The sequence below is a fragment of the Acidovorax sp. ST3 genome (genome assembly GCF_003231145.1).
Classification (GTDB): domain Bacteria; phylum Pseudomonadota; class Gammaproteobacteria; order Burkholderiales; family Burkholderiaceae_C; genus Acidovorax.
In genome coordinates, this window is the sequence record NZ_QKVP01000001.1 from 114,461 (window position 1) to 228,986 (window position 114,526).

Below are 114,526 nucleotides of genomic sequence, written 5' to 3' on the forward strand. Positions count from 1 at the left end.
AAGACCGACGCCAAGATCAAGGAGCTGTTCCCCGAAAACAAACATGTGCACCGCTGGCTCGACATGGCGGGCGAACGCATCGCCTTCCAGGGCCTGCCCGCACGCATCTGCTGGCTGGGCCTGGGCGAGCGCCACATCGCGGGCCTGGCCTTCAACGAGATGGTGAAAAACGGAGAGCTGAAGGCCCCCATCGTGATCGGCCGCGACCACCTGGACACCGGCAGCGTGGCCAGCCCCAACCGTGAGACCGAAGGGATGAAGGACGGCACCGACGCCGTGAGCGACTGGCCGCTGCTCAACGCGCTGCTCAATACGTCTGGCGGCGCCACCTGGGTCAGCCTGCACCACGGCGGCGGCGTGGGCATGGGCTACTCGCAGCACTCGGGCATGGTCATCGTGGCCGATGGCACCGATGCGGCGGCGGCACGGCTGGCCAATGTGCTGGTCAATGACTGCGGCAGCGGTGTAATGCGCCATGCCGATGCAGGCTACGAATTGGCCGTGGAAACGGCCAAGAAGCAGGGCCTGAAGCTGCCGATGATCAAGTAAGCCCGCCAAATACTCGCGGGGTCTATCTATCTGTCTCTACGTTTGATCTGGAGGTGAGGTGCCATGCCCGATGTTTCGTCTGGGATTTCGCAGCAACGGTGGCAGGCACGCCTGCGCGAGCGGGTGAGTGACCAACAGGTCGCCGACTTCGCCCGCGACGGCGCCATCTGCATCAAGCAGCTGCTCACGCCCGATGAAGTCGCTCTGCTGCGCGATGGCATCGACGCCAACCTGGCCGCGCCCAGCCCGCGCGCCAAGGTGGCCAGCCGGCCGGATGACCCGGGCCGCTTCTTCGAGGACTTCTGTAACTGGCAGGACATCCCGCAGTTTGGCCGCTTTGTGCGCGACACGCCGCTGGCGCTGGCCGCGCAGCGCCTGATGCAGTCGCGCACCGTGCGGCTGTACCACGACCACGTGCTGGTCAAAGAGCCGGGCACGCGCCAGAAGACGCCTTGGCACCAGGACCAGCCTTACTACAACATCGAAGGCATGCAGAACGTGAGCATGTGGATTCCGGTAGACCCGGTGTCCCGCGCGGCCACGCTGGAGTTTGTGGCGGGATCGCACAAGGGCCCGTGGCTCATGCCGCGCACCTTCATGGACAACCAGGCCAAGTGGTTCCCCGAGGGCAGCCTGCAGGACCTGCCCAACGTGGAGGCCGACCGCGATGCCTTCCCCATCGTGGGCTGGGAGATTGAGCCCGGCGATGTGGTGTGTTTCCACATGCTCACGCTGCACGCAGCGGGTGGGGTGGAAGGGCCCCGTCGCCGTCGGGTGTTCTCGGTGCGCTTTCTGGGCGACGACACGCGCCATGCGCCCCGGCCGTGGAAGACCTCACCCGAGTTCCCCGGCCTGGCCGATGAGCTGCCCGCCGGGGCTGAGATGGACCACCCGCTGTTCCCCCTCCTGGTGGATGGCAACGACGTGCCACAGGGAGAACGGGCGTGATGCAGTTTCTGGACCTGGCCGCCACACCCTCGGTGCCCTGGAAAAACGGCGGCGGCAGCACGCGCGAGCTGGCGTGCTGGCCGCCCGGCGCGGGCATGGACAGCTTTGCATGGCGCGTGAGTGTGGCCACCATCGCCCGCCCCGGGCCGTTCTCGGCCTTCCCGGGGGTGGACCGGCAGATCATGCTGCTGGAGGGCGATGGCGTACAGCTGCAAGCCGCAGCGGGGCAATGGCAGCGCGCGCTAACGCAGCGGTGGGAGCCGTTTGCGTTCTCCGGCGAAGAGCCGGTGGACTGCCGCATGCTCGGCGGTGTTTCTACCGACTTCAACCTGATGCTGCGCCGGGGAGTGTGGACCGGGAGCCTGCAGGTGCTGCGCGATGCGTTGCCGCCCGCAGAGGGGGCTGCCGCTGGCCTGTGCATGGTGCTGCAGGGCACGTGGCGATATGAGGACAGCGATGGCCGCCCAGCGCGGATGTTGGCAGCGGGGCAGGGCCTGTGGTGGGTGAGCGAAGGGGGCGAAGCAGCGCCGTCGATTGCCCCCGTACGCGGCGCCGAAGGCGCCATGTCTGCCGACGATGCACCGGTGCTGGCCTGGGTGGCCTTGCACAGGGGCTCCGCACCATAATTTGAATCAAACGGGCTGCAAGCGCAGTGGAATATGCGCAAGTAGCTATATAAAAGATAGCAAATTGATCCATGAACACAGCAGCAAGTAGCAACCCGCAGAGCGCGGTCCCGCCAACATCTTCCGCGCCCAGTGCCGATGGCGTGTGGACCCACCTGCGGCCCGTGGCCGCGTTGTGGTCGGCGGACGTGCCGGTGCCCGAGAGCGCGCTGGCGTGTGTGGTGGTGCAGGGCGGCGCTGTGCAGTGGGTGGGCCCGCAGGCCCAGGTGCCTGCGGCGTTTGCCGCCTTGCCCCGCTTTGACGGTAAAGGCGCCATCACCACACCCGGCCTGGTCGATTGCCATACCCACCTGGTATACGGCGGGCAGCGCGCCAACGAATTTGCGATGCGGCTCGCAGGCGCCACGTATGAAGAGGTGGCCAAGGCGGGCGGGGGCATTGTGTCATCGGTGCGCGCCACGCGCGAGGCCAGCGAAGACGAGCTCTTTGCCCTGGCTGCGCCGCGCCTGCAGGCGCTGCTGGATGAAGGCGTGTGTGCCATTGAGATCAAGTCCGGCTACGGCCTGGCGCTGAAGCACGAACGCAAGCAACTGCGCGTGGCCCGCCGTCTGGGCGAGGCCTTTGGCGTGACGGTGCGCACCACCTTCCTCGGCGCGCATGCGCTGCCGCCCGAATACGCTGGAAAACCAGGAGGTAGCCAGGACTACACCGACCTTGTTTGCAACGAGATGCTGCCTGCGCTGGCGGCCGAAGGGTTGGTGGATGCTGTGGACGTGTTCTGCGAACGCATCGCCTTCACGCTGGCGGAGACCGAGCAGGTCTTCCAGGCCGCGCAAAAGCTGGGCATTCCCGTCAAGCTGCATGCGGAGCAACTGTCCGACATGGGGGGCTCGGCGCTGGCCGCGCGCTACGGTGCCCTGTCGTGCGACCACATCGAGCACCTGTCGGCCGACGGCATCGCTGCCATGAAGGCTGCTGGCACCGTGGCCGTGCTGCTGCCCGGCGCCTACTACACGCTGCGCGACACGCACCTGCCCCCCATCGCGGCACTGCGCGAGGCCGGCGTGCCCATGGCCGTCTCTACCGACCACAACCCCGGCACCTCGCCCGCGCTCAGCCTGCTGCTCATGGCCAACATGGCCTGCACGCTGTTCCGCCTGACGGTGCCCGAGGCGCTGGCCGGCATCACCACCCACGCCGCGCGCGCGCTGGGCCTGCAAGACACGCACGGCCTCATCGCATCCGGCAGGCCTGCCAACTTTGTGCTGTGGCCGGTGGGCGAGGCGGCAGAACTGGCCTACTGGCTGGGCCAGAAGCCCACCTGCACCATCGTGCGGCAAGGGCGCATTCACGGAGTCATGCCATGACGCAACAACTGTTCGCCACCGATGCCTTGCTGCCCACGGGCTGGGCGCGCAATGTGCTGATTACCTGGGATGGGGCAGGGCGTATCACAGACGTCACTGCCAATGCCCAACACAATCACGCCGCCGTGGCGCCGGGCCCCGTACTGCCCGGCATGCCCAACCTGCACTCGCATGCCTTCCAGCGCGCGTTTGCGGGCCTGACCGAATACCGGGGGGAAAGCCAGGACAGCTTCTGGAGCTGGCGCAACCTGATGTACCGCTTTGCGGCGCGCATCACGCCCGAATCGCTGGAGGCCATTGCGACCTGGCTGTATGTGGAGATGCTGGAGGCGGGCTACACCAGCGTGTGCGAGTTCCACTACGTGCACCACGACCAGGGCGGCACGCCCTATGCCGATGACGCCACGCTCTCGCTGGCACTGCTGCGTGCGGCGCAGCGTGCGGGCATCGGCATCACGCTGTTGCCGGTGCTGTACCAGACGAGCGGCTTTGGCGCCAAGCCACCGCGTGCGGACCAGGCACGCTTCATCCGCAGCACGGACAACATGCTCTCCTTATTGGAGCGCCTTGCGCCCGCTGCACAAGCGCAAGGGGCCGTTTTGGGCCTGGCACCGCATTCATTGCGTGCAGTGCAGCCCGACAGTCTGGCGGCTGCCGTGCAGGGCCTCACGGCACTCAATGCGCAAGCGCCCATTCACATCCATATTGCCGAGCAGACGCAGGAGGTGGATGACTGCGTGGCCTGGAGCGGCCAGCGCCCGGTGCAGTGGCTGCTGGAGCACGCACCCGTGGACGAGCGCTGGTGCCTGGTGCACGCCACGCACATGACCCCGCAGGAGTACCAGGACGCAGCCCGCACAGGCGCCGTGGCAGGCATCTGCCCCACCACCGAGGCCAATCTGGGCGACGGTATCTTCGACATGCCACTGTGGCTGCAGCATGGTGGACGCTGGGGCGTGGGCTCGGACAGCCATGCCTGCGTGAATGCGGCGGAAGAATTGTTGATGCTGGAATACGGCCAGCGCCTGTCGCTGCGGCAGCGCAATGTGCTGGCCACCGCTGCGCAACCGGAGGTGGCCACGGCCATGACCTTGCAGGCCGTGCAGGGCGGGGCGCAGGCCGCGGGCCGCGCCATTGGTGGTCTGGCCGTGGGTGAGCAGGCCGACCTGGTGGCGCTGGATGCGCAGCATGTGGCGCTGCGCGATCTGCCCGCACCCAGCATGTTGTCGGCCCATGTATTCGGCAGCCACCGCACCTCGGCCATCGACAGCGTGTGGGTGGGGGGCCAGCAGCGCATTGCGAGCGGCCGGCACACGCTGCACGATGCGGCGGCCCATGCGTTTGTGGCGGCACGCTCGGCCACCATTGCACCCGATTGAAGCGTCCGATTGAATTCATACCCGTTAGCTTGTGATGACCAATACCTCTCCACCTCCCTTTGTGTTTTATCCCGGCACTGCGCCGCTGCTGGTGTCCATGCCCCATGCAGGCACCTACGTGCCGCCTGCGCTGGCTGCGCGCTTCACCGATGAGGCCCGCCAGGTGCCCGACACCGACTGGCACATGGAGCGCCTCTACGCGTTTGCCAAAGACCTGGGGGCGTCCATCCTCGTGGCCACGCACTCGCGCTATGTGGTCGACCTGAACCGCCCGCCCGATGGCGCTAGCCTGTACCCTGGGCAGAGCGTCACCGGCCTCTGCCCGGTCGATACGTTCGACGACGCGCCCATCTACGCAGCAGGCGATGTGCCCGATGACGCAGAGATCGCTGCGCGCCGTGAGGCCGTCTGGGCGCCGTACCACGCGCAACTGCGTGCCGAGCTGGACCGCATCCGTGCGCAACACGGTGTGGCGGTGCTGTGGGACGCCCACTCCATCCGCTCGGTGCTGCCGCGCTTTTTTGAAGGCAAGCTGCCCGACCTGAACCTGGGCACGGCCAACGGTGAAAGCTGCGACCCGGCGCTGGCGCAGGAACTGCTGTCCATCGCCAAAGAGGCCCAGGGCTACACCGCCGTGCTCAATGGCCGCTTCAAGGGTGGGCACATCACGCGCCACTACGGGCAGCCCGCGCAGAACATTCACGCGGTGCAGCTGGAAATGACTCAGTGCAGCTACATGCAGGAGGCCCTGCCGTTTGACTACCTGCCCGAGGTGGCTGCGGGCGTGCAACCCCACCTGCGTAGTATGTTGGAGGCCGCGCTGGCCTTTGCGGCAGCGCAATCGGCGTGAGGCTTACGCCCCCGGGCGGGAAGTATCGGTGCTAGTATGGGCTGGTCGGTCCGCCATGGACCGCCGCCCGGGCCCACCCCGCATCCACGCAGGGGCCCGTCATCGCGGGAGGAGCCGCACCCCATGGACCCCACCGCGTACTACTACATGCCTTTGTTCAAGCCAGGCACCTTCGTGCAATGGAACCACCAGCGCGAAACCGTGAGCCACGTGGTGGTGCGCCGCCACGCTCTTATGGTGTATCTGGTGGGGCATGAATCCCCTGTGTACCCTGAAGCGCTGCACCTCGCGCCCACCGCCTTCCGGCTCACGCGCACGCCCGACGCCGACGGTTCGTAAGCGCGTCGCGTCGGCCAAGGGGCTGAAGGTCAGCCCCCAGAGCGCTGTGCCATGGCTTCACCCAGCTGGATGGGGCGCGTGGGTGACCACTGCGGGTTGAATTGCAGCGGCCCTTGTGGGAACAGCATCACCACGGTGGAGCCGAGCAGGAAGCGGCCCATTTCTTCACCCTGCTGCAGACTTACCTGGCCCTTCGCGTAGTCCCACTGCCGCAGCACACCGGTGCGCGGCGGGTTCACCTGCCCGTGCCACACGGTGGCCATGCTGCCCACAATGGTCGCACCCACCAGTACCAGCACAAACGGGCCGTGGGCCGATTCAAAAAAGCACACCACGCGCTCGTTGCGCGCAAACAGGCCGGGCACGCCGCGTGCCGTGGTGGGGTTCACCGAAAACAGGTCGCCCGGCACATGCACCATGCGCGTGAGCTCGCCCGCGCAAGGCATGTGGATGCGGTGGTAGTCGCGCGGGCTCAGGTACAGCGTGGCGAAGTGGCCATTGTCAAAACGGGCTGCGGCGGCCGCATCGCCACCCACCAGGGCGGTGGTGGAGTAGGTGTGCCCCTTGGCCTGGAAAACCTGGTCCTTGGCGATGGGGCCAAACTGGCTGATCGCACCGTCCACAGGGCAGATCAAATCGGCCTGGGCCAGCGGGCGGGCGCCGGGCTTGAGCGCCCGCGTGAAGAAGTCATTGAACGACGTGTAGCTGGCAATGTCGGGGTTGGCCGCCTCGGCCATGTTGACGTTGTAGCGGCCCACAAACCAGCGGATCACCGAGGTAGTGAGGCCGCCCAGCCGGGCCGATGCAAATTTGCCAGCCAAGGTGGTCAGTGCCTGCTTGGGCAGGAGGTATTGCGGCAGAACTGCCAGGCGATCAGACACGGGCGAACCCCTCAAAGACGAAAGCGGACGATTCTATCGGCGGGGCGCTATCGCCCGCACGGGGTCATACCCCGAGGTACTGCTCCAGCAGCAGGGGCTGCGCATGCAAGGCGTCCGAGCTGCCGTCAAACACCACCTGGCCCTTGACCAGGATGACGTTGCGGTCGGTGATCTGGGTGACGTGCTTCCAGTTCTTGTCCACGATCACGCTGCTGATGCCGCTGTCCTTGATGAGGCTGCAGATACGCCAGATCTCGCGTGCGATCAGCGGTGCCAGGCCTTCAGTGGCTTCGTCGAGGATGAGCACGTCGGGGTTGGTCATCAGCGCGCGGCCGATGGTGAGCATCTGCTGCTCGCCGCCGCTGAGCTGCTGGCCGCCGTGGCCCAGGCGTTCCTTCAGGCGCGGGAAGGTCTCCAGCACGCGCTCGTAGGTCCAGTCCCGCTGGCCGCGCGTGCCTGCGCGGGCGGCCATCTGCAGGTTCTCGACCACGCTCAGGTTGCCGAAGATGCCCCGGCCCTCGGGCACGTAGGCGATGCCCAGACGCGCCACCTCGTAGGGCGGTTTGCCGGTCATGTCGCGGCCGGCCACGGCCACGCTGCCCGAGCGGGGCTTGACCAGGCCCATCAGCGACTTGAGCAGGGTGCTCTTGCCCATACCGTTGCGGCCCATGAGGCCGATGGTCTCGCCCTGGCCCACGGTGAAATCAATGCCGTGCAGGATGTGGCTGCTGCCGTAGAAGGTGTGGATGCCCTTGGCATCGATCCATGGAGTGGTCATGTCAGTGGTCCTCCCCCAGGTAGGCGGCCTGCACGGTGGCATCGGCGCGTACCTCGGGCGGTGTGCCATGGGCAATCACCTCGCCATTGACCATCACCGTCAGGCGGTCGGCCAGCGCAAACACGGCATCCATGTCGTGCTCGACCAGCATCATGGCGTGGGCGGGCTTGAGGCGCTGCAGCAGCTCCACCATGCGTTCCGCCTCGGCCACGCCCATGCCAGCCAGGGGCTCGTCGAGCAGCAGCACCTGTGGCTCGGTGGCCAGGGTCATGGCAATTTCGAGCTGGCGCTGCTCGCCGTGGCTCATGGCTCCCGCGATGGCCGTGCGTCGGTCTTTGAGGCCTGACAGCTCGATAGCGCTTTCAAGACGTTCACTGGTTGCTCTGTTTTTGATAGTGTCCGAGCGGGTGTCCTGCCACCAGCGCAACGGGTTCCAGGGTTGCTGCGCATCGCGCGACTGGGCGGCCAGGCGCACGTTTTCGTGTACGGTGAGCGGCAGGAAGATGTTGGTCTTCTGGTAGCTGCGGCCCAGGCCCTGGCGCGAAATGCGTTCAGGCGCCCAGCCGGTCACATTGGTGCCGCCCAGCAGCACCTGGCCCGAGGTGGGGGGCAGGTCGCCCGAGAGCAGGTTGGTCAGCGTGGACTTGCCCGCGCCGTTGGGGCCGATCACCGCGTGGATCTTGCCCCGCCACAGGTCCACCGAGACACCATTGACGGCGGCCAGGCCGCCGAAGCGCTTGGTGACCTTCTGTGCAGACAACAGGACTTCAGCCATGGTGCGATCCTTCCGAGGCCTTGGCTACGCCCGGCTGTGCAAACATGCCCAGCAGCCCGCGCGGTGCTGCTACCACCACCAGAACGATGAAGCCGCCCATCATCAGTTGCCAGTGTTTGCTGATGTCCTTGAACACGTGCAGCAGGTACTCGAACGCAAACGCACCCACGATGGCGCCTGCAAAGTTGCCCATGCCGCCCAGGATGACCATCATGATGGCGTGGGCGCTCATGTGAAAGCCCATGAGTTCAGGATTCACATAGCCGGTCTGCGCGCCCCACAGGTACCCCGCCAGGCCCGCCAGCGCCCCGGCAATGGTGAAGGCGGTGAGCTTGTAGCCCCGCGTGCCAAAGCCCATGGCGCGCATGCGGTGCTCGTTGATGCGGATGCCTGCCAGCGCGCGGCCGAGTGGGCTCCACAGCAGGCGGCGCAGCAGCACATACACCAGCACCACCAGCGCCAGTGTGAAGTAGTAGAAGGTCTTGCGGCCCTCCAGATCGAACGGCAGCCAGCCGAACAGCGCCGCATCAGGCCGGAAGTTGATGTACAGGCCGTCCGATCCCCCCAGCACCTTGTTGTCGAAGAACAGGTAGAACACCATCTGCGCAAAGGCCATGGTGACCATGATGAAGTAGATGCCGTGGGTGCGCACCACAAAGAACCCGATCACCAGAGCCACCAGGCCCGACACAGCCACTGCCAGCGGTAGCGACCACCACAGGCTGACCGGCATGTCCGCTGGGGTGAGAAAGGCGAGGGCGTAGCCCGCCACACCAAAGTACGCCGCGTGGCCCAGCGATACCAGCCCGGTCACGCCTTGCAGCAGATCCAGGCTCATGGCAAAGATGGCCATGATCATCATGCGGGTGACCATTTGCACGTAGAAGTCGCTGCCCACCACGGGGAAAAGCAGCAGCGCAGCCAGCCCCAGTGCCAGGGAAAACTGCACGCTGCGCGGCAGCACTTCGATATTGGCGCGGGGGGTGCTCATGAGTTGCCGCCGGGCCGCCCCAAGGCAGCGAAGGCCCCCTCGGGGGGCAGCGAGATACACGAAGTGACGAGCGTGGGGGGAGTCATTGTTTAAACAGGCCCTCGGGTTTCCACAGCAGCACCGCCGCCATCAGCATGTAGACCAGCATGCCCGCTGCCTGTGGCAGCAGCACCTTGCCAAACGTATCGACAAAGCCCACCAGCAGCGCCGCAATGAGCGCACCGCGTACCGAGCCGATGCCACCGATCACCACCACCACAAAACACATGATGAGCACCGATGAGCCCATGTTGGGATACACGCTGGATACGGGTGCAGCCACCATGCCCGCAACCGCCGCCAGGCCCACACCGAGCGCAAACACGATGGCATGGATCAGCTTGATGTTTACGCCCAGGGACTCGGCCATGTCGCGGTTGAATGCGCCCGCGCGGATCTTCATGCCCAGGCGGGTCTTGGAGATCAGCAGGTACAGCGCCACAGCCAGCGCAATGCACACGCCCGAGATGAACAGCCGGTAGACCGGGTAGGAGAGGGTGTCTGTGAGCGGAATCGACCAGTCCAGTACCTTGGGGATGGGCACGCCATGCACATCGTCGCCCCACAGGATGGAGCGCAGTTCTTCAAAGATGTAAATCAGCCCGAAGGTCAGCAGCACCTGGTCCAGATGGTCGCGGTGGTAGAAGTGGCGGAACAGCAGCCATTCGAGCGCCAGCCCGAAGACCACCGACAGCAGCGCGCCGCCTACGATGGCGAGTGCCAGGCTGCCGAAATGCCCCGACAGCGAATATGCGAGGTAAGCCCCCAGCATATAAAAGCTGCCGTGCGCCAGGTTCACCACGCCCATGATCCCGAAGATCAGCGTGAGCCCGGCCGCCAGCATGAACAGCAGCAGGCCGTATTGCACGCTGTTGAGCAGCTGGATCAGGAACGTCGCGAAATCCATGGAGGGCTGGGTTTGGAGTGCAAAAAATCAACCCGCGCAGAACGAGGCCGGCGGAGGAAGCCCGGCACGCAAGCCGGGCGGTTGGGGCGGAAAATGGGCCGACCGAACGGCTTAGCCCATGCGGCAACCGGCGCCGCTGTCGGCCAGTGCCTTGGCGGCCACGCCAATCACCTTGTTTTCCTTGTTCTCCACCCGGCGCAGGTAGATGTCCTGCACGGGGTTGTGGGACTTGCTCATCGTCCACTTGCCGCGTGGGCTGTCGATGACGGCGCTTTCCATCGCCTTGATGACGGCTGGCTTGGCAGACAGGTCGCCCTTGACCGCGTTGGCGCCCTGCACCAGCAGCAGGCCGGTGTCGTAGCCTTGCACGGCGTACACATCGGGCTGGCTGCGGAAGGCCTTGGCGTATTCCAGGCGGAACTGCTTGTTGCGCGGTGTGTCGAGCGAGTCGCTGTAGTGCATGGTGGTGATGATGCCGTCGGCCGCTGGGCCCGCAGCGTCCAGCACGCCTTCGGTCAGGAAGCCCGAGCCATACAGCGGAATCTTGTCCTTGAGGCCGGCGGCCGCGTAGTCCTTGATGAACTTGGCCGCGCCGCCACCGGCAAAGAAGCAGGCCACGGCATCGGGCTTGAGCGCGGCAATCTCGGTCAGCAGCGCCTGGAATTCGACGTTGGGGAAGGGCAGGCCCAGTTCCTTGACGATGGTGCCACCCGCCTTGGTGTAGCTTTCCTTGAAGCCCTCGAAGGCCTCATCGCCAGCCGCGTACTTCCAGGTGATCCACACGGCCTTCTTGTGGCCCTTTTCGACCATGGCCTTGCCCAGCGCCAATGTGGGCTGGGAATTGCTGAACGAAGTGCGGAACACGTTGGGGGCGCACAGCGCGCGGGTGGCTGCGTGTACGCCTGCGTTGGGGATCAGGTTGAGCACGCCGGTGTCGCGCGCCACTTTCTGGATACCCATTTGCACACCCGAGTGCACGGTACCAATCAGCACATCCACCTTGTCGCGTTGCACCAGCTTGCTGGCGTTTTCCACACCCTTGCTGGGCTCGGACTCGTCATCCACCTTGAACCATTCGATCTCGCGCCCGCCGAGCTTGCCGCCTTGCTGGTCGATGGCCAGGCGCACGCCGTTTTCAATAGCCACGCCCAGCTGGGCAAATGTGCCGGTGTAGGGCAGCATGAACCCCACGCGCACCTTGCCGCTCTGAGCACGCACGATGGAGGGCAGCAGCAGGCCCGTGGATGCTGCGCCAACGAGGGCGGCACTGCGGCTGATGACGAGGCGGCGGGTGGTCATGGGGCTTGTCTCCTTTGTTTAGGCTTAAAGTAATTTACTGCAAGCGTTCGGTGGTGAATACCTATGGGTTACCCGTACCAGGGCTCGTTTCGGGTTTCACGAGCGGGGGGAGCTTCACGGCTTTTTTGTCTTCGCTGCTGAGAGGCCTGACGGATCGGTGCGGCATGGGTGCCAATGTGGATGGTCACTACAGCCCAACGGAAAATTTGAAACATGAATTAAAATGCATGCATTGAATTTTTGTGCAGTATAGAGCGTGTTTTTGGATTGGGGTGGCCGATTTGGGCTTGCGTTCTAGGTAGTTTCCAGCACGGGGCGCAGCAGCGACACCGATCAACGCACAGCAACTCCCCGTCGCACCGAAAACCTCCCGTGCCCCAGCAGCATGGCGCTGCCTGCACAATCGTGGTCTGTTCATCCGGTCCGTCGCATATGGTCAGACGGCCTGGCCGGGCGATAGCGTTGTGGACTGCACCGTAGCCCACCATCCCGCAGTCTGCGCCGAGTTGATGCAGCTTGACGCTGTATCCGCATTTTTATTCTGTATGCCTTCTTCTCCCTCCGACCTGTCACCTTCCGCCCCATCCCGGCCGTCTTGGGCGGCTCGCTTGACCGAATGGCTGCGTCATTTCTGGCCCGCCCCGTTGGGCATTGATGGCAAAGAGCGCCTGAGGTTTGTGGTGGGCGCGGTGATCGGTGTGCTGCTCACGGCATGGCTCAGTCGCTGGTGGGCCCAGGGCAATGGTTCGGGCCCGTGGATGGTGGCTTCGCTGGGCGCCAGTGCCGTGCTGGTGTTCGGCATGCCTTCCAGCCCGCTGGCCCAGCCCTGGCCGGTTTTGGGGGGCAGCACGTTGTCGGCGCTGGTAGGGGCGGTCTGTTCTGCGTTGATTTCAGACAAGGCCTTGGCGGGGGCGGTGGCTGTGGGGCTGGCGATTGCGCTCATGGTGCCTTTGCGTTGTCTGCATCCGCCAGGCGGGGCCATGGCCTTGTACGTGGTGCTCACTTCGGGCGATGGCTGGCACCTCGCCGCGTTTCCGGTGCTCTTCAACGTGGTGCTGCTATTGATTGCCGCTGTGGTCTACAACGGGTTGACGGGCCGCCGCTATCCACACCCTCAGCGCGTCGCGCCGAAGGCGGCAGCGAGCCAGGGGGGCTTCACTGCATCGGACGTGGATGCGGCGCTGGCTCATTACAACCAGGTGCTCGATGTGAGCCGTGCGGACCTGGAAGGCCTGTTGCACCTGGCGGGTCGTGCGGCTTTCCAGCGGACGCTGGGGGAATTGCGCTGCGCGGACATCATGTCGAGCCCGCCGTACGCCGTGGAGGCCGGCGTTTCGCTCAAAGAAGCGTGGGCGCTGATGCGGCTGCAGCAGATCAAGGCACTGCCAGTGGTGGATGCCCAGCGCCACGTCATCGGCATCGTGACGGTGGCGGACTTCATGCGGCTGGCCAATCTGGACACCCACGAGGGGTTGGGGCAGCGCTTGCGCACGCTGGTCATGGGGCGCGGCGGGCAGCCTCAGACTGTGGGCGAGATCATGTCGCACCCGGTGCAGGTGGCGCGTGCGGGGCAGCACGCGATGGATCTGGTCCCCCTGTTTTCGCAGGGCGGCCACCACCACATCCCCATCGTGGATGACGTGGACCACCTCGTGGGCATCATCACCCAGACCGACCTAGTGCGTACGTTGGCCTCCGCAGTGCAGGCGCGATAGCGGGCGGCAGCTGCGGTCCCGATGGACGGGCGCGGCGCCCACGCCACAGAGGGCACCGGCCGTGCCATAGGCAACTTACAGGTTGTCGCGGTACAATTGACAGGCTTTGCGCAGCGCTGACGCCTGTTCATTGACGCCGTCTCACGGCCCTCTGCCTGATCTGCGCCCTGGGTGCAGCGACTCCCACCGCCCGCCATGCACCGTGTGTCGAGTTTCGACAACGCTGCAGCTGCCGTGGTGAATGCAAAAAACCGCTCAGGCGCCGACCACAGAACATTTGCTTTGAAGAGATAGAGAAACACATGGCCAAAGAAGAACTCATTGAAATGCAGGGCTCCGTCACGGAAGTCTTGCCGGACTCGCGCTTTCGCGTCACGCTGGACAACGGTCACCAACTGATCGCCTATACCGGCGGCAAGATGCGCAAGCACCACATCCGCATCCTGGCGGGTGACAAGGTGTCACTCGAAATGTCGCCTTACGACCTCACCAAGGGCCGCATCACCTTCCGCCACCTGGCAGGTCGTGGCCCTGGCCCGTCGTCCAGCCGCTGATCGTTTTTTTCCCGGTCCGTGGCAGACCGGGGAAGGTGTTTGATTTTCTGGTTCGTCTTTTGCCACGTCGCTGCCCTCGGGTGGTACCACTGCCATCTCGTCGCCTTGCCACTTTCTAAAAAAAGTCAAAAAAGCAGGCGTTGAACCCAAAACAGGAGATTTGGCGGGTTAGAATACGAGCTGTCGGAGCGTAGCGCAGCCTGGTAGCGCATCTGCTTTGGGAGCAGAGGGTCGCGAGTTCGAATCCCGCCGCTCCGACCAATGTTTGAAGGCCTTGCAGCACATGCTGCAAGGCCTTTTTTCTTGCTCGCTTCGAGGCATCGCGTCGCAACAAACAGGCTCACTGGCGGCGGATCAAGGCCATGTTCAGCGGGTATGTCGGAAGGCAGGCCGAATCTCCGTACCATTGGCTCCATCGCCCACAAACGCCCTTAGATGCTCATTTGCACCTGACCCTGCCGCGCACAGGTGCTTGCCGCTACCCCCATGACTCTTTCTGTGCATTCCAAAGCCGCTGAGGCTTCCGCATCGCAGCCCCGTGGGCCTGACTCTCTTGCCATGCGTCGTTACGACACCGTCGATGCATTGCGTGGCGTAGCGATGGTGTGGATGACGGTTTTCCACTTCTGTTTTGATCTGAGCCACTTCGGCCTCTGGCCACAGAACTTTCGTGTGGATCCTTTCTGGACCACGCAGCGCAGCATGATCGTGAGCCTGTTCCTGTTCTGTGCAGGGCTGGGGCAGGCCATCGCCTGGCACCAGGGGCAGGGCTGGCGCAGGTTTGGGCGTCGGTGGATGCAGATCGCCGGGTGCGCGTTGCTCGTATCTGCCGGGTCGTTTGTGATGTTTCCAGCCAGCTTCATCTATTTTGGTGTGCTGCACGGCATGGCTGTGATGTTGCTCATCGCTCGCTGTACCGCTGGTTGGGGGCGCTGGCTGTGGCTGGCCGGATTGGTGGCTGTGGCTTTACCGTGGGCTGCGCAGCAGCTTCTGACGGGGGTATGGGCAGATGCCGCGCCCTGGTTCAATGGGCGAGCGCTGAATTGGCTGGGGCTGGTGTCACGCAAGCCGTTCACCGAAGACTATGTGCCCGTGTTGCCGTGGCTCGGTGTGCTCTGGTGGGGGCTCGCGGCAGGCCAATGGGCGGTGCGAGCGCGCAAGGGTTGGCTGCAATGGCGGCTACCCGCCGGGCTCACGCCGCTGGCAACGCTGGGGCGGTGGAGCCTGAGCTACTACATGGCCCACCAGCCGGTGATGATTGGCTTGCTGATGGCCGTGGTGTGGGTGATGGGGCGGACTTGAGCCTTGTGGATCCAGTGGGCACTGTGGCGCAGCCCGAGCCCGTAAAAAAACGCGACCGAGGTCGCGTTTTTTGTTGCCAGAACGGCTGAGTGCCCGTTGGCTTATTCCACCTTGGCCTTGGCGCGCAGGTCTTCCTGGAACTTGGCCAGCTTTTGCTGTTGCAGCTGCTGTGCGACTTGTGGCTTCACCTCTTCGAGCTTGGGCAGCTGGGCCTGGCGCACGTCGTCCAGGCGGATGACGTGCCAGCCAAACTGGCTCTTCACGGGCGTCTCGGTCATCTTGCCCTTTTCGAGCTTGACCAGCGCTTCGGTGAATTCGCTCACGTAGCTCGATGGGTTGGCCCAGTCGAGGTCGCCACCCTTGGCACCGGAGCCTGGGTCCTTGGACTGCTTCTTGGCGATGTCTTCAAACTTCGCACCCTTCTTGATGGACGCGATGATGGCCTTGGCGTCGGCTTCCTTTTCCACCAGGATGTGGCTGGCCTTGTATTCCTTGCCGCTGTTGGCAGCCACGAACTTGTCGTATTCGGCCTGGATTTCAGCGTCCGTGACGGGGTTCGTCTTCTGGAAGTCGGCGAACAGCTCGCGGATCAGGATGGCCTGGCGGGCCAGTTCCAGCTGGGACTTGTAGTCGGCCGAGGTTTCCAGGCCGCGCTTTTGGGCTTCCTGCATGAAGATTTCACGGGCGATGACTTCTTCCTTGATCTGGCCTTCGATGTCGGGCGTCACAGGGCGGCCCGAGCGTTCCACCTGCTGCTTGAGCGCTTCGACACGCTCCTTGGGAACCGCCTTGCCGTTGACGATGGCGACATTCTGGGCGGAAACGGGCAGGGCCAACGTGCCCAGCACGGCAGCGGCCACCAGGCCGGACAGGAGCTGTTTCTTCATGCGAAATCCAAAAAAATAAGGGGTTTGTTTGCCAGCTGAAATCCGGCAGCTATGGATCTGGGGCCGGTTCAGAGAACTTCAATGGCGAGGGCGTGAACGCCTTGGTCAATAAATTCTTGCAGCGCATCATACACAAGGCGGTGTTGGGCCACGCGGGTGCGTCCTGTAAAGAAAGGTGACGCGATCCGTACCCGAAAATGCGTGCCAAATCCGGTGCCGTTGGCGCCTGCGTGGCCCGCGTGGGCCGCGCTTTCGTCCAGCACCTCCAGGTGGCTGGGGGTGAGGCGGTCGGCCAGTGTCTGGTGCATCTGGTCTGCGATGGAGTCCATGGGCTTTGTGCGCTTTCAGGTGGTGGGCTCATCGCCTTTGAGGTGGGGGGCGATATAGATGCCCTGGGCCACCAGGAAGACCAGCGGAAAGACATAGCCCCAGAGCTTGAAGTCCACCCAGGCCTCGGTGCTGAAGTTCATCACCACGTAGGCGTTGATGGCCGACATGAACGCGCAATAGACGATCCAGGCCACGTTCAGGCGCTGCCAGACGGCGTCGGGCAAGTCCAGCTGGCTCCCCAACAGCATCTTGAGAAAGTTCTTCTTGAGCGCCCACAGCGCCACCGCCAGGGCCATCGACATCGCACCGTAGAGCACAGTGGGTTTCCACTTGATGAACCGGTCGTCCTGCAGCACCAGCGTGAGCGTGCCGAACAGCAGGATCAGCACCAGGGTGACCTTGTGCATGGTCTGCAGGCGCCGGTCGATGGCATAGATGATGGCCATCTGCAAGGCCGTGGCCGCCATGAGCACTGCGGTGCCTACGTAGATGCCGTAGAACTTGTAGGCCCCGAAGAACAGCAGGATGGGGAAGAAGTCGATCAGAATTTTCATGGAGTCAGCAAGAAATGCCGGGCTTCAGCGGTCTCCGGACTGGAAGTCCAGCGATGCCGAGTTCATGCAATACCGCAGCCCGGTAGGCGCTGGGCCGTCTTCAAACACATGGCCCAGGTGCGCCCCGCATTGTGCACACACCGTTTCGGTGCGGACCATGCCATGGCTGCGGTCCACGATTTCGGTGATGGCGCCGGGGATGGCTTCGGAAAAGCTGGGCCAGCCGCAGCCCGCATCAAACTTGGTGACGGAGTCGAACAGCTTGGCGCCGCAGCAGATGCAGTGGTAGCTGCCGTCAGCCCAGTGGGCTTCGTACTTGCCGGTGAAGGGGCGCTCGGTGGCGGCATGGCGCGTGACCTGGAAGGCCACGGGTTCGGCGCCTTTTTCGCGCAGCACGGCTTGCCATTCGGCATCTGTCTTCTGGATAGGGTGGGTCATGATGAACAGCTGATCTCGATGGAAGACGCCCAGTCGGGCGGGAAGGCGGCGTAGGCGTCGTGCCCCGGGTGCTCGTCAAACGGGCGCTCCAGCAGCCGCTGCAGGGTTTGGAGTTCGCCAAAGTCGCCAAGTTTCGCCGCACGGATGACCTGTTCGCCCAGGTGGTTGCGCAGCACGAACTTGGGATTGGTTTTGAGCATCAAATCGGCTTGATGCGCTACATCCATATGCCTCGAATGCTCTGAATATAGTAGCAACCATTGGTCACAGCCGGCGCGGTCTGCAAACAGGTCGCGTACGGGCTCCATGTCTTGGGTGCCCACGGCGTGCGACAGGCGGCGCCAGAAGATGGGGTAGTCCACCCCGTTCTGGGCCAGCAGCAGCAAGATGCCGTCGATGAGTGCGCCATCGCCATCGCTGGCCTCTACCAACCCCAGCTTGGCGCGCATTTGGGCCATGAAGGCTTCTGGGAAAACCGTCTTGTAAGACTCCAGCGCCTGCTTGGCCAGGTCCTGGTCCTCGATCAGGGGCAGCAGCGCCTGCGCCAGGCAAAACAGGTTCCAGTACGCCACATTGGGCTGGTGGTTGTAAGCGTAGCGGCCTTGCGAGTCGCTGTGGTTGCACACGTGGCCGGGCACAAAAGCGTCCAGAAACTGGAAGGGCCCGTAGTCAATCGTCAGGCCCAGGATGCTCATGTTGTCGGTGTTCATCACACCGTGGCAAAAGCCCACGGCCTGCCACTGCGCCATGAGGCGCGCGGTGCGCTCGCTCACCGCCTGCAGCAGGGCAGCGTAGGGGTTGCCTGCCAGGCCGGTGCCGTCCCGGCATTCGGGGTAGTAGCGGTCGATGACGTAGTCGGCCAGCGTTTGCAGCGCGGCCTCCTGGCCGTTGGCTGCAAAGTGTTCAAAGTGGCCAAAGCGCACAAAGCTGCGTGCCACGCGGGTGACGACAGCAGCGGTCTCTATCTCCTCGCGGCGCACCGGCCCGGGGGACCCGGTGATGCACAGCGCGCGCGATGTCGGCACACCCAGGCCGTGCATGGCTTCGCTGCACAAAAATTCACGGATGCTGGAGCGCAATACCGCGCGGCCATCGCCCATGCGTGAATAGGGCGTTCGGCCTGCACCCTTGAGCTGAACCTCCCACCCCGAGGCTGTCTCACCGAGCAAGATGGCGCGCCCATCGCCCAGCTGGCCGGCCCAGACGCCAAACTGGTGTCCGCTGTACACGCTGGCCAGGGGGCGCGAACCTGCCAGCAGGCGGTTACCGGTGAAGGCCTGCAGGGCCTCGTCGCTGTGCAGGGCGGCTTCATCCAGCCCCAGCAGTTGCGCCACGGCGGGGCTGGCCCCTACCCAATGGGGCGAGGGCAGAGGGGTGGGGCGCAGTTCGGTGAAAAAGTCGGGGCCCAGCGCGGCAAAGCGGTGGTCCCAGGCGAGGCCGAGGTCGGTGCGGGCGTCGCTGTCGGCGGTCAGGGTCATGGGCTGGATTGTCTCGCAGGCCGGATGTCCCGGCGCCCACAGGGCCATGGCAGGGTGGGCAGGGCCAGCACTGCAACCGTTAGAGCGACGCTGCCGCCGCCAGGAAGGCTGCGCTGGGTGCGGGCTGCCCCAGCTGCTGGCGGTACTGGCCTGGCGGCATGCCGAACCAGCGCTTGCAGGCCCTGAAGAGGTTGCTCTGGTCGCTGAACCCCAGCTGGTCGGCGACCTCGGCCAGGCTGCGGCGTGGGTCGGCCAGGTACTGGCGGGCCAGCTCGCTGCGGGTGTCGTCCAGCAGTTGCTGAAAACTCACCGACTCTGCCTGCAGCCGGCGCTGCAGGGTGCGGTCGGTCAGGTGCAGGCGTGCCGCCACGTCCTCCCGGCGGGGTTCGCCCAGGTGCAGCATGCGCGATATCTCGGTGCGCACCTTGGCGCTGACCAGCGACTGGCCCAGCGGGCCCAGTTGTCCCAGCTCGGTTTCCACCAGTTGTTCGTGCAGCGCCCACAGGCTGGGGTTGTGGGTGGGGATGGGTTGCAGCAGGTCGGCTTCGGCCATCAGAAAGCGGTTCACCGGCTGGCCAAAACGGGGTGGCACGCCGAATGCCGCGCGATGCCGCGTGTCGTCGGCCGGTGCTGGGGTGACCAGCTCCACGGCCAGGGGTGTGAGATCGCGCCGGGTGAGCCAGTCGCACAGCGTCAGCAGGGTGAGCACCGCAAACTCCACCCGCTGTCGGGGTATGGGGCGTGAGGCGCCGATGTGGTTGAGCACCAACCAGTAACCGCGCGGGTCCCGCTCCATCGAGAACGTGGTGGCGTCCGAGATCAGCGCCATGTGCCGGTCCAGGTGTCTGAAGCCTTCGAGAAGGTTGGGCCCCGAGGCGAGTGCATGGCCCACCAAGTCCAGCTTGCCGTAGCGCGCAGCCAGTTGGCGGTCCAGGCCCAGCCCTGGGCGGTCGTAGTGCTGGGCCGCGGTCTCCCACAAGCGGCTGACGCGGTCCACATCCACGCGGGTGTGGGGGTGCTGCAGGCTCTCCAGATCGATGTCGGCCTGCGCGCACAGGGCCTGCACCGGCAGGCCCTCGGCCGCAAACAGCTCGGCAATGCCGCGCACCCAGGCGGCGGAGCTGGTGCGCTGCGGCAGCGGGTTCATGGGCAAGCTCCCGTCTCAGGGTTTACGCGCGGGTGGTGTTCTGAAGTCACTGTTTTGGTGTGGTTGCGATAGTGGTTTGCAGGCCAGGCGTTTCCACAATCGGCGCCGAGGTCGGGCCCAGGCGCGAGTGTGATGCGTTCTGCAGGCCCGCCCCATTCCTGAAAACCCCGAAGGAGACAAACAACATGGCCTATTTTGCAAAGAGCCTGCGCTGGGGCGCAGCCTGTCTCGCCGCCGTGCTGACCACGGCGTGTGGTGGCTCAGGCGGTACTCCGCCCGAACTGCGCGAAACCCGCTACGGCACGGTGCGCGGTACGGACGACAGCGCCACCAGCGGCACCTATGCCTGGAAGGGCGTTCCCTACGCCCAACCCCCCGTGGGGCCCCTGCGCTGGCAGCCGCCTGCAGAGCCCGCCGCCTGGACCGGCGAGCGCAGCGCCACCCGATTTGGCAACGCCTGCCTGCAGATGGGCCGCATTTACGGACCAGGGGCCAACAACCGCTTTGACGACACGATTGGTCAGACGCTGAACACTCCATTGGGCAGCGAAGACTGCCTGACCCTCAACATCTGGCGCCCGGCCACCGCGCAGGACAACCTGCCGGTGCTGGTCTTCATCCACGGCGGCAGTGCCATCTCGGGCTACACCGCTGACCCGGTGTACGACGGCGCGGCGCTGGCCAAGTCAGCCAATGCCGTCGTGGTCACGGCCAACTACCGGCTTGATGTGCTGGGGTATCTGCAGTTGCCCGCGCTGCATGCGGGCAACAACGGCAGTGGAGGCAACGCGGGCGGCAGTGCCTACACCGGCAACTATGCGTTGCTGGACGTGGTGCAGGCGCTGCGGTTCGTGCAGGGCAACATCGCCCGGTTTGGTGGCAATGCAGGCAATGTCACGTTGATGGGGCAGTCGGCGGGGGCCATCAATGCCTTGGCGCTGCTGACGGCGCCGCAGGCCAGCGGTCTGTTCCACAAACTGGTGCCGATCAGCGGGGGGGTCTCCCTGGCAACCAACTTGTCCGCCGGGTCCATTCCCACACTCAACCCGGTCTCTCGCTATGCCACACAGGCCAGCCAGCTGCTCGCGCATCTGGCCGTGGCCGATGGCCTGGCGCCCGCTTTGCCAGAAGCACAGACCCTGGTGGCCGGCTGGACCCCGGCGCAGGTGGCCAGCTACCTGCGCGGCAAGGATGCGCGGGTCATCCTGCAGACGGTGCTGGCGAAGGGGCTGACAGGCTCCGGCCCCATCCCGGACGGTGTGGTGGTGCCGGCCGATCCGATTGCCGAGATCGGAGCGGGGCGTTATCAGAAGGTGCCTGTGCTGTCCGGCTACACGGCCGAGGAGGGCAAGCTGTTTGCCCCCTTCCTGGTGCTGCTGGGCGGCAAGCCCGGCATGAAGATCAGCGATGCCGACCGCTTTGCGATGATGCAGCGCTTTGACCCCGATGCGCCCACCTCCCTGACTGCGGCGGACATTCTGGATGCGTCCTACCTGCCGGTGACAGCCCCGGGCTCGGGCTACAACGCACGCACTCAGCTGCTGGGCAATGTGTTTATTGGCGCCAGCCGCGACAACCTGCTGAACGCCCTGCGCAGCCAGCAGAGCAATGTGTGGAACTACCAGTTCAACTGGGCCCAGCAGCCCGCGCCGTGGAACGATGTGTACGGCGCGGCCCATGCGTTCGACCTGCCGTTTGTGTTTGGCAACTTCGGTCCCTCGGTGTTTGCGAAGGCGACCAACAGCACCGCCAACCAGCCGGGGCGCCTGGCCCTGTCGCGGGCCATGATGGACAGCCTGCGGGCGTTTGTGCACACCGGTGATCCCAACAACGCCACGCTGGGCCAGACCTGGCAGCCCTGGCCCCGCAAATTCATCTTTGATGCGGACCAGAAGGCGGCACGCCTGAGCGTGCAATGACCCTTGCGCTGCCGATGTTGAACAGCCCTTGGCCCGATGCGAGTGGTCAGTGCGCGGCCGTGGCGGCGAGGTATGCGTTCAGCGCCTCGTCGTCCACGATGGCCACCCGCCCGAAGTCCAGCGACACGATGCCCATGCCCTCCAGCGAGCGCAGCACCTTGTTCACGGTCTGCCGCGACAAGCCCACCAGTTGCCCCAGCTCCTCCTGCGTGAGGTTGAGCCGCCGCGTGCTGCGCCAGAACAGGCGGCTGAGGTACAGCGCCACGCGGTGCTCGGTGGACTGGGTGCGCCCGGCTTCGATGATGGTCATGGCCTGGCCCAGCCGCATGTTCAGGTGCAGCACCAGGAACTGGTTGAACGCCAGACTTGTCTCGCGCAGCGTGGCAAACAGCGGCAGTGGCAGGCACAGCAGGGTGGTGGGGCGCAGCGCCACCACGTGGTACCGGCGGGGCTCCGGCTTCATGGCTGAGCCTTCGCCAAACCATTCGCCATCGGGCACTCCGATGAAGGCAGACGACCGGCCCTTGCTGGTGGGGCTCTGCAGCATCACCAGACCCGACAGAACGGCATGCCAGCCCTGCACGGCGCTGCCGGCGGGCATCATTACCGCGCCCTTGTCGGCCTGCTCGGCAAACACCTCTTCGCGCAGCCGCTCCTGCATGGCGGCAGGCAGGCCCGCGAACCATGGCTGGGCGGCGATGAAGCGTTGGGCAGAAGGTGCAGCGCAGAGCATGGGCCTGATTGTCGCTGCAGCGGTGCCTGCGGTTCAGGGTATTCCCTTGCCCTTTGTCAGTGGGACGACAAGTGTTGGCAGCCATGCCTGTCGGGCGCACACTTCGCAGCGGTTCACGGGGTCCGGCGATGGTGCAGCCATGCCGCCTCCGATGCCACGCCAGCGCGGTGGTGCGGCGTGCGTGGGTTCATCCCAGTGGCGTGCGGGGGCACGACGCGGGCGACACCCGGATGCCGGTACGCGCGCTACGATGACCGTTCCATTCACTACAACATCCAAGGAGTATTCATGCTGGGCTTGATGCAGAGTCAACCGTTGCTGATTTCGTCGCTGATCGAATTCGCAGAGCGCCACCACGGCGACGCCGAAATCGTGTCCCGACGGGTGGAGGGGGACATCCATCGCTACACGTACCGCGACCTCGCCGCACGTGCCCGCCGCCTGGCCAATGCGCTGGATGACCTGAAGCTCCAGTTCAGCGACCGGGTGGCCACGCTGGCCTGGAACGGCTATCGCCACATGGAGATGTATTTCGGCGTGAGCGGATCGGGCCGCGTGCTCCACACCGTCAATCCGCGCCTGCACCCCGACCAGATCGCCTGGATCATCAACCACGCGGAAGACCAGGTGCTGTGCTTTGACACTACCTTCCTGCCCCTCGTGCAGGCGGTACATGCCAAGTGCCCCACCGTCAAGAAATGGGTCGCCCTGTGCGACGCCGACAAGCTGCCTGCCGACACAGGTATTCCCGGCCTGACCAGCTACGAAGCCTGGATTGGCGCGTACTCGGCCGACTACGCTTGGCCCGAGTTTGACGAGAACTCCGCATCCAGCATGTGCTACACCAGCGGCACCACGGGCAACCCCAAGGCCGCGCTGTACAGCCACCGTTCCACCACGCTGCACGCCTACGCTGCGGCGTTGCCCGACGTCATGTGCCTGTCGGCCCGCGACTCGGTGCTGCCGGTGGTGCCCATGTTCCACGTCAATGCCTGGGGCATTCCGTACTCGGCCGCGCTCACGGGCTGCAAGCTGGTGTTCCCCGGCCCGGCGATGGACGGCAAGTCCATCTACGAACTCATCGAAGCGGAGAAGGTGAGCTATGCCGCAGGCGTGCCCACCGTGTGGCAGATGATGCTGGGTCACATGAAGCCTGCAGGCCTCAAGTTCTCCACGCTGCGCCGCACGGTCATCGGCGGCTCGGCCTGCCCGCCCGCCATGATCCACGCGTTCAAGGAAGACTACGGCGTGGAGGTGCTGCACGCCTGGGGCATGACCGAGATGAGCCCGCTGGGCACGCTGTGCACGCTCAAGAACAAGCACCTCGCCATGTCCAAGGACGAGCAGATGAAGATCTTGCAAAAGCAGGGCCGTGCGATCTATGGCGTGGACATGAAGATCGTGGGCGGCGACGGCAACGAGCTGCCCTGGGACGGAAAGACCTACGGCGACCTGCTGGTCAAGGGCCCCTGGATTGTGGGCAGCTACTTCAAGGGCGAGGGCGGCGACCCGCTGGTGCGCGACGCGCAGGGCCGGGGCTGGTTCCCCACCGGTGACGTTGCCACCATCGACGCCGACGGCTTCATGCAGATCACGGACCGCAGCAAGGACGTGATCAAGTCCGGCGGCGAATGGATCAGCTCCATCGACATCGAGAACATCGCCATGGCCCATCCCGCCATTGCCATGGCAGCGTGTGTGGGTATGCCGCACCCCAAGTGGGACGAACGCCCCATCGTGGCCGTGGTCAAGCGCCCCGGTGCGGAGGTCACGCGCGAAGAGCTGCTGGCCTTCTACGAAGGCAAAACGGCCAAGTGGCAGATCCCCGATGACGTGGTGTTTGTCGATGCCATTCCGCTGGGTGCCACCGGCAAGATGCTCAAGACCAAGCTGCGTGAGCAGCTCAAGGATTACAAGCTTCCCGGCCTGTGATCAGGGTGGGGCAATGCATGTGTGCGCATCGTTTGCGAACGCCATTTTTTGCACTGCCCCAGGCTGGTGCGCGCTCGGGGGAGCGCTGCGCCAGTCACGTGTGCGACGCTGGTAGGGGCAATCCCTGAGCATCGCTTTGTTGCAACGCGGTACGCTGCGTTGTGTCGATTTACAAGGAGACAAAAGCATGAAGTTCGCTATTAAGGCTGTAGCAGCCTCGGTAATCTTGGCAAGCGCTGGCGGGGCCTTCGCTCAAAAGGGCGAGACGGTCAAAATCGCCTGGCTCGACCCCCTGTCTGGCTTGATGGCAGCCGTGGGAACGAACCAGCTCAAGAGCTTCCAGTTCATCGCTGAAGAGTTCAACAAGAAGAACCCTGCCGGCGTCAAATTTGAAATCATCGGCATCGACAACAAACTGAGCCCACAGGAAACCACCAGCGCACTGCGCTCGGCCATGGACCAGGGTGCGCGCTACGTGGTGCAGGGCAATGGCTCTGGTCCCGCACTGGCCATCATGGACGCGCTCGAAAAGCACAACGCGCGCAATCCCGGCAAGGAAGTTCTCTTCCTGAACTACGCCGCTGTGGACCCAGACCTCACCAACAGCAAGTGCAGCTACTGGCACTTCCGTCTGGACGCAGACACCTCCATGAAGATGGAAGCGCTGACGACCTACATGAAGGACCTGCCAGAGGTCAAGAAGGTCTACCTGATCAACCAGAATTACTCGCACGGCCACCAGGTCTCCAAGTTCGCCAAGGAGATGATGCAGCGCAAGCGCCCCGACGTGCAGTTCGTGGGTGACGACCTGCACCCTCTGGCCCAGGTGCGTGACTTCTCGCCCTACATCGCCAAGATCAAGGCATCGGGCGCTGACAGCGTGATCACCGGCAACTGGGGCTCTGACCTGGCGCTGCTGATCAAGGCCGCGAACGACGCGGGCCTGAACAACGTCAACTTCTACACCTACTACGGCTCCGTCACTGGCAGCCCGACCGCCATGGGCGCTGCTGCCGCAGGCCGTGTGTACATGGTGGCTTACGCCCACATGAACCTGCCTGGTCCGCTGAACCAGATCGTGGTGGACTACAAGAAGAAGTTTAACGACGACATGTACACCGGTGCCGTGTACCACGCCTTCACCATGCTGTCCGAAGGCTTCGTGAAGGCCAAGTCCACCGACCCCGTCAAGGTGGCTGCAGCGTTCGAAGGCATGAAGTTCAAGAGCTTCAACGGTGAAGTCGAAATGCGCAAGACCGACCACCAGCTGCAGCAGGGCCTGTTCATTTCCAAGTGGGAAAAAGCCGGCGGCAAGTACCCCATCGACTCGGAAAACACCGGCTACACCTTCGTGCCACTGAAGTACTACGAACCCTACGTGGCCAGCACGCCCACGTCGTGCCAGATGAAGCGCCCCTGATGTGGCGCTGGCGCTGGGACCTTGTTCCCAGCCGTCAGAACTTCGAGGCCCGACGTACTCGGGCCTTTTTTTTCCCTCCGTGATGAAAAATTCCAATGAATCCTGAGTTTTTCGTGATCTCTTTGCTGAACGGCGTGAGCTACGGGCTCCTGCTTTTCATGCTGAGTTCTGGCCTCACGCTGATCTTCAGCATGATGGGCGTGCTCAACTTCGCACACACCAGCTTCTACATGCTGGGTGCCTATTTCGCGTTCACCATCTCCGGGGTGGTGGGCTTCTGGCCAGCGCTGGTGCTGGCTCCGCTGCTGGTGTTTGTGCTGGGCGCGGCATTTGAGCGCTATGCCTTGCGCCGGGTGCACAAGTTCGGCCATGTGCCCGAGCTGCTGGTCACGTTCGGCCTGTCGTACCTGATCCTGGAAGTCGTGCAGCTGGTCTGGGGCCGCTCCACGGTGCCTTACGGCCTGCCCGAGCAACTGCAGGGGCCGTTGTTCTCGCTGTACGGCACGCAGTTTCCCAAGTCGCGTTCGTTTGTGATGCTGGTGGCGCTCTTGATGCTGCTGTCGGTGTGGCTGCTGCTCACCCGCACCCGCATCGGGCTGGTGATCCAGGCGGCCCTCAAGTACCCCGAGATGGTGGAAGCGCTGGGCCACAACGTGCCGCGCGTTTTCATGCTGGTGTTTGGCGGCGGTGCCGCGCTGGCGGGCCTGGCAGGCGTGATCGGCGGCAACACCTATGTCACCGAGCCTGCGATGGCTGCATCCGTGGGCTCCATCATCTTCGTGGTGGTGGTGGTCGGCGGCATGGGATCGCTGGCCGGAGCCTTCATTGCCTCGCTGCTGATCGGCGTGGTACAGACCTTTGCCGTGGCGCTGGACTACTCGCTGATCCACGTCTTCAAGGCAGTGGGTGTGGCTGTGACCGACCAGACCTTCGGCTACCCCTTGCTCAAGCTCACGATTTCCCAGGTGGCGCCCATCCTGCCGTACCTGTTCCTCGTGCTGATCCTGATCTTCCGCCCCAAGGGCCTGTTGGGCACGCGGGAGGACTGAAGCCATGAATTCGACCACTCATCCTGTTTCTGGTGCCACGTCGCACTACCGGTTCAAGCCCTGGAACGTGGGGCGCTTTGTGATCTGGACGCTGTTTGCCGTCGCACTGATCGTCGCGCCCATGCTGTTTCGCAGCAGCCTGGCGCTGACCATGCTCTCGCAGATCGGCTACCTCATCATCATCTGCCTGTCGTACAACATGTTGCTGGGGCAGGGCGGCATGCTGAGCTTCGGCCACGCGGTGTACACCGGCCTGGGCTCGTTCATTGCCATCCACGCCATGAACATGGCGGGCAAGGGCAGCTTCAGCATTCCCCTCGTGCTCATCCCCATCGTGGGCGGACTGGCGGGGGCGTTCTTTGCGATCTTGCTGGGTTTTGTCACGACCAAGAAGTCGGGCACCACGTTTGCCATGATCACGCTGGGCATTGGCGAGCTGGTGGCCTCGATGGCGCTGATGTTCCCCGAGTTCTTCGGGGGCGAAGGCGGCATCACCACCGACCGCGTGTACGGCCAGTCGTTCTTCGGCATCACCTTCGGCCCTGCGATCCAGGTGTACTACCTGATTGCCGTGTACTGCTTCATTTGCACGGCGGCCATGTTTGCCTTCACCGGCACACCGCTGGGCCGCATCCTGAATGCCGTGCGCGACAACCCTGAGCGTGTGGAGTTCATCGGCTACAACACGCAGCGGGTGCGCTACTTCGCCTTCATCATCGCTGGCTTCTTTGCCGGCATTGGTGGTGGCCTGGCCACGATCAACTTCGAGATCGTGACGGGTGCCGACAGCCTGAACGTGGTGCGCTCGGGTGGCTATCTGCTGTTCACCTTCCTGGGTGGGGCCACGTTCTTCTTCGGTCCCATCATTGGTGCGGTGTTGCTGGTGCTGGCGTCGGTGCTGCTGTCCGAGCTGTCCAAGGCCTGGCTGCTGTACCTTGGGCTGGTGTTCCTGTTCATGGTGATGTACGCACCCGGCGGCGTGGCCAGCCTGATCATGATGAACCTGCGCCTGGCCAAGTTTGGCAAGCTGCGCCAGCTGTGGACCTCGTACCTGGCCCTGGGCGGTACCGCCCTGGTAGGTGTGATGGGCGCGGCCTGCATGATCGAGATGACCTACCACTTGCAGCTCAATGCAGCGCTGGGGCCAGAGCTGACCTTCCTGGGCGCCACGCTCAATGCCAAGGGCTTTACCAGCTGGTTTGGCGCGGTGTTTGTGATGGTGACGGGCTTTGCCCTGTTTGAACTCTGCCGCCGCCAGTTTGTGCGTCAGTGGAGCCGGATCCAGGAAGAAATAGAACATGAAATCAAGCGTGGGGAGGCTTTGTAACCATGGCGGCTGACAACGCAACCTATGCGCTCGAACTGCGCGACCTGCGCAAGAGCTTTGGCAAGACCGAGATCATCCGCGGCGCCAACCTGGCCGTCGCGCCCGGTGAGCGCGTGGCCATCATCGGCCCCAACGGTGCCGGCAAGTCCACGCTGTTCAATCTGATCAGCGGGCGCTTCGCGCCCACCAGTGGCGACGTGATCCTGAACGGCCAGCGCATCAATGGCATGGCGCCGTACGAGATCAACCGGCGCGGGCTTTCGCGCAGCTTCCAGATCACCAACATCTTCCCCAAGCTGTCGGTGTTCGAGAACCTGCGCTGCGGCGTGCTGTGGAGCATGGGCTACAAGTACACGTTCCTGCGCTTCCTGTCGAACCTGCACGATGCCAACGAGCGGGCCAAGCAGCTCATGGAAATGATCAAGCTCGACAAGAAGCGCGACACGCTGGCCATGAACCTCACCTACGCCGAGCAACGCGCGCTGGAGATCGGCATCACCATCGCGGGCGGTGCCAACGTGATCCTGCTGGACGAGCCTACGGCCGGCATGAGCAAGACCGAAACCTCGCGCTTCATCCACCTCATCAAGGAAGTGACCGAAGGCCGCACGCTGCTCACGGTGGAGCACGACATGGGCGTGGTGTTTGGCCTGGCCGACAAGATCGCCGTGGTGGTGTACGGCGAGGTGATTGCCTTTGACACGCCCGACAAGGTGCGCGCCAACCAGCGCGTGCAAGAGGCCTACCTGGGATCGGTCATCGCGGAAGAGCAGGGGGCGGGACACTGACATGCTGAAAATCGAAAATCTCCACGCCTACTACGGCAAAAGCCATGTGCTGCATGGCGTGACCTTTGACGTGCAGCCCGGCGAAATCGTGGCCCTGCTGGGGCGCAATGGCTCGGGCCGCTCCACCACCGCCAAGGCCATCATGGGCCTGGTGGACTGGGAAGGTACCCTCAACTGGAAGGGGCAGGACCTCAACGGCAAAAAGGCCTACGAGATTGCGCACCTGGGGGTGGGCTACGTGCCGGAAAGCCGCGACGTGTTCCCCAACCTCACCGTGCACCAGAACCTGATGCTCGGCCAGAAGGGCAGTGGCAAGAACAGCCGCTGGTCGTTCGACGACATGTACGAGATGTTCCCCCGCCTCAAGGAGCGCCAGCACACCGAGGCGGGCGTGATGTCCGGCGGCGAGCAGCAGATGCTGACCCTGTGCCGCACGCTCATGGGCGACCCCGACCTGATCATCATTGACGAGCCCACAGAGGGTCTCGCGCCCAAGATCGTCGAGCTGGTAGGCCAGTACCTGCAGACCATCAAGTCGCGCGGCATTTCGGTGCTGCTGATCGAGCAGAAGCTGACCATCGCGATGAAGATCTCGGACCGCGCACTGGTGATGGGGCACGGCTCCATCGTGTTCCAGGGCACACCGGACAGCCTGCGGGCCGACAGCTACATCCGCAAAGAGTGGCTTGAAGTTTAGCGGGGCGATCCCCCTGAGGTGCTGCGCGCCTTCCCCCCTTCTCTCGAATCGCTGCGCGATTCGGGAAGGGGGACGCAGCCCTCGCTGCGGGGCGGCCCTTGCTCGGCTGCCCTGGTCTCGGGGCGCGCCAGTTTCTAAGGTCCGGGGCAGGGCGGACGCACTGGAAGGCGCTCCGCCAACTGTGATCTATAGAGGTGCCCGGTCTTCGGTGGCGCCTTTTTTTTGCCTGCCGGAATCTGCTCTTCTGGGGATGTCTGATACCCCCTTGTCCCGCCCGGGACAAATTGACACGCCAAATGGTTTTGAAGTCTCTACAATAAAAACGCACGATCGTTCTTTTTCACTTTCCAAGGAACAACAGCACCATGACCGCTGAATACAAAGTCCACGGCTCCGTTGCCGTGATCACCATGACCAACCCTCCCGTCAACGGACTCGGTCTGGCGACCCGCCAGGGCATCGTGGACGGCCTTGGCCGTGCCAATGCCGATGCAGCGGTCACCTCCATCGTGATCACCGGCGCCGGTGGTGCGTTCTCTGGCGGCGCCGACATCAAGGAGTTCGGCACCGACAAGTCGCTGCAAGAACCCAACCTGCTGTCGGTGATTGCCGCCATCGAAAACTCGGCCAAGCCCGTCGTGGCCGCCATGCACAGCGTCGCCATGGGCGGCGGGCTGGAGCTGGCCCTGGGCTGCCACTACCGCATTGCAGCGCCTGGCTGCTCGATCGCACTGCCCGAAGTCAAGCTGGGCCTGATCCCCGGCGCAGGTGGCACGCAGCGCCTGCCCCGCGTGATTGGTGTCGAAGCCGCGCTCAACCTCATCGTGAGCGGCGAGCCCGTCAAGAGCGAAATGATCGGCGCCGTGCCCGGCCAAAAGCTGTTCGACAAGATGGCCGCATCGGCCGAGTCGCTGGCGGCAGAAGCCCTGGAGTTTGCGCAGAGCGTGGCCGATGCCCGTCCTCTGCCCCTGGTGCGCAACCTGCCTTGCAAGCACCCCGAAGGCGATGCGTACTTCCAGTTCGCGCGCAACATGGTCAAGGGCATGGCCAAGAACTTCCCCGCGCCCGCCAAGTGTGTGGACGCTGTTGAAGCTGCCACCAAGAAGAAGTTTGCCGAAGGCATGCTGGTCGAGCGCGAAATCTTCATCAACCTGATGTGGACGCCCGAGTCGCGCGCACTGCGCCACCTGTTCATGGCAGAGCGTGCAGCCAGCAAGATTCCCGATGTCGCATCCGACACCCCCAAGCGTGACATCAAGCTGGTGGGCGTGATTGGCGCCGGCACCATGGGCGGCGGCATTTCCATGAACTTCCTGAACGCGGGTATCCCCGTCAAGATTCTGGAAATGAAGCAGGAAGCCCTGGACCGTGGCATGGCCACGATCAAGAAGAACTACGAAGCCCAGGTCAAGAAGGGCAAGCTGAAGCAAGACAAGTACGAGCAGCGCATGGCCCTGCTGAGCACCACGCTGAGCTACGACGACCTCAAGGACTGCGACCTGATCATCGAGGCCGTGTTCGAAGAGATGGGCGTGAAGGAAGCGGTGTTCAAGCAGCTCGACGCTGTGGCCAAGCCTGGCGCCATCCTGGCCTCCAACACTTCCACACTCGACGTGGACAAGATCGCCGCCTTCACCAAGCGTCCGCAGGACGTGGTGGGCATGCACTTCTTCAGCCCCGCCAACGTGATGAAGTTGCTGGAAGTGGTGCGTGGCAAGGAGACCGCCAAGGACGTGCTGGCCACCGTGATGGCCATCGGCAAGAAGATCAAGAAGACCTCGGTGGTCTCGGGCGTGTGCGATGGCTTCATCGGCAACCGCATGATCGAGCAGTACAGCCGCCAGGCCGGCTTCCTGCTGGACGAAGGCTGCACGCCGCAGCAGGTGGACAAGGCCATCGAGAAGTTCGGCTTTGCCATGGGCCCGTTCCGCATGGGCGACCTGGCCGGCAACGACATCGGCTGGGCCATCCGCAAGCGCCGCGCCGTCGAGCGCGCCGACATGAAGTACAGCCGCACCGCCGACAAGCTGTGTGAACTGGGCCGCTTTGGCCAGAAGACCGGCGCAGGCTGGTACGACTACCAGGCTGGCAAGCGCGATGCGATCCCGAGCGACCTGGTCAACAAGATGATCGAAGACCACCGCAAGGAACTCGGCATCACGCCCCGCAAGATTTCGGACGAAGAAATCGTGCAACGCCTGGTGTTCGCCCTGGTCAACGAAGGTGCGCACATCCTTGAAGACGGCATTGCCAGCAAGTCCGGCGACATCGACATGGTGTACCTGACCGGCTACGGCTTCCCCATCCACCGTGGCGGCCCCATGCACTACGCCAGCGAAGTGGGTCTGTTCAACGTGGTGCAGGCCATGGACCGTTTTGCCAAGAACCCGCTGGACGACGCAGCGTTCTGGAAGCCCGCTCCGCTGCTGGCCAAGCTGGCCGCCGAAGGCAAGGCCTTCCAGTAAGCCGCCCGCGTGCACCCATCTACAGATTCAAAGGAATTCACATGACCTCCGCAGTGATTGTTTCCACCGCCCGCACGCCACTCGCCAAGAGCTGGAAGGGTTCGTTCAACATGACGCACGGCGCCACCCTGGGCGGCCATGCCGTGCAGCACGCCGTGCAGCGCGCTGGCATCGACGGCGCTGACGTGGACGACGTCATCATGGGTTGCGCCACACCCGAAGGCGCCACGGGCAGCAACATCGCACGCCAGATCGCGCTGAAGGCCGGCCTGCCCATCACGGCATCGGGCGTGACCGTCAACCGCTTCTGCTCGTCCGGCCTGCAGACCATTGCCATGGCCGCCCAGCGCATCATCGCGGGCGAAGCCGATGTGTTTGTGGCTGGTGGCGTCGAAAGCATCTCCTGCGTGCAGCAAGAGATGAACCTGCACATGATCCAGGACCTGGCCCTGGCCAAGCAAAAGCCAGAGATCTACTGGAGCATGCTGCAGACCGCCGAGCAAGTGGCCAAGCGCTACAACATCGGCCGCGAAGCCATGGACGAATACGGCGCTGCCAGCCAGCAAAAGGCCTGCGCCGCTCAGGCCAACGGCTTGTTCGATGCAGAAATCGTCCCCATCACCGTGACGGCCGGTGTGGCTGACAAGACCCTGGGCCTGATCACCAAGCAAGTGACGGTGAGCAAGGACGAAGGCACGCGGGAAGGCACGACGGTAGAAGCCATCAGCGGCCTGCGCTCGGCGCTGCCCGGTGGTCTGATCTCGGCCGGCAATGCCAGCCAGTTCTCTGACGGTGCTGGTGCCTGCGTGGTCACCAGCGAAGAGTACGCCAGCAAGAAGGGCCTCAAGCCCCTGGGCCGTTTCCTCGGCTTTGCGGTGGCGGGTTGCGAGCCTGACGAAATGGGCATCGGCCCCGTGTTTGCCGTGCCCAAGGTGCTCAAGAAGCTGGGCCTTACGGTGCAGGACATCGACCTGTGGGAGCTGAACGAAGCCTTCGCCGTGCAGGTGCTGTACTGCCGCGACAAGCTGGGCATTCCGGCTGATCGCCTGAACGTGAACGGCGGCGCTATCGCCCTGGGCCACCCCTATGGTGTGTCGGGCCAGCGCCTCACGGGCCACGCCCTCATCGAAGGCAAGCGCCGTGGCGCCAAGAAGGTGTGCGTGACGATGTGCATTGGCGGCGGCATGGGCGCTGCAGGCATTTTCGAGGTGCTGTAAGCCATGTCCGGGCAGGCCTCGTCGCCACCGCGCACCGACATCCCCGATGTCGTGGTGTCGCCCGAGGTCTTCCTGGCCATGGGGCGTGAGGTACTGGCATCGCAGCCGTTCAGCATCCTGGTGGGGGCGCGGCTGCATGCCTTGTCGCCCGGGCAGTGCGAGCTGCACCTGCCCGTCACGCCCCAGCTGCTGCAACAGCATGGTTTTGTGCACGGGGGCGTGCTGAGCTATGTGGCCGACAACGCCCTGACGTACGCCGGGGGCACCGCCATGCGGGTGCCCGTGGTGACGTCCGAGTTCAAGATCAACTACCTGCGGCCTGCGGTGGGCGAACTGCTTATCGCCCGTGCACAGGCGGTGCACCATGGCCGCGCGCAGGCCGTGTGCCGCTGCGATGTGTTTGTGGTGCAGGCGGGCACCGAAAAGCTGTGCGCCGTGGCGCAAGGCACCATTGCCGCACTGCCACCGCGCGATGGCGCAGCGCCGGCCCCTGCGGGCGCCTGATGGTGGCATGGGATGGGAGCATGTTTCTCCTCACTCCTGCGCCGTTTACTCCTTATTTGATAGCTACTGGCGCATGATTTATCTGCGCCTGCGGCCGTTTTAACCCTGAAATGCCATGAGCCTACGTCCCACCGTCGATTTCCTGCTCTACCAGTGGCTGGACGCCGAGAAGCTGCAAGCCCGCGAGCGCTTTGCAGACCATTCCCGCGAAACCTTCGATGCCGTGCTCGACACCTCCGAGCGCATCGCGCGCGAGAAGTACGCGCCCTTCAACCGCGTGGTGGACACCGAAGAACCCCGCACCGAGACCGAGCCCGACGGCACGCTGCGCGTGGTGCTGCCGCAGGCCACCTACGAGGCACGGCGCGCCTATGCAGAATCGGGCCTGCTGAGCGCTGCGCAGGACTACGACATTGGCGGCATGCAACTGCCCTACACGGTGGAAGCGGCGGCCAACAGCTTTTTTGCGGCCGCGTCGATCAGCATTGGCTCCAACCTGCTGACCTCGGGCAACGCCAACCTGCTCATGGTGCATGGCACCGACCTGCAAAAGCAGGTGTTTGCGCTCAACGAATTCAACGGCCGCTGGTCGGGCACCATGTGCCTGTCGGAGCCGCAGGCGGGCTCGTCCTTGTCGGATGTCGCCACGCGCGCCGTGCCGGATGGGGAGGGTTTTGAAAGCGACCCGCTGGGCCCACGCTACCGCCTCAAGGGCAACAAGATGTGGATCAGCTCGGGCGACCATGAGCTGACCGAAAACATCGTGCACCTGGTGCTGGCCAAGATCCCGGGGCCGGACGGCAAGCTGGTGCCCGGCACCAAGGGCATCTCGCTGTTCATCGTGCCCAAGAAGCTGGTGGACACCAATGGCCAGTTGACCGGCGTGCGCAACGACGTGGCGCTGGCGGGCCTGAACCACAAGCTGGGCTGGCGCGGCACCACCAACACGCTGCTGAACTTTGGCGAAGGCAAGTACCCCGTGGACGGCCAGGCGGGCGCCGTGGGCTACCTGGTCGGCCAGCCCGGCAAGGGCTTGCACTGCATGTTCCACATGATGAACGAGGCGCGCATCGGCATCGGCATGGCTGCCACCATGCTGGGCCTGGCGGGCTACTACGCCAGCCTGGACTACGCCAAGAACCGACCCCAGGGCCGCCCAGTTCAAGGTCCGAAAGACGGCGCCGCAGCGGTGGTCAAGGATGCCGCCCAGCCCCAGGTGCGCATCGTCGAGCACGCAGACGTCAAGCGCATGCTGCTGGCGCAAAAGTCGTACGGCGAGGGCGCGCTGGCGCTCAACCTGTTCTGCGCGCGGCTGGTGGACGAGCAACATACGGGCGATGCCGCAGCGGCCGACGAGGCCCGCCTGCTGCTGGAGGTGCTGACCCCCATCGCCAAGAGCTGGCCCAGCGAATGGTGCCTGGAGGCCAACAGCCTGGCCATCCAGATCCATGGCGGCTATGGCTACACGCGCGACTTCCCGGTGGAGCAGTACTGGCGCGACAACCGGCTGAACATGATCCACGAAGGCACCCACGGCATCCAGGCCATGGACCTGCTGGGCCGCAAGGTGCTGATGGAAGGCGGCCGGGGCCTGCAGCTGCTGGCCGGGCGCATCAACGCCACCATCGAGCGCGCTATCCAGGTGCCCGCACTCGCTGCCCACGCCAACGCGCTGGGCAAGGCGCTGCAGGACGTGGGCGCCGCCACCAAGGCCGCCTGGGCCACAGGGCAACCGGCGGATGCGCTCGCCAACGCCGTGCCGTACATGCAAGCCTTCGGCCACACGGTGCTGGCCTGGGTGTGGCTGGACGTGGCTCTGGCTACGCTGGCGGCCGATGCCGCGCTGGCACAGCCCGCCAGCATGGGCCGCATGGGCGCCATGCGCTTCTTTTTCCATTACGAGCTGCCCAAGATCGGCGCCTGGCTGCAAGTGGTCAGCACGCGCGACGCGACCTGCGCCAGCTTTCCGGAAGAGGCGTTCTGATGGCGGCTCCGAGCACATTGCAGCGCTTGCAAAAACTCATCTGGGTGCTGATCTATGGCGGCCTGCTCACGCTGGTGCTGGGCATTGCCACTGCGCGCACCGACGCATCCACCGGCTGGGTACTGATGGTGGGTGGGGGCGTGGTGGTGGCCGTGGGCGTGGTGCTGATCGCCGTGCGCGCGCGGCTCAAGGCCGACCCCCAGGGCTGACGCTGTCTTTTGCCGCCGCGCCGACGCGGCGGCGACACAATGCAGCCTTCTGGCGCCGCACAATGGCTGCCTGTATTCCACCCCCTGGCTGGCGCATCCCAGCGCCGGGCTGTGGTCTGAGAACATCTATCGACTGGCAAAAATCCAAGGAGACATTCACATGACACGCACCATCCAACAACTGTTTGACCTGACGGGCAAGACCGCCCTGGTGACCGGCGGCTCGCGCGGCCTGGGCCTGCAACTGGCGCATGCGCTGGGCGAGGCGGGCGCCAAGATCGTGCTCAGCTCGCGCAAGGCCTCCGACCTGGAAGAAGCCGCTGCCGACCTGAAGGCCGCCGACATCGAGGCCAGCTGGATCGCCGCCGACTGCGCCAAGGAAGAAGACATCCGCCGCCTGGCTGACGAGACCCTGCAGCGCCTGGGCCATGTGGACATCCTCGTCAACAACGCCGGTGCCGCCTGGGGCGCCCCGGCCGAAGACCACCCCGTGGAAGCGTGGGACAAGGTGATGAACCTCAACGTGCGCGGCTACTTCATCCTGAGCCAGCACATCGCCAAGCACAGCATGATCGGCCGCCGCAGCGGCAGCATCATCAACGTGGCGTCCATCGCGGGCCTGGGTGGCAACCCCAAGGGCATGAACACCATCGCTTACAACACCTCCAAGGGCGCGGTGATCAACTTCACGCGGGCGCTGGCGGCCGAATGGGGGGCGTACAACATCCGCGTCAACGCGATCTGCCCGGGCTTCTTCCCGAGCAAGATGACGGTGGGCACGCTCAAGGCCATGGGCGAAGAGGCGCTGGCCGCGCACGCCCCGCTGGGCCGCCTGGGCGATGATGAAGACCTGAAGGGCCTGTGCGCGCTGTATGCGTCGGATGCGGGCAAGCACATCACCGGCCAGTGGCTGGCGGTGGATGGCGGGGTGAGTATCGTTACTGGAGGGTGAGCATCCCCCTGAGCGGCTGCGCCGCTTCCCCCTTCTCTCGAATCGCTGTGCGATTCGGGAAGGGGGACGACGCAATCGCTGCGGGGCGGCCCTTGCTCTGCGTCCCTCGCCTGTGCCGCGCCAGTTTTCGAGTTCGTGTACTGAGGAAATCCCTTGAAAAGTTTCGGTGTCGAAATCCCCTTTGTCAGCCACCTCGGCTTCACGCTGCACCGCATGGAGGACGGCGAGTCCGAGCTGCGTTACGAAGCCAGGCCCGAGCACCTGAACTCGTTTGCCGTGACCCACGGCGGCGCGTCGATGACGCTGCTGGACGTGACCATGGCGACGGCCGCGCGCAGCGTGACGCCGGACATGGGCGTGGTCACCATCGAGATGAAGACCAGCTTCATGCAACCCGCACGCGGGCCGCTGGTGGCCAAGGGGCGGCTGATTCACCGCACGGCCACCATGGCGTTCACTGAGGGCACGGTGTACGACGCCCAGGGCAAGGTGTGCTGCCACGCCACCGGCACGTTCAAGTACGTCAAGCGCCTGCCGGTGGACGGGCGCAATGTGAATGACCTCAAGGTCATCTCCACCGACTGAGTCGGTGGGCGAGGTCACCAGCAGGGTTTAGAGCCTTTTTGCCTGCAAGCGCAATGAATACATGCGCTGGCAGCTATCAAAAAAATAGTATTGAATTTTCTGAAGGAGCTTTCCATGCCACGCAACCAACAAATCGTTCTCGACAACCGCCCCCAGGGCGAAGCGGTGGCCAGTAACTTCAAGCTGGTCGCCACCGACACGCCCCCGCTGCAGGACGGCCAGGTGCTGGTGCGCCACCACTACTTGAGCCTGGACCCCTACATGCGCGGCCGCATGAACGAGAGCAAGAGCTACGCTGCGTCGCAGGCGCTGGGCGAGGTCATGATCGGTGGCACCGTGGGTGAGGTGGCCGAGAGCAAGCACCCCAAGTACGCCGTGGGCGACAAGGTGGTGGGCATGGGCGGCTGGCAGGAATACAGCGTGGTCAATGCCGACCAACCCGGCGCGCTGCGCAAGGTGGATACCACCCATGTGCCGCTGTCGCACTACCTGGGCGCCGTGGGCATGCCCGGCGTGACGGCCTGGTACGGCCTGGTCAAGATCATTGCGCCCAAGGAAGGCGACACTGTGGTGGTGAGCGCCGCCACGGGCGCCGTGGGCAGCGCCTTTGCCGCATTGGCCAAGGCCCGTGGCTGCCGCGCGGTGGGCATTGCAGGCGGTGCGGACAAGTGCAAGTACGCGGTGGAAGAATTGGGCTTTGACGCCTGCATCGACTACAAGCAGCACAGCGACGTGAAGGCGATGTCCAAGGCGCTGAAGGAAGCCTGCCCCAACGGCATCGACGGCTACTTCGAGAACGTGGGCGGCTGGATCATGGACGCCGTGATGCTGCGCATGAACGCCTTCAGCCGCATTGCCCTGTGCGGCATGATCGCTGGCTACGACGGCGCACCGCTGCCCATGGCCAACCCTGCACTCATGCTCATCAACCGCATGAAGGTCGAGGGCTTCATCGTGAGCGAACACATGGAAGTCTGGCCCGACGCGCTGAAGGAACTGGGCACGCTGGTGGGCACCGGCAAGCTGCGCCCGCGCGAAACCATTGCCCAAGGCATTGCGGCTGCACCAGAGGCCTTCCTCGGCTTGCTCAAGGGCAAGAACTTCGGCAAGCAACTGGTCAAGCTGATCTGATGATGCTGAAGTGGACCTGGGCCCGCTTTGATGACCTGGGCGTGCATGCGCTGCATGACGCCCTGGCCTTGCGCTGCAAGGTCTTCATCCTGGAGCAGGGCCCGTACCAGGACCCGGACGGTGCCGACAAGCAGTCCCACCACCTGCTGGGCTATGACGAGGCGGGTGCGCTGCAAGCCTGCCTGCGCGTGGTGGACCCGGGCGTGAACTACCCCGAGCCCTCCATCGGCCGCGTGGTCACCTCTAAGGAGGCGCGCGGCAACGGCACGGGCCGGGCGCTGATGCAGGAGGGCATTGCCCGCTGCAGCCAGGCCTGGCCGGGCCGGGACATCCGCATCAGCGCGCAGGCGCACCTGCGGGGCTTTTACGGCAGCCTGGGCTTCGAGGCCTTGTCCGACGAATACCTGGAAGACGATATCCCGCACGTTGAAATGCTGAGAAAGGCGGGCTGACGCCGCCGCAGCCCCCGCGATCATTCACCCCCGCCCACCCGTGAAGGAGCCGACATGACCTTGCCCACCGCCACCCTGGCGCGTACCCATGACGTCTTCAACCAGAGCACGCCGTGGGCGGACGTGAACCTGTTCACCACCAACCAGCCGCTGCAGGACGCGCTGCGCCTGCACGCACCCGACCTGGGTGTGGCGGGCCTCACCGCGCTGGGCGCCGAGATGGGCTCGGCCGAGATGCTGACCCACGCGCGCCTGGCCAACACCCACAAGCCCCAGCTGCGCACGCACGACCGATTTGGCCACCGCACCGATGTGGTGGAGTTCCACCCCAGCTACCATGCGCTGATGGGCGCCGCGCTGCGCCACGGCCTGCACGCCACGCCCTGGTCGCGCCAGGACACAGGCCACGCGCATGTGGAGCGCGCGGCGGGCTTCATGCTGTTTACCGAGGCGGAGCCGTCCATCCTCTGCCCGGTGTCGATGAGCTACGCCGTCACGCCTGCCTTGCGGGGCAACGCCGCCGTCTGGGCCGACTGGAACAAGGGCCTTGCCGCCACACAGTACGACCCGCGCCTGGCGCTGTTCTCGCAGAAATCCGCGCTCACCATGGGCATGGGCATGACCGAGAAGCAAGGCGGATCGGACGTGCGCGCCAACACCACCCAGGCCGTGCCCGATGGCGACGATGCCTGGGGCGCGCGTTATCGCATCATGGGGCACAAGTGGTTCTTTTCCGCGCCCATGTGCGATGCGTTCTTGATCCTTGCGCAGGCACCCGGCGGGCTCACCTGCTTTTTCCTGCCGCGTGTGCTGCCCGATGACACGGTCAATGCGATCCGCATCCAGCGCCTGAAAGACAAGCTGGGCAACCACGCCAACGCCAGCTCCGAGGTCGAGTTCATCGACGCGATGGCCTGGCGCGTGGGCGAGGAGGGCCGGGGTGTGGCGCAGATCCTGGAGATGGGCACCATGACGCGGCTGGACTGCGCCCTGGGCACCAGCGGCCTCATGCGGCAGGCGCTCAGCATCGCGCTGCACCACACGCGCCAGCGTTCGGCCTTTGGCAAGAAGCTCATCGAGCAGCCGCTGATGCGCAATGTGCTGGCCGATTTGGCGCTGGAAAGTGAAGCGGCTACCGCTTTATCCATAAGGCTTGCAAGCGCTTTTGACCAGAAGGACAAGAGCGAGCATGAGGCGGTGATGGCCCGCCTGCTCACGCCCGTGGCCAAGTTCTGGGTGTGCAAACGTGGCAGCGTGTTTGCGCAAGAAGCCATGGAATGCCTGGGCGGCAATGGCTATGTCGAGGAGGGCGGCGAGGGCGTGATGGCCCGCATCTACCGCGAGATGCCGCTCAACTCCATCTGGGAAGGCGCGGGCAACATCATGGCGCTGGATCTGATGCGCGCCGTGCGCCGCGCCGATGCCGCCGCCGCGCTCGATGCCGAACTGGCCCCCGCACGTGGCGCCCACCCCGCGCTGGACCGTCTGGCAGGTGCCTTGCCCCTGCGCGTGGACGCCATGACCACCGAGGCCGAGGCCCGGCGCCTTGCGCAAGATGTGGCGCTGGCTGTGCAGGCGGCCCTGCTGCTGCGCAGTGCGCCCGGCGCCGTGTTCCGCGCGTTTTGCGACTCGCGCCTTTCCGGCGACTGGGGCTACAGCTTTGGCACGCTGGGCGCGGGTGTCAACCTTGACGCCATCCTGGCGCGCGCGCTGCCAGAATGAAACACCCCCCCCTGAGTCGCTTCGCGCCTTCCCCCTCACTCGACTCACTGCGTGAGTCGGGAGGGGGACGCCCCCAGCGCACACAAGCGAAGCGCCGCATACGCGGCTTGGCGGCCCTTGCGCGGGGGCACTGGCCTCGGCCGAGACAAGCCCGACCGTTGTTACCGAATTCAATCGCTTCAGATAACTGATCAGTCTTTCGAGGAGTACCCCATGTCCCACCTCATCCTGCACCACTACCCGTCGTCCCCGTTTTCCGAAAAGATTCGTGCGGTGCTGGGCTTCAAGCAACTGGCCTGGAAGTCCGTCATCATCCCCAGCGTCATGCCCAAGCCCGATGTGGTGGCACTGACCGGTGGATACCGCAAGACGCCGTTCTTGCAGATCGGCGCCGACATCTATTGCGACTCGGCCCTTATCTGTGACGTGCTGGAGCACGAACAGCCCGAGCCCGTGCTGTACCCGCCGCACCTCAAAGGCGTGGCGCGCGTGTTTGCGCAATGGGCCGATTCCACGTTGTTCTGGGCGGCCATGGCCTACAACCTGCAGCCCAAGGGCGCAGCGGTGCTGTTTGCCAACCTGCCGCCCGCCGCTGCGCAGGTATTTGGCGAGGACCGCCGCGAGATGAGCGCAGGCATGCAGCGCCTGCGCCCGGCCGACGCCACGGCCGCCTACCGTTCGTACCTGCGCCGCATCGCCCACATGGCCGAAGAGCATGAGTTCCTGTTCGGCGCCGAGCCCTGTCTGGCCGACTTTGCGGCCTACCACCCGCTGTGGTTCACGCGCCAATGCGTGCCGGTGATGGCCGACATCTTTGCCGCCACGCCCGCCGTGCTGGAGTGGATGGACCGCCTCGCCGCACTGGGCCATGGCCGCATGGAGAAGTTCAGCGCTGCCGACGCCATCACCGTGGCCGCCGGCATGGAGCCGCTGCCGCTGACCGACGATGTATTCCAGGACGAGCACGGCATACCGCTGGGCAGCCAGGTCACGATTGCCGCCGAGAGCTTTGGCACCGAGCCAACCGAAGGTGAGCTGATTGCCGCCACCCGCACCCGTTACACGCTGCGCCGTACCGACCCGCGCGCGGGTACGGTGCACGTTCACTTCCCCCGCATCGGCTACGTGCTGCGGCCGGTGACGTCGGCGCCCTGAAAAACGCCCGCCTTTTTGATCGCATTGCGCCCGATGCGCTCTGCGCGTTCGGGCGGCGTTGGTCGAAGCTAGGTGTCGGCATCAGAGCCGTCCCGTGTTTCACGACCGCACCCCATCATCCATCGACAACCCCTAGGAGACACACAACATGATCGACAACTTTGCCGGCAAAACCGCCGTCCTCACCGGCGCAGGCTCGGGCTTTGGCCTGGAGTGCGCGCGCATTGGCGCCCGCCTGGGCATGAACCTGGTGCTGGTGGATGTGCAGCAGGATGCTCTGGACGCAGCGACGGCCGAGATGCAGGCTGCAGGCGCCCAGGTGCTGGCGCGCAAGGTGGACGTGTCGAACGCCGCGCAAATGGAGCAGCTGGCCGCCGACGTGCAGCAGCGCTTTGGCGCACCGCACCTAGTGTTCAACAACGCGGGCGTGGGCGCGGGCGGCCTGGTGTGGGAGAACTCGGTCAAGGACTGGGAGTGGGTGCTGGGCGTGAACCTGATGGGCGTTGTGCACGGCGTGCGCCTGTTCACACCCATGATGCTGGCAGCCGCCAAGGCCGACCCGGCCTGGCGCGGCCACATCATCAACACCGCCAGCATGGCGGGCCTGCTGGCAGCGCCCAACATGGGCATCTACAACGTGAGCAAACACGCTGTGGTGGCCCTGTCGGAAACGCTGTACCAGGACCTGTCGCTGGTCACCGACCAGATCGGCGCCAGCGTGCTGTGCCCCTTCTTTGTGCCCACCGGCATCAACCAGAGCCACCGCAACCGCCCCGGCGACCTGCCTGCCGAAAAGCCCACCAAGAGCCAGCTCATCGGCCAGGCCATGAGCGACAAGGCCGTGGGCAGTGGCAAGGTGACCGCGGCCGAGGTGGCGCAGAAGGTGTTCGACGCGGCAGCGCAAGGCCAGTTCTACATCTACAGCCACCCCAAGGCCCTGGCATCGGTCCAGACGCGCATGGAAGACGTGATGATGGGCCGCAACCCCACCGACCCGTTTGCCGCCAAGCCCGAGCTGGGCGCACAGCTGCGCGCAGCGCTGCGGGCGGATTGACCAGCGCAACGCGCCCACAGACGCCTGGCGACAGGTGTTTGAATAAAAATAGCTGCATGCGCTAGTGCAATATGCGCAAGCAGCTATTAAATACATAGCATATGTCTCCGGATGCTCCGCTGAACGCTGATGCCCACGAGGCCGCATGGGGCCACGCTCTGTTCGACACGGCGCTCGGCCCCTGCGGCATTGCCTGGGGGCCCGGTGGTATTGCGGCAGTGCAATTGCCCGAGGCCGATGCACCGGCCACCCAGGCGCGCCTGCTGCGCGGGCTGCGGCAGGGCACCTATCCGCAGGTATTACCGCCGGCCGTTCCGCCAGCCGTGGTGCGCCATGCCATCGCAGGCATCCAGGGCTTGCTGGCCGGGCAGGCGCTGGACCTGCGGGAGGTGCCGTTGGACATGTCGGGCGTGTCGGCGTTTCACCAGCAGGTGTACGCCATTGCACGGGCCATTCCGCCGGGCCAGACGCGCACGTATGGCGAGGTGGCAGAGCAAATGGGCGGCAAGGGCCTGTCGCGCGCCGTGGGGCAGGCGCTGGGCCTGAACCCGTTTGCGCCCGTCGTGCCCTGCCACCGGGTGCTGGCAGCGGGTGATAAACCCGGCGGCTTTTCTGCCGGGGGCGGCGCGCTGACCAAGATGCGCATGCTAGAGATCGAAGGAGCCTGCCTGGGCGGTACGCGTTCGCTGTTTGGCAGCGCGGACTAGCCCAGCAGACTTGCCCCGCCATGCGGCAGTGATCGGTTGCGGGGAGGGTCGGCGCGGCTGGCTGCACAAGTGTGTTACGGAGTGCTACATTTGTTGAAGCGCCTGTTTTTTGTGCAGTAGCGAGGCGCCTCGCGCTCTGTGCATCAAGGCATCGCGTCCGGGGCTGCAGTGGCTCCACCTTGACCCCCCCATCCCTCCGCTCCCGGCATTCAGGAGAAAGTTGCCCATGTCACCCGAACGCCAACGACTGACCCGCATGCTGTTTGACGAGTACATCGCCATGTATGCGTCGCGCGATGCCCGGTTGGTGGACCGCTTCAGCGAGAACTTCAGCGGCTTTGCGGGCAGCAGCGACAAGCTCATCAAGTCCCGCAGCGAGTGGGTGGACATCACGCGGCTCGACTTTGCGCAGGTGCCCGGGCACATCGGCATCGAGATGCGAGACATCTTCCCCCAGGAGCTCGGTGCCGACGTGCTGGCCGTGACCGCGTTTTTCCACATCCACCTGCCCAACCCTGATCCGCTGTTTGCCAGTGAGACCGCCCGTTTGGTGCTTGTCTTCCGGCAGGAGGGCGACGACTGGAAAATTGCGCACAGCAGCATCTCCATCCCCTACGGCCTCGCGCGCGACGGCGAGGTGTACCCCGCCAGCCGCCTGCAGCAGCGCAACCAAGAACTGCAGGCCCTGGTGGACGAGCGCACGCAGGCGCTGGCCCAGGCCAACAACCAGCTGCAACTGCTCAGCAACACCGACGGCCTGACGGGTATTGCCAACCGCCGCCACTTTGACCAGGCCCTGGCCCATGAATGGGCGCGTGCCCAGCGGGCCCATGGCCCGGTGTCGCTGATCATGCTGGACGTGGACGTGTTCAAGCACTTCAACGACCACTACGGCCATCTCGCGGGCGACGCCTGCCTGAAGTCCCTGGCCCTGACGCTGGCGCAGACCGGGGGACGCCGCGACGGCGACGTGGTGGCACGGTTTGGCGGTGAGGAGTTTGTGGTGCTGCTGCCCGGCGCCGATGCCCCCGCTGCGCTGGAGGTGGCCCAGCACATCCAGCAGGCCATCCAGGCGCTGGCCTTGCCGCACGAGGATGCCCCCCACGGCATCGTGACGGTGAGCTTTGGTGTGGCCACCATGGCGCCCGAGCGCGAGCAACTGGCCGAAGAACTGGTGCGTCGCGCGGACCGCGCGATGTACCGAGCCAAACAGGGCGGGCGCAACCGCATCGAGCAGGCGCCGGAGTCATAGAAGAGCTGAACGGGGCGTGACGGAGCGCCGGCGTCTTTATCGGGCCGCCAGCTTTGCGATCTCTTCAGCTACCCCTCGCACCGTGAGCGGCGCGCAGCCCTCTGCATGGTTGCTGATGGTCACGAAGGCGTTCTGCCCCCGACCCGTGGTGCCCGCGATGACGGCAGCCAGCGCTGCCCGGGTTTCCGGTGCCGGGTGGTGCAGGCGGTCGTAGGGCTCGTACAGCCGCTCGGCCTCTTCATAGCCGTAGGGGCCGTGCACGGGGTTCAGGTTCCAGCGACACACCAGCGGGCCGGGCCACAGCGCGCGCAACATGGGCAACTGGTCCTGCAGCGGCGGCATCTTGGCATGCAGCCCCAGGCAATAGGTGGCGCCCGCTTCGCGCAGCATGGCCGCAAAGTCCGGCGTCAGCCACTCGGGGTCGCGCACCTCCACGGCAATCACGCCGTCAGGCGCCAGGGGGGCCAACGGGGGCAGGGCCAGCAGCATGGCACGCAGACGATCCAGCAAGGTGGGCATGCGGTCCAGCTGCGCCAGCGGCAGCGGGCTGAGCTGGAACACCAGCGCGCCCAGCTTGTGGCCCAGGCCCTGCAACGCGGGCTCCACACACTCGCTGCGCGCCAGCTCGGGGCTCAAGAACGCCGGGTTGGGCTGGCGGCCCCGTCCGTCTTCGCTGCGCACCAGGGCGTCTGTCACCACGCTGGGCGCCTTCACCACAAACCGGAAATCGTCGGGCACCTGCGATGCGTAGCGTTCGTACTGGCTCACCGTGAGCGGGCGGTAGAAGCTGCGGTCGATGCTCACGGTGCGCAGCAGCGGGTGCTGGGCATACACGGCCAGCCCTTGTTTGGACAGTTGTGTGTCTGAATGCTCGCCTTCCCACACCAGGCCTTGCCAGCCGGGGTAGGTCCATGACGATGTGCCCAGGCGCAACCGGGGCGGCAGGGCGGCGGCGAGGTCGGTCAGCGCACCGTCCGGAGCGATGGGCGCCACGGTGCCAGACCGGGAGCGCCGTGTGGGGGCATCGGTGCCTGGCACGATGGGCGAAGCGGGTGCCGAGGCTGAAGCTTCTGCCGGCGGCGGCTTGGGCAGCGTGTCGCCAAAAAGATCGTCTTGCATGCGCGGGAGCGGGACGGCTAAGAGCAGAGCGAGGGAGCCAAGGCGCTACGCGCCGCCAAACAGCCCGCTCTCGTCCAGCAGGTCAAACGCGATCTGGGGCTGGGCGTCCATGCTCTTCTTGATGGCAGCAGGAATGGCCTGCCGCGTCTTGCGGCACAGGCCCCGCTGTTCGTGCACCAGGATTGCAATGCCGCGCAGGCTGCGCACCTCGTTCGGGCTTTGGGTGATGGACAGGCGAATGCCCAGTTGTTGCTCCATGCGCTCCTGCATCCTGCGCAGGTCGGCCAGGCTGCCCAGGTTCTCCAGGCGCTCCAGCATCTTCTTTTCTTCGCTGCGCGTGAGCATCAGGATACGCACATCGCTGCCTGGCGTCTGGAGTAGCGCATCCCGGTCGCACACACAGGTGCCGGGAGGGCATTCAGTGCGGATGGGGAAGGGGGGAAGGGGCATGGAACGGCGTGTGAACAGTCCTTCATTCTATGAAGGGCTGGCCGTGCCGAGCGTGCGGCTGCCCGCAAACCCATGCAGTCCACCAACAAAAAGGGCTCCCAGTGGGAGCCCTTCTTGCCTGCCCGCCCCTGCGGTTCAGTTAACACTCCCCATGGCAGCAGCACCCGCAACGCGCGAAGTGCCACCACCATGGGAAGTCCCGCAACTGCTTCAAACCAATCTCAGCAGTTGGTCTGCCAAATTACATGGCGCTGAATTCACCCGAAGGGATCTGGCCAGTGCGCACAGCTTCAGCAGCCTGGGCACGCACGGCAGCGCGGTCAGCGGTGGACTTGTAGGTCACCACACGGGAGCCGGCGGGTTCCATGCTGTGGGTGCGGGCTTCGGTGACGGCCTCGGCAGCCACTTCAGCGCGGGTGCGGTTCGTGTCGAACTTCAGGGCAAATTGCGAGCCATCGGCTTCGTCAGCATGGGCACCAAAAGCGGCGAAAGCGGCAACAGCGGCGACGGAGAGGAAACGAGCGGTCTTGTTCATGATGAAAATCCTTGAAAGTTAAAAAGCGTCTCAAAAAAGCCGGGTCAAAAACCATTCCTGAACCGGGTTCGGTGAGTCGCCTTGCGGGTTCGGCTCATCGATGGGATGAACTGTACGCCGATGGTGTTCAGAGAAAAACCACTCAGTCGCAAACTAACTGTTCCAGTATTGAGAACAATCCGCCGCCCCGTCTCCGGGCTGCCAAACCGCCTGTGGCAAACTCGCGCGCTTCGCTTTTTTGTTTGACCGAGTTTCAGAGAGTCCGCCCCACCCATGCAGCAGATCGTTCGGCAGTTGGCCGCAGAAATCAAAGTCAGTGAACAACAGGTGCGCGCAGCGGTGGAGCTGCTGGATGGCGGCGCCACGGTGCCCTTCATCGCGCGCTATCGCAAGGAAGTGACGGGCGGGCTGGACGATATCCAGCTGCGTGAGCTGGAGGCGCGCCTGTCTTACCTGCGCGAGCTGGAAGACCGCCGCGTGGCCGTGCTCAAGGCGATTGACGAACAAGGCAAGCTGACCGACGCGCTGCGTGCCGCCATTGCCGCCGCTCCTACCAAGCAAGAGCTCGAAGACATCTACCTGCCCTTCAAGCAAAAGCGCCGTACCAAGGGCCAGATCGCCCGCGAATTCGGCATCGAGCCGCTGGCCGACAAGCTGTTTGCCGACCCCACGCTGGACCCTACCGTGGAGGCCGCTGCATTCACCAAGCCACCCGAAGTGCTGGACGACGGCAAGCCCGGCGCCGATTTCTCCACCGTGCCTGCCGTGCTCGACGGCGTGCGCGACATCCTCTCCGAGCGCTGGGCCGAAGACCCGGCGCTGGTGCAAAACCTGCGCGAGTGGTTGTGGGCCGAGGGCCTGCTGCGCAGCAAGAAGGTGGACAGCAAGAACGAGAACGACCCCGAGGTCTCCAAGTTCCGCGACTACTTCGACTACGACGAGCCGATTGGCCGCGTGCCCTCGCACCGTGCGCTGGCGGTGTTCCGGGGGCGTGGGCTGGAGATTCTGGAAGCCAAGTTGGTACTGCCGGTGGAGCCCGAACCCGGCAAGCCCAGCATGGCCGAAGGCAAGATTGCCCTGCACCTGGGCTGGAGCCACCAGGGCCGCAAGGCGGACGATCTGATCCGCAAGTGCGTGGCCTGGACCTGGCGCGTGAAGCTGAGCCTCTCTACCGAGCGCGACCTGTTTGCCCGCCTGCGCGACGAGGCCGAGAAGGTGGCGATCAAGGTGTTTGCCGACAACCTGCGCGACCTGCTGTTGGCCGCACCGGCCGGCCCGCGCGTAGTGATGGGGCTGGACCCCGGCATCCGCACCGGCGTGAAGGTGGCCGTGGTGGACGCCACCGGCAAGCTGGTGGAGACCGCCACGGTGTACCCGCACGAGCCCAAGCGCGACTGGGATGGCTCGTTGTTCACGCTGGCCAAGCTCGTGGAAAAACATGGCGTGAACCTGATTGCGATTGGCAACGGCACGGCCAGCCGCGAGACCGACAAACTGGCCGCCGATCTGATCAAGATGGCCGCCAAGGCCGACCGCGCCATCGAGAAGGTGGTGGTGAGCGAGGCGGGTGCCTCGGTGTATTCCGCCAGCGAATACGCATCGCAAGAGATGCCCGATGTGGACGTGAGCCTGCGCGGCGCCGCCTCCATTGCCCGCCGCCTGCAAGACCCGCTGGCCGAGTTGGTCAAGATCGACCCCAAGAGCATCGGCGTGGGCCAGTACCAGCACGATGTGAACCAGAGCGAGCTGGCCCGCACGCTGGGCACGGTGGTGGAAGACTGCGTGAACTCTGTGGGTGTGGACCTGAACACGGCCAGCGTGCCGCTGCTCTCGCGTGTGTCGGGCCTGTCGGGCAGCGTGGCGAAGGCCGTGGTGCGCTGGCGCGAGGCCAACGGCGCGTTCAAGAGCCGCAAGCAGCTGATGGAAGTGGCGGGCCTGGGCGCCAAGACCTTTGAGCAGAGCGCGGGCTTCTTGCGCATTCGCGGCGGTGACAACCCGCTGGATATGACCGGCGTGCACCCCGAAACCTATCCCGTGGTCGAGCAGATCATGGAAAAGACCGGCAAGCCGGTGGCCGAGTTGATGGGCCGGGCCGACATGCTCAAGACCCTGAAGCCCGAACTGTTCGCCAACGAAAAGTTTGGCGTGATCACCGTCAAGGACATCCTGGCCGAGCTGGAAAAGCCCGGCCGCGACCCGCGCCCCGACTTCAAGGTGGCGCGCTTCAATGACGGCGTGGAAGACATCAAGGACCTGAAGGAAGGCATGATCCTGGAGGGCACGGTGAGCAACGTGGCCCAGTTCGGCGCCTTTGTGGACCTGGGCGTGCACCAGGACGGTCTGGTGCATGTGAGCCAGCTGGCGCACAAGTTCGTGAACGACGCGCGCGAGGTGGTCAAGACGGGCGACATCGTCAAGGTCAAGGTCATGGAAGTGGACGTGGAGCGCAAGCGCATTGGCCTGTCGATGAAGCTGGACGCCGCACCACCACGCCAGGGCGGTGACCGGGGCGCACCCCGTGACAACCGCTTTGAGGGCGCAGGCCGTGGCTATGCACAGCCCCAGCGCCGTGGCCCCGAGCCTGTGCAGCAGTCGGCCATGGCGTCGGCATTTGCGAAGTTGCAACAGGCCAAAGGCCGCTGACGCAGCCCGCTGTGCCGCCGGTGGTTTTTTGGCCGTGCAGGGGCCCATAATCGCCAGCACCTGAACCAACCACCGGCGCCGTACCCCATGGAGTTGAACGCACTGCTGGCCCAACCTGTGGCACTGCCCAGCCTTCCGCGCGCCGTTGCGTTGCTGATGAGCGAGCTGGCCCACGCTGAGCCCAGCCTGCGGCGCCTGAACCAGCTGTTTGGCACCGACCCGGCCCTGGCCGCGCGCCTGCTGGAGCTGGCCAATTCCCCCACCTTTCAGCTGCCCGGGCAGATTGCGGGTATCCCAGAGGCGCTGGCGCTGCTGGGCACTGCACAGCTGCGCACGCTGGTCACCTCGGCTCCGCTGGGCACTACGTCACGCTCGGTGCCCGGGGTCAACATGCAGCAGTTTTGGCGCTACAGCCTCAACACCGCCAAGCTCGCGCGCTCGCTGGCGGGCATCGTCCACCACAACCAGATCGCGGCGTATACCGCCGGTTTGCTGCATGCCCTGGGCGAGCTGGTGATCCACCTGGCCGACCCTGAGAAGGCCCAGTCGGTCAACACCCTCGTGGCGCCGTTTGACCTGCGCCGCGACAAGATCGAGCAGCGCATCTTTGGCTACAGCTATGGGCAGGTCACCGCGGGCTGCGCGCGCCGCTGGCAACTGCCTGAGGTGGTGATTGATGCCCTGCAGCACCAGCATGCGCCGTTTGACAACAAGGTGTACGAACCCTTAGCAGGCGTGATCCACCTAGCCGCCTGGCGCGCCCGCGCCCGCGAGGCCGAGCTGAACGAGAAGGAGCTGGCAGTGTCCTTCCCCGGCGAAGTGGGGCTTGCCCTGGGGCTCGACATCGACATGGTGCTGCAGCAAGACCCCATCGACTGGACGGCCCGGCCGGAGGCAGCGGCGGACTTCATCGTCTAGCAGCCCGGTAGCGGGTCAGGCGGTTACCGTGGGAAGGCGCTGCTGGGGCGGTCTACGGATTGACTGTGCCGCCCCAGCCGCTTTGCGACAATCGGCGCCATGAAAGCACTGCGCATCCACGCTGGCCCCCGCGCCCGCCAACACCTCGAACAACAGGGCCTGCAGCCCGCTGATGTGGGGGTGATTCCGGCAGCTGCCGGTGGCCCCAAGGGGCTGATCCTGGGGCCGATGGACCGTTTCATCTTTGGGGAATGGCTACCGCGCTCTGACCAGCCCGTGCACCTCGTGGGCGCCTCCATCGGCGCCTGGCGCATGGCAACAGCCTGCCTGCAGCAGTCGGTGGCGGCGTTTGAACGGCTGGAACACGACTACATCCACCAGGACTACGAGTTGCCACCCGGCAAAAAGCGTCCCACGGCTGCCCATGTGAGCGAGCGGTTCGGCCAGAACCTGGAGGCCTTCTATGGCGGGCGGGTGCAGGAGGTGCTGAGCCACCCGCGCTACCGCCTGCACATCGTCACATCCCGGGGCCGCCATGTGCTGGGGCGCGAACATGCGCTGGGTACGCCCCTGGGGTATCTGGGGGCGTTCGTGACCAACACCGTGCACCGCAAGGCGATGGGGGCCTGGCTGGAGCGGGTGGTGTTTTCCTCGTCAGGCGCCGCCTTGCCTTTTGCCACGACCGATTACCGCACCCGGCAGGTGGGGTTGAGCGCAGACAACTTCATGCAAGCGCTGCAGGCCAGCTGCTCGATCCCGTTTGTGTTGCAGGCCGTGCACAACATCCCGGGCGCGCCCCGGGGCGCCTACTGGGATGGGGGCATCACCGACTACCACCTGCATCTTGCCTATGGTCTGCCGAACAGTGGTGCTTCTGAATTGATAGCTGCTCAGGCAATGAGTACTAGCGCTTCCGGCGGAAAAGGCTTCAAAACCGCGTCCGAGCCGTTGCGTGCGGGTGCTGGCGGCATCGTGCTCTACCCCCACTTCCAGCACCGCGTTGTGCCGGGCTGGCTGGACAAGGGGCTGAAGTGGCGCCACAAGGCCACGTCGGCGCTCGACAACATGGTGGTGCTGTCACCCGACCCGGACTGGGTGCGCCGATTGCCCAACGCCAAGCTGCCCGACCGCAACGACTTCACCCACTACGGCACGGACAGCCGTGCCCGGGCGCAGGCGTGGCTGACGGCCACGCGCGCCAGCCAGCAGCTGGTGGATGAGTGGCGCGAATGGCTGGAGCGGCCGGACATGGGCGCGGTGCAGCGGTTGTAGTGCGGCGGGGCCGCAGCGCCATCGTCGCCCTCCAGGACCGCTGCGCTGGCAGCAGGATTCTCAGGTCGAGGCAGACCGGCGCGCTGCCTCTTGCACCGCCCGGGCCGCATGGCGTGCAGCGTGGTCGCGGGCCCAGGGCAGCACAGCGGCTGCAGGCATGGGCTTGGCAATGCCGTACCCCTGCGCGCGTTCGCAGCCCAGCTCCAGCAGCTTGGCGCAGTGCTCGGCGGTTTCGACGCCTTCGGCCACCACATGGCGGTGGAACGCAGCCGCCAGCGCCACGATGGCTTTGACGAGGGTGAGGTCGTCGCCGTCCTCCAGAATGCCGCGCACGAACGATTGGTCGATTTTGATGGTCTCGGCAGGCAGGCGCTTGAGGTACGACAGGGACGAAAAGCCGGTGCCAAAGTCGTCGAGTGCAAAACGCACGCCCAGGGCTTGGCAGCTTTGCATCATGCGGCGCATGTACTGCATGTCTTCCAGCGCGGCGGACTCCAGGATCTCCAGCTCTAGCCGCGAGGGAGACACCTCCGGGCAGGTGTGCAGGATGTCCTTGAGCCGCTGCACAAAGTTGGGCCGGTGGAAGTGGGACGCTGCGATGTTGACGCTGACCTCCCAACCCATGCCAGCGTCGCTCCATACCCGCATCTGTGCCAGGGCCTGGCGCAGTACCCATTCGCCCAGTTCAACCTGCAGGTCCGTGTCCTCCACCAGCGGCAGCACGTGCTGCGGGCCCAGCAGCCCCTCCTGCGGGTGTTGCCAGCGCAGCAGGGCTTCCAGCCCGATGATATCGCCGGTGCGCAGGTTGACCTTGGGCTGATAGTGCAGCACCAGCTCGCCCGCGTGCAGTGCGCGGGCCACCCGGGTCTGGCGGGTGTGCTGGGTCTGCACGGCGTGGTCGTGCTGCACATCGAACACGTGCAGCTGGTTGCGCCCGAAGCTCTTGGCCTGGCACATGGCCTGGTCGGCGTGGCGCAGCAGGGTGTCGGGGTTGGCGTCGTCTTGGGGAAACACGGCCACGCCAATGCTGACGGTGATGTTCACCAGGCGGTCGTCAATCGCATAGGGCGCGGCCAGTTGCTGCATCAGCACGGCCAGGCGCGCCTCGATGGCGGGCACATCGGGCTGTTCGCCCAGCAGCAGCACAAACTCGTCGCCGCCCATGCGGGCCACAGCTTCATGGGCCGTGATGAAGGCGCCCAGGCGCCGGGCCACTTCCTTGAGCAGGCGGTCGCCCACGCGCTGGCCAAAGGTGTCGTTCACCGCCTGGAAGTGGTCCAGGTCCAGCATGCACACTGCCAGCAGCAGCTGATGGTTTCGGGCCACAAACAGGGCGTGCGTCAGCTTTTCGGCCAGCGCCGCGCGGTTGTACAGGCCGGTGAGCGCATCGTGGCGCGCATGCCAGGAGATCTGGTGGCGCAGGTTGCGTGTTTCGGTCACGTCGCGGAACACCAGCACGCAGCCTGTGGCGTGGCCGCTGCCCTCGCGGATGGCGGCGGCCGTGTACTCGATGGCGTAGCGCTCGCCGGAGCGGTGGATCAGTACCTCGTAGGTGGCCTGCTGCAGCCCGCCAGGCTGCGTGTCGCGTTCGGCGGCCGCGCTGGCGGTGCGGCTGGCGGGCTCTTCGTACAGGCGAAACACGTCGTCCAGCTGCCGGCCCAGCGCCTGGTCGGCGGTAAAGCCGGTCATGAGTTGCGCGGCCTCGTTGATGGTCTCGATGCGCCCACCCAGGTCGGTGGTGATGACGCCGTCCCCGATGGAGGCCAGGGTGACCTCGGCACGTTCCTTTTCGGCGCGTAGGGCCTCCTGGGCGCGTTTGCGTTCTGTCACGTCCACCAGCGTGCCGATGGTGCCGGCCAGTTCGCCGTTGGTGCTGGTGAAGGGCGCTTCGTAGTAGGCCATGTCCAGCGGGGGCTGGTGGGGCGGACGGATGCGGATCTCGTTGTCGTGCGCGCTGGCGATGTGGGCCGACCGTTCCGGGGCCAGTTCTGCGGGCAGATTGGCCCCTGCTGCGCCGTCAGCGCCCGGCTGCGACTGGAACAGGCGCTGCCAGGCGCGGTTGGCGTCCAGGTAGGTGCCGTCGGCATGGCGCACAAACACGGGAAGGGGCAGGGCATCGATCAACTGGCGGGTGAAGTGCAGTTGCTCGCTTTGCTGGCGCTGCGTTTCATGCAAGGACAGCACCAGGGACTGCACCTTGCCCGCCATGTCGTTGAAGGTCTCGGCCATGGCGCGGGACTCCAGCGTGCCGGTGACCTCCATGCGCGTGCTCAGATAGCCCTGGCGAAACGCGTCGGTGGCCTGGGCCAGGCGCTGCAGCATGCGGGCATTGGCCCGCAGCAACAGCGTCAGCAAAAAGAAGATGGTGAAGATGTTGAGTGCCGAGATGCGCGCCTGCACCAGCACCGTGGCCCACACCTGGTCCGCCAGGGGCTGCGGGTGGGCCGTCACTGTCAGTCGGCCCGATGTGCCATCTGCCAGCGCCAGGCCGGACTGCTGCACGGGGGCGGACAGGTCCAGCCAATCGGTAAACCATTTGGGAGCAACGGCGGGGTAGGGAAAGGCGGTGACCTCGATGGCGGGCTGGTCAGCGGCCTGCCACTTGATGGACGCCACTGCCGGCGCGGCCTGCGCCAGCCCCTCGGTCAGGATACGGGTGATGGTGTCGGCATCGGGCGCGGGCTCGGCGGCCAGACGCAGCTGCAATGGGTCGCTGGCGCGTCGCAGTTCGGTGGAGCCTTGCTGCATGGCTTCGTCAGTTTCTGCAGCCAGCAGGTAGTGGTAGCGCACCCCCGTGACCAGCAGGATGATCGCCACGATGGACACATACAGCCGGGGGTAGGTGCCCCGCAGAAGCCAGGTGGTGAGATTTCCGGTGCGCATTGACGGTGGTCCTCCCCACAACCCCTGTGGTAATGAATGGTTAATTAATTGTTGACAGCGGCGAGTCTATCTTGTGAGAAGTTGTGAGCGCGGTTTTGCCCAGCACCACCGGCGGGGTGTTGCTGATGTGTGACGTTTTGTAAAACTGCGGAGCTGCCGGCGCGCGCAAGGTGCTCCTGACAAGGGCACCGGCACGCGCTGGTCTCCCGCGCCATGGGCTGCCGGGCTCAGGTGCGCGGCGGTTGCCCCGAGTGCGACGCGGCTGGGCTCAGAGCGACTGCGTCAGCATGTCGCGGTACTCCTCGGGCGTGGCGATGCGCGGGTTGGTCTTGTGGCAGTGGTCGGCCATCGCACCCTTGATGATGTCGTCGAACATGCTTTCGGTCACGCCCATGGCCGCCAGGCCCGTGGGCAGGCCCAAGCGGGCGTTCATGTCGCGGATGGCTTCGGGGATGTCACCTGCGCTGGCCAGGCCCATGGCGTGGGCCATGCGTTCCAGGCGCTTTTCCTTCTGCACCGATTCGGCCTGCGCGTTGAAGCGCACCACGGCGGGCAAAAACATGGCGTTGAGCGTGCCGTGGTGGAGGCGCGGGTTCACGCCGCCCAGGCTGTGGCTTAGCGAGTGCACCGCGCCGAGGCCCTTCTGAAAGGCCATGGCGCCCTGCATGCTGGCGCTCATCATGTGCAGGCGCGCATCGCGGTCGCTGCCGTTTTTGGTGGCCTGCTCGATGTTCGCCCAGCCGCGTGTGAGGCCGTCCAGCGCAATGCCGTCGGCGGGGGGGTTGAACGCGGCGGACATGAAGGTCTCCATGCAGTGGGCAATCGCATCCATGCCCGTGGCGGCCGTGAGCATGGGGGGCAGGCCCAGCGTGAGCTCGGGGTCGCAGATCGCCGTCTTGGGCACCAGGTTCCACGAGTGAAAGCCGAGCTTGCGGTGGTCGTCCACGATGATGATGGCGCCGCGGGCCACCTCGCTGCCCGTGCCGCTGGTGGTGGGCACGGCAATCAGCGGCGCAGCGCGGTCGGTGATGCGCGGGGAGCCGCCCTCGATGGTGGCGTAGTGGGTGAGGGGGCCTTCGTGCGTGGCGGCAATCGCGATGCCCTTGGCGCAGTCGATGGCCGAGCCGCCACCCACGGCAATCAGGCCGTCGCAGCCCTGGGCTTTGTACATCTCCACCGCAGCGCGCACGGCGGCCTCGGTGGGGTTGGACGGGGTCTGGTCAAACACGGCCACCGTCATGCCCGGCAGCGCATCGAGCGCCTTTTGCAGCACGCCTGCGGCCTTCACGCCGGGGTCCGTCACGATCAACGGGCGGGTGATGCCCACGCGCTCGCATTCCTGCTTCAGCAGTTGGACAGCGCCGAATTCAAACTGGATCTGGGTGACGTAGTAGATGAAAGCCATGGTGCAACAGAATGTGTGAATGGGAGTGCCAGCGATTACGATAGCTCGCCAGCCCTTGAAACGAGTTCTGAGCTCACTTTATAAGGAGGAGACACGCGTGAAAACGAAGCAAACCCTGATGGCGGCTCTGGTAGCCGTCGCATCTGTGACAAGCGCCCAGGCCCAGTGCCTGACCGACGCACAGGCCGCCGACCTGGTGGCCAACTATGTCGCCAAGACCCCCGCCGCCAACCCCGAGAACCTGACGGACGCCGACGGCGCCTGCACACGCGGCAAGGTCAACGCCTTGCTGGCCCAGCGCATGGGCAAGGTGATTGGCTACAAGGCGGGCCTGACCAACCCCGCCGTGCAAAAGCGCTTCAACACCGACAAGCCCGTGTGGGGCAAGCTCTACGAGGGCATGGTGCTGCCCAGTGGCGCCGCGGTGGATGCAGCCTTCGGTGCCCGCCCCCTGTACGAGGCCGACATGCTGGTGCGCGTGAAAAGCGCGGCCATCAACCAGGCCAAGACCCCCATGGACGTGCTGGACGCCGTGGACCAGATCATCCCGTTCATCGAGCTGCCCGACCTGATGGTGCAGGCGCCGCCCAAGCTCAACGGCGCGGGCGTGACCGCCATCAACGTGGGCGCGCGCCTGGGTGTGGCGGGTGCCCCGATTGCGGTGCCGGCGTACCGGGGCGAGCGTTTTGCCATGCTCCAGGCCCTGGCCGACATGAACGTGTCGCTGACCGATGGCGCGGGTGCGCGCCTGGGTGGCGGCAAAGGCAGCGACATCCTGGACCACCCGCTCAACGCGGTGGTGTGGCTGGCCGGTGCGCTCGCGCAGGAAGGCCTGGCCATGCAGCCGGGCGACCTGATCAGCCTGGGCTCGTTCTCCGCATTGCTGCCGCCCAAGGCCGGTTTGTCGGTGACGGCCACCTACGACGGCTTGCCCGGCGCTGCACCCGTGCGACTGAGCTTCAAGTAACCCACCCCGCAGCGGCCCGCCGCCGTGCGGGCAGTTGTCTTTTTTGCCGAGACCCCGACCGTTGCCCGACCTGCACATCCACCACACCCGCCTGACCCTGCAGATGCGCAGCGTGCTTGAACGCATGGCCCGCGCCGGGCACCCGCCGCTGCACACGCGCACGCCGCAAGAGGCACGCATCGCCTACCAGGCAGGCGCGGACGTGCTGGAGGTGCCCAAAGCCGCGCTGGCGCGGGTGGAAGACCTGCAGATCCCCACCCGCGACGGCGCCCAACTGCCCGCAAGGCTGTATGCACCCAGCACCGACAAGGGCCTGCCCGTGCTGCTGTACACGCACGGCGGCGGCTTCACCATCGGCAACATTGCCACGCACGACATCCTGTGCCGCGAGCTGGCGCGTCTGGCCGGTTGCATGGTGGTCTCGCTGGACTACCGGCTGGCGCCCGAGCACCGCTTTCCCACGGCCAGCAATGATGCGTGGGATGCCTTGCAATGGCTCGCTGCCAACGCTAAGCGCCTGGGCGCTGACCCGCAGCGCCTGGCCGTGGGCGGCGACAGCGCAGGCGGCACGCTGGCTGCCGTCAACGCTATCCTGGCGCGCGATGCGGGCCTGCCTCTGGCGCTACAGCTGCTGATCTACCCCGGCTGCGCAGCGCATCAAGACACGCCTTCGCACGCCACCTTTGCGCGCGGCCTGGTGCTGGAAGAGCCCGCCATCAGCTGGTTCTTTGGCCACTACGTGACCACGCGCGAGGAGCGCGAAGACTGGCGTTTTGCGCCGCTGCTGGCGCCGGATGTGGAAGGCGTTGCGCCCGCCTGGATCGGCCTGGCCGAATGCGACCCGCTGGTGGACGAAGGCGTGGACTACGCAGACAAGCTGCGCCTGGCGGGCGTGCCCGTGGACCTGGACATCTACCGGGGCGTGACCCACGAATTCATCAAGATGGGCCGCGCCATTCCCGAAGCGCGCAAGGCCCACGCCGACGCAGCCCGTGCGCTGCGGCTGGCTTTTCACCTGGAGTAAACGAACCCATGCAACGCAGTGATTTCCGTTGTTTCCACCGCCTGCGCGTGCGCTGGGCCGAGGTGGACATGCAAAAGATCGTGTTCAACGCGCACTACCTGATGTACGTGGATACCGCCATGTCCGAGTACTGGCGTGCGCTGGCGCTGCCGTACGAGGCGAGCATGCTGGCGCTTGGCGGCGAGATGTATGTGAAGAAGGCCACTGTGGAGTACCACGCCTCGGCGCGGCTGGATGACACGCTGGATGTGGGCCTGAAGTGCGCGCGCATCGGCAATTCGTCGTGCCTGTTCACGGCGGGCATTTTCTGTGGCGACCGGCTGCTGATTTCGGCCGAACTGGTCTATGTGTTTGCCGACCCTGCCACGCAGACCTCCCGCCCCGTGCCGCCCGCACTGCGCGCCATCTTCGAAGGCTTTGAAGCGGGCGCCGAAATGGCCGAGGTGCGCACGGGCGACTGGAACACCCTGGGCCGCGATGCCGGCCGCGTGCGCACCGATGTGTTTGTGCACGAGCAGGGCATCCCGGCCGAGGTCGAGGCCGATAGGCATGACATCTCGGCGCGCCACGCTGTGCTGTACAACCGGCTGGGCATGCCCGTCGCTGCAGGCCGCCTGCTGCAGCACGCACCCGGCGTGGGCCGCATCGGCCGCATGGCGGTGGACCGGTCGGTGCGCGGCGCGCAGTGGGGTCGCCAATTGCTGGATGCGCTGGTGGACGCGGCGCGTGCCCGGGGCGATGCTGAAGTGCAATTACACGCCCAGCGCAGCGCCGAGGGCTTTTACCGCCGTGCGGGGTTCGCGGTGGTGGGCGAGCCGTACGAAGAGGCGGGCATCGCGCACATTGCCATGGCCCGCAAGCTCTGAGGGTTTGCTATTGAAAAGAGAGCTGTTCGGGCATGTTCGACTAGCGCATTCGCCCGATTTGGCTCAAATATCGTCCAGCAGGGGGTAGGGCAGGGGCAACAACGACAGCGGCACGCCGTCGGCTGCCCCCACTTGCAGCGCACCCTCTTGGGCGGCGCTGATCTGCAGCGACACGATGGTGTCAAACCCGCCGCCCGGCGCGGCGGCCACCTGCACCACGGTGCCGCAGGGTTGTTCCAGGTCGCTGGTGTTGAACACCTCGGCTCCCACCGCCACCTCGGCCGCCGCGTGGGCAATGTAAGCACGGCGCTTGAGCGTGCCCCGGAACTGGCTGCGCGCCACCACTTCCTGGCCGGGGTAGCAGCCTTTCTTGAAGTTCACGCCGCCCACCGATTCATAGTTGAGCATCTGGGGCACAAAGGCTTCGACCACTGGCGTGGTCAGCGTGGCGACGCCGCTAGCGACTTCGCTCCAGAGCCACAGCGTTGCATCTAGCGCAGGGCCTGCGGGCGCGGGCTCCGTGGCGGGGGCCACCCACAGGGCGCGCGGGGTGCCGTTGGCGGGGTACAGGTGCACCACCGTTGCAGTGCCTAAATCGGCCTTGGACCAAGCTGGTTGTGCGCTACCAGCTACGGCATTGATAGCGTCTCCAGCGATGCCATACAGCGCAAAGTCACCGGTGGCATCCGTCAACTTGGCCTTGGCGCGCAGTACAAACATCGACAGGCGCTTGAGCGTGGCAGGCAGCAGGTCACGGCTGCAGACCAGCAGCACCTCGGTGGCGCTGCGCTTGAAGCCGATGAAGCTGGCCTGCATGCGGCCCTTGGCCGACAAGAACGCCGCCAGGCGGGCCTGGTCCATGCCCAGCAGGGCGAAATCCTGGGTGAGCTGGCCGTGAAGAAACTTGGCGGCGTCTTCGCCTTCCACGCGAATCACGCCGAGGTGGGACAGGGGGGCAATGCCATGCAAGGGGTAAGTCATCGCTGAATTATGATGCCCTGATTCATACATATTGGTAGCAGGGTTGTGCGACGTTTACTGGCTTTGATCGTGTTGGTGGGGATCGCACTGGGCGGCGCTGCGTATTGGTGGCTGCACCAGCCGCTGGAGCTGGGCCCGGAGCCGCTGGAGTTGGCCATCGAGCCCGGCACCACGCCGCGCGGCGTGGCCCGCGATGTGGTGGCGGCTGGGGTCAAGACGGACGCGCGCCTGCTCTACGCCTGGTTCCGCGTCTCGGGGCAAGACCGCGCCATCAAGGCTGGCAACTACGAACTCCCGCCTGGCACCACGCCCATCAGCCTGCTGCAAAAGCTGGCCCGGGGCGAAGAGGCGCTACGCGCACTTACCCTGGTGGAAGGCTGGAACTGGCGCCAGGTGCGCCAGGCGCTGGCCAAGGAAGAGCAGCTCCGACACGACGCTGCCGCGCTGACCGACGAAGCGCTGATGGCCCAGCTGGGCCGCCCCGGCGTGGCGCCCGAGGGGCGGTTCTTCCCGGACACCTATACCTACGCCAAAGGATCCAGCGACATCGCCTTGCTGCGCCGGGCGATGCACGCCATGGACCGCCATCTGGAGGCAGCCTGGGCCCAGCGCGCGGCCGATACGCCGCTCAAGTCAGCGGACGAGGCGCTGACGCTGGCCAGCATCGTGGAAAAGGAAACCGGCAAGGCCAGCGACCGGGGCCAGATTGCGGGCGTGTTCGTCAACCGCCTGCGGGTGGGCATGCTGCTGCAGACCGACCCCACGGTGATCTATGGCCTGGGCGAGAAGTTCGACGGCAACCTGCGCAAGCGCGACCTGCAGACCGACACCCCCTGGAACACCTACACCCGCCCCGGCTTGCCGCCCACGCCCATCGCCATGCCCGGCAAGGCCTCGCTGCTGGCCGCCGTGCAGCCCCAGGCCACGCGCGCGCTCTACTTTGTGGCCAAGGGCGACGGCACCAGCCACTTCAGTGCCTCGCTGGAGGAGCACAACCGCGCCGTCAACCGCTACCAGCGCGGGCAGCAGTAAACCGTTTCTTGAACCAAGGTGCCCATGTCACGACCCGGTCTGTTCATTTCGTTTGAAGGTATCGACGGTGCAGGCAAGTCCTCGCACATCGAGGGCCTGGCTGCGGCGTTCCGTACCCAGGGCCGCACGGTTACCGTGAGCCGCGAGCCGGGCGGCACACCGCTGGCCGAAAAGCTGCGCGAGATGGTCCTGAACGACCCCATGGATGCGCTCACCGAGTCGCTGCTGATCTTTGCTGCCCGCCGCGATCATCTGCGCAATGTGATCGAGCCCGCTCTGGCCCGGGGCGACGTGGTGCTTTGCGACCGGTTCACCGACGCCACCTTTGCCTACCAGGGCGCAGGGCGCGGCTTTGATCTCGGTGTGCTATCAACTTTGGAGCGCTTGGCCCAGACGGGACTGGCGCCTGAGGCCAATTTGATGCGTGAGCCCGATCTGACGGTGTGGTTTGACCTGGCGCCCGAGGTGGCGGCCGAGCGCCTGGCGGGTGCGCGGGTACCCGACCGCTTCGAGGCCCAGCCGGTCGAGTTCTTCCGCCGCGTGGCCCAGGGCTATGCAGACCGCGCCGCTGCAGCGCCCCAGCGTTTTGCGCGCCTGGATGCAGCGCAGGATCGCCATCGCGTGTGGCAGCAGCTCACCAGCGTGTTCGTGCGCAAGGGCTGGCTGGCCATCATGGTGGCCACGCAGGGAGGGCCGCAATGAGCGAAGCCACTGTGGCGCTGGCGCCCTGGATCGCCGCACAGCGCACCAGCCTGCTGGCCCAGCGCGGCCATGCTTGGCTGCTGCAGGGGCCGTCGGGTCTGGGGCAGTACGCCCTGGGGCTGGAAATGGTGCGCGCATGGCTGTGCGATGCACCCACAGAGCGGGGCGCCTGCGGCGAGTGCGGCAGCTGCCACGCCATCGATGTGCGCACCCATGCCGACCTGTGCGTGCTGATGCCCGAGGTGCAGATGATGGCGTTGGGCTGGCCCCTGTCGGAAAAGGCCCAGGCCGACATCGACGACAAGAAGCGCAAGCCCAGCCGCGAGATCCGTGTGGAAGCCATGCGCGATGCGGTGGAGTTTTCGCAGCGCACCTCGGCGCGTGGCAAAGGCAAGGCCGTGCTGGTCTACCCGGCCGAGCAGATGAACCATGTGACGGCCAACGCATTGCTCAAGACGCTGGAAGAACCGCCCGGCGACGTGCGTTTTGTGCTGGCCAGCGAGGCTGCGCACCAATTGCTACCCACCATCCGCAGCCGGTGCCTGGGTCACACCATGGTCTGGCCGGCCGAGGCCGATAGCCTCGCGTGGTTGCAGGCCAAAGGCCTGGCCCGGGATGCGGCAGCGTCGTTTCTGCGCGCGGCAGGCGGGCGGCCCGAGGATGCCCTGGCGCTGGCCCAGTCCGGCCGCAGCCCGCAGGCCTGGTCTGCCTTGCCGCAGGCGGTGGCACGGGGCGATGTGACGGCGCTGGGCGACTGGGCTCCGGCCCAGGTGATCGATGCGCTGCAAAAGCTCTGCCACGACCTGCTGGCCGCCAGCGTGGGCGCCGCGCCACGCTACTTTGCTCCGGCCGACCTGCCCAAGACGCCGCCGCTGGGCGCGCTCACACGCTGGTCGCGCGCGCTGTCGAAGGCCGCGCGCACGGCAGACCATCCGTTCAACGGGGGGCTCATGCTGGAGGCGCTTGTCGCCCAGGCGCGAAACACCCTACACTCCAGACACTAAGCCGCACCCCCACCCATGAGCAGTCCATCCACCGCGCCCCGTCCCAGCGTCATGCAGCTGGCCATCAAGGAAAAGGCCGCGCTTTATGCCGCCTACATTCCTTTTTTTGCCGAAGGGGGCATCTTTGTGCCCACCCAGCGTGATTACAAGCTGGGCGACGATGTGTATGTGCTGCTGACCTTGCCAGACGACACCCAGCGCTACCCCGTGGCAGGCCGCGTGGCCTGGGTCACACCCGCCCGTGCCGCAGGCAACCGCACCCAGGGCGTGGGCATCCAGTTCCCCAAGGACGAAAAATCCCGCCAGCTCAAGACCAAGATCGAGGAATTGCTGGGAACTGCGCTGGGCTCGGACCGTCCTACCCAGACGATCTGACCGCGCCTCCGCCGCCCCCGTGCCGACCCGCGCTGGCTGGTCGGCTTTTTTGTTTAGGACTTGCGCAAACAAGGATGAATCGCCGGTTTCTTACATGGAAACCACCTTCCTGAAGCACGTTTTGCGCAAGTCGCGTTGTTTTGCTGTCCCATGTTCACCGATTCGCATTGTCACCTCAACTTCCCGGAACTGGTCAGCCAGCTGCCCGCCATCCGCCAGGCCATGGCCGAGGCGCAGGTCACCCGGGCTCTGTGCATCTGCACCACCATGGAAGAGTTCGAGGGCGTGCACGCCCTGGCCCTGGCCCATGACAACTTCTGGAGCACGGTGGGCGTGCACCCCGACAACGAGGGCGTGACCGAGCCCAGTGTGCAGGACCTGCTGGACCGCGCCGCACTGCCCCGCGTGGTGGCGATTGGCGAGACCGGCCTGGACTATTACGGCATGGAAGACCGCAAGGGCGGGCGCAGCATTGCCGACCTGGAGTGGCAACGCGACCGTTTTCGCACCCACATCCGCGCGGCGCGGGCCTGCGGAAAGCCGCTCATCATCCATACGCGCAGTGCGTCCGATGACACGCTGGCCATACTGCGGGAAGAGGGCGAGGATGGCGCAAGCAACCAGGCGGGCGGCGTGTTCCACTGCTTTACCGAGTCCATGCAGGTGGCGCGCGCCGCGCTGGATCGGGGCTACTACATCTCGTTCTCGGGCATCGTCACCTTCAAGAGCGCGCAGGAGCTGCGCGACGTGGTGGCCTTTGTGCCGCTGGACCGCATGCTCATCGAGACCGACAGCCCCTACCTGGCCCCGGTGCCCTACCGTGGCAAGACCAACAATCCGTCGTATGTGCCCCATGTGGCCCGGCAGGTGGCCGAGACCAAGGGACTGGCGCTGGAGGTGGTGGCGGAGGCCACAAGCCGCAATTTCGACCGCTTGTTCCCGGAGGTGATGGCATGAACCTGCAACGACGTTCTGCCCTGGCCGCTGTGGTGCTGGGCCTGCTGTCTGCCCGGGCCTGGGCGGGTGCTTATGAAGACTTTTTTGTGGCCATCCTGCGCGATGATGGGGATGCAATCAATGCGCTGCTGCGCCGCGGCTTTGACCCGAACACGCGCGACCCCAAGGGGCAGGTGGGGCTCACGATTGCCCTGCAAAATGGCGCAAACAAGGCCGTTGCTGCGCTGCTGGCATCCCGCCGGCTGAATGTAGAGGCCCGCAACGCCAAGGACGAAAGTCCGTTGATGATGGCTGCCATCAAGGGCAATGTGGAGGCCGTCAAGGCGCTCATAGCGCGCGATGCCGATGTCAACAAGACGGGTTGGACGCCGCTGCACTACGCCGCATCGGCAGGTTCGCCGCAGCACGCGGTGATCATTTCATTGCTGCTCGAAAACCACGCCTACATCGACGCAGCATCGCCCAACGGCACCACACCGCTGATGATGGCGGCGCATTACGGATCTACCGAGGCCGTGCAGTTGCTGCTGGATGAAGGGGCCGACCCTACGCTCAAGAACCAGCTGGGCTTGACCGCCGCCGATTTCGCCTTGCGTGTGAGCCGTACCGAGTCTGCGGAGAGAATCGCCGCGGCCATTCGGAAGCGCCAGCCCAACCGGGGCAAGTGGTAGCCAAGTAGCCAGGGCAGGCGCCAGCAGCACATAGCGGGCTGGTGCAAAGCGGGCCCTACGGACTGTTTAGAAATCAGCAAAGGCCAGCACCAGTCGTGCCGCGCCTGCTTAGTCAGCGATGGTCCCTGAGCCCGCCGCGGCGCGTGTCTGCAGCCGCGCATACAGTCCACCCTGCGCCATCAACTCGCTGTGGGTGCCTTGCTCGGCGATGCGCCCGCGCTCCATCACCACCACGCGGTCGGCATGCTCGATGGTCGAGAGCCGGTGCGCAATGACCAGGGTCGTGCGCCCTTGCATCAGGCGCTGCAGGGCTTCCTGCACCAGGCGTTCCGATTCGGTGTCCAGCGCCGAAGTCGCCTCGTCCAGGATGAGGATGGGGGCGTCCTTGTACAGGGCCCGTGCAATGGCCAGCCGCTGACGCTGCCCGCCGGACAACTGCGTGGCGTTGTGCCCCACCACCGTGTGGATGCCCTGCGGAAGACCGGCCACGTGCTCGGCGAGGTTGGCGGCAGCGAGGCATTCCCGCACCCGGGTTTCGTTCACTGCCTGGCCCAACGCCACGTTGGCGGCAATGGTGTCGTTGAACATCACCACGTCCTGGCTGACCATCGCAAATTGCGACCTAAGGGAAGCTAGGTCCCAGTCCTGCAAGGCATACCCGTCGACGGCGGCGGTGCCTGCGGAAGGCAGGACAAAACGCGGCAGCAGGTTGACCAGCGTGGTCTTGCCGGCGCCGGAAGGGCCCACCAGCGCCACGATCTCGCCCGGGGCCACCTGCAGGTTGACCCCGTCCAGGGCGGGGGCGTGGTCCGCGCCAAACGACACGGTGACGTTGCTCAGCGTGAGCGCGCCTTGCACGCGGTCCTTGCGGTAGGTGCCGCCGGTTTCTGCACCGGTGTCACCCAGCAGCCCCAGGCCCCGCTCCAAAGCGGCGACACCCCGGGTCACGGGGCTGGCCACATCCGCCAGGCGCCGGATGGGTGCGATCAGCATCAGCATGGCCGTAATGAACGACACAAACCCGCCCACGGTCACGTCCTTCACATCGACGGCGCCCCGGCTCTGCCACAGCGCAATGCAGATCACCACCGACAGCGCGGCGGCGGCCAGCAACTGGGTCAGCGGCGTCATCGCCGCAGAGGCGATGGTGGACTTGATGGCCAGACGGCGCAGGCTGCGGCTCAGGTCGGCAAAGCGCTGCGCCTGACCGCCTTGTGCGCCATGCAGACGCACCATGCGATGTGCCAGCACGTTTTCTTCGACCACATAGGCCAGCTCGTCCGTGGCCTGCTGGCTGCTCTTGGTGAGGTGGTACAGCCGCCGCGACAAGGTCTTCATGATCCAGGCGACCCCTGGAACAACAACGGCAACGATCAGTGTGAGCTGCCAATTGAGGTACAACAAATAGACCAGCAGCGCGACCAGCGTGAACCCGTCGCGCGACAGGCCGAGCAGGGCCTGCACCAGCAATGTCGCACCGGTCTGCACTTCATAGACCACCGTATTGGAGAGCGCGCTGGCCGACTCGCGCCCAAACAATCCCATCTCAGAGGCCAGAACACGATCAAACAGCGCCTGGCGCAGTGTCAGCATGCCTTCGTTGGCAATGCGTGCCAGCGCGTACTGGCCCACAAACTGGGCCACGCCACGTACGAAAAAGACCCCCAGAATTGCCAAGGGCACCATCCACAGTTGCAACGTGCCCTGGGTAAAGCCCTTGTCCAGCAGGGGTTGCAACAGGGCGGGGATCAAGGGCTCCGTGATGGCGCCCACCAGTGTGGCAACAATGGCCAGGCTCCAGGCCATTCGCTGGTCGCCAAAGTACACCGACAGCCGCTTCAGGCGCGCCATCAAGGTGGTGGGGGGATTGGGGGCGGAGGCAGGCGTCGTGCCCGTGTCGGTGGCTTGCATGTCGGCCGGATTCTACGTTTGTGCCATGTGAAGCCTGTCCAGCACGATGTGTCGCGCACAGTTTGTCACAGGGGGCTCGCCGCTGTGTGTAACATTCGGGTTTGCCCTTTCGGCACTTGTTCGGCCACTGCTGGATGCCAATGACCACAGATCGAATCTCCCAACACCCATCCCCCGCAGCCCCGCTGCTTCCCCTGCGCCGCCAGTTGCTGGCCGCACTCATCGTCTCTCCATCCATTCCCGCGCTTGCTCAGTTCCGAGTGGAAGTCACCGGCGTCGGGCTGACCCAGTTGCCCATCGCCATCGCCCCGTTTCGCGGTGAGGCGCAATCACCACAAAAAATCGCGGCCATCGTCCAGGCCGACCTGGAGCGCAGCGGGCAATTCCGCGCCATTGATGCTACTGGCGCCGCGCTGGACGAAACCGCACGGCCAGATGTCGCGCTGTGGCGCCAGAAAAGTGCGGATTCGCTGGCCACTGGCAGCGTCACGCGGTTGGCGGATGGGCGCTTTGATGTGCGCTTTCGCCTGTGGGATGTGGTCAAGGGGCAAGACCTGGGTGGGCAGAGTTTTGTCGTTACGCAGGGCGACCTGCGCCTGGTCTCGCACCGCATTGCCGACTTCATCTACGAAAAGCTCACCGGCGAGCGCGGCATCTTCTCGACGCGCATTGCCTATGTGACCAAGACCGGCCCCCGCTACAGCCTGTGGGTAGCGGATGCCGACGGCGAGAATGCTCAGTCTGCGCTGTCGAGTCCCGAGCCCATCATCTCGCCCGCGTGGTCTCCGAATGGCGGCCAGCTGGCGTACGTGTCGTTCGAATCGCGCAAGCCGGTGGTGTATGTGCACGATGTGGCCACAGGTCGCAGACGCTTGATCGCGAACTTCCGTGGCTCCAACAGTGCACCAGCCTGGGCACCAGACGGCCGCACGCTGGCAGTGACATTGAGCCGCGACGGTGGTTCGCAGCTGTACACCATCGACGCCAATGGCGGCGAGCCGCGCCGACTGATGCAAAGCTCTGGCATCGATACCGAGCCCGTGTTCTCGGGCGACGGCCGCAGCATCTTCTTCGTGAGCGACCGGGGCGGTGCGCCGCAGATCTACAAGGTGGGCGCGTCCGGTGGCAATGCGGAGCGCGTGACCTTTACCGGTACCTACAACATCTCGCCCAGTGTGAGTCCCGACGGTCGCTGGCTGGCCTACATCTCCCGAGTGGGGGGGGCGTTCAAGCTGCATGTGATGGACCTGTCCACGGGCACCGTCAATGCAGTCACTGACACGACGGCCGACGAAAATCCCAGCTTTGCACCCAACAGCCGCCTCATTGTTTACGCCACCCAGCAGCAGGGCCGTGAGGCCCTCATGACCACCACGTTGGACGGCAAGATCAAGGCGCGTCTCGCCGGCCAGGCCGGCGACATCCGCGAGCCGGACTGGGGCCCGTTCCAAAAGCAATGAACTTATCTGCACTTTCAGTTATCAAGCCTTCAGGAGAAATTTGGATGATGAAACGTATTACCCTTGCCCTCACCGTTGCCGCTCTCATGGCGGGCTGCAGTTCTGGCGTGAAGCTGGACGATGTGCCTGTTGAAGACAAAAATGCGACCTCCACCATGGGTGGTGCCAACAACGGCGCCAACTCCGGCACTCCTTCGCAAAGCGGTGTCACTGGTGTGGACCTCGGCCAGTCCGGCCGTGACGGCGCAGGCCCCGTCGGTGTTGCTCGCGTCGTGTATTTCGACTACGACAGCTACGTGATCAAGCCCGAGTTCCAATCGATGATCGAAGCACACTCCCGCTTCATCAAGGCGGCTCCCAACCGCAAGGTCATGATCGAAGGTCATACCGATGACCGTGGCGGCCGCGAGTACAACCTGGCACTGGGCCAGAAGCGTGCAGAAGCCGTCCGCCGTTCGCTGGGCTTGCTGGGCGTGCCTGACAGCCAGGTCGAGGCCGTGAGTTTCGGCAAGGAAAAGCCTGCAGCCCAAGGCACCACCGAAGACGCCCGCGCCCAGAATCGCCGCGCTGAACTGTCGTACCGTTGATGGCCCCCGCTGCATCGGTTTTTTCGCTGCGGGCGCTGGCAATGGCCGCGATGCTCGCCGCGTCGTTGTCTTCCGCCCATGCGGCGATCTTTGAAGACGGCGAGGCGCGGCGCGCCATCCTGGAGATGCGACAACGCGTGGATGGCCTGCAGTTGTCTCAGCAGCGCTCTGCGGAAGAGGTGCGCAAGCTCGGCGAAGAAAACGCTCAGCTGCGCCGCAGCCTGCTGGATTTGCAGACCCAGATCGAGACCCTGCGCGCCGAGCAGGCCAAGCTGAACGGCCAGAACGAGCAGCTGCTGCGCGATGTAGGTGAGCTGCAGCGCCGTCAGAAGGATATTGCCCAAGGCGTGGACGAGCGGTTGCGGCAGTTCGAGCCCATCAAGGTCACGGTGGATGGCCGCGAGTTTCAGGCAGACCCGGCGGAAAAGCGGGACTTTGAAGCGGCGCTGGCTGTGTTTCGGTCTGGCAAGTTCCCTGACGCCAGTGCCGCTTTCGCAGCCTTCGTGCGGCAGTATCCGCGCAGCGGCTACGTGCCTTCTGCGCGTTTCTGGCTGGGCAATGCCCAGTACGCGACCCGCGAGTACAAGGAAGCCATCGGCAATTTCAAGCAGATGCTGACCGAGGCCCCCACGCACGCACGTGCGCCCGAGGCCGCGCTGTCCATCGCCAATTGCCAGATTGAGCTCAAGGACACTCGCACCGCGCGCAAGACGCTGGAAGACCTTCTGCGAGCCTATCCACAGTCTGAAGCGGCCGTTGCTGCCAAAGAGCGCCTCTCAAGGCTCAAATGACGGCGGTTGGTGTGGCCTTGGCCTCGCAACCCGCCGCAGACGAGGCGGCGGAGCACGCATTGGAGCGTCGCTTCGGCGGGCTTCAGCGGCTCTATGGCGTGCAGGGTGCAGCCAGAATCCGTGCCGCCCACGTTGCCGTTGTTGGTATTGGCGGTGTCGGATCCTGGGCTGCGGAGGCGCTTGCTCGCAGTGGCATCGCTCAAATCACCTTGATCGATTTGGACCATGTCGCTGAATCGAACATCAACCGCCAGATCCACGCATTGACCGACACCGTAGGGCAAGCCAAGGTTTTGGCCATGCGCGATCGCATCGCGCAAATCCACCCAGGATGCACCGTCCACTGCGTTGAGGAGTTTGTGGAGCCCGGAAATTGGCCGGATTTGTTGCAGACGCCTGTGGATGCACTGATTGATGCGTGTGACCAGATCAAGGCCAAAACGGCGTTGTCGGTGTGGGCGCGGGCCCATGGTGTGCTGCACATCACCGTGGGCGCAGCAGGCGGCAAGCGGTATGCGCACAAGGTGGATGTGGATGATCTTGCATTCACGACCCACGACCCGCTGCTGGCACAGATGCGCTACCAGCTGCGCAAGCACCACGGCGCGCCGCGTGAGGGCAAGAAGATCGGGGTCCCCTGTGTTTTCAGCCGCGAGGCGGTAGCTCCGCCAGATGCCTCCTGCAACATCGATGGCGATGGATCTTTGAACTGCCATGGCTACGGATCGGTGGTTGCCGTGACTGCGACCTTCGGTCAATGTGCGGTCGGCTGGGTACTCGATAAACTTGCAACCGATTCCAAATCGGCGGTAAAAAAGACGCTATAATTCAAGGCTTTGCAGCAATCGATACGATGGTTGCAATCGGTCGGGACGTTAGCTCAGTTGGTAGAGCAGCGGACTTTTAATCCGTTGGTCACAAGTTCGAATCTTGTACGTCCTACCACCCGATTCAAAAACGTACTTTCAAGTGCGTTTTACGCCAAAAGCCTCCCTCGGGAGGCTTTTGTTTTTGTGCTCAGCTTATCTGAGGTCATTGGGGCGTGATGCCCCGGGATATTGGCGCGCTTGGCCTGGGTAAAGCGGGTATCACTGGGTGGGGGCGTCCGTTTCAGCCGAGGGTGCAAAAAGGTCCCAACTGGCCATGAACAAGGCCGCAATCACGGGGCCAATCACAAACCCCGTCAGGCCGAACAAGGCCATGCCGCCCAGGGTGGAGATCAGCACGATGTAGTCGGGCATCTTGGTGTCCTTGCCCACCAGAACGGGGCGCAAGATGTTGTCCACGAGCCCGATCACAAAGACCCCGAAAGCCGTCAACACCACCCCTTGCCACACGGCACCGGTTGCCAGAAAGTAGATGGCGACTGGCACCCATATCAGCCCAGCACCCACTGCGGGCAACAGCGATAGGAAGGCCATCAGAACCCCCCACAGCACAGGGCCCTGGATGCCCAGGATCCAGAAAATCATGCCGCCCAGTGCGCCCTGAGAGGCTGCTACCACAATGTTGCCTTTGACCGTGGCTCGGATCACGGTGGTGAATTTGCCCACCAGCTGACGTTTGTGGGCCTCTTCCAGGGGGGTGGCCTGACCGATACGCTTCGCCAGGCTGGCACCGTCGCGCAGCAGGAAGAACAGCAGATACAGCATGATGCCGAAGCTGACGATGAACTCGAGTGTGTTTTGGCCGATGCTCAGCGCCTGCGTCGCAACAAATTGACTGGCCTGTACCGCAAAGGATGAAAGCTTCTGTTGAAGCTCGCTCACGCTGGTCAGTTGCAGGCGATCGAGCAGGTTGACGGCCCAGGCGGGTAGGGCGGCGATGACCTGTTGCAGGTACAGCCCAAAATTGATCTGGCCGGAGCGTACGCGCTCATAGATGGCAGTGGCTTCTTGAATCAACGACACCGTGATGGCAGCCATGGGCAGGATCACCATCACCAGGCACAGGCCAAGCGTGCACAGCGCAGCCAGCGTGGGGCGCCTTGGCATTTTTCTCAGCAATTTGCGATGCAGTGGCGCAAAGAGGATGGCAAGAATGACACCCCAGAAAACGGCTCCATGAAACTGCCAGAGGATCGCGCCGAATGCGATGGTGACGACGGTGAGCAGCAGCAAAAAGGCTTTGTCCTGGAGGTGTTGATGCGGCATGGAGTTGGGTTTGAATTGGGATACCCGGAATGTACGCGAGGCGTCAGCCGAAGCGTATTTTTGGAGGATGCAGTGATGGCCGCATCCATTTTTTAGGGGTGGACTTTGGTTCAGTGGCACAATAGCGGTCGTACCAAGGCCCTTCCCCAGCCACAGTCGCATCCGCCAACCGGTTCAGCCGTGTCGCGGAAGGTTTCTCAACCAGCTAATGCTTTCCCAAGGAAAGCGGAGGTCAGCGGAATATGAGCGATACGACATCCGTCTATCAAGCCTACCAAGGCAACACTTACCTCTTCGGCGGCAATGCGCCCTATGTCGAAGAGATGTACGAGAACTATCTCGCCAACCCCGGTAGCGTGCCAGATACTTGGCGCGAGTACTTTGATGCACTGCAACACGTCCCGGCTGTGGATGGCAGCAACGCCAAAGACGTTCCGCACCTGCCCGTCATCAATGCGTTCGCAGAGCGCGCCAAGCAAGGCGGCACCAAGGTGGTGGTGGCGACCGGTGCCGACTCTGAGCTGGGTCGCAAGCGCACGGCCGTACAGCAACTGATCGCCGCCTATCGCAACGTAGGTCAACGTTGGGCCGATCTGGACCCGCTCAAGCGCACCGAGCGCCCCGCAATTCCCGAGCTGGAACCCTCTTTCTACGGTTTCAGCGACGCCGACCAGGAAACCGTGTTCAACACCAGCAACACGTTCTTCGGCAAAGAGTCGATGACGTTGCGCGAGTTGATCAACGCGCTGCGCGAGACCTATTGCGGCTCCATCGGTGCCGAATACATGTACGCCACCGACCAGAATCAGAAGCGCTGGTGGCAAGAGAAGCTGGAAACCATCCGCAGCAAGCCCAACTTTGGCGCGGACAAGAAGAAGCAGATCCTGGACCGCCTGACGGCCGCTGAAGGCCTTGAGCGTTTCCTGCACACCAAGTACGTGGGCCAAAAGCGTTTCTCGCTCGAAGGTGGCGAGAGCTTCATCGCTGCGATGGATGAACTCATCCAGTCTGCTGGCGCCAAGGGTGTGCAAGAAATCGTGATCGGTATGGCCCACCGTGGCCGTCTGAACGTGCTGGTCAACTCCCTGGGCAAGATGCCCAAGGACCTGTTTGCGGAGTTCGACCACACCGCTCCCGAAGACCTGCCCGCAGGTGACGTGAAGTACCACCAGGGCTTCAGTTCGGACGTGACCACCCCCGGCGGCCCGGTTCACCTGTCGCTGGCATTCAACCCATCGCACCTCGAAATCGTGAACCCGGTGGTCGAAGGCTCTGTGCGCGCTCGCATGGATCGCCGTGCCGACCCCCATGGCAAGCAGGTTCTGCCCGTGCTGGTCCACGGTGACGCGGCTTTTGCAGGCCAAGGCGTCAACCAGGAAACGCTGGCGCTGGCCCAGACTCGTGGTTATTACACGGGCGGCACGGTGCACATCATCATCAACAACCAGATCGGTTTCACTACCTCCGATCCGCGCGACGCACGCTCCACGCTGTATTGCACCGACATCGTGAAGATGATCGAGTCGCCTGTGCTGCACGTGAACGGTGATGACCCCGAAGCCGTGGTTCTGGCTACCCAGCTGGCGCTTGAATTCCGCATGGAATTCAAGAAAGACGTTGTGGTGGACATCATCTGCTTCCGCAAGCTGGGCCACAACGAGCAGGACACCCCGGCTCTGACGCAGCCGCTGATGTACAAGAAGATCGGCGCACACCCTGGCACCCGCAAGCTGTACGCCGACAAGCTGGCCACCCAAGGTCTGGGCGAATCGCTGGGCGATGACATGGTCAAGGCCTACCGTGCCGCCATGGACGCTGGCAAGCACACGGTCGATCCGGTGCTGACCAACTTCAAGAGCAAGTACGCCGTGGACTGGAGCCCGTTCCTGGGCAAAAAGTGGACGGATGCTGGTGACACCGCCATCCCGCTGGCCGAGTGGAAGCGCCTGGCCGAGAAGATCACCACCATCCCCGATAGCGTCACGCCACACCAGCTCGTCAAGAAGGTGTACGACGACCGTGCCGCAATGGGCCGTGGCGATATGCCCGTGGATTGGGGTATGGGCGAGCACATGGCGTTTGCGTCGCTGGTGGCCAGCGGCTACCCAGTGCGCCTGTCCGGTGAAGACTGCGGCCGTGGCACGTTCACGCACCGCCACGCCGTGATCCATGATCAAAAGCGCGAGAAGTGGGACATCGGTACCTACGTGCCGCTGCAAAACGTGGCCGACAACCAGGCCCCGTTTGTTGTGATCGACTCCATCCTGTCCGAAGAGGCGGTGCTGGGCTTCGAGTACGGCTATGCATCGAACGACCCCAACACCCTGGTGATCTGGGAAGCGCAGTTCGGCGATTTTGCCAACGGCGCGCAAGTGGTGATCGACCAGTTCATCGCCTCGGGCGAAGTGAAGTGGGGCCGTGTGAACGGCATCACGCTGATGTTGCCCCACGGCTACGAAGGCCAGGGCCCTGAGCACAGCTCGGCCCGCCTGGAGCGCTTCATGCAGCTGGCTGCCGACACCAACATGCAGATCGTGCAGCCCACCACGGCCAGCCAGATCTTCCACGTGTTGCGTCGCCAGATGGTGCGTGATCTGCGCAAGCCGCTCATCATCATGACGCCCAAGTCGCTGCTGCGTAACAAGGACGCCACCTCGCCGCTGTCCGAGTTCACCAAGGGTAGCTTCCAGACGGTGATCCCCGAGCAAGATGAAGCGATCGTGAAGAAGGCCGCGAAGGTCAAGCGCGTGATCGCATGCTCGGGCAAGGTGTACTACGACCTCGTGAAGAAGCGCGCCGAGAAGGAAGCCGACGATGTGGCGATCCTGCGCGTCGAGCAGCTGTACCCCTTCCCGCACAAGGCGTTCTCCGCTGAGCTGAAGAAGTACCCGAACGCTACCGACGTGGTGTGGTGCCAGGACGAGCCACAGAACCAGGGCGCCTGGTTCTTCGTGCAGCACTACATCCACGAAAACATGCTCGAAGGCCAGAAGCTGGGCTACTCCGGTCGCTCTGCTTCGGCATCGCCAGCCGTGGGTTACTCGCACCTGCACCAGGAACAACAAAAGGCGCTGGTGGACGGCGCGTTTGCCAAGCTCAAGGGTTTTGTCCTGACCAAGTAAGGCCAGCTGCGACCCGACAACAGAACAAAACCCCATTCCGAAAGAATTGATATGGCTATCGTAGAAGTCAAAGTCCCCCAGCTGTCCGAATCCGTGGCCGAAGCCACCATGCTGACCTGGAAGAAAAAGGCCGGTGAAGCCGTGGCCTTGGACGAAATCCTGATCGAAATCGAAACCGACAAGGTCGTGCTCGAAGTGCCAGCGCCCGCCGCTGGCGTGCTGGCAGAAATCATCCAGGGCGACGGCGCCACGGTGGTGGCTGACCAGCTCATCGCCAAGATCGACACCGAAGGCAAGGCCGGTGCTGCAGCTCCTGCTCCGGCAGCAGCAGCTTCCGTGGCTGCGGCAGCACCTGCTGCAGCCCCCGCCGCTGCTGGCGGCTCCAAGGGTGATGTGGCCATGCCTGCCGCCGCCAAGCTGTTGGCCGACAACAACCTGTCTGTTTCGGCCGTGGCCGGTTCGGGCAAGGATGGCCGCGTGACCAAGGGCGATGTGCTGGCTGCAGTGGCGGGCGGCGCCAAGGCTGCCGTGGCGCCGCCCAGCGTGATTCCCACTGGCGTGCCCACCAAGGCACTGCCCCAGGTGGCAGCGCCTGCCGGCAAGGAAGACCTGAGCGGCCGTCCCGAGCAGCGCGTGCCCATGAGCCGCCTGCGCGCCCGTGTGGCCGAGCGTCTGCTGCAGTCGCAGTCGACCAACGCCATCCTGACCACGTTCAACGAAGTGAACATGGCCCCCGTGATGGACCTGCGCAAGAAGTTCCAGGACAGCTTCACCAAGGAACATGGCACCAAGCTGGGCTTCATGTCCTTCTTTGTGAAGGCTGCTGTGCACGCCCTCAAGAAGTACCCCGTGCTGAATGCATCGGTGGATGGCAACGACATCGTCTACCACGGCTATTTCGACATCGGTATCGCCGTGGGCTCGCCCCGTGGCCTGGTGGTGCCCATCCTCCGCAATGCAGACCAGATGAGCTTTGCCGACATCGAGAAGAAGATCGCCGAGTTCGGCAAGAAGGCTGCCGAAGGCAAGCTGGGCATTGAAGAAATGACCGGCGGTACGTTCTCCATCTCCAATGGCGGCACGTTCGGCTCCATGCTGTCCACCCCCATCATCAACCCGCCTCAGTCGGCCATCCTGGGCGTACACGCCACCAAGGACCGCGCCGTGGTCGAAAACGGTCAGATCGTGATCCGCCCGATGAACTACCTGGCCATGTCCTATGACCACCGCATCATCGATGGCCGCGAAGCCGTGCTGGGCCTGGTGGCGATGAAGGACGCGCTGGAAGACCCATCGCGCCTGCTGTTCGACATCTGATCCCCTGACTGCATCGACCCACCCGCGTGGCCCGGCCTCTGGTCCTGCCCGCCGGTGGGTCTTTCTCCAACTGACTGAACGAGATTTCCCATGAGCAAACAATTTGATGTGATCGTCATCGGTGGCGGCCCTGGCGGCTACATTGCCGCTATCCGCGCCGCCCAGCTGGGCTTCAATGTCGCCTGTATCGACGAGTGGAAGAACGACAAGGGCGGCCCCGCACCCGGCGGCACCTGCACCAACGTCGGTTGCATCCCCTCCAAGGCGCTGCTGCAGTCGTCCGAGCACTTCGAGCATGCCAACAAGCACTTTGCCGAGCACGGCATCACGGCGACCGGCGTCAAGATGGACGTGGCCAAGATGATTGCCCGCAAGGACGCCGTCGTGAAGCAGAACAACGACGGCATCCTGTACCTGTTCAAGAAGAACAAGGTCAGCTTCTTCCACGGCCGTGGCTCGTTCGCCAAGGCCGTCGAGGGGGGTTACGAGATCAAGTTGGCGGGTGCCGCTGAAGAGACGCTGACCGGCAAGCAGATCATCATCGCCACCGGCTCCAACGCCCGTGCGCTGCCCGGCACGCCGTTTGATGAGGAACTGGTGCTGTCCAACGATGGCGCCCTGCGCGTCGGCGCCGTGCCCAAGAAGCTGGGCCTGATCGGCTCGGGCGTGATCGGCCTGGAAATGGGCTCGGTGTGGCGTCGCCTGGGTGCCGAAGTCACCATCCTTGAAGGCTTGCCCACGTTCCTGGGGGCAGTGGACGAGCAGATCGCCAAGGAAGCCAAGAAGGCCTTCGACAAGCAGGGCCTGAAGATCGAGCTGGGCGTGAAGGTCGGCGAGATCAAGACCGGCAAGAAGGGTGTGAGCATTGCCTACACCAACGCCAAGGGCGAAGCCCAATCGCTGGATGTGGACAAGCTCATTGTCTCCATCGGCCGCGTGCCGAACACCATCGGCCTGAACACCGAAGCTGTGGGCCTGCAACTCGACGAGCGCGGTGCCATCGTTGTGGACGGCGATTGCAAGACCAACCTGCCCGGCGTCTGGGCGGTGGGCGATGTGGTGCGTGGCCCGATGCTGGCGCACAAGGCCGAGGAAGAAGGCGTTGCCGTGGCCGAGCGCATCGCCGGCCAGCACGGTCACGTCAACTTCAACACCATCCCCTGGGTCATCTACACCAGCCCCGAGATCGCATGGGTGGGCCGCACCGAGCAGCAACTCAAGGCCGATGGCGTCAAGTACAAGGCCGGCAGCTTCCCGTTCCTCGCTAACGGCCGCGCACGCGCGCTGGGCGACACCACCGGCATGGTCAAGATGCTGGCCGATGCCGAGACCGACGAAATCCTGGGCGTGCACATCGTAGGCCCACAGGCCAGCGAACTGATCGCCGAGGCCGTGGTGGCCATGGAGTTCAAGGCCAGCAGCGAAGACATCGCGCGCATCTGCCACGCACACCCCAGCCTGAGCGAAGCCACCAAAGAAGCAGCGCTGGCCGTGGACAAGCGCACTTTGAACTTCTGATTGAGGCCTCAATGAGCTACAAGCGCATGATTTACATGCGCTTGTAGCTATTATTTTTGTAGTATCAAAGCATCCACAAAGTGACCGTCAAACAGGCTTACCTGGCCGAGCTGGCCGCCAAAGGCTACCAAAGCGACCCTGCCCAGCTGCGCGCAGTGGATGCCCTGCAGCGCTGTGCTGACGAGTGGGCCCAGTACAAGGCACGGCGCTCCAACGCGATCAAGAAGCTGATCAACCGCCCCGAGATTCCGCGTGGCGTCTACATGTACGGCGGCGTGGGGCGGGGCAAGAGCTTTTTGATGGAGTGCTTTTTTGACGCTGTACCCCTGAAGCGCAAGGTGCGCTTGCACTTTCACGAATTCATGCGTGAAGTCCATCGCGAACTCGCAGCCCTCCAGGGCACGGTCAATCCGCTGGACGTTTTGGGCGAGCGCATCGCCAAACGCTACAAGCTCATTTGTTTTGATGAGTTCCATGTGGCGGACATCACGGACGCGATGATCCTGCATCGGTTGCTGGTGGCGTTGTTCGACAACGGTGTCGGCTTTGTGACCACTTCCAATTTCAAGCCTGACGACCTGTACCCCGGTGGCTTGCATCGCGACCGCATCCTGCCTGCGATTGACCTGCTCAATGAGCGGCTCGAAGTGGTCAACGTGGACAACGGCACCGACTACCGCCGCCGGACGCTGGAGCATGTGAAGCTGTATCACACGCCGTTGGGCCCCGAGGCGGACGCCGAGATGAACCAGGCGTTCGACCAGCTCGCCGAAGTGCATGACGAAGACCCGGTGCTGCATATCGAGGCGCGCGAAATTCGAGCCCGGCGCAAGGCTGGCGGGGTGGTGTGGTTTGACTTCAAGACCCTGTGCGGTGGGCCCCGGTCGCAGAACGACTATCTGGAGATTGCAACGCAGTTCCATACCGTGCTGCTGTCCGATGTTCCGTACATGCCCGTGAGCATGGCATCGCCAGCGCGGCGGTTTACCTGGCTGGTGGACGTGCTGTACGACCGGCGCGTCAAGCTCATTCTGTCGGCGGCCGTGCCGCCTGAGCAGCTGTATACCGAGGGGCCACTGGCGCACGAGTTTCCCCGTACGGTGTCGCGCCTCAACGAGATGCAATCCAAGGAATTTCTGGCGCTGGAGCGCCGCACGGTGGATACGGGGTTGACATGAGCAAGACCGCTGGGCGTTTGTTGGCGTTGTTGGTGGTGCTGGCTTGCTCAGTCGTACCTGTGCTGGTTGCTCCGGCCCGTGCTGCCACGGAGGCGGGGGCAGACTCCGCATCTGCGTCGGCAGCAGCGCATCGAAAGACGGAGCGTGACCGTATCGCACGCGAACGCGAGGCGCTGACAGCCCGGCGCCAGCAGGAAGAGGCGGTGTGCTACCAGCGCTTTGCGGTGGAGGATTGTTTGCGTGGTGTACGCGCCAAGGCGCGGGAGACCCACGACCGACTGCGCGCGCAGGAAATCGAACTCAACGATGCCGAGCGCAGGGAGAAAGCGGCAGAGCGCCTGCGGGCCATCGAGGACAAGCAAACAGCCGTCCCCCCCGCGGCCAAGCGTGCGGAGGCACAGGTTCGCAAGCCAGCGGCTGATCCGGAAGCTGCCAAGGCGCAGCGCGACACGGAAGCGCACCAACGCGCGCAGCAACAAAACAGCCGCGCCCAGGCTCAGGCGACTGAGCAGGCCACACGTGCAGCCGCCAATGCGGATCGCGCGGCCCAGTCGCGTGCCAAGCATGAACAGGCGCTCCAGGCTGCGGAAGAGCGTCGCGCGCGGGTTGAAAAATCCAGAGCTGATGCCTTGGCCCAAGGCCGCAAACCTGCTGCGCCCTTGCCGGCGCCTGCCGCGCCCGCGCCGGTGCGTTGAAGTAGGAAAGCCCGCAGGGGACCTGCGATCAGAAGTGGCGGGAGATCCCAAGCCCCTCAGCCAATACGGAGGCAGGGTGGGGCGGTCTCACCACTACCCGATTAAATCCCCGCACTATCCCTGCTCCCGGCTGGTGGAGCAGGCGAGACCCTCAGGGCCGGCCCATGTCCAGGGGCGTCAGGCGCGCAATCTTTTTCTCTTCGGCCAGGGCCTCGATCTTGACGACCACCAGCGACAGGTTGTCGCCGCCTCCACGTGCGCGGGAGCGGGCTTTTTCAATCAGGAACTCTGTCGCCTCCCGGGGGGACAGCGAATCGACCACCGATGCGAGCTCAGTAGGAGAAAAGTAGTGCCACACCCCGTCACTACAGGCCAGCAAGACATCGCCCGGCTGAAGCTGCGGAATGACATGGGTCGTGATGGGCGGGTCACTTTCGGTGCCCAGGCAGCCCACCAGGATGTTGGAGTGGGGATGGTTGTTGGCCTCGGCTTCCGTTAGCTCACCCCGGTCGACCAGCGCTTGCACGTAGGAGTGGTCGCTGGTGCGAAACGCCAGCCGGGAGCCCTGAAAGTGATAGATGCGCGAGTCACCCGCATGGACCCAGTGGCAGTCACCCCTGGGGTTGATCAGAAACGCCGCAATGGTGCTGTGGGGTTCTTGCTCTGCCGAGATGGCGGTGAGCCGAATGACGATGTGCGCCTCTTCGACCATGTTCTTGAGCATTGCCACCGGGTCGTCGGTGTCGGGCGAATAGCGCTCGAACAACTGACGCGCCGTCATCATGACCTGGTCCGACGCCTTGCGCCCACCGCTGCGGCCACCCATCCCGTCGGCGACCACACCCAGCACACAGCCGTTGTGCCGCTCATGGGAGATCAGTGCCACCTGGTCTTGCTGGTATTCGCGGTCACCCTTGTGGATGCCGGTGGAGGCGATGAGGCGAAACGCTTTGGTCATGCTGCAGATTGTGGGGGCGCCTACGCGAACGCCTGTCGTGGAAAGCGGGCCAAGCGCGTATTATCCGCCCGCCTGTGGCATTTTTGCCATGCCCGTGGCCCCCTGCCTTGAAACCCAGTCTGCACTCCCCCCACCGCCAGTTGATCGAACTGCGCATGGAACACGCCGATCTCGATGCACTCATCGACCGGTGTACGCCCGATGCGGCGCCCGACGAACTCACCTTGCGCCGTCTCAAAAAGCGCCGGCTGGTGCTGCGGGACGCCATGGAGCGGCTGGAGAGGCAACTCGAACCCCAAGAGCCCGCCTGATGTCGCTGGTGGCCATGGTGCCCGAGGTGTTTGCTCCCGGTGGTGTGTTGGCGCGGGCGGACGGGCATTTTCAACCGCGTGACGGCCAGACCCAGATGGCCGTTGCGGTGGCTGAGACCATTGCAGAAGGGGGCGCGCTGGTGGTGGAGGCGGGTACCGGTGTGGGCAAGACCTACGCCTATCTGGTGCCCGCCTTGCTGAGTGGTGAGCGGGTGCTGTTGTCTACCGCGACCAAGGCCCTGCAGGACCAGTTGTTCGCGCGCGACTTGCCTCGGCTGGCCCAGATCCTGGGGCTGCCCGTTCGCATGGCCCTGCTGAAGGGGCGCGCCAGTTATTTGTGTCTGCATCGCATGCAGCAGGCACGCCTGGATGTCCAGGCCCAGGACCGTGGCGTTGCCCGCGTGCTGGCCAAGGTGGAGGACTGGTCACGCCAGACCGTATCCGGCGATCTGGCCGAGCTGACCGGATTGGATGAGCGCTCGCCGGTGATTCCGTTGGTCACCTCGACGCGTGAGAACTGCCTGGGGTCCTCGTGTCCCCGCTTTCGGGAATGCCATGTGCACCGCGCGCGGCGCGAGGCGTTGGCTGCGGACATTGTGGTCATCAACCACCACCTGTTCTTTGCCGATGTGGCGGTGCGCGAGTCGGGCATGGCCGAGCTGCTACCGACGGTGCGCGTCGTTGTTTTTGATGAGGCCCACCAGATCAATGAGACTGGCGTTCAGTTTCTGGGGACGCAGATGTCCACGGGGCAATGGATGGACTTTGCCCGTGACCTGCTGATCGCCGGACTGCAGCATGCGCGCGGGTTGGCGGACTGGGCGGGGCTGTCGCAGCTTTTGGAGTTGTCTGCGCAGGACCTTCGTCTGGTCGTTGGCAACGCGATTTTCGAGGGAGCGAATGGCGTTGCAGCAGGGGCCAGAGTGCGCTGGACGGAAGAGGCTCCCGAGGGTCTATCGGGCGCTGCGTGGCATGCCGCGTTGCGCGCATTGGGATCGGCATGTGCGCAGTCGCTGGAGGCGCTGGACACAGTGAGCGAAATATCGCCCGATCTGGAGCGCCTGTACGAACGTGGCAGTTCACTGTTGGCACGGCTGGCCAGGTTTTCGGGACCTTGTCAGGCCGATGCGGTACGTTGGCTCGATGTGGGCAACCAGTTGCGCCTGATCGAGTCTCCGCTGGACATTGCAGATGCCATGCGCACCCGGATTCTGACGTCGCCCGCAGAAACCTCCGAGGGCGAAGCCTGGCCTGAAGAGCCGGCCGCAAATATGGGCAGGGCGTGGATTTTCACGTCTGCGACGCTGGGTGCCGACGAGGCCTTGACCTGGTTCACCGAACGAGCCGGACTGAAGGATGCACGCATCCTTCGCGTGGCCAGTCCGTTCGACTACGCCCGACAGGCGGCTTTGTATGTGCCGCGCCAGTTGCCATCGCCTGCGGATCCGTCCCACAGCCGCAGCGTGGCGGAGTGGGTTGCGCTGGCCGCCGAGCCGCTGGGCGGGCGTACGCTGGTGCTGACCACCACACTCAAGGCCTTGCGCACCATTGGCGACGCCCTCAAAGCGCGTTGGCAGACTTCTGGCGCGTTGGAGGTGTTGGTGCAGGGTGAGTGGCCCAAGCGGCGCTTGATGGAGCGTTTTCGCGAAGGAGCATCACACGGCCGACCGGGTTGTGTGCTGGTGGCCTCGGCTTCGTTCTGGGAGGGGTTTGATGTGCCAGGCGACGCTCTGCAACTGGTGGTCATCGACAAGCTGCCGTTCCCACCCCCGGGAGATCCGTTGGTGGAGGCGCGTACCCAGCACATCGAAAGGGCGGGTGGCAAAGCGTTCACATCCTACGCACTGCCGGAGGCGGCGGTCGCGCTCAAACAAGGGGCCGGGCGCTTGATCCGGCATGAAACCGACCGGGGTATCTTGGTGGTGGGCGATACACGCCTGGTGACGATGGGGTACGGCAAGCGCTTGCTGGCCGCATTGCCTCCGATGCACAGGCTGGAATCGCCCGAAGAATTCGAGTCTGCGTTGATGGCGCTTACCAAACCTTCCACCACGGATCCGACTTGCCCTTGAAGCCGCCATTCAGATAGGCGCTTTGTGGGTAGGACTTGTCCATTACGCGTCGGGCGTCGTCGCGCAGCTGGGTCATTCCGAGCGCGTCGTAGGACTGGATCAGGATATACAGCGCCTCTTCAAGCGCTGGCACACCTTGGTAGTCTGCTAATGCCACTTGTGCGCGGCCAATGGCAGCCACATAGGCGCCACGCTGGAAGTAGTAGCGCGCCACATGCACCTCGTACTGCGCCAGCGAATTGACGATGTAGGTCATGCGCTGGCGCGAGTCCTGCGCGTAGCGGGATTCAGGAAAGCGCGTGACCAGTTCGCTGAAAGCTTCAAAGGAGTCTTTGGCGGCTTTCTGGTCGCGCTCGGACAGGTCTTGGCGCGAGATGAACGAGAACAGGCCCAGGTTGTCGTTGAAGTTGACCAGGCCTTTCAGGTACAGCGCATAGTCCAGAGCCGGGCTTGCAGGGTGCAGCTTCATGAACCGGTCGAGCGTTGCGACGGCCTGCGCTTTTTCACCCGCCTTGTAGTGGGCATAGGCCTTGTCGATCTGCGCCTGTTGGGCCAGGGGGGTGCCTGCAGCACGGCCCTCCAGCTTTTCCAGCAGCGGAACGGCCTTGTCGTAGGCCCCGCTGTTCATTTCGTCCTGGGCTTCCGAGTGAATGCGATTGGGGCTCCAGCCCGCCGTTTTATCGACCGTGGTGCTGGAGCAGCCAGCCAGCAAACCAGCCAGTAGCAGGGCGGAAACAAGGGGCAATGGGGCACGCAGCATCGCAAGCAGCTTTCAGCAAAGAAAAAAGGAGGTGCGCCAAAAGGGGCTCAGGGGTTTTGTTGCGGGCCGGTGCACTGAACACACCCGACACGCAAGCTGCCACCACCATTTCAGGCACGAAAAAGCATTGTACTGGCGGCGCCCGCAGCGCCAAGGCGCGGCAGGCGTCTGTGCTGCCGATGAACCGCCGGGGTTTCTACAATGCCTGCATGTTTGTTCATTTGCGCCTGCACACCGAGTTCTCCGTCGTTGACGGTACCAATCGCATCGACGAGGTGGCCAAAGCCGCTGCCAAGGACGGCCAGCCCGCTCTGGCCATCACCGATCTCAATAATCTCTTTGGCGCCATCAAGTTCTACAAAGAGGCGCGGGGAAAGGGTGTCAAGCCCATCCTGGGCGCGGAGATTTTTCTCGAAGGCGAGGCCGGTGCCCCCCCGTCGCGTCTCATCGTTCTGGTTCAGAGTCGGCAGGGGTATCTGAACCTTTCGGAGCTGTTGGCCCGCGCCTGGACGCGCAACGTTGTGAAAAACCTGGCGTTGAGCACCTGGGCATGGCTGGAGGAGTTATCCGAGGGATTGATCGCGTTGTCTGGCGCTCAGGCCGGTCCGGTAGGGCAGGCGCTGATGAAGGGGGATGAGTCGGGCGCTGCGGACATTGCGTTGCGTCTGGCGGGCATTTTCCCGCACCGGTTTTATGTGGAACTTCAACGCGCTGGCCGCACTGACGATGAAGCCCATGTGGTTGCGGCAGCACAGCTCGCTGCACGACTGAGTCTGCCTGTCGTGGCAACCCACCCCATTCAGTTTGCTGGTCCTGACGATTACGAGGCGCATGAGGCCCGCATCTGCATCGCAGAAGGGGAAATCCTGGCCAACCCCCGCCGGGTGCGCAAGTTCACGCGCGACCAGTATTTCAAGACCTCTGCGGAGATGGAGGCCTTGTTTGCCGACCTGCCATCGGCCATTGCCAATACGGTCGAGATTGCGCAACGCTGCAATCTGACCCTGGTGCTGGGCAAGCCGCAGCTGCCAGATTTTCCTACGCCCAATGGCATGCCCATTGACGAGTACTTCCGCTACGCGTCGTTCGAAGGGTTGGAGGAGCGCCTGAAGCATCTCTTCCCTGACGAGGCCGAAAGAGACAAGCAGCGACCACGCTATGTGGAGCGACTGGAGTTCGAGCTGGGCACCATTCTCAAGATGGGGTTTCCCGGCTACTTCCTGATCGTGGGTGACTTCATTCAGTGGGCGAAGAACAATGGCTGCCCGGTGGGGCCGGGCCGTGGTTCGGGTGCCGGTTCGCTGGTCGCCTATGCGCTGAAGATCACCGACCTGGACCCGCTGCAGTACAACCTGCTGTTCGAGCGCTTTCTGAACCCAGAGCGCGTGTCGATGCCTGACTTCGACATCGATTTCTGCCAGTCCAACCGCGACCGGGTGATTGACTATGTCAAGGACAAGTACGGCAAAAATGCTGTGAGCCAGATCGCCACCTTCGGCACGATGGCAGCCAAGGCGGCGATCCGCGATGTGGGCCGGGTCATGGATATGAGCTACACATTCTGTGATGGCATCTCCAAGCTGGTGCCCGGCAAGCCCGGCATGTCCTACACCCTGGCCTATCCGCCCGAGGTGAAGAAGGAAGGCGACAAGAACAATTACGCGCTGGAGCTGGAGCCGATGCTCTACGAGCGCGTGCGCAAGGAAGAAGACGTCAAGACCGTCATCGAGATGGCGCAAAAGCTGGAGGGCATGACGCGCAACATCGGCATGCATGCCGGCGGCGTGTTGATCGCGCCCGGCAAACTCACCGATTTCTGCCCGCTGTACCAGCAGCCGGGCAGCGAGTCGGCCGTGAGCCAGTACGACAAGGACGACGTAGAGGCCATCGGACTGGTCAAGTTCGACTTTTTGGGGTTGGCAACGCTCACTATTCTGGAGATTGCGCGCGAGTTCATCATCAAGCGCCACAAGGGCCAGGAGAACTTTGCGTTCGAGAACATTCCGCTCGACGATGGGCCGACGTACCGGCTGTTCTCCGAGGGCAAGACAGAAGCGGTGTTCCAGTTTGAAAGCCGTGGCATGCAGGGCATGTTGAAAGAGGCGCGCCCCAGTCGGCTGGAAGACCTGATTGCCCTGAACGCGTTGTACCGGCCAGGGCCCATGGACCTGATTCCCAGCTTCGTGAATCGAAAGCATGGCAAGGAAGAGGTCATCTACCCGCACCCGCTGGTGGAGCCTGTGCTGGCCGAGACTTACGGGATCATGGTGTACCAGGAGCAGGTGATGCAGACCGCTCAGGTCCTGGGCGGTTACAGCCTGGGTGGCGCCGACATGCTGCGCCGGGCCATGGGCAAGAAGAAGGCCGAGGAGATGGCCGAACACCGCGCCATCTTCCGCAAGGGAGCTGCTGAGAAGGGCATCAGCCAGGAGAAGGCTGACGAGGTGTTCGACTTGATGGAGAAGTTTGCGGGCTACGGCTTCAACAAGTCGCACGCAGCCGCTTATTCCCTGCTGGCGTATCACACCGGCTGGCTCAAGGTGCACTACACCGCCGAGTTCTTCTGCGCCAACATGACGGTGGAAATGGACGACACCGACAAGCTCAAGGTGTTGTTTGAAGACGCGCAAAAGATGGGGCTGTCGTTTGAGCCGCCGGATGTGAACCGGGGCTTCTACCGGTTCGAACCCGTCACCGACAAGATCATCCGTTATGGCCTGGGGGCCGTGAAAGGCACGGGTCAGCAGGCGATTGAAGCCATCGTCGCCGCCCGCGAAGGGCGTGGGGACGGTCCACAGGGTTCGACGAAGGGGCCTTTCAAGAGCTTGTTTGATTTCTGTGTGCGGGTGGACAAGGCCCGCATGAACAAGCGCACGGTGGAGGCGCTGATCAAGGCTGGCGCCTTTGACTCCATCCATCTCAACCGGGCAGCCCTGGTCGCTTCGATTGATCGTGCGTTTGATTTTGCCGCCGCAACGCTCGCGAACGTGAACCAGGGGGGGTTGTTCGACATGATTGGCGACGACGCCCATGGCTCCAGCACGCAGGAACCAGACCTGGTGGATGCAACGCCCTGGGGCATCAAGGAGCGGCTCACGCTGGAAAAAACCGCCGTGGGGTTCTATCTGTCTGGCCACCTTTTTGATGAAGTGGCTACAGAAGTACGCCGTTTTGTACGGACCCAGATCGACGAGCTGCTGGATAGCCGTGAGCCCCAGGTCCTGGCCGGCATCATCAGCGACTTCCGGGTCATCAACGGGCAACGGGGCAAGTTGGGGCTCTTCAAGCTGGACGACAAGTCGGCAGTGATCGAAGCGTCTGCGGATGAAGCGCTGCTCAACACCTACCGCAACCAGCTCAAGGAGGACGAGTTTGTGGTGATGATGGGAAGGTTGCAGCTGGACCACTTCAGCGGCGGCCTGCGCGTCAAGGTGCAGCAGGTGTGGGATTTGGCGGGCGCGCGTTGCCGGTTTGGCAAATACCTGCATGTGACTGTGGGTGACAAGGCGCCCGATGTGCCGCGCCTGGTGCGCGAATTTCCGCCGGTGCGCGAAGAGATCGCCGAGGGGGAGCTGGTGCACGGGCTGCGCGTGCGCATGGGTGTGCGTTGCCAGTCGGAAGACGCGGCCGCAGTGGCGGAGTTGCAACTGGGCGAGAACGCGCGTTTTTACCCCAGCGATGCGGCCCTTGCAGCGTGGACGGCCCAAGTAGGCGCCGGTGCTGCCAATGTGGTCTACGAGTGAAGGATTGTTCTGCCAGAGTTTCGGTCACCGGCTGGCTTGAAAAATACCTGCCCCACAACCAGCTTCTCCTGCAGCAGCACCTTCTTCGGGTCGCTAGAATGATTTTCATGGCAACAAAACCACCTTCACCCCCCACCGCGCCTCCGGTGACTCGGCCTGCGCGGGATGACGGCGGTTCGGTCGTGCTCGAGAGGCGCACCCAAAAGACCCAGCCGCCCCAGATGTACCAGGTGGTCATGCTCAATGACGACTACACGCCCATGGAGTTCGTCATCGTGGTGCTGCAGGAGTTTTTCAGCAAGGACCGCGAAACGGCCACCCAGATCATGTTGAAGATCCACCTGGATGGCAAAGGCGTTTGCGGCGTTTATTCGCGCGATGTGGCCGCCACCAAGGTAGAGCAAGTGCTTGACGCCGCCCTCAAGGCGGGCCACCCACTGCAATGTGTCAGTGAGCCTGTTGAATAACAGGTCTTTTGTCCCGATCTACAGTTATCCCTTCCACGCAAGCACAAAGGAGTTCACATGATTGCCCAGGAACTGGAAGTCAGCTTGCACATGGCCTTTGTTGAGGCCCGTCAGCAGCGCCACGAGTTCATCACCGTGGAGCATCTGTTGCTTGCATTGCTCGATAACCCCAGCGCAGCGGAGGTGCTGCGCGCATGTTCGGCTAACATCGATGATCTGCGTTCATCGCTGTCGAACTTCATCAAAGACAACACGCCCCAGGTCGCCGGTAGCGACGAGGTGGACACTCAACCCACCCTGGGTTTCCAGCGGGTGATCCAGCGCGCCATCATGCACGTGCAGTCCACGGGCAACGGTAAGAAAGAGGTGACGGGCGCCAATGTGCTCGTGGCTATCTTCGGCGAGAAAGATTCGCACGCCGTGTACTACCTGCACCAGCAGGGAGTCACGCGCTTGGACGTAGTCAACTTCATTGCCCACGGCATTAAGAAGGGCGAGCCACCGGAACCCGCCAAGGCTGAAAACCAGGCCGAGGGCGAAGAAGGCGGTGGTGGCGAGCGCAATGAAAAAGCCTCGCCCCTGGAGCAGTTCACTCAGAACCTGAACCAGGCGGCCAAGGACGGCAAGATCGACCCGCTGATCGGCCGCAACTACGAGGTCGAGCGCACGATCCAGATCCTGTGCCGCCGCCGCAAGAACAACCCGCTGCTGGTGGGCGAAGCCGGTGTGGGCAAGACTGCCATTGCCGAGGGGCTGGCTTGGCGCATCACGCAGAACGACGTGCCTGAAATCCTGGCCGAGGCCACGGTGTACTCGCTCGACATGGGCGCGTTGCTGGCGGGCACCAAGTACCGTGGCGATTTCGAGCAGCGCCTCAAAGGCGTGCTCAAGTCGCTCAAGGACAAGCCCAACGCCATCCTGTTCATTGACGAGATTCACACCCTGATCGGTGCGGGCGCGGCCTCTGGCGGCACCTTGGATGCGTCCAACTTGCTCAAGCCTGCGCTGTCCAGTGGCCAGCTCAAGTGCATCGGTGCAACCACCTTCACGGAGTACCGTGGCATCTTCGAAAAGGATGCTGCGTTGTCGCGTCGCTTCCAGAAGGTGGATGTGGTCGAGCCCAGCGTGGCCGAGACCATTGACATCTTGAAGGGCCTCAAGAGCCGCTTCGAAGAGCACCACAGCGTGAAGTACGCCGCTGCGGCCCTGCAGGCTGCGGCCGAACTGAGTGCCAAGTACATCAACGACCGCCATTTGCCTGACAAGGCCATCGACGTAATCGACGAGGCCGGTGCCGCGCAGCGCATCCTGGTGCCCAGCAAGCGCAAGAAGACCATCGGCAAGGCCGAGATCGAAGAGATCGTGGCCAAGATCGCGCGCATTCCACCCGCCAACGTGTCCAACGACGACCGCGGCAAGCTGCAGACGCTGGAGCGTGACCTCAAGAGCGTGGTGTTCGGTCAGGACAAGGCGCTTGAGGTGCTCGCCAGCGCTGTCAAGATGGCGCGTTCGGGTCTGGGCAAGGGCGACAAGCCCATCGGCTCGTTCCTGTTCAGCGGTCCCACGGGTGTTGGCAAGACCGAAGCGGCCAAACAGCTCGCCTACATCATGGGCATCGAGCTGATCCGCTTCGATATGTCCGAGTACATGGAGCGCCATGCCGTGAGCCGCCTGATCGGCGCGCCCCCGGGCTACGTGGGCTTTGACCAAGGGGGTCTGCTGACCGAAGCCATCACGAAGAAGCCGCACGCGGTGCTTCTGCTCGACGAGATCGAGAAGGCGCACCCGGACATCTTCAATGTGCTACTGCAGGTCATGGACCATGGCACGCTGACGGACAACAATGGCCGCAAGGCCGACTTCCGCAACGTGCTCATCATCATGACCACGAATGCCGGCGCCGAGACCATGAACAAGGCGACCATCGGTTTTACCAACCCGCGGCAGGCGGGCGACGAGATGGGCGACATCAAGCGCCTGTTCACGCCCGAGTTTCGCAACCGGTTGGATGCCATAGTCAACTTCAAGGCGCTCGACGAGCAGATCATCTTGCGCGTGGTGGACAAGTTCCTGCTGCAGCTGGAGACGCAGCTGGCCGAGAAGAAGGTGGAAGTCACCTTCACCGACGCCTTGCGCAAGCATCTGGCCAAGAAGGGCTTCGACCCCCTGATGGGCGCGCGCCCGATGCAGAGACTGATTCAGGACACGATCCGCCGTGCCTTGGCCGATGAGCTGCTGTTTGGCCGCCTGACCGAAGGCGGACGCCTGACTGTGGACATTGAGATGAAGAAGGACGACAAGGGGGTGGAAACGCCCGAAGTGCTTCTGGACATCCAGCCTTTGCCCAAGAAGGAGCGCTCGGCGAAGTCTGAACCTGCAGAGCCGGAAGAGGCAACGACCGACTGACCTTGCGTTCCTCGCAAGTTCGCGAAAAGCCCACGGCGTCAACCGTGGGCTTTTTCATTGGCAATGGCCGCTGGGGGTATACACCACCAGAGGCGATGTATAGGTGTTTTCTAGCGTGCTGGGGTGCGTGCGGCTGGAGCGCTAGCGCGCCCCGCCTTGACCGGTTGTGTGGCCTGAGCAAGCAAGGGCGCACACTGCGCATCGTCGTCAGCGCCAGGGATTGTGACCGGTATCAGCGCCAACGCTGCAGGCGCGGCCACCGCAGCAGCAATGGCTGCACCTGCGCGCAGCAGTAAGGGGCCCGGTTCTGCGCCCACGTCGGGCTTGCCCAACGTGCCACGTACATACAACGGAGTGCGCAAAGAAAAGAACTTCCACTCCAGGGATGCAGGTTTCACGCTGAGGTTCAGGCGTTCGTCCGCCATGTCGATGGTGCCGGTGACATCCACCACCGCTTCGTTGGTGCTCAGCTTGGCAGTGCGGACTGTGGCAACCCCTTCGCGCACCGCTAGGTCTGCCACTGCGCAACGGAGTTGCACCTCCTTGTCGTCGCCAAACAGTTTGCCAATCACAATGCTGCCAACGTTGAGCGCAGCGCGGTCCAGCAGTTCGCGGCTCAGAGTTCCTTCGCGCACGTACAGGCGCGCCTCGCCATTGCTTGTGCCGAGCCATTGCGCCACGGAGTTGCCTTGGCCATTCAATGCGATGGCCCCATCCAGCCGACCTAGGCTTTTACGCGTCAATTCCACCTCGGGGAACAAGGCAGCGAGTCGCAGGTTTTGCACGCGGGTGTCCATGCGTACGGTGAGCGGTCGTTTGCGACTATCCAGCACCAGCTTTGATTCAATCTGGCCTTTGGCTACGCCAAAATGCAAAGGCTCCAGGCGCAGCACTGCATCGTCGAGCACCGCGTGCACGCTGAGGTCTTCCAGTGGCAGGCTGTCGGGGCGGATCACTCGTTGTCCCGAGAATTTCAGATCCATGTCCATGTTGCTCCAACGATCGGTGGCAAAGGCCGCGTTGGGCAATACCCTGTCATTCCGACCCGCTCGGGCCTTCGCCGTGGTGGCTGTCCCGAGCACTGGCCCCAGGTCTGCAAGCCGCAATTGGTTGGATGTGATGGCTCCCGACAGCTTGCCGCGCGGCGCCCCTGATACAAAGCGCAGATTGCCGTGGAGGTCGCTCTGACCGACTGTTCCGGTGAAGTCACGGTAGTTCCACACGGCGCGGCCTGGCTGCAGGCTACCCTGCAGTCGGCCCTGGGTTTGAAACGCAGGTGTGTTGGGCAGAACCAGGCCCGTGAGTGGATACAGATCCGCCATGCTGGCGCCCTTGAGCATGACCTGAAAATCCATGCCTGACAGGGCGCCCGGGTTGGCCAAAATGCCCTGAACCGCTGTTTCCACACTGCCCGCCTTGGCTGTGAATTGCAGTGGGTAGTTCACTTGCTTGTCACGCAGTGTGAGGACGGAGCCGGCCTTGCCGTGGCCTTCGATGCGTGCTTTGCCCATCGTACCCATCACATCGAATCGCACACCATAGCGTGGGGAACCAGAAGCAACGTCTGCGCTGGCCGCAGACGAGGCTGCAGCGTGCGGGGGCGCCATTACCGTCTCTTGTGGCAAGGTATCGACACGGGCTGTCAGTTCAAGGTCCTGTGTGGCGTCGGCATACCCCAGTCGGCCTTTACGAACCACCAGCTGATGGACACTGAACGACCAGCGAGTCTTCGTATCGGTGGGGTCTTTTTGGGGGAAGGTCCAGTTGTTGTTGCCATCGCGCAGCCGAGCCAGTGAGATATCCGGGCCAGAGAGTTCCAAGGTATCAATCACCACTTCACGAGCCAGCAACGGCCAGAGCTTGAGCGACGCGCGTGCCACCTCCGCGCTGGCCGTGGGGCGCGGTTCTGCGCTCTTCCCTGTGCGGGCGAACCCTGGGGGGTCTTGCAGAACCAGCTGCGTGCCCTGCACGGTGACGCCGGGTATCCAGCGGTGCCAGCCCTCTTCGAGGGGCTGCGGCCAGTGCCAGGAAGCGGACAGGTCGCCTTCCACCGCAAACTGTCGTCCGCTCGCTTCGCTGGCGGCTTGGTTCAGCCAGGGCTTGGCGCGATTCCAGTCCCACTGGGTCAAAGTCACCGCGCCAATCAAAAGCAGCCCCATCACGCTCGCCGCCACACCCCAGGCTATGCGTACCCCGCGGCTGCCTTGTCTCCTTGGGAATGCGGGTTGAGCTACGGGGCGGGGCGATGGGTTGGTAGCGTGGTTGGTCGGAGGGCTCGTCATAGAACGGTCATGCTAGCCCGCAGAACGTGACTTTGGGCCCTTCGCACTGCGCTGCAGGCCTTTTGGCGCGCTTGTCCTACAGAGTGGGAACGCGTGGACAATCTTCTTGCCGTGCGGGGCTGGGGACACGTCGGCCCATGCGGGGTCTGATGCTGTGCGGTTACGCATGTCGATCCCTCCTAGAATTCGCAAGCCATGCACAACCCCCGTCATCCCCATGTCCTGCCGGTGCGCGACGGGGTGAGCCCCAGCTGTGTGGTGCTGCCCACACGCGGGCAGGGCAGCATGCTGGATTTCCTGGCGCAGCGACTGCCCGCAGTGTCCCGTGATGGCTGGTACGACCGCATGAAGGCGGGCGATGTGGTGGATGAGCGCGGGCAGATTGTTCAGCCCGAGCGGCCTTTTGAGGGAGGGGTGCGCCTTTACTACTACCGCAGCCTCCCGGCGGAGCCCGCGTTGCCTTTCTGTGAAGCCGTGCTGTACCAGGACGAGCATCTGGTGGTGGCGGACAAGCCGCACTTCATGCCGGTCACGCCCTCGGGCCGTTATCTGCAAAACACCTTGCTGGTGCGGCTGAAGCGTCGGCTGGGGTTACCCGAGTTGTCACCTCTGCACCGTATCGATCGCGACACAGCCGGACTGGTGACGTTGTCGGTGCAGCCGCGCACCCGTGGTGTCTACCAGGCCTTGTTCCGTGACCGGCAGATCATCAAGCACTACGACGCGATTGCGCCCTGGCGCGCGGACGTAGTGTTTCCCCGCGACCATGTCAGCCGTCTGGAAGAAAGCCCGCAGTTCTTTCGCATGCACGAAGTGCCCGGCGAGCCCAACAGCCACACCCACATGCAGGTGCTGGAGGTCGCCGGCGATTGGGCACGCTACCGTCTGTCACCCATCACCGGCAAGCGGCACCAGTTGCGCGTGCACATGGCGGCCCTCGGACTGCCGCTGCGCAACGATCCGTTCTACCCCGTGGTCAACGACCCGCCCGAAGGTGACTATTCGCGACCCCTGCAGTTACTGGCAAGGTCGCTGGAGTTTGTGGATCCGGTGACGGGGGTTCAGAGAGCCTTTGAAAGCCAGCAGGCTCTGGTCTTGCCCTGAGCTCATCGGCGGCCGGCTTGTGGCTCCAGGCCGCAGCTACCAAAGCGGACTTCGCTAACGAGACCCGGCTGAGCCCCGCGCAAGGGGTTTATGACCGAAGGCAGAGCCCTCTGCCTGCCGCACCAAGTCGCCAGGCGGCGCAGCATGCCGACATTCGCCCATGAAAAAGCCTACCAGACGTTGTTGCCTGGCAGGCTTGGAGTGTCGGGAATATGGAGCGGGTGAAGGGAATCGAACCCTCGTATGAAGCTTGGGAAGCTGCCGTTCTACCATTGAACTACACCCGCAGCAGTCGGGATTATAGGCAGCATCTGCAGGCTCAACCTCCAATGCCGGTTTGGCTATGGTCCGACCACATGAGAGCTCACTGGGCCGCAGTGGCGGCTGCGGAAAAGCGGAGGCTGTCCGATACACTGCAACCGCATGGATGACCTTCAAAAATCTGTGGCCGCTTGGGTGCCAGCCTGGTTGCTGGTTTGGGCTACCAGTCTTGGTGGGTGCGCGTATTCGCCGCCAGCGCATTTCATCGTTGTCGGAAATGAAAAATCAGTGTCGATCAGTTGGGAAAACTCCACTCTGGGCTCGGATGGAGCGCTTAGGGCGGCAGAGAAGCACTGCGCCAAGTATGGCCTTGCGGCAGAACTCGCCAATCAGGTGGGTCGTTTCGAGGCGACTTACCGTTGCGTCCAGGCGGTGGAGTGACGCTATCGAGCGAATCAGGTCGCAGAGGGGTATTTTTGTGCTCCCAATATGCCCTGGTGCTTGATATTCACGTGCAATCAGCTATTAAATTGATAGCTGATTACGCCGGTGCTCACTTGCCACTCAAGATGTCCCCCACGCACAGGTACTTGATCTCCACATAGTCGTCCATGCCGTAGTGCGAGCCCTCGCGGCCCAGGCCCGACTGCTTGACGCCGCCAAAAGGCACGTGCTCGGTGGCCAAGATGCCCACGTTGGCGCCGACCATGCCGTATTCCAGCGCCTCGGTCACGCGGAAGATGCGGCCCACGTCGCGGCTGTAGAAGTAGCTGGCCAGGCCGAATTCGGTGTTGTTGGCTGCGTCGATGGCTTCCTGCTCGTTCTTGAACTTGAACACCGGGGCGAAGGGGCCGAAAGTTTCCTCGCGGGCGCAGAGCATGTCGGCCGTGGCGTTGGCGACCACCGTGGGTTCAAAGAACTGGCCTGAACCCAAAGCTGTGAGCCGCTGGCCGCCCGCGACCACTTGGCCGCCCTTGGCCAGCGCGTCGTCCACGTGGCGCTGCACCTTGGTCAGCGCGGCTTCTTCGATCAGCGGGCCTTGGTTCACGCCGGCCTCAAAGCCATTACCCACCTTGGCCGTCTTCACCTTGGCGGCGAATTTGGCCACGAACTCGTCGTACACGCCTTCCTGCACATAAAAGCGGTTGGTGCACACGCAGGTTTGGCCTGCGTTGCGGTACTTGCTGGCGAAGGCGCCTTCCACGGCGCTGTCCACATCGGCATCGTCGAACACGATGAAGGGCGCGTTGCCGCCCAGCTCCAGCGACATCTTCTTGACCGTGGGTGCCGACTGGGCCATCAGGATACGGCCCACCTCGGTGCTGCCCGTGAAGCTGATGTGGCGCACCACGTCGCTCGCGCACAGCACCTTGCCGATGGCGATGGAGTTGTCGCTGTCGGCGGGCAGGATGTTGAACACGCCAGCCGGGATGCCTGCGCGGATGGCCAGCTCGGCGGCGGCCAGGGCGGTCAGCGGCGTCAGCTCGGCGGGCTTGATGACCACAGGGCAGCCTGCAGCCAGCGCGGGCGCGACCTTGCGCGTGATCATGGCCAGCGGGAAGTTCCACGGCGTGATGGCTGCACACACGCCAATCGGCTGCTTGAGCACCAGCAGGCGGCGGTTGTTGTCGAACTGGGGCAGGGTCTCGCCGTTGATGCGCTTGGCTTCTTCGGCAAACCACTCCACAAAGCTTGCACCGTAGACCACTTCGCCCTTGGCCTCGGCCAGGGGCTTGCCCTGCTCGGCGGTCATGATGCGGCCCAGGTCGTCCTGGTTGGCCATCAGCAGGTCGAACCACTTGCGCAGGATGATGCTGCGCTCTTTGGCGGTCTTGGTTTTCCAGGGGCCCCAGGCGGCATTGGCGGCGGCAATGGCGGCCTCCGCATCGGCCGGGCCCAGGTTGGCCACATCGGCCAGCTTGAGGCCTGTGGCCGGGTCGTTCACGTCAAAGCGGCTGCTGCCTGCGACCCACTGGCCGTTGATGAGGCCGTCGGTCTTGAGCAGGGTGGGGTCGTTCAGCAGGGCGAGGGGGGAGGTCTTCATGTCCATGGGAGTGCTTCCAGAAAGAGGGGCGTGACGAAGGAAAGACGAAAGGAAAGCCAGGCGCTAAAAAGCCAGATGCGTTTACCCGCAGGGCCGGGGTCTAGCCAAAGGCTAGCATGCCCGGACGCATTGCGTTGGTCACCAAGGTGGCAGCCACTGACAGCATGCCGGTCATGCGCGACGACCGCGCAGCCACTCCAGCGCCAGCAGCAGGCTGGTGGTGAACAGGATCAGCAGCGTGGCTACGGCGGCGATGGTGGGCGAGATGTTTTCGCGGATGCCGTTGAACATCTGACGCGGCAGGGTGGACTGGTCCGCCCCGGCCAGGAACAGCGTGACCACGACCTCGTCGAACGAGGTGGCAAACGCAAACAGCGCGCCCGAGATCACCCCCGGTGCAATCACTGGCAGCGTGATGCGGAAGAAGGTGTTCAGTGGCGTCTCGCCCAGGCTCAGCGAAGCGCGCACCAGGTTGTGGTTGAAGCCTGCCAGCGTGGCCAGCACGGTGGTCAGCACAAACGGTGCGCCCAGCGCGGCGTGCACGACGATGAGGCCCAGGTAGCTGTCGGCCAGCCCGAGCGGAGCAAAGTACAGGTAGGTGGCCACGCCCACCACGATGATGGGCACCACCATGGGCGCGATCAGAATGCCCATGAGTAGCCCCTTGAAGCGGAAGTCCGCCCGCGACAACCCCACCGCCGCCAGCGTGCCCAGCACCGTGGCAATCAGCGTGGCCGCAGGCGCCACGATGAAGCTGTTGCGTGTGGCGCGCGCCCACTCGGGGGATTCGAACAGGTTCTGGTACCACTTGAGCGACCAGCCGTGGATGGGGTAGGCGAGAAACGAACTCTCGGAAAACGACAGCGGCACCATCACCAGGATGGGGGCCAGCAAGAAGGCGAGTACGGCCACACACAGCGCGCGCACGGCCCACCAGCCGAGCTTGTCGGCCAGCGTGGCATACAGAGGGAAGGAGGGAAGGCGAAACATGGTCAGTGGCTTTCTGCGTCAGAAGATGGGTCCACGTGGGGTCAGCCCAGGCTCAACTCGGCCTTGCCAAAGCGCCGGTATACGCCATACAGCACCAGCGTGGCCGCCAGCAGCAGGGCGCCCAGCGCGCAGGCCATGCCCCAGTTCACTTCCACATTGGTGTAGCAGGCGATGTAGTAGCTCAGCATCTGGTCGTCCGCCCCGCCCAGCAGCGCGGGCGTGACGTAGTAGCCGATGGCCAGAATGAAGACCAGCAGCGCGCCTGCCCCAATGCCGGGGTAGGTTTGCGGCACATACACCCGGAAGAACGCGGCCACCGGCGAGCTGCCCAGCGACACCGCCGCGCGCAGGTAGGTGGGGGGCACGCTTTTCATCACGCTGTACAGCGGCAGGATCATGAAGGGCAGCAGGATGTGCACCATGGCAATGACCACGCCCGTGCGGTTGAACAGCAGCGCCAGGGGTTGCTCGATCAGGCCCAACCCCATCAGCCCCCGGTTGACCAGCCCTTCGGACTGCAGCAGCACGATCCATGCGGCCACGCGCACGAGGATGGAGGTCCAGAACGGCACCAGCACCAGAATCATCAGCACGTTGGCCGGGCGGGCGGGCAGGGTGGCCAGCCACCAGGCCAGCGGGTAGCCCAGCAGCAGGCACACCAGCGTGACCACCAGACTGATATGGAAGGTGCGCAGCAGGATGCCACCAAACGCGCGCTGCTCCTCGGGCATGCGTTCGATGTGGCCCAGTGCGTCGCGCTGCAGGTCCACCGAGGCAAGCAGGTAGTCGGGCGTCCAGCGGGCGCCGTTCTTGGCAATGGCCTGCCACAGCGGGGCCTCGGCCCAGCGCGGGTCCTTGTCCAGCAGCTGTGCGCGGATGGCGTCGGGCGTGCCCTCCATGGGCAGTGCGCGGTACGCGCCCATGATGAGCGAGCGCGCACCGGGCACTTCGGTGTTGAGCCGCCGAGCCAGCGCCCCGGCGTCGGAGCTGTCGGGCAGGCGGGCCAGGTCTTGCACCAGCGCGGCGTAGGCGGGTGCGCCGGGGGCGTCCTTGCGGTCCCAGCCGTCCAGCGCGCGCATGGTGGCGGGCAGGGCGTTGGCGACTTCGGGGTTTTCCACCGCGCGCTGCAGCAGCGCGGCAATGGGCACCAGCAGCGTGAGCAGCAGGAACACCAGCAGCGGCAAGGTCAGCGCAAAGGCGCGCCATTGGCGGCGCGACTCGGCGCGTGCCAGGGCCTGGCGCAGCGCGCCGGGGGGGCTGCCTTCGGGGGCAATGGCGTGGGGATGGGCCAGGGTGGCTTGCATGCGGGTGTCCTGCTCTCAGCGTTTCACAAGGGCATCTTCAAAGGGGCAACACAGAAGGCTTAGAGTGGTTAACAAAACTCAGCGAAGCGGTTCTGGCTAGGCGCTGTGTCGCAGGCAGTACGAGCAGTACGACAAGACACAGCAACGACGCCAGAAGAGTTTTGTTAGCCGCTCTTACTGCGTGGCCCAGGCGGCAAAGCGCTTCTCCAGCGCCTCACCCTGGTCGGCCCAGAAGCCCACGTTGAATTGCAGCGCTTCCTTGGCGTTGGTGGCCGAGGTGGGCAGGTCGTCCAGCACCTTCTTGTCCAGCGACGCCAGCGCCTTGCTGTTGGCCGGGCCGTAGGCAATGTTCTGCGCGTAGGCCGCTTGCTGCGGCGTCTGCATGGTGAAGGCGATGAACTTCACGGCCGCATCCTTGTTGGGCGTGCCCTTGGGAATGGCCCAGTAATCCAGGTCGTAGATGCCGCCGGGCCAGTAGATCTTGAGGTTGCGGCCTTCGCGGTTGGCGGCGTCGATCCGGCCGTTGAACACCGTGGTCAGCGCCACATCGCCCGCCACCAGGAACTGGGGCGCCTGGGCACCGGCCTCCCACCACTGGATGTTGGGCTTGAGTTCGGTCAGCTTCTTGAACGCGCGGTCGGCACCGTCCTTCGTGGCCAGCACCTTGTACACGTCGGTAGGCTTCACGCCGTCGGCCAGCAGGGCAAATTCGAGGTTGTAGCGTGCGCCCTTGCGCATGCCGCGCTTGCCAGGGATCTTTTTAGTGTCCCAAAAGTCGGCCCAGCTGGTGGGCGGGGTCTTGAGCTTGTCGCCGTTGTAGGCCATGACGGTGGACCACACAAAGATGCCCACGGCGCACTCGTGCACGGCGGCGGGCAGCAGGTCGGCTTTGGGCACGATCTTGCTGTAGTCCAGCTTTTCGTACAGGCCCTCGTCGCAGCCGCGTGCGGCGTCGGGCGATTCGACTTCCACCACGTCCCAGGTCACCTTCTTGGTTTCAACCATGGCCTTGACCTTGGCCTGCTCGCCGTTGTATTCCACGGCCACGATCTTGGTGCCCAACTTTTCGTAGGGCTCGTAGAACGCCTTTTTCTGTGCGTTCGCATTGGCGCCGCCAAAGTTCACAACGGTGAGTTGCTGCTGTGCAAAGCTGGGCAGGGTAACCAGGCAGGCAGCCAGGGATGCGCAGGCGATGAGGCTCTTTTTCATGGTGCAGATTTCCTTGGGTAGTGGAGGAACGGGAACGGGGATAGGACGGACAGGTGAACGGGACTGGTGGTGGGGGCGCAGCGGGGATGTGCAAGGCCCTCACACGGCGTAGATGCGCGTGGCAGCGGGCGGGAACTCCAGCAACACCTGGTCGCCCGGCTGCGCGTGGCTGGTGCCCAGGGGCGACAAGGCCCGCTTGACTGTGGCCGGCTCCTGCCCGTGGCCCAGCTCGCAGACCAGGCGCAGGTGGTCGCCGTAGTAAATGGTGCGTGCCACAGTGGCCGGGATGGCGTTGGGCCGGGGGTATTCGGACTGCGGGTGCAGCACGATGCGCTCAGGCCGCACGCAGGCCTGCACCCGCGCGCCCACGGGGGCCTGGTTCACGTTGATGCCGGGCAGCAGAAAGCCGCCGGGCATCTGGATGGCCGCGTTGGCCCCAGCGCCCTGCAGCGTGCCCGAGAGCACGGTGCTGTCGCCCACAAAACCCGCCACAAAGCGGTTGCTGGGCGTCTCGTACAGGCTCTCCACATCGGCCAGCTGCTGGATCACGCCTTCGTTGAACACGGCCACGCGGTCGCTCATGGTCAGGGCCTCGCCCTGGTCGTGCGTCACGTACACAAAGGTCACGCCCAGCTGGCGGTGCAGCTCTTTCAGCTCAATCTGCATGTGCTCGCGAAGCTGCTTGTCGAGCGCGCCCAAGGGCTCGTCCATCAGCACCAGCTGCGGGTTGAACACCAGTGCACGCGCCAGCGCCACGCGCTGCTGCTGGCCGCCCGACAGGCGCGCGGGCAGGCGGTCTGCCATGCCACCCAGGCGCACCATGTCCAGCGCCTTCTTCACGCGCTCGACCTGCTCGGCCTTGGGCACCTTGCGCACCGTGAGCGGGTAGGCCACGTTCTCGCCCACCGTGAGGTGGGGGAACAGCGCGTAGTTCTGGAACACCATGCCAAAGTTGCGCTTGTGCGGCGGCGTGCGCGTGATCTGCTTGCCGTCCAGCAGGATGTCGCCCGCCGTGGGCGATTCGAACCCCGCCAGCATCATCAGCGTGGTGGTCTTGCCTGAGCCGGAGGGGCCCAGCAGGCTCAGGAACTCGCCGCGCTGGATGTCCAGGTCCAGCGCGCGCACCACCAGCTGCTCGCCGTCGTAGGTCTTCTGCACGCCGGTGAAGCGCACCAGGGGTTCGGCAGGCTGGTTCATGGCGGGCGATGCCTGGTAGGTGGAGTGAAGGGCCGGTCGCATGTCAGTTCGTGGCCGCAGCCACGGCCTCCAGGCTGTCGGCCAGGATGGCCAGGCCCTCGTGCAGCAGCTCGTCCGAGGCGGTCAGCGGCACCAGGATGCGGATCACGTTGCCGTAGGTGCCGCACGACAGCAGGATCAGCCCGCGCCGCGCGGCCTCGGCCACGACCTGCTTGGTCAAGGCGGCGTCGGGGCGGCCCAGGTCGCCGTTTTCGAACAACTCAATCGCCACCATGGCGCCCAGGCCGCGCACGTCGCCAATGGCGGGCACCTTGGCCGCGATGTCTTTCAGGCCGCGCACCAGCAATGCGCCCATGTCCTGGCTGCGGGCCAGCAGGTTCTCTTGTGCAAACGCCTCGATCACCGCCAGCGCTGCGGCGCAGGCCACGGGGCTGCCTGCGTAGGTGCCACCCAGGCCACCAGGAGCGGGCGCATCCATCACATCGGCGCGGCCCACCACGCCTGCCAGCGGGAAGCCGCCCGCCAGCGACTTGGCTGTGGTGATCAGGTCGGGCGCCACGGGCCATTGTTCGCTGGCAAACCAGGTGCCGGTGCGGCCTGCGCCGGTCTGCACTTCGTCGGCAATCAGCAGGATGCCGTAGCGGTCGGCCAGCGCCTTCAGGCCGCTGATGAATTCGGGTGGGGCGACGTAGAAGCCGCCTTCGCCCTGCACGGGCTCGACGATGAAGGCCGCCACGCGCTCGGGCTCGATGTCGTTCTTGAAGATCAGCTCCACCGAATGCAGCGCCTGCTCCACGCTCACGCCGTGCAGCGCATTGGGGAACAGGGCGTGGTAGGTCTCGCCCGGGAACGGGCCGAACCCGATCTTGTAAGGCGCAACCTTGCCCGTGAGGCCCAGCGTGAGGTTGGTGCGGCCGTGGTAGCCGCCGGTGAAGGCGATTACGCCGGGGCGCTTGGTGTAGGCGCGGGCGATCTTGACGGCGTTCTCCACGGCCTCGGCGCCGGTGGTCAGCAGCAGGCTCTTTTTGGCGAACGCGCCGGGGGCCAGCGTGTTCAGGCGCTCGCACACTTCCACGTAGGGCTCGTACGCCACCACCTGAAAGCAGGTGTGGGTGTACAGGTCCAGCTGCGCCTTCACGGCGGCAATCACCCCAGCATGCAGGTGGCCGGTGTTGAGCACGGCGATGCCGCCGGCGAAGTCGATGAAGCGGCGGCCCTCCACATCCCACAGCTCGGCGTTGCGGGCCTTTTGGATGAAGAGGTCATGGGCCTGGCCCACGCCCCGTGCCACGGCGGCATGGCGGCGGGTGAGGAGGGCGGCGTTGGTGAAGTGGCGGTCTTGCTGCATGGTGGTCGGTGTGCTGGGTGACGAGGAAATGAAGGAATGGGGCGGATTCTGGAAGTCGCGCCACACACCGTCCATGTACAGCGCAGCGCTGTTTGGCGCGCACTGTGCAGGTCTAAAATCCTGTACAGGCAATCCCTGATTTGGTGTGCGCCAAGCCGGTGCACAATTCGCCTCCTTTTTTCCCCTCCTGATGCTCACTCTCAGCCCGGACCTGCAGACACCGCTGGTCAGCCAGATCGTTGATGGGCTGCGGGGCCTGATCGTTGGGCAGGTGCTCAAACCCGGCAGCAAGCTCCCGTCCATCCGCGCTTTTGCCGCTGCGCATGGCGTGAGCGTGTTCACCGTGGTCGAGGCCTACGACCGGCTGGTGGCGCAGGGCTGGCTGGTGTCGCGTGCCAACGCGGGCTTTTTTGTGAAGCGGCGGGGCGACGAAGGCGCAGCGCCCGGGGCTGGTGCGCCAGCACGGCCGGTGCCCCGTTTTGATGCGCGCTGGTACCTCAAACAAATTTTTGAAAACCGCAACCTGCCGATGAAACCGGGCTGCGGCTGGCTGCCGCACGACTGGCTGTTTGGCGATGCGGTCAAGCGCAGCATGCGCCAGCTGTCGTCCGACGGGCCCGAGCTGGACGGCTATGGCTTGCCGCACGGCCACATGGCCCTGCGCATGGTGGTGGCCGAGTCGCTGGCCGAGCACCACTTGGCGGTGGATGCCGACCAGGTGCTGCTGACCCAGGGCTCCAGCCAGGCGCTGGACCTGGTGGCGCGCCGCTTGGTCAAGCCCGGCGACGTGGTGTTGGTGGACGACCCCGGCTACCCCAACCTGCACTTCATGCTGCGCTTTGCGGGCGCGCAGGTGGTGGGCGTGCCGCGCACCCCCACGGGCTATGACCTGCCCGCGCTGGAGGCCCTGCTGGCCGCACTCCGGCCCACGGTGTTCTTCACCCAGCCGCGCCTGCAAAGCCCCACCTGCTCGATGGCGTCGGTCGCGCACCTGCACCGCCTGCTGCAGCTGGCCGAGCAACATGGTTTTGCGCTGGTGGAAAACGACATCTACGCCGACATGGATTCGACCGTGCGCCCCTCGCTGGCCAGCCTGGACCAGCTCAGTCGCGTGGCCTACATCGGCAGCTTCTCCAAGACCATTTCGCCCAACCTGCGCACGGGCTACGTGGCAGCGCGGCGCGATCTGCTGGATGAGCTGGTGCAGCTCAAGATGATCTCGGGCCTGACGTCCTCCGAGATCACCGAGCGCATCACCTTCGGCGTGGTGACCGATGGCCGCTGGCGCAAGCACCTCAAGTCGCTGCGCGAGCGCCTGGCCGAGGCGCACCGCGCGGTGGGCCGGCGGCTGTTGAACCTCGGGTTCGAGCTGTTCCACGAACCCGAGGCGGGCATGTACCTGTGGGCGCGCCACCCGGACCTGCCCGACAGCGCCGAGCTGTCAAAAGAAGCCACGGGCGCGGGCATCATGCTCGGCCCCGGCCAGCTGTTTCTGGTGGAGCCACGCCCCACGGGCTGGCTGCGCTTTAACGTGTCATTCAGCCAGGACGAGCGGCTGTGGCGCTTCTTGGAACAGCGCATCCTGCTGGGGCAGCAGGTGGCGGAATAGGGCGGTTCCATGCACTGAGAGCCCGCGCGCAGTCCCCTGCGGGATCGCACACAGCCTCTCTGAATGCGTTTTCAAGCCTTTTTGGCACCATGCGCTAGTGCGATATGGCTTGTTTGCTATCAAATATGTAGTGGGTGGGCAAGCTACCCCGCTTTCCTGGCCGGAGGGCCCGGCGCCTACCGGTCGATGATGCGCCGCGCAAACCGCTCCAGGTACTCCATCAGCTGCTCCGCCCCGGCCATGGCGTGCGCTTCGTCGCCGCTGGCAATGCCCTGGGCCAGCTGCAGGTGGGCGCGCGCGCCTTCCGACACCTCGCCCTCGTGCTGGTAGGCGTACCAGAAGCGCCTGCACTGCACGATGAGCGGCTGCACACATTTGACGGCCGAGTGGTTCTGGCTGGCCATGTGCACCACCACGTCCAGCGCGTGGTCGGCCTGCATGTAGTCGTCCAGGTGGCCGCGTGCGGCGGCTTCCACCATCTTCTCGGCGCACTGCACGATGGCCTGGCGCTGCGGTGCCGTGGCGCGGCGCGCGGCGCACGACGCGATCAGGCGCTCCAGCACGCGGCGGGTCTGGATCACGTCCAGGTGGTCGGCCAGGTCGATGTGCGACACCAGCAGCCCGCGCCGGGGCTGCTGCGCAATCAGCCCGATGGAGACCATGCGCAGCAGCGCCTCGCGCACGGGCGTGCGGCCCAGGCCCGTGCTTTCCACAATCTCGGCCTCCACCACCGGCGAGCCGGGCTGCAGCTGCAGGGTGGAGATCATGGCCTCGATGGCGTCATAGGCCACGTCGGCCGCGCGCCGTTTGGGCGCGGGGTCTCGCTGGGGGGATGCACTGCGGGTGGTCATGGGGAATAGGGTTGGAGCTGGCGTGGGGTCGCGGACCGCATCTTAGTGGCTCGCGAACTCCTCAACTTCAGCCGAGGCTGGCGCCCGCCTTGCGCAGCTCGGCAATCTGCGGCGCCTTGGGCAGCCACAGCTTGTCGAACTCCTGGATCGTGCTGTCGGGGTTGAACGCCGTTGCTGTCTTGAACGCGATGGACGTGCCCTTGAACTTCTCGATCAGCCCGGCCTCGGTAGTCACGATGTCGTTGATCTGTGCGTCGAGCGACTGGGCCACCAGCTTGCGGATGATGTCCTTGTCCTTGGCGTCCAGCCCTTGCCAGATGCGGCCGGAGACCAGCGGAGCAAACGGCATGAACAGCGCATTCATCTGCAGCAGCGTCTTGGCCACCTTGTCGAAGCGCTGGTTCCACGAGAACTCGATGTCGGCCTCCAGTCCATCGACCTGGCCGTTGCTCATCGCGTCGAACACCTGGGGCGTGGGGATGGGCGTGGGGGCGGCGCCCAGCATCTGATAAAAGTCGCGGTACACGGGTGTGGGGTTGATGCGCAGCTTCATGCCCTTGATGTCGGTGGGCAGGTTGATGTCCTTGGTGGAGAACACGGCGCGCATGCCGGTAATGCCCCAGCCCAGGCCGATGGTGCCGGTCTCGCGCGGCAGCACCTCCAGCAGCTTGGTGGCGGCGGGGTGCTTGACCAGCTTGGCCACGGCGGGCGTGGAGCGCACGAGGTAGGGGGCGTTGATGGCCGCGATGCTCGACACCCGCGAGCCCAGCTCGGCCGCCTGGATCCAGCCCATGTCCAGCGCACCGGACTGCAGCTGCTGCATCATCGCCGCCTCGTTGCCCAGCTGGCCCGAGTGGAAGACGGTCACACTCAGGCGGCCATCGGTTTCCTTCTTCAGCGCCTCGCCAAACTGCAGCGCGGCGCGGTTCCACGAGTGGCCTGCGGGCGTGATCAGGCCCAGGCGGAATTCCTTGGCGTCGGCCGCACGCACCAGGGCCGGAAAGCCCAGCCCCGTGACGGCGGCTGCAGCCACGGCGTGGCGCTGGATGAAGTGGCGGCGGGAGACTGGGCGGGCTGGCTGGGTCGTCATGGTGAACTCCGTGAGTGAAAGAACGTTGGGAGGGGACGGATCTGTCGAACGGCATGCCCCGCTACTTGAGCAGGCCGAGCGACAGGCTGGGGAACAGCGACAACATCACCAGCGCCACGCAGCTGATGATGAAAAACGGCAGGGTCACGATGAACATCTTTCCGGGCTTGGCCCCGGTGACGGCCGACGCGACAAAAAAGCTCAGGCCCACGGGCGGAGTCATCAGCCCCAACACCAGGTTGACGACGATCACCACGCCAAAGTGGCGCGGGTCGATGTGATAGACCTCGGTGGCAATCGGCAGCAGGATGGGGGCGGTCATGATGAGGCCGGGGATGCCGTCGATCACCGTGCCGATGACCAGCAGGATGACATTGGTGAGCAGCAGGAAGGTGACCGGGTCATGCGCCACCGTCTGCACCCAGGCGGCCACCATCTGCGGCACCTTGCCGTAGATCAGCAGCCACGAGAACACGGCCGCCGCCGCCACCAGAAACAGCACGATGGCCGAGTAGATCGCCGAGCGCAGCAGGATCGCGGGCATGGCGCTGAAGCGGAATTCCTTGGTCACATACCGGCCCACCAGGGCCGAGGCCAGTGCGCCCACGGCGGCCGATTCGGTGGGGTTGGCCACGCCACTCAGGATGGAGCCGACGATGATGATGGGGATCAGCAGCGTGGGGCTGGCCTGCACCACGGTGCGCGCGCGCTGGGCCAGGGTGCGTTTTTCGCTGCGCGGGTAGTTGTAGACAAACCCCATGAGCGCGATCACGACAAAGAACAGCAGCGTGAGCAGCACTCCGGGCAGGATGCCCGCAATCAGCATGTCACCCACGGCCACCTGGGCCAGCACGCTGTAGACCACAAACATCACCGAGGGTGGGATGATCGGCCCGAGCATGCCGCCATACACCGTGAGGCCCGCCGCAAAGGTCTTGTCGTAACCCTGCTTCTCCATCTCGGGCACCATGACCTGCGACATGATGGCCACCTGCGCAGTGGCCGAGCCGATGATGGACGACACCAGCATGTTGGCCAGGATGTTGACGTACGCCAGGCCGCCTTTGACGGACCCGATGAAGGCCATGGACAGGTCCACCAGTCGCCGCGTGATGCCGCCGCTGTTCATGATCTCGCCGATCAGAATGAACAGCGGAATGGCGATGAGACCATAGCTGTCCACCCCGCCGAACATCTGCATGGGGAAGGACTGGAACAGCACCGGGCTGCCGATGCTGAGGATGTACACCGCGCCCGACAGGCACAGGCACACGCCGATGGGCACACCCACCATCAAGGCGGCGAGGAAGAACAGGGTGGTGATCATGGTCGGGGCTCGGTGGGTTTGCAGGGGTGGGGGCGTTCAGTTCACGGCGTCGGCGTTGACCACATCAAAGCCTGCGTGCTGCACACGCTCTGCGGCGCCCATGTCTTCCAGCAGGTTGGCCAGCGCATGTACGCTGAAGGTGGCCGAGAAGATCGGCAGGATGAGCTGCAGCACCCAGGTGGGCCAGTTCAGCGTCTGGGTGCGCTCGGTGTAGAGGAAGTTGAAGCTCTCGGCCGCAAACTCCTTGGCATCAAAGCCGTAGCGTGCGATGCCGATGGGGTCCATCCACACCCAGCACATCACCAGCATGGCCAGGCCAAACAGCAGCACGCCCAAGGTGGCCACCACCTTGAATGCCCGGGCACCCCGCGCGCCGAGGTGGTCGGTCAGCATGGTCACGGCAAAGTCCATGCGCAGCCGCGTCATGACCGACGCGCCTACAAAGGTCAGCCACACCACGGTGTAGACCGCCGCTTCGTCCACCCAGTAGATGGGCATCCCGGTGTAGCGCGTGACCACGTTGAGCAGGATGAACAGCACCAGCAGCGTCATCAGACCGGTGAGCACCAGCCGCTCGGTGCGCAGGATGTGCGAGGACAGCGCCAGCACCCAGCGAACAGGTGCACGCGGCGTGGCAGGGGGTAGTGGGGCGAGGCTGTGGGTGGATGGCATGGTGCGGTGCTCTGGGTGCAAGGGGCGTGGGTAGGTGGCTTGGGGAGGTTGGATTTTTAATATCTGGTAGATATATTTGCAAGCAAGATGAATGCCTGTTGCTTGTGGGGGGCGTCGCTGCTGAGCTGGAGAAAAGGCTTCGGGTCAGGCAGGCGGCGCTGCGCTGGGGCCTTCCGGCGCAGGCCCGCCGCAGTCGGCCAGCGTGGCGATGCGTGCAGGTGCCAGCAGGTGCCGGGGCGCGGTCGGTGTCCACCCAAACAGGTGCTGTGTGGCTGCACCGCAAATGCGCCCCTGGCAGGCGCCCATGCCGCAGCGGGTGTGCAGCTTGGCGTCGATCCAGCCCTGGCGGGGGGCCAGGTCGGCATAGGTCACGTCTTCACAGCGGCACACCAGGGTGTCAGGCCGGGGCAGGGCCTTGAGCTGCTCGTTCAGCACAAACGAAGTCTGCAGGGCCTGGGCAAAACCCTCCCAGCGCGCAAGCTGCGGGCGCAGTGCCTGGGCCTGTTGAACGTGGCCTGCGGCTGTGTGGCCTGCGATGGCGCCCTGCACCAGGGCACGCTCGCTGCCGCCAAAGCCCGTGCATTCCCCGGCCGCCAAAACGCCCGGCACCGTGGTGCGCATCTGCGCATCCACTGCCAGACCCAGGCCGCCGCTCAGCGGTCCGCCCAGCGTGCAACCGAGCAGCTGGCCCAGCTGGGTGTTGGGCACGAGGCCAAAGCCGCAGGCCACGCGGTCGCAGGCGATGGTTTCTTCTGCGTGCGCGCCCTTGCGCAGCCGCACAGACTGCACCTGGGTGGTGCCTTGTGCCTCCAGCACATGGGTGTTGGCGCGCAGACCAGTATTCAGCAGCGTGAGGGCCTGCAGTGCCTTGGCCGGCCAGCGTGGCAGTTGCGCCGCAAAGCGCGCGAGTGCTGCCCAGGAGGCCTGCTCGGCAATGCGCACCACCCTGGCACCGGCCTGCGTGGCTGTGGCGGCCGTTGCCAGCAGCAGGGGGCCTGTACCAGCAATCACGATGCGCTGGCCGCGCACGTCCAGCCCCGCCTTGATGAGGGCCTGCAGCGCACCCGCACCCGTCACGCCGGGCAAGGTCCAGCCGGAGAAGGGCAACAGCAGCTCGCGTGCGCCGGTGCACAGGATGATGCGGTGGCTGTGCTGGGTCCAGCCCCGGTCGGCGTCTTCCAGCAGCAGGGCGGGGGCCTTGTCGGTGGGCTGGCTGGCCCCCAGCCCCACCACCCGGGTGCCGATCAGCACGCGGATGTTGGTGTGCCGGGCCAGTGCCGCGCGGTGCTGTTGTGCCAGCGGGGGCCGGGCTACCTGCGGGCCGTCGCGCCAGATCTGGCCGCCGGGCTGGGGGTTGTCGTCCACCACCGTGATGGCCGCACCGCTGGGCGCAGCGGCAAGGGCCGCCGCCATGCCTGCCGGGCCCGCGCCGATGATGAGGATGTCGCAGCGTTCGTGCATGAGGGCGTGTGCGGGCGCGGGCATGGGGGTCAGTGGCATGGTGTGGCGCTCCCGGGAACCGTGCCTGCATCGGTGTCGATGGCCATGCCTTCGGCGCACACCGTCTGGCAGGCCAGGCGGATGCGGCCCTGGATGCGCACGCGGCATTCGTGGCACACGCCCATGCCACACAGCGGCGCGCGCGCCTCGCCAGTGACCGAGCGGCGAGTGGTGCCCGGTGGTTGTTGCGCCAGCGCGGCGGCCACGCTGGTGCCCGCTGGTACTTGCCGGGGAATTCCGTTCACGACGATCTTCACGGTCAGGGTGTGGGGGGCGGAGCGCGTCATGCAGCACCCCGTGAATCAACAAGCTGCGCGGCAAAACGCTGCGCGGCGTAGGGCATGGGGTCGATGGGCGGTGTGCTGCCCGTGATTTGCGCAGCCAGCAGCTGTGCGGTGGCGGGGGCCGTGGTCACGCCCAGCCCTTCGTGGCCCACGGCCAGCCACAGGTGGGGGTGCGCCGGGTGCGGGCCGATGATGGGCAGGCTGTCGGGCGTGGCAGCGCGAAAACCCGTCCAGGTGCGGATCGCGTTCAGGTCCGCCAGACCGGGCAGGTAGCCGAGCGCGCGCTGCAGCATGCGCGCGAGCACGGCGTTGTTGACGGCCGGGTCGGTGGTGTCGAACTCGCGCGACGAGCCAATTAGCAACTGCCCCGTGGGCCGGGGTTGTACGTTGAAGGCCACCGAGGTGCCATCGCTGTGGTGGGCGCTGGTGATGTAGCCCAGTTCCACCAGCTGGTGGTGCACGGTGCCGGGGTAGCGGTCTGTGATGACAAGGTGGCCCTTTTTGGGGCGCAGCGGCAGGCCGGGGCACAGCTGCGGGGCCCGGATGCCGCTGGCCAGCACAATGGCGCCTGCGCTGCGCTGGCTGCCGTCCCGTAAGGTGACGGTGTGGCCGTCGATCTGCGCGGCTTCGGCCTGTTCAAAAACCACGGTTCCATGCGCTGCAGCCTGGGCCACCAGCCACTGGGCGGCACGCGGGGCATAAACCACGCTGTCGCCATTCACCTGGAGCGCGCCCGCCAGGCCGGGGCGCAGCGCAGGTTCTGCGCGAGCGAGGGCTGCGGCATCCAGCATCTTGCAGGCCACGCCTTGTGCTTGCAAGGTGGCGCGCTTGGTGTGTGCGGCCTGCAGTTCTTCTTCATTGGCTGCGATCCACAGCGTGCCGCAGGCGGTGAAGGCGCAACCTGCATCCATCTGCGGTACCCAGGCGTGCCAGAGGTCGAGCGATGATTTGCTCAGCGCCAGCTCAGCCGGGTTGTCATCCATCACCACCAGATGCCCCATGCCCGCCGCCGTGGCACCGCCCAGGTGTGCATCGATGATTCGCACCGACAGCCCCGCTCGCGCCAGCGCATGGGCACAGGCCGCGCCGACGATGCCGGCGCCGATCACAAGGACGTCGGTGGTTTGCATGGGGCCTGTGCTGTGGGAGAAGGCGGTTTACAGCCGGATGCCCCAGCCGAACGGGTCTGCGTCGTCGATCAGCAGGGTCGCTTCGGCACTCATGTAGGCGCGGCCACGCAAGGTGGGGATGAGCTTGCCATCGTCCTGCAGCGTGTAGCTGGCCTCGAACTGGCTGCCGATGATGCTGGCCTGGCGCCACACCTGGCCCGGCTGTAGCTTGCCATCGGCGGCCAGGCAGGCGATCTTCGCGCTGGTGCCGGTGCCGCAGGGCGAGCGGTCGTAGGCCTTGCCAGGGCACAGTACGTAGTTGCGGCTGTCCGCGTCATCGTCGTCAGCGAAGAGCTCTATGTGGTCGATCTCGCCACCGTTGTCGCCGCGAATGCACTGGTCCTTCAGGGCCTGCTGCACGGCGCAGGTGTAGTGCATCAGCGCCTCCAGGTTGTTGCTGGCCACGCGCTGGCCGTGGTCCGAGATCAAAAAGAACCAGTTGCCGCCCCAGGCCACATCACCCACTACGCGGCCATAGCCGGGCACATCCACCGCCAACTGGTGGTGCAGGCGATAGGCGGGCACGTTGCGCACGCTCACCGAACCATCGGCGTGCAAGGTCGTGGTGACCGTGCCCACCGGCGTCTCGATGCGGTGATCGCCGGGCTGGATGCGGCCCATGTGGGCCAGCGATGCGATCAGGCCAATCGTGCCGTGGCCACACATGCCCAGGTAGCCGCTGTTGTTGAAGAAGATCACGCCCGCCGCGTTGGCGGGGTCTTGCGGTGCGCAGAGCAGCGCGCCCACCACCACGTCGCTACCGCGCGGCTCCAGCACGGTGGCGGCGCGCCAGGCATCGTGCTCGCGTGCCAGCCGCTCGCGCCGCTCGGCCATGGTGCCCGTGCCCAGGTCCGGAAATCCGCCAATGACAAGCCGGGTCGGCTCGCCGCCGGTATGGGAGTCGATCACTTGGATTCGTCGCATGGTGCTCTGGTTGTGGTGGGTCAGGGGTCTTAGTGTCTCAGGCCACAGACTGGTACTGGGTCGGGCGGGTTTCGAGCGCTTTGCGCACCACGCGCTCGACAAACGCCCGCTCTTCACCCACCAGCGGCAGGCGGGGGCGGCGCATGTGCTCGGTGCCCACACCCACCAGCACGTCGATGAGCTTGAGGTTCTGCACCAGCTTGTTCGATACATCGAGGTGCAGCATGGGCGTCATCCATTGGTACAGCGGCAGTGCTTCAGCAAATTTGCCCGCCTTCATCAGCTCGTACAGCGCCACCGTTTCGCGCGGGAAGGCGCAGCCCACGCCGGCCAGCAGGCCGTCGCAGCCCAGGGCCAGGCCTTCGTAGGCCAGGTCGTCCACGCCCAGGAAGAGCTGGTAGCGGTTGCCCACGGTGTTGCGCAGGTCGGTGATGCGGCGGATGTCGCCTGTGCTTTCCTTGATGGCGGCAATCCATTCGCAGTCGGCCAGCTCCAGCATGTGCTCGGGCTTCAGGTCCACGCGGTATGCGACGGGGTTGTTGTAGACCATAAGCGGGCGCTGGGCGGCATGGGCCATGGCGCGCACGTTGGCCATGGCCTCGCGGGCGTCGGCCACGTAGATCACCGAGGGCATGACCATGTAGCCCGCCACACCCAGCTGGTTGCCGCCGTCGATGTAGCGCAGCGCCTCGCGGGTGCTCGTCTCGGACACATTGGCCAGCACGGGCACGCGGCCGTCGGCTGCTTCCAGGGCAATTTTGGCGACCTGGAGCTTTTCTTCCAGCGTGAGGGTGCTGGCCTCGCCCAGCGAGCCGCAGGTGACCAGCCCGTGAATGCCGTTACGGATCTGGAAGTCGATGTGCCGTGCCGTGCCTTCGGCGTCGATGGACTCGTCGGCGTGGAACTTGGTGGTCACGGCGGGGAAGATGCCTTGCCAGCGGGGTTGTGGGTTCACAGGGTGCTCCTTGGGTGCGTTGGGCGATGAAGTTATTAATATATTAACAAGATATCAAAAAAAGCGCGCAAGCGAATTTTCGAGCGCCGACCATGGGTCGCTGGGTTATTGAGGGCGAGAGGGCAAGCACGGAACCTGGCAAATCCTGTGCCGCCCCGTGCTGTCGCACCGCTGCTACGTGCGCCAGGGCTGCAAACCTATAATGAAAGGTTGGTCCCCATAGGGGCAGCGACAGGCAGCGCACAGGCGCGGGTCCTGCGGTCTGCCTGCTCCGTGCAACCACTCCACAACACCATGAGCACTCCCACTTTTTCTGTCGCTGACATCCGCAAGTCCTTCCTGGACTTCTTCGTCTCCAAGGGCCACACCGTTGTGGCGTCCAGCCCCCTGGTGCCCGGCAACGACCCCACGCTGATGTTCACTAACTCGGGCATGGTGCAGTTCAAGGACGTGTTCCTGGGCACCGACAAGCGTCCCTACAACCGGGCGGTGTCCGTGCAGGCCTGCCTGCGTGCGGGCGGCAAGCACAACGACCTGGAGAACGTGGGCTACACCGCGCGCCACCACACCTTCTTTGAAATGCTGGGCAACTGGTCGTTTGGCGACTACTTCAAGCGCGAGTCGCTCAAGTGGGCGTGGGAACTGCTCACCACCGTCTACAAGCTGCCGCCCGAGCGCCTGCTGGCCACGGTCTACCAAGAGGACGACGAGGCCTATGACATCTGGACCAAGGAAATCGGCCTGCCGCCCGAGCGTGTGATCCGCATCGGCGACAACAAGGGCGGTCGCTACAAGTCCGACAACTTCTGGATGATGGCCGACACCGGCCCGTGCGGCCCTTGCAGCGAAATCTTCTACGACCACGGCCCTGAGATCCCTGGCGGCCCTCCAGGCAGCCCCGACGAAGACGGCGACCGTTTCATCGAGATCTGGAACAACGTGTTCATGCAGTTCGACATGGACGAAACCGGCGCCGTGACGCCGCTGCCCGCCCCCTGCGTGGACACCGGCATGGGCCTGGAGCGCCTCGCTGCCATCCTGCAGCATGTGCACAGCAACTACGAGATCGACCTGTTCGACCAGCTCATCAAGGCTGCCGGCCGCGAAACTGGCGTGACCGACCTCAACAACAAGAGCCTGCGCGTGATCGCCGACCACATCCGCGCGACCGCTTTCCTGGTGAGTGATGGCGTGATCCCCAGCAACGAAGGCCGTGGCTACGTGCAGCGCCGCATCGTGCGCCGCGCCATCCGCCACGGCTACAAGCTCGGCAAGAAGACGCCGTTCTTCCACAAGCTGGTGGCCGACCTGGCCCGCCTGATGGGCGACGCCTACCCGACCCTGCGCGAGCAAGAGCAGCGCATTACCGACGTGCTCAAGACCGAAGAAGAGCGCTTCTTTGAAACGCTGGCCAACGGCATGGAAATTCTGGACGCCGCGCTGGACGGCGGCGCCAAGGTGCTACCGGGCGACGTGGCCTTCAAGCTGCACGATACCTACGGCTTCCCGCTCGACCTGACCAACGACGTGTGCCGCGAGCGCGACGTGGAAGTGGACGAGGCCGGCTTCAAGACCGCCATGGAAAAGCAGAAGGCCCAGGCCCGTGCTGCTGGCAAGTTCAAGATGGATAAGGCGCTGGAGTACACCGGTGCCGCCAACCAGTTCACTGGTTATGAGCATTTGGCCGAGACTGCAAAAATCGTAGCTATCTACGTAGATGGGACCAGCGCTGCAGCCCTGAAAGCCGGTCAAAACGGCGTGGTGGT

100 protein-coding genes and 3 tRNA genes (2 of these 103 cut by a window edge) are annotated in these 114,526 nt (G+C 64.7%); 63 read left to right on the plus strand and 40 right to left on the minus strand.

Features of this window, described 5'->3' with window-relative positions; translation table 11 throughout:
- From hutU to DNK89_RS00540, 7 genes are all read left to right on the plus strand, one after another.
- Positions 1-549: the final stretch of a urocanate hydratase gene (hutU, locus tag DNK89_RS00510; RefSeq protein ID WP_110958480.1), read on the plus strand. 1,176 nt of this gene lie to the left of the window's left edge; the window shows 549 of its 1,725 coding nt (coding positions 1,177-1,725); the start codon falls outside the window, past its left edge; its stop codon occupies positions 547-549.
- Positions 550-612: 63 nt separating this feature from the next.
- Positions 613-1,497, plus strand: a complete 885-nt coding sequence (locus DNK89_RS00515) for a phytanoyl-CoA dioxygenase family protein (RefSeq protein WP_110958481.1) — start codon at positions 613-615, stop codon at positions 1,495-1,497.
- Complete coding sequence (locus DNK89_RS00520) at positions 1,497-2,123, plus strand: HutD family protein (protein WP_110958482.1); 627 nt, start codon at positions 1,497-1,499, stop codon at positions 2,121-2,123. The genes DNK89_RS00515 and DNK89_RS00520 overlap by 1 nt, the downstream gene beginning before the upstream one ends.
- Before the next feature lie 71 nt (positions 2,124-2,194).
- Positions 2,195-3,490 (plus strand): imidazolonepropionase, encoded by a 1,296-nt coding sequence (gene hutI / locus DNK89_RS00525; protein WP_110958483.1) that lies wholly within the window; start codon positions 2,195-2,197, stop codon positions 3,488-3,490.
- Positions 3,487-4,869 (plus strand): formimidoylglutamate deiminase, encoded by a 1,383-nt coding sequence (locus DNK89_RS00530; RefSeq protein ID WP_110958484.1) that lies wholly within the window; start codon positions 3,487-3,489, stop codon positions 4,867-4,869. The genes hutI and DNK89_RS00530 overlap by 4 nt, the downstream gene beginning before the upstream one ends.
- Positions 4,870-4,903: 34 nt before the next feature.
- On the plus strand, positions 4,904-5,719 hold the full coding sequence (hutG, locus tag DNK89_RS00535; RefSeq protein WP_110958485.1) for an N-formylglutamate deformylase: 816 nt from the start codon (positions 4,904-4,906) through the stop codon (positions 5,717-5,719).
- Between the two features lie 123 nt (positions 5,720-5,842).
- A complete protein-coding gene (locus tag DNK89_RS00540; RefSeq protein ID WP_015014410.1) occupies positions 5,843-6,058 on the plus strand; it encodes a hypothetical protein in 216 nt (71 codons plus the stop codon).
- A 29-nt stretch (positions 6,059-6,087) separates the two neighbouring features.
- On the opposite strand, the gene asd is transcribed toward DNK89_RS00540, so the two are convergent.
- The 6 genes from asd to DNK89_RS00570 form a co-directional block, all read right to left on the minus strand.
- A complete protein-coding gene (gene asd, locus DNK89_RS00545) occupies positions 6,088-6,939 on the minus strand; it encodes an archaetidylserine decarboxylase (protein WP_015014409.1) in 852 nt (283 codons plus the stop codon).
- A gap of 64 nt (positions 6,940-7,003) precedes the next feature.
- Entirely contained in the window at positions 7,004-7,717 is a 714-nt protein-coding gene (locus tag DNK89_RS00550) for an ABC transporter ATP-binding protein (protein ID WP_015014408.1), read from the minus strand.
- Between the two features lies 1 nt (position 7,718).
- A complete protein-coding gene (locus DNK89_RS00555) occupies positions 7,719-8,492 on the minus strand; it encodes an ABC transporter ATP-binding protein (protein ID WP_110958486.1) in 774 nt (257 codons plus the stop codon).
- Positions 8,485-9,483, minus strand: a complete 999-nt coding sequence (locus DNK89_RS00560; protein ID WP_110958487.1) for a branched-chain amino acid ABC transporter permease — start codon at positions 9,481-9,483, stop codon at positions 8,485-8,487. Before DNK89_RS00560 ends, DNK89_RS00555 begins: the two co-directional genes overlap by 8 nt.
- An 82-nt stretch (positions 9,484-9,565) precedes the next feature.
- Complete coding sequence (locus DNK89_RS00565; RefSeq protein ID WP_015014405.1) at positions 9,566-10,429, minus strand: branched-chain amino acid ABC transporter permease; 864 nt, start codon at positions 10,427-10,429, stop codon at positions 9,566-9,568.
- A gap of 111 nt (positions 10,430-10,540) precedes the next feature.
- On the minus strand, positions 10,541-11,728 hold the full coding sequence (locus DNK89_RS00570) for an ABC transporter substrate-binding protein (protein ID WP_015014404.1): 1,188 nt from the start codon (positions 11,726-11,728) through the stop codon (positions 10,541-10,543).
- A gap of 545 nt (positions 11,729-12,273) precedes the next feature.
- Between DNK89_RS00570 and DNK89_RS00575 the strand changes: the two genes are divergently transcribed.
- From DNK89_RS00575 to DNK89_RS00590, 4 genes are all read left to right on the plus strand, one after another.
- Positions 12,274-13,443 carry an HPP family protein gene (locus DNK89_RS00575; protein ID WP_238990647.1) on the plus strand — a complete coding sequence of 390 codons (1,170 nt, stop codon included), beginning with the start codon at positions 12,274-12,276 and terminating at the stop codon, positions 13,441-13,443.
- Positions 13,444-13,745: 302 nt separating this feature from the next.
- Complete coding sequence (gene infA, locus DNK89_RS00580; protein ID WP_015014402.1) at positions 13,746-13,997, plus strand: translation initiation factor IF-1; 252 nt, start codon at positions 13,746-13,748, stop codon at positions 13,995-13,997.
- A 184-nt stretch (positions 13,998-14,181) separates the two neighbouring features.
- Positions 14,182-14,258 (plus strand) — tRNA-Pro (locus tag DNK89_RS00585).
- A gap of 297 nt (positions 14,259-14,555) precedes the next feature.
- A complete protein-coding gene (locus DNK89_RS00590; RefSeq protein ID WP_110958488.1) occupies positions 14,556-15,299 on the plus strand; it encodes a DUF1624 domain-containing protein in 744 nt (247 codons plus the stop codon).
- A gap of 101 nt (positions 15,300-15,400) precedes the next feature.
- Here the strand turns inward: DNK89_RS00590 and DNK89_RS00595 are convergent, their stop codons facing one another.
- From DNK89_RS00595 to DNK89_RS00620, 6 genes are all read right to left on the minus strand, one after another.
- A complete protein-coding gene (locus tag DNK89_RS00595) occupies positions 15,401-16,186 on the minus strand; it encodes a peptidylprolyl isomerase (protein WP_110958489.1) in 786 nt (261 codons plus the stop codon).
- 68 nt (positions 16,187-16,254) lie between these two features.
- Positions 16,255-16,515, minus strand: a complete 261-nt coding sequence (locus tag DNK89_RS00600; protein WP_110958490.1) for a BolA family transcriptional regulator — start codon at positions 16,513-16,515, stop codon at positions 16,255-16,257.
- Positions 16,516-16,530: 15 nt separating this feature from the next.
- The gene (locus DNK89_RS00605) at positions 16,531-17,070 is read right to left on the minus strand and encodes a septation protein A (protein ID WP_110958491.1); all 540 of its coding nucleotides are present in this window, start codon (positions 17,068-17,070) and stop codon (positions 16,531-16,533) included.
- A 24-nt stretch (positions 17,071-17,094) separates the two neighbouring features.
- Positions 17,095-17,508, minus strand: a complete 414-nt coding sequence (gene msrB / locus DNK89_RS00610; RefSeq protein WP_110958492.1) for a peptide-methionine (R)-S-oxide reductase MsrB — start codon at positions 17,506-17,508, stop codon at positions 17,095-17,097.
- The gene (locus DNK89_RS00615; RefSeq protein WP_110958493.1) at positions 17,505-18,986 is read right to left on the minus strand and encodes a YdiU family protein; all 1,482 of its coding nucleotides are present in this window, start codon (positions 18,984-18,986) and stop codon (positions 17,505-17,507) included. The genes msrB and DNK89_RS00615 overlap by 4 nt, the downstream gene beginning before the upstream one ends.
- Before the next feature lie 79 nt (positions 18,987-19,065).
- Positions 19,066-20,133: an AraC family transcriptional regulator gene (locus DNK89_RS00620; RefSeq protein WP_110958494.1), complete on the minus strand. Its 1,068-nt coding sequence runs from the start codon at positions 20,131-20,133 to the stop codon at positions 19,066-19,068.
- Positions 20,134-20,318: 185 nt separating this feature from the next.
- On the opposite strand from DNK89_RS00620, the gene DNK89_RS00625 reads away from it, so the two are divergent.
- On the plus strand, positions 20,319-22,052 hold the full coding sequence (locus DNK89_RS00625) for a carboxylesterase/lipase family protein (protein ID WP_110958495.1): 1,734 nt from the start codon (positions 20,319-20,321) through the stop codon (positions 22,050-22,052).
- A 46-nt stretch (positions 22,053-22,098) separates the two neighbouring features.
- On the opposite strand, the gene DNK89_RS00630 is transcribed toward DNK89_RS00625, so the two are convergent.
- A complete protein-coding gene (locus DNK89_RS00630; RefSeq protein ID WP_110958496.1) occupies positions 22,099-22,785 on the minus strand; it encodes a Crp/Fnr family transcriptional regulator in 687 nt (228 codons plus the stop codon).
- Positions 22,786-23,073: 288 nt separating this feature from the next.
- Between DNK89_RS00630 and DNK89_RS00635 the strand changes: the two genes are divergently transcribed.
- From DNK89_RS00635 to DNK89_RS00735, 20 genes are all read left to right on the plus strand, one after another.
- Positions 23,074-24,717, plus strand: coding sequence for a 3-(methylthio)propionyl-CoA ligase (locus DNK89_RS00635; RefSeq protein WP_110958497.1), 1,644 nt, complete (start codon positions 23,074-23,076; stop codon positions 24,715-24,717).
- A 187-nt stretch (positions 24,718-24,904) separates the two neighbouring features.
- The gene (locus DNK89_RS00640) at positions 24,905-26,137 is read left to right on the plus strand and encodes a branched-chain amino acid ABC transporter substrate-binding protein (protein WP_060987411.1); all 1,233 of its coding nucleotides are present in this window, start codon (positions 24,905-24,907) and stop codon (positions 26,135-26,137) included.
- Between the two features lie 95 nt (positions 26,138-26,232).
- Positions 26,233-27,186, plus strand: a complete 954-nt coding sequence (locus tag DNK89_RS00645) for a branched-chain amino acid ABC transporter permease (protein ID WP_015014390.1) — start codon at positions 26,233-26,235, stop codon at positions 27,184-27,186.
- 4 nt (positions 27,187-27,190) lie between these two features.
- A complete protein-coding gene (locus DNK89_RS00650) occupies positions 27,191-28,513 on the plus strand; it encodes a branched-chain amino acid ABC transporter permease (protein WP_060987410.1) in 1,323 nt (440 codons plus the stop codon).
- 2 nt (positions 28,514-28,515) lie between these two features.
- Positions 28,516-29,301: an ABC transporter ATP-binding protein gene (locus DNK89_RS00655; protein WP_056645290.1), complete on the plus strand. Its 786-nt coding sequence runs from the start codon at positions 28,516-28,518 to the stop codon at positions 29,299-29,301.
- 1 nt (position 29,302) lies between these two features.
- Positions 29,303-29,998, plus strand: a complete 696-nt coding sequence (locus DNK89_RS00660; RefSeq protein WP_060987409.1) for an ABC transporter ATP-binding protein — start codon at positions 29,303-29,305, stop codon at positions 29,996-29,998.
- A 365-nt stretch (positions 29,999-30,363) separates the two neighbouring features.
- The gene (locus tag DNK89_RS00665) at positions 30,364-32,463 is read left to right on the plus strand and encodes a 3-hydroxyacyl-CoA dehydrogenase NAD-binding domain-containing protein (protein WP_110958498.1); all 2,100 of its coding nucleotides are present in this window, start codon (positions 30,364-30,366) and stop codon (positions 32,461-32,463) included.
- Positions 32,464-32,504: 41 nt separating this feature from the next.
- Complete coding sequence (locus tag DNK89_RS00670) at positions 32,505-33,680, plus strand: acetyl-CoA C-acyltransferase (protein WP_110958499.1); 1,176 nt, start codon at positions 32,505-32,507, stop codon at positions 33,678-33,680.
- Positions 33,681-33,683: 3 nt separating this feature from the next.
- The gene (locus DNK89_RS00675; protein WP_238990648.1) at positions 33,684-34,184 is read left to right on the plus strand and encodes a PaaI family thioesterase; all 501 of its coding nucleotides are present in this window, start codon (positions 33,684-33,686) and stop codon (positions 34,182-34,184) included.
- Between the two features lie 115 nt (positions 34,185-34,299).
- Positions 34,300-36,168 carry an acyl-CoA dehydrogenase gene (locus DNK89_RS00680; RefSeq protein ID WP_110958500.1) on the plus strand — a complete coding sequence of 623 codons (1,869 nt, stop codon included), beginning with the start codon at positions 34,300-34,302 and terminating at the stop codon, positions 36,166-36,168.
- Positions 36,168-36,377 carry a hypothetical protein gene (locus tag DNK89_RS00685; protein ID WP_110958501.1) on the plus strand — a complete coding sequence of 70 codons (210 nt, stop codon included), beginning with the start codon at positions 36,168-36,170 and terminating at the stop codon, positions 36,375-36,377. Before DNK89_RS00680 ends, DNK89_RS00685 begins: the two co-directional genes overlap by 1 nt.
- Positions 36,378-36,537: 160 nt before the next feature.
- Positions 36,538-37,329, plus strand: a complete 792-nt coding sequence (locus tag DNK89_RS00690; RefSeq protein ID WP_110958502.1) for an SDR family oxidoreductase — start codon at positions 36,538-36,540, stop codon at positions 37,327-37,329.
- 153 nt (positions 37,330-37,482) lie between these two features.
- Positions 37,483-37,914 (plus strand): PaaI family thioesterase, encoded by a 432-nt coding sequence (locus DNK89_RS00700; protein WP_110958503.1) that lies wholly within the window; start codon positions 37,483-37,485, stop codon positions 37,912-37,914.
- A gap of 114 nt (positions 37,915-38,028) precedes the next feature.
- Positions 38,029-39,045, plus strand: a complete 1,017-nt coding sequence (locus tag DNK89_RS00705) for an NADP-dependent oxidoreductase (RefSeq protein WP_015014379.1) — start codon at positions 38,029-38,031, stop codon at positions 39,043-39,045.
- The gene (locus DNK89_RS00710) at positions 39,045-39,497 is read left to right on the plus strand and encodes a GNAT family N-acetyltransferase (RefSeq protein WP_110958504.1); all 453 of its coding nucleotides are present in this window, start codon (positions 39,045-39,047) and stop codon (positions 39,495-39,497) included. The genes DNK89_RS00705 and DNK89_RS00710 overlap by 1 nt, the downstream gene beginning before the upstream one ends.
- Positions 39,498-39,551: 54 nt before the next feature.
- Entirely contained in the window at positions 39,552-41,219 is a 1,668-nt protein-coding gene (locus tag DNK89_RS00715; RefSeq protein ID WP_203422170.1) for an isovaleryl-CoA dehydrogenase, read from the plus strand.
- Between the two features lie 213 nt (positions 41,220-41,432).
- Positions 41,433-42,374 (plus strand): glutathione S-transferase family protein, encoded by a 942-nt coding sequence (locus tag DNK89_RS00720; protein ID WP_110958505.1) that lies wholly within the window; start codon positions 41,433-41,435, stop codon positions 42,372-42,374.
- Between the two features lie 148 nt (positions 42,375-42,522).
- Complete coding sequence (locus tag DNK89_RS00725; RefSeq protein WP_060985518.1) at positions 42,523-43,428, plus strand: SDR family oxidoreductase; 906 nt, start codon at positions 42,523-42,525, stop codon at positions 43,426-43,428.
- A gap of 101 nt (positions 43,429-43,529) precedes the next feature.
- The gene (locus DNK89_RS00730) at positions 43,530-44,135 is read left to right on the plus strand and encodes a methylated-DNA--[protein]-cysteine S-methyltransferase (RefSeq protein ID WP_110958506.1); all 606 of its coding nucleotides are present in this window, start codon (positions 43,530-43,532) and stop codon (positions 44,133-44,135) included.
- A gap of 226 nt (positions 44,136-44,361) precedes the next feature.
- Positions 44,362-45,387 carry a diguanylate cyclase domain-containing protein gene (locus DNK89_RS00735; protein ID WP_110958507.1) on the plus strand — a complete coding sequence of 342 codons (1,026 nt, stop codon included), beginning with the start codon at positions 44,362-44,364 and terminating at the stop codon, positions 45,385-45,387.
- A 36-nt stretch (positions 45,388-45,423) separates the two neighbouring features.
- On the opposite strand, the gene DNK89_RS00740 is transcribed toward DNK89_RS00735, so the two are convergent.
- The 3 genes from DNK89_RS00740 to DNK89_RS00750 form a co-directional block, all read right to left on the minus strand.
- Complete coding sequence (locus tag DNK89_RS00740) at positions 45,424-46,506, minus strand: DUF72 domain-containing protein (RefSeq protein ID WP_110958508.1); 1,083 nt, start codon at positions 46,504-46,506, stop codon at positions 45,424-45,426.
- Positions 46,507-46,551: 45 nt separating this feature from the next.
- Entirely contained in the window at positions 46,552-46,956 is a 405-nt protein-coding gene (locus DNK89_RS00745) for a hypothetical protein (protein ID WP_110958509.1), read from the minus strand.
- A 241-nt stretch (positions 46,957-47,197) separates the two neighbouring features.
- Entirely contained in the window at positions 47,198-47,491 is a 294-nt protein-coding gene (locus DNK89_RS00750; RefSeq protein ID WP_015014370.1) for a hypothetical protein, read from the minus strand.
- A gap of 273 nt (positions 47,492-47,764) precedes the next feature.
- Here DNK89_RS00750 and DNK89_RS00755 point away from each other — a divergent pair, with 273 nt between their 5' ends.
- The 3 genes from DNK89_RS00755 to DNK89_RS00765 all read left to right on the plus strand — a co-directional run bounded on the left by DNK89_RS00755 (position 47,765) and on the right by DNK89_RS00765 (position 52,324).
- On the plus strand, positions 47,765-50,134 hold the full coding sequence (locus DNK89_RS00755; RefSeq protein ID WP_110958510.1) for a Tex family protein: 2,370 nt from the start codon (positions 47,765-47,767) through the stop codon (positions 50,132-50,134).
- 87 nt (positions 50,135-50,221) lie between these two features.
- Positions 50,222-51,052, plus strand: coding sequence for an HDOD domain-containing protein (locus tag DNK89_RS00760; protein WP_015013848.1), 831 nt, complete (start codon positions 50,222-50,224; stop codon positions 51,050-51,052).
- Positions 51,053-51,151: 99 nt separating this feature from the next.
- Positions 51,152-52,324, plus strand: a complete 1,173-nt coding sequence (locus tag DNK89_RS00765) for a patatin-like phospholipase family protein (protein ID WP_110958511.1) — start codon at positions 51,152-51,154, stop codon at positions 52,322-52,324.
- Positions 52,325-52,384: 60 nt separating this feature from the next.
- Here DNK89_RS00765 and DNK89_RS00770 read toward each other — a convergent pair whose 3' ends face one another.
- Both DNK89_RS00770 and DNK89_RS00775 read right to left on the minus strand, forming a co-directional pair.
- Positions 52,385-55,207 (minus strand): EAL domain-containing protein, encoded by a 2,823-nt coding sequence (locus DNK89_RS00770; protein WP_110958512.1) that lies wholly within the window; start codon positions 55,205-55,207, stop codon positions 52,385-52,387.
- 268 nt (positions 55,208-55,475) lie between these two features.
- Positions 55,476-56,612: an iron-containing alcohol dehydrogenase gene (locus tag DNK89_RS00775; protein ID WP_110958513.1), complete on the minus strand. Its 1,137-nt coding sequence runs from the start codon at positions 56,610-56,612 to the stop codon at positions 55,476-55,478.
- Between the two features lie 97 nt (positions 56,613-56,709).
- On the opposite strand from DNK89_RS00775, the gene DNK89_RS00780 reads away from it, so the two are divergent.
- From DNK89_RS00780 to DNK89_RS00790, 3 genes are all read left to right on the plus strand, one after another.
- Positions 56,710-57,579, plus strand: a complete 870-nt coding sequence (locus tag DNK89_RS00780) for a 2-keto-4-pentenoate hydratase (RefSeq protein ID WP_110958514.1) — start codon at positions 56,710-56,712, stop codon at positions 57,577-57,579.
- Between the two features lie 103 nt (positions 57,580-57,682).
- A complete protein-coding gene (locus tag DNK89_RS00785) occupies positions 57,683-58,603 on the plus strand; it encodes an alpha/beta hydrolase (RefSeq protein ID WP_203422192.1) in 921 nt (306 codons plus the stop codon).
- 8 nt (positions 58,604-58,611) lie between these two features.
- Positions 58,612-59,469: a YbgC/FadM family acyl-CoA thioesterase gene (locus DNK89_RS00790; protein WP_015013854.1), complete on the plus strand. Its 858-nt coding sequence runs from the start codon at positions 58,612-58,614 to the stop codon at positions 59,467-59,469.
- A gap of 63 nt (positions 59,470-59,532) precedes the next feature.
- Here DNK89_RS00790 and DNK89_RS00795 read toward each other — a convergent pair whose 3' ends face one another.
- Positions 59,533-60,450 carry a folate-binding protein YgfZ gene (locus DNK89_RS00795; protein WP_110958516.1) on the minus strand — a complete coding sequence of 306 codons (918 nt, stop codon included), beginning with the start codon at positions 60,448-60,450 and terminating at the stop codon, positions 59,533-59,535.
- A gap of 45 nt (positions 60,451-60,495) precedes the next feature.
- Between DNK89_RS00795 and mltG the strand changes: the two genes are divergently transcribed.
- The 6 genes from mltG (at position 60,496) to DNK89_RS00825 (ending at position 65,191) form a co-directional block, all read left to right on the plus strand.
- On the plus strand, positions 60,496-61,482 hold the full coding sequence (gene mltG / locus DNK89_RS00800) for an endolytic transglycosylase MltG (RefSeq protein ID WP_238990649.1): 987 nt from the start codon (positions 60,496-60,498) through the stop codon (positions 61,480-61,482).
- Between the two features lie 24 nt (positions 61,483-61,506).
- Positions 61,507-62,184: a dTMP kinase gene (tmk, locus tag DNK89_RS00805; protein WP_110958518.1), complete on the plus strand. Its 678-nt coding sequence runs from the start codon at positions 61,507-61,509 to the stop codon at positions 62,182-62,184.
- Entirely contained in the window at positions 62,181-63,188 is a 1,008-nt protein-coding gene (locus tag DNK89_RS00810; RefSeq protein ID WP_110958519.1) for a DNA polymerase III subunit delta', read from the plus strand. Before tmk ends, DNK89_RS00810 begins: the two co-directional genes overlap by 4 nt.
- 15 nt (positions 63,189-63,203) lie before the next feature.
- Complete coding sequence (locus tag DNK89_RS00815) at positions 63,204-63,563, plus strand: PilZ domain-containing protein (protein ID WP_110958520.1); 360 nt, start codon at positions 63,204-63,206, stop codon at positions 63,561-63,563.
- Positions 63,564-63,713: 150 nt separating this feature from the next.
- Positions 63,714-64,520 (plus strand): TatD family hydrolase, encoded by an 807-nt coding sequence (locus DNK89_RS00820; RefSeq protein WP_015013860.1) that lies wholly within the window; start codon positions 63,714-63,716, stop codon positions 64,518-64,520.
- Complete coding sequence (locus tag DNK89_RS00825; RefSeq protein ID WP_110958521.1) at positions 64,517-65,191, plus strand: ankyrin repeat domain-containing protein; 675 nt, start codon at positions 64,517-64,519, stop codon at positions 65,189-65,191. Before DNK89_RS00820 ends, DNK89_RS00825 begins: the two co-directional genes overlap by 4 nt.
- Positions 65,192-65,299: 108 nt before the next feature.
- Here the strand turns inward: DNK89_RS00825 and msbA are convergent, their stop codons facing one another.
- Positions 65,300-67,102, minus strand: coding sequence for a lipid A export permease/ATP-binding protein MsbA (gene msbA, locus DNK89_RS00830; protein WP_110958522.1), 1,803 nt, complete (start codon positions 67,100-67,102; stop codon positions 65,300-65,302).
- A 140-nt stretch (positions 67,103-67,242) separates the two neighbouring features.
- Here msbA and tolB point away from each other — a divergent pair, with 140 nt between their 5' ends.
- From tolB to DNK89_RS00855, 5 genes are all read left to right on the plus strand, one after another.
- Entirely contained in the window at positions 67,243-68,562 is a 1,320-nt protein-coding gene (gene tolB, locus DNK89_RS00835; RefSeq protein ID WP_110958523.1) for a Tol-Pal system beta propeller repeat protein TolB, read from the plus strand.
- A 44-nt stretch (positions 68,563-68,606) separates the two neighbouring features.
- Complete coding sequence (pal, locus tag DNK89_RS00840) at positions 68,607-69,149, plus strand: peptidoglycan-associated lipoprotein Pal (protein WP_110958524.1); 543 nt, start codon at positions 68,607-68,609, stop codon at positions 69,147-69,149.
- Positions 69,149-69,940: a tol-pal system protein YbgF gene (gene ybgF, locus DNK89_RS00845; RefSeq protein WP_110958525.1), complete on the plus strand. Its 792-nt coding sequence runs from the start codon at positions 69,149-69,151 to the stop codon at positions 69,938-69,940. Before pal ends, ybgF begins: the two co-directional genes overlap by 1 nt.
- Entirely contained in the window at positions 69,937-70,767 is an 831-nt protein-coding gene (locus DNK89_RS00850) for a ThiF family adenylyltransferase (protein WP_110958526.1), read from the plus strand. The genes ybgF and DNK89_RS00850 overlap by 4 nt, the downstream gene beginning before the upstream one ends.
- A 42-nt stretch (positions 70,768-70,809) precedes the next feature.
- A tRNA-Lys gene (locus tag DNK89_RS00855) sits at positions 70,810-70,885 on the plus strand.
- Between the two features lie 143 nt (positions 70,886-71,028).
- On the opposite strand, the gene DNK89_RS00860 is transcribed toward DNK89_RS00855, so the two are convergent.
- Positions 71,029-72,093, minus strand: coding sequence for an AI-2E family transporter (locus DNK89_RS00860; RefSeq protein ID WP_110958527.1), 1,065 nt, complete (start codon positions 72,091-72,093; stop codon positions 71,029-71,031).
- A gap of 242 nt (positions 72,094-72,335) precedes the next feature.
- Between DNK89_RS00860 and DNK89_RS00865 the strand changes: the two genes are divergently transcribed.
- From DNK89_RS00865 to DNK89_RS00885, 5 genes are all read left to right on the plus strand, one after another.
- Positions 72,336-75,215, plus strand: a complete 2,880-nt coding sequence (locus DNK89_RS00865; RefSeq protein ID WP_110958528.1) for a 2-oxoglutarate dehydrogenase E1 component — start codon at positions 72,336-72,338, stop codon at positions 75,213-75,215.
- Between the two features lie 51 nt (positions 75,216-75,266).
- Complete coding sequence (gene odhB / locus DNK89_RS00870; RefSeq protein WP_110958529.1) at positions 75,267-76,532, plus strand: 2-oxoglutarate dehydrogenase complex dihydrolipoyllysine-residue succinyltransferase; 1,266 nt, start codon at positions 75,267-75,269, stop codon at positions 76,530-76,532.
- A gap of 90 nt (positions 76,533-76,622) precedes the next feature.
- Positions 76,623-78,050 (plus strand): dihydrolipoyl dehydrogenase, encoded by a 1,428-nt coding sequence (lpdA, locus tag DNK89_RS00875; RefSeq protein ID WP_110958530.1) that lies wholly within the window; start codon positions 76,623-76,625, stop codon positions 78,048-78,050.
- Positions 78,051-78,130: 80 nt separating this feature from the next.
- Entirely contained in the window at positions 78,131-79,228 is a 1,098-nt protein-coding gene (gene zapE / locus DNK89_RS00880; RefSeq protein WP_015013902.1) for a cell division protein ZapE, read from the plus strand.
- Complete coding sequence (locus tag DNK89_RS00885) at positions 79,225-79,923, plus strand: hypothetical protein (RefSeq protein WP_110958531.1); 699 nt, start codon at positions 79,225-79,227, stop codon at positions 79,921-79,923. The genes zapE and DNK89_RS00885 overlap by 4 nt, the downstream gene beginning before the upstream one ends.
- 151 nt (positions 79,924-80,074) lie before the next feature.
- Here the strand turns inward: DNK89_RS00885 and DNK89_RS00890 are convergent, their stop codons facing one another.
- Positions 80,075-80,881: a PP2C family serine/threonine-protein phosphatase gene (locus DNK89_RS00890; RefSeq protein ID WP_015013904.1), complete on the minus strand. Its 807-nt coding sequence runs from the start codon at positions 80,879-80,881 to the stop codon at positions 80,075-80,077.
- 107 nt (positions 80,882-80,988) lie between these two features.
- Between DNK89_RS00890 and DNK89_RS00895 the strand changes: the two genes are divergently transcribed.
- Together DNK89_RS00895 and DNK89_RS00900 are read left to right on the plus strand one after the other, a co-directional pair.
- Positions 80,989-81,192 (plus strand): YdcH family protein, encoded by a 204-nt coding sequence (locus DNK89_RS00895; RefSeq protein WP_099730408.1) that lies wholly within the window; start codon positions 80,989-80,991, stop codon positions 81,190-81,192.
- A complete protein-coding gene (locus DNK89_RS00900; protein WP_110958532.1) occupies positions 81,192-83,264 on the plus strand; it encodes an ATP-dependent DNA helicase in 2,073 nt (690 codons plus the stop codon). Before DNK89_RS00895 ends, DNK89_RS00900 begins: the two co-directional genes overlap by 1 nt.
- Here the strand turns inward: DNK89_RS00900 and DNK89_RS00905 are convergent.
- Positions 83,227-84,024, minus strand: a complete 798-nt coding sequence (locus DNK89_RS00905) for an outer membrane protein assembly factor BamD (RefSeq protein WP_110958533.1) — start codon at positions 84,022-84,024, stop codon at positions 83,227-83,229. The two genes, DNK89_RS00900 and DNK89_RS00905, sit on opposite strands and share 38 nt — an antisense overlap.
- A gap of 209 nt (positions 84,025-84,233) precedes the next feature.
- Here DNK89_RS00905 and dnaE point away from each other — a divergent pair, with 209 nt between their 5' ends.
- The 3 genes from dnaE (at position 84,234) to clpA (ending at position 90,640) form a co-directional block, all read left to right on the plus strand.
- On the plus strand, positions 84,234-87,767 hold the full coding sequence (gene dnaE, locus DNK89_RS00910; protein ID WP_110959134.1) for a DNA polymerase III subunit alpha: 3,534 nt from the start codon (positions 84,234-84,236) through the stop codon (positions 87,765-87,767).
- Positions 87,768-87,865: 98 nt separating this feature from the next.
- Positions 87,866-88,234, plus strand: coding sequence for an ATP-dependent Clp protease adapter ClpS (gene clpS / locus DNK89_RS00915; protein ID WP_015013909.1), 369 nt, complete (start codon positions 87,866-87,868; stop codon positions 88,232-88,234).
- Between the two features lie 57 nt (positions 88,235-88,291).
- A complete protein-coding gene (gene clpA, locus DNK89_RS00920; RefSeq protein ID WP_110958534.1) occupies positions 88,292-90,640 on the plus strand; it encodes an ATP-dependent Clp protease ATP-binding subunit ClpA in 2,349 nt (782 codons plus the stop codon).
- Positions 90,641-90,750: 110 nt separating this feature from the next.
- Here the strand turns inward: clpA and DNK89_RS00925 are convergent, their stop codons facing one another.
- Positions 90,751-92,922 carry an AsmA family protein gene (locus DNK89_RS00925; RefSeq protein ID WP_110958535.1) on the minus strand — a complete coding sequence of 724 codons (2,172 nt, stop codon included), beginning with the start codon at positions 92,920-92,922 and terminating at the stop codon, positions 90,751-90,753.
- A 195-nt stretch (positions 92,923-93,117) separates the two neighbouring features.
- On the opposite strand from DNK89_RS00925, the gene DNK89_RS00930 reads away from it, so the two are divergent.
- Positions 93,118-94,026 carry a pseudouridine synthase gene (locus DNK89_RS00930; protein WP_110958536.1) on the plus strand — a complete coding sequence of 303 codons (909 nt, stop codon included), beginning with the start codon at positions 93,118-93,120 and terminating at the stop codon, positions 94,024-94,026.
- Between the two features lie 213 nt (positions 94,027-94,239).
- Here the strand turns inward: DNK89_RS00930 and DNK89_RS00935 are convergent.
- Positions 94,240-94,313: transfer RNA gene (locus DNK89_RS00935), tRNA-Gly, on the minus strand.
- Positions 94,314-94,449: 136 nt separating this feature from the next.
- Here DNK89_RS00935 and DNK89_RS24135 point away from each other — a divergent pair.
- Positions 94,450-94,728 carry a hypothetical protein gene (locus DNK89_RS24135; RefSeq protein WP_153064229.1) on the plus strand — a complete coding sequence of 93 codons (279 nt, stop codon included), beginning with the start codon at positions 94,450-94,452 and terminating at the stop codon, positions 94,726-94,728.
- Between the two features lie 112 nt (positions 94,729-94,840).
- On the opposite strand, the gene DNK89_RS00940 is transcribed toward DNK89_RS24135, so the two are convergent.
- The 6 genes from DNK89_RS00940 to gabT all read right to left on the minus strand — a co-directional run bounded on the left by DNK89_RS00940 (position 94,841) and on the right by gabT (position 102,379).
- On the minus strand, positions 94,841-96,337 hold the full coding sequence (locus tag DNK89_RS00940; RefSeq protein WP_110958537.1) for an NAD-dependent succinate-semialdehyde dehydrogenase: 1,497 nt from the start codon (positions 96,335-96,337) through the stop codon (positions 94,841-94,843).
- A gap of 165 nt (positions 96,338-96,502) precedes the next feature.
- Positions 96,503-97,321 carry an ABC transporter permease gene (locus tag DNK89_RS00945; RefSeq protein ID WP_110958538.1) on the minus strand — a complete coding sequence of 273 codons (819 nt, stop codon included), beginning with the start codon at positions 97,319-97,321 and terminating at the stop codon, positions 96,503-96,505.
- Positions 97,322-97,362: 41 nt separating this feature from the next.
- The gene (locus DNK89_RS00950; RefSeq protein ID WP_110958539.1) at positions 97,363-98,625 is read right to left on the minus strand and encodes an ABC transporter permease; all 1,263 of its coding nucleotides are present in this window, start codon (positions 98,623-98,625) and stop codon (positions 97,363-97,365) included.
- A gap of 174 nt (positions 98,626-98,799) precedes the next feature.
- Complete coding sequence (locus DNK89_RS00955; protein WP_110958540.1) at positions 98,800-99,834, minus strand: ABC transporter substrate-binding protein; 1,035 nt, start codon at positions 99,832-99,834, stop codon at positions 98,800-98,802.
- 99 nt (positions 99,835-99,933) lie between these two features.
- The gene (locus tag DNK89_RS00960) at positions 99,934-101,031 is read right to left on the minus strand and encodes an ABC transporter ATP-binding protein (protein ID WP_110958541.1); all 1,098 of its coding nucleotides are present in this window, start codon (positions 101,029-101,031) and stop codon (positions 99,934-99,936) included.
- A 43-nt stretch (positions 101,032-101,074) separates the two neighbouring features.
- Complete coding sequence (gabT, locus tag DNK89_RS00965) at positions 101,075-102,379, minus strand: 4-aminobutyrate--2-oxoglutarate transaminase (protein ID WP_110959135.1); 1,305 nt, start codon at positions 102,377-102,379, stop codon at positions 101,075-101,077.
- 190 nt (positions 102,380-102,569) lie between these two features.
- Between gabT and DNK89_RS00970 the strand changes: the two genes are divergently transcribed.
- Complete coding sequence (locus DNK89_RS00970) at positions 102,570-103,988, plus strand: PLP-dependent aminotransferase family protein (RefSeq protein WP_110959136.1); 1,419 nt, start codon at positions 102,570-102,572, stop codon at positions 103,986-103,988.
- A gap of 176 nt (positions 103,989-104,164) precedes the next feature.
- Here DNK89_RS00970 and DNK89_RS00975 read toward each other — a convergent pair whose 3' ends face one another.
- The 9 genes from DNK89_RS00975 to DNK89_RS01015 form a co-directional block, all read right to left on the minus strand.
- Positions 104,165-104,839: a GntR family transcriptional regulator gene (locus DNK89_RS00975; RefSeq protein ID WP_110958542.1), complete on the minus strand. Its 675-nt coding sequence runs from the start codon at positions 104,837-104,839 to the stop codon at positions 104,165-104,167.
- A gap of 67 nt (positions 104,840-104,906) precedes the next feature.
- Positions 104,907-105,929 (minus strand): TRAP transporter substrate-binding protein, encoded by a 1,023-nt coding sequence (locus DNK89_RS00980; RefSeq protein ID WP_110958543.1) that lies wholly within the window; start codon positions 105,927-105,929, stop codon positions 104,907-104,909.
- Between the two features lie 61 nt (positions 105,930-105,990).
- Positions 105,991-107,256, minus strand: a complete 1,266-nt coding sequence (locus tag DNK89_RS00985; RefSeq protein ID WP_110958544.1) for a TRAP transporter large permease — start codon at positions 107,254-107,256, stop codon at positions 105,991-105,993.
- Between the two features lie 36 nt (positions 107,257-107,292).
- Positions 107,293-107,928 carry a TRAP transporter small permease gene (locus tag DNK89_RS00990; protein WP_110958545.1) on the minus strand — a complete coding sequence of 212 codons (636 nt, stop codon included), beginning with the start codon at positions 107,926-107,928 and terminating at the stop codon, positions 107,293-107,295.
- A 144-nt stretch (positions 107,929-108,072) separates the two neighbouring features.
- Positions 108,073-109,428, minus strand: coding sequence for an FAD/NAD(P)-binding oxidoreductase (locus DNK89_RS00995; RefSeq protein ID WP_110958546.1), 1,356 nt, complete (start codon positions 109,426-109,428; stop codon positions 108,073-108,075).
- Positions 109,419-109,715, minus strand: coding sequence for a 2Fe-2S iron-sulfur cluster-binding protein (locus DNK89_RS01000; protein WP_110958547.1), 297 nt, complete (start codon positions 109,713-109,715; stop codon positions 109,419-109,421). The genes DNK89_RS00995 and DNK89_RS01000 overlap by 10 nt, the downstream gene beginning before the upstream one ends.
- Positions 109,712-110,842: an FAD-binding oxidoreductase gene (locus tag DNK89_RS01005; protein ID WP_110958548.1), complete on the minus strand. Its 1,131-nt coding sequence runs from the start codon at positions 110,840-110,842 to the stop codon at positions 109,712-109,714. Before DNK89_RS01005 ends, DNK89_RS01000 begins: the two co-directional genes overlap by 4 nt.
- 27 nt (positions 110,843-110,869) lie before the next feature.
- Positions 110,870-111,805, minus strand: coding sequence for a 4-hydroxyproline epimerase (locus DNK89_RS01010; RefSeq protein WP_110958549.1), 936 nt, complete (start codon positions 111,803-111,805; stop codon positions 110,870-110,872).
- A 37-nt stretch (positions 111,806-111,842) separates the two neighbouring features.
- Positions 111,843-112,760 (minus strand): dihydrodipicolinate synthase family protein, encoded by a 918-nt coding sequence (locus DNK89_RS01015; RefSeq protein ID WP_110958550.1) that lies wholly within the window; start codon positions 112,758-112,760, stop codon positions 111,843-111,845.
- 294 nt (positions 112,761-113,054) lie between these two features.
- Here DNK89_RS01015 and alaS point away from each other — a divergent pair, with 294 nt between their 5' ends.
- Positions 113,055-114,526 carry the 5' portion of an alanine--tRNA ligase gene (gene alaS / locus DNK89_RS01020; protein ID WP_110958551.1) on the plus strand. The gene runs 1,156 nt beyond the window's last position, so only the first 1,472 of its 2,628 coding nucleotides appear in the window; its start codon is at positions 113,055-113,057; its stop codon lies off the right edge, out of view.

Coding starts and splice junctions, on each gene's coding strand:
- hutG (WP_110958485.1), top strand. CDS start 4,904: ATGACCAATACCTCTCCACCTCCCTTTGTGTTTTATCCCGGCACTGCG.
- DNK89_RS00980 (WP_110958543.1), bottom strand. CDS start 105,929: ATGACGACCCAGCCAGCCCGCCCAGTCTCCCGCCGCCACTTCATCCAG.
- DNK89_RS00675 (WP_238990648.1), top strand. CDS start 33,684: ATGTCCGGGCAGGCCTCGTCGCCACCGCGCACCGACATCCCCGATGTC.
- DNK89_RS00975 (WP_110958542.1), bottom strand. CDS start 104,839: ATGACCACCCGCAGTGCATCCCCCCAGCGAGACCCCGCGCCCAAACGG.
- DNK89_RS00850 (WP_110958526.1), top strand. CDS start 69,937: ATGACGGCGGTTGGTGTGGCCTTGGCCTCGCAACCCGCCGCAGACGAG.
- DNK89_RS00735 (WP_110958507.1), top strand. CDS start 44,362: ATGTCACCCGAACGCCAACGACTGACCCGCATGCTGTTTGACGAGTAC.
- DNK89_RS00560 (WP_110958487.1), bottom strand. CDS start 9,483: ATGAGCACCCCCCGCGCCAATATCGAAGTGCTGCCGCGCAGCGTGCAG.
- DNK89_RS00740 (WP_110958508.1), bottom strand. CDS start 46,506: ATGCAAGACGATCTTTTTGGCGACACGCTGCCCAAGCCGCCGCCGGCA.
- DNK89_RS00770 (WP_110958512.1), bottom strand. CDS start 55,207: ATGCGCACCGGAAATCTCACCACCTGGCTTCTGCGGGGCACCTACCCC.
- infA (WP_015014402.1), top strand. CDS start 13,746: ATGGCCAAAGAAGAACTCATTGAAATGCAGGGCTCCGTCACGGAAGTC.
- DNK89_RS00750 (WP_015014370.1), bottom strand. CDS start 47,491: ATGAACAAGACCGCTCGTTTCCTCTCCGTCGCCGCTGTTGCCGCTTTC.
- DNK89_RS01005 (WP_110958548.1), bottom strand. CDS start 110,842: ATGCAAACCACCGACGTCCTTGTGATCGGCGCCGGCATCGTCGGCGCG.
- DNK89_RS00715 (WP_203422170.1), top strand. CDS start 39,552: ATGACCTTGCCCACCGCCACCCTGGCGCGTACCCATGACGTCTTCAAC.
- DNK89_RS00785 (WP_203422192.1), top strand. CDS start 57,683: ATGCGCAGCGTGCTTGAACGCATGGCCCGCGCCGGGCACCCGCCGCTG.
- DNK89_RS00630 (WP_110958496.1), bottom strand. CDS start 22,785: ATGCTCTGCGCTGCACCTTCTGCCCAACGCTTCATCGCCGCCCAGCCA.
- DNK89_RS00745 (WP_110958509.1), bottom strand. CDS start 46,956: ATGCCCCTTCCCCCCTTCCCCATCCGCACTGAATGCCCTCCCGGCACC.
- tmk (WP_110958518.1), top strand. CDS start 61,507: ATGTCACGACCCGGTCTGTTCATTTCGTTTGAAGGTATCGACGGTGCA.
- DNK89_RS00865 (WP_110958528.1), top strand. CDS start 72,336: ATGAGCGATACGACATCCGTCTATCAAGCCTACCAAGGCAACACTTAC.
- DNK89_RS00890 (WP_015013904.1), bottom strand. CDS start 80,881: ATGACCAAAGCGTTTCGCCTCATCGCCTCCACCGGCATCCACAAGGGT.
- DNK89_RS00550 (WP_015014408.1), bottom strand. CDS start 7,717: ATGACCACTCCATGGATCGATGCCAAGGGCATCCACACCTTCTACGGC.
- DNK89_RS00810 (WP_110958519.1), top strand. CDS start 62,181: ATGAGCGAAGCCACTGTGGCGCTGGCGCCCTGGATCGCCGCACAGCGC.
- clpA (WP_110958534.1), top strand. CDS start 88,292: ATGATTGCCCAGGAACTGGAAGTCAGCTTGCACATGGCCTTTGTTGAG.
- DNK89_RS00960 (WP_110958541.1), bottom strand. CDS start 101,031: ATGAACCAGCCTGCCGAACCCCTGGTGCGCTTCACCGGCGTGCAGAAG.
- DNK89_RS00725 (WP_060985518.1), top strand. CDS start 42,523: ATGATCGACAACTTTGCCGGCAAAACCGCCGTCCTCACCGGCGCAGGC.
- pal (WP_110958524.1), top strand. CDS start 68,607: ATGATGAAACGTATTACCCTTGCCCTCACCGTTGCCGCTCTCATGGCG.
- DNK89_RS00905 (WP_110958533.1), bottom strand. CDS start 84,024: ATGCTGCGTGCCCCATTGCCCCTTGTTTCCGCCCTGCTACTGGCTGGT.
- msbA (WP_110958522.1), bottom strand. CDS start 67,102: ATGCAAGCCACCGACACGGGCACGACGCCTGCCTCCGCCCCCAATCCC.
- DNK89_RS00530 (WP_110958484.1), top strand. CDS start 3,487: ATGACGCAACAACTGTTCGCCACCGATGCCTTGCTGCCCACGGGCTGG.
- tolB (WP_110958523.1), top strand. CDS start 67,243: ATGACCACAGATCGAATCTCCCAACACCCATCCCCCGCAGCCCCGCTG.
- DNK89_RS00775 (WP_110958513.1), bottom strand. CDS start 56,612: ATGGCTTTCATCTACTACGTCACCCAGATCCAGTTTGAATTCGGCGCT.
- gabT (WP_110959135.1), bottom strand. CDS start 102,379: ATGCAGCAAGACCGCCACTTCACCAACGCCGCCCTCCTCACCCGCCGC.
- msrB (WP_110958492.1), bottom strand. CDS start 17,508: ATGACCCACCCTATCCAGAAGACAGATGCCGAATGGCAAGCCGTGCTG.
- DNK89_RS00900 (WP_110958532.1), top strand. CDS start 81,192: ATGTCGCTGGTGGCCATGGTGCCCGAGGTGTTTGCTCCCGGTGGTGTG.
- DNK89_RS00765 (WP_110958511.1), top strand. CDS start 51,152: ATGAAAGCACTGCGCATCCACGCTGGCCCCCGCGCCCGCCAACACCTC.
- DNK89_RS00665 (WP_110958498.1), top strand. CDS start 30,364: ATGACCGCTGAATACAAAGTCCACGGCTCCGTTGCCGTGATCACCATG.
- DNK89_RS00620 (WP_110958494.1), bottom strand. CDS start 20,133: ATGAACCCGCTGCCGCAGCGCACCAGCTCCGCCGCCTGGGTGCGCGGC.
- DNK89_RS00790 (WP_015013854.1), top strand. CDS start 58,612: ATGCAACGCAGTGATTTCCGTTGTTTCCACCGCCTGCGCGTGCGCTGG.
- DNK89_RS00520 (WP_110958482.1), top strand. CDS start 1,497: ATGCAGTTTCTGGACCTGGCCGCCACACCCTCGGTGCCCTGGAAAAAC.
- clpS (WP_015013909.1), top strand. CDS start 87,866: ATGATTTTCATGGCAACAAAACCACCTTCACCCCCCACCGCGCCTCCG.
- DNK89_RS00635 (WP_110958497.1), top strand. CDS start 23,074: ATGCTGGGCTTGATGCAGAGTCAACCGTTGCTGATTTCGTCGCTGATC.
- DNK89_RS00985 (WP_110958544.1), bottom strand. CDS start 107,256: ATGATCACCACCCTGTTCTTCCTCGCCGCCTTGATGGTGGGTGTGCCC.
- DNK89_RS00705 (WP_015014379.1), top strand. CDS start 38,029: ATGCCACGCAACCAACAAATCGTTCTCGACAACCGCCCCCAGGGCGAA.
- DNK89_RS00680 (WP_110958500.1), top strand. CDS start 34,300: ATGAGCCTACGTCCCACCGTCGATTTCCTGCTCTACCAGTGGCTGGAC.
- DNK89_RS24135 (WP_153064229.1), top strand. CDS start 94,450: ATGGATGACCTTCAAAAATCTGTGGCCGCTTGGGTGCCAGCCTGGTTG.
- DNK89_RS00670 (WP_110958499.1), top strand. CDS start 32,505: ATGACCTCCGCAGTGATTGTTTCCACCGCCCGCACGCCACTCGCCAAG.
- DNK89_RS00820 (WP_015013860.1), top strand. CDS start 63,714: ATGTTCACCGATTCGCATTGTCACCTCAACTTCCCGGAACTGGTCAGC.
- DNK89_RS00605 (WP_110958491.1), bottom strand. CDS start 17,070: ATGAAAATTCTGATCGACTTCTTCCCCATCCTGCTGTTCTTCGGGGCC.
- DNK89_RS00825 (WP_110958521.1), top strand. CDS start 64,517: ATGAACCTGCAACGACGTTCTGCCCTGGCCGCTGTGGTGCTGGGCCTG.
- DNK89_RS00645 (WP_015014390.1), top strand. CDS start 26,233: ATGAATCCTGAGTTTTTCGTGATCTCTTTGCTGAACGGCGTGAGCTAC.
- DNK89_RS00795 (WP_110958516.1), bottom strand. CDS start 60,450: ATGACTTACCCCTTGCATGGCATTGCCCCCCTGTCCCACCTCGGCGTG.
- DNK89_RS00625 (WP_110958495.1), top strand. CDS start 20,319: ATGGCCTATTTTGCAAAGAGCCTGCGCTGGGGCGCAGCCTGTCTCGCC.
- DNK89_RS00955 (WP_110958540.1), bottom strand. CDS start 99,834: ATGAAAAAGAGCCTCATCGCCTGCGCATCCCTGGCTGCCTGCCTGGTT.
- DNK89_RS00950 (WP_110958539.1), bottom strand. CDS start 98,625: ATGCAAGCCACCCTGGCCCATCCCCACGCCATTGCCCCCGAAGGCAGC.
- DNK89_RS01010 (WP_110958549.1), bottom strand. CDS start 111,805: ATGCGACGAATCCAAGTGATCGACTCCCATACCGGCGGCGAGCCGACC.
- DNK89_RS00570 (WP_015014404.1), bottom strand. CDS start 11,728: ATGACCACCCGCCGCCTCGTCATCAGCCGCAGTGCCGCCCTCGTTGGC.
- dnaE (WP_110959134.1), top strand. CDS start 84,234: ATGTTTGTTCATTTGCGCCTGCACACCGAGTTCTCCGTCGTTGACGGT.
- DNK89_RS00945 (WP_110958538.1), bottom strand. CDS start 97,321: ATGTTTCGCCTTCCCTCCTTCCCTCTGTATGCCACGCTGGCCGACAAG.
- DNK89_RS00515 (WP_110958481.1), top strand. CDS start 613: ATGCCCGATGTTTCGTCTGGGATTTCGCAGCAACGGTGGCAGGCACGC.
- DNK89_RS00555 (WP_110958486.1), bottom strand. CDS start 8,492: ATGGCTGAAGTCCTGTTGTCTGCACAGAAGGTCACCAAGCGCTTCGGC.
- DNK89_RS00730 (WP_110958506.1), top strand. CDS start 43,530: ATGTCTCCGGATGCTCCGCTGAACGCTGATGCCCACGAGGCCGCATGG.
- DNK89_RS00575 (WP_238990647.1), top strand. CDS start 12,274: ATGCCTTCTTCTCCCTCCGACCTGTCACCTTCCGCCCCATCCCGGCCG.
- DNK89_RS01000 (WP_110958547.1), bottom strand. CDS start 109,715: ATGACGCGCTCCGCCCCCCACACCCTGACCGTGAAGATCGTCGTGAAC.
- ybgF (WP_110958525.1), top strand. CDS start 69,149: ATGGCCCCCGCTGCATCGGTTTTTTCGCTGCGGGCGCTGGCAATGGCC.
- DNK89_RS00660 (WP_060987409.1), top strand. CDS start 29,303: ATGCTGAAAATCGAAAATCTCCACGCCTACTACGGCAAAAGCCATGTG.
- DNK89_RS00600 (WP_110958490.1), bottom strand. CDS start 16,515: ATGGACTCCATCGCAGACCAGATGCACCAGACACTGGCCGACCGCCTC.
- DNK89_RS00640 (WP_060987411.1), top strand. CDS start 24,905: ATGAAGTTCGCTATTAAGGCTGTAGCAGCCTCGGTAATCTTGGCAAGC.
- DNK89_RS00690 (WP_110958502.1), top strand. CDS start 36,538: ATGACACGCACCATCCAACAACTGTTTGACCTGACGGGCAAGACCGCC.
- DNK89_RS00990 (WP_110958545.1), bottom strand. CDS start 107,928: ATGCCATCCACCCACAGCCTCGCCCCACTACCCCCTGCCACGCCGCGT.
- DNK89_RS00760 (WP_015013848.1), top strand. CDS start 50,222: ATGGAGTTGAACGCACTGCTGGCCCAACCTGTGGCACTGCCCAGCCTT.
- DNK89_RS00995 (WP_110958546.1), bottom strand. CDS start 109,428: ATGCCACTGACCCCCATGCCCGCGCCCGCACACGCCCTCATGCACGAA.
- DNK89_RS00655 (WP_056645290.1), top strand. CDS start 28,516: ATGGCGGCTGACAACGCAACCTATGCGCTCGAACTGCGCGACCTGCGC.
- DNK89_RS00970 (WP_110959136.1), top strand. CDS start 102,570: ATGCTCACTCTCAGCCCGGACCTGCAGACACCGCTGGTCAGCCAGATC.
- DNK89_RS00565 (WP_015014405.1), bottom strand. CDS start 10,429: ATGGATTTCGCGACGTTCCTGATCCAGCTGCTCAACAGCGTGCAATAC.
- DNK89_RS00720 (WP_110958505.1), top strand. CDS start 41,433: ATGTCCCACCTCATCCTGCACCACTACCCGTCGTCCCCGTTTTCCGAA.
- DNK89_RS00590 (WP_110958488.1), top strand. CDS start 14,556: ATGCGTCGTTACGACACCGTCGATGCATTGCGTGGCGTAGCGATGGTG.
- DNK89_RS00595 (WP_110958489.1), bottom strand. CDS start 16,186: ATGAAGAAACAGCTCCTGTCCGGCCTGGTGGCCGCTGCCGTGCTGGGC.
- DNK89_RS00925 (WP_110958535.1), bottom strand. CDS start 92,922: ATGACGAGCCCTCCGACCAACCACGCTACCAACCCATCGCCCCGCCCC.
- DNK89_RS00540 (WP_015014410.1), top strand. CDS start 5,843: ATGGACCCCACCGCGTACTACTACATGCCTTTGTTCAAGCCAGGCACC.
- DNK89_RS00940 (WP_110958537.1), bottom strand. CDS start 96,337: ATGGACATGAAGACCTCCCCCCTCGCCCTGCTGAACGACCCCACCCTG.
- lpdA (WP_110958530.1), top strand. CDS start 76,623: ATGAGCAAACAATTTGATGTGATCGTCATCGGTGGCGGCCCTGGCGGC.
- odhB (WP_110958529.1), top strand. CDS start 75,267: ATGGCTATCGTAGAAGTCAAAGTCCCCCAGCTGTCCGAATCCGTGGCC.
- DNK89_RS00615 (WP_110958493.1), bottom strand. CDS start 18,986: ATGACCCTGACCGCCGACAGCGACGCCCGCACCGACCTCGGCCTCGCC.
- DNK89_RS00685 (WP_110958501.1), top strand. CDS start 36,168: ATGGCGGCTCCGAGCACATTGCAGCGCTTGCAAAAACTCATCTGGGTG.
- DNK89_RS00860 (WP_110958527.1), bottom strand. CDS start 72,093: ATGCCGCATCAACACCTCCAGGACAAAGCCTTTTTGCTGCTGCTCACC.
- DNK89_RS00815 (WP_110958520.1), top strand. CDS start 63,204: ATGAGCAGTCCATCCACCGCGCCCCGTCCCAGCGTCATGCAGCTGGCC.
- DNK89_RS00930 (WP_110958536.1), top strand. CDS start 93,118: ATGCACAACCCCCGTCATCCCCATGTCCTGCCGGTGCGCGACGGGGTG.
- DNK89_RS00755 (WP_110958510.1), top strand. CDS start 47,765: ATGCAGCAGATCGTTCGGCAGTTGGCCGCAGAAATCAAAGTCAGTGAA.
- DNK89_RS00885 (WP_110958531.1), top strand. CDS start 79,225: ATGAGCAAGACCGCTGGGCGTTTGTTGGCGTTGTTGGTGGTGCTGGCT.
- DNK89_RS00710 (WP_110958504.1), top strand. CDS start 39,045: ATGATGCTGAAGTGGACCTGGGCCCGCTTTGATGACCTGGGCGTGCAT.
- DNK89_RS00650 (WP_060987410.1), top strand. CDS start 27,191: ATGAATTCGACCACTCATCCTGTTTCTGGTGCCACGTCGCACTACCGG.
- hutI (WP_110958483.1), top strand. CDS start 2,195: ATGAACACAGCAGCAAGTAGCAACCCGCAGAGCGCGGTCCCGCCAACA.